92 protein-coding genes, 5 tRNA genes and 2 pseudogenes are annotated in these 105531 nt (G+C 55.2%); 42 read left to right on the top strand and 57 right to left on the bottom strand.

What is annotated here, in order from left to right:
- Positions 1 to 250 (top strand): annotated as a pseudogene (locus L6966_RS09125) (hypothetical protein); the annotation flags it as partial.
- Positions 251 to 325: 75 nt separating this feature from the next.
- On the opposite strand, the gene L6966_RS09130 reads toward L6966_RS09125, so the two are convergent.
- From L6966_RS09130 to L6966_RS09230, 22 genes are all read right to left on the bottom strand, one after another.
- Entirely contained in the window at positions 326 to 973 is a 648-nt protein-coding gene (locus tag L6966_RS09130; protein ID WP_237233263.1) for a GNAT family N-acetyltransferase, read from the bottom strand.
- A gap of 176 nt (positions 974 to 1149) precedes the next feature.
- The gene (locus L6966_RS09135; RefSeq protein ID WP_237233264.1) at positions 1150 to 3150 is read right to left on the bottom strand and encodes a sucrose-specific PTS transporter subunit IIBC; all 2001 of its coding nucleotides are present in this window, start codon (positions 3148 to 3150) and stop codon (positions 1150 to 1152) included.
- Positions 3151 to 3496: 346 nt separating this feature from the next.
- Positions 3497 to 4048, bottom strand: a complete 552-nt coding sequence (locus tag L6966_RS09140; protein ID WP_237224765.1) for a PTS sugar transporter subunit IIA — start codon at positions 4046 to 4048, stop codon at positions 3497 to 3499.
- A gap of 151 nt (positions 4049 to 4199) precedes the next feature.
- Entirely contained in the window at positions 4200 to 5702 is a 1503-nt protein-coding gene (locus L6966_RS09145) for a glycoside hydrolase family 32 protein (protein WP_237233265.1), read from the bottom strand.
- Positions 5703 to 5845: 143 nt separating this feature from the next.
- Complete coding sequence (locus L6966_RS09150) at positions 5846 to 7351, bottom strand: glycoside hydrolase family 32 protein (protein ID WP_237224763.1); 1506 nt, start codon at positions 7349 to 7351, stop codon at positions 5846 to 5848.
- Between the two features lie 148 nt (positions 7352 to 7499).
- On the bottom strand, positions 7500 to 7628 hold the full coding sequence (locus L6966_RS12110) for a hypothetical protein (protein ID WP_272878615.1): 129 nt from the start codon (positions 7626 to 7628) through the stop codon (positions 7500 to 7502).
- A 2-nt stretch (positions 7629 to 7630) separates the two neighbouring features.
- On the bottom strand, positions 7631 to 7888 hold the full coding sequence (locus L6966_RS09155; RefSeq protein ID WP_237224762.1) for a hypothetical protein: 258 nt from the start codon (positions 7886 to 7888) through the stop codon (positions 7631 to 7633).
- A 179-nt stretch (positions 7889 to 8067) separates the two neighbouring features.
- Positions 8068 to 8448, bottom strand: a complete 381-nt coding sequence (gene rplL / locus L6966_RS09160; RefSeq protein WP_237224761.1) for a 50S ribosomal protein L7/L12 — start codon at positions 8446 to 8448, stop codon at positions 8068 to 8070.
- 119 nt (positions 8449 to 8567) lie between these two features.
- Entirely contained in the window at positions 8568 to 9077 is a 510-nt protein-coding gene (gene rplJ, locus L6966_RS09165; protein ID WP_237185947.1) for a 50S ribosomal protein L10, read from the bottom strand.
- 322 nt (positions 9078 to 9399) lie between these two features.
- On the bottom strand, positions 9400 to 10467 hold the full coding sequence (locus L6966_RS09170; RefSeq protein WP_237233266.1) for an ABC transporter ATP-binding protein: 1068 nt from the start codon (positions 10465 to 10467) through the stop codon (positions 9400 to 9402).
- A gap of 155 nt (positions 10468 to 10622) precedes the next feature.
- Positions 10623 to 11537, bottom strand: coding sequence for a hypothetical protein (locus L6966_RS09175; protein WP_237233267.1), 915 nt, complete (start codon positions 11535 to 11537; stop codon positions 10623 to 10625).
- 252 nt (positions 11538 to 11789) lie between these two features.
- A complete protein-coding gene (locus tag L6966_RS09180; RefSeq protein WP_237233268.1) occupies positions 11790 to 12191 on the bottom strand; it encodes a hypothetical protein in 402 nt (133 codons plus the stop codon).
- A 64-nt stretch (positions 12192 to 12255) separates the two neighbouring features.
- Positions 12256 to 13257 carry a DUF2599 domain-containing protein gene (locus L6966_RS09185; RefSeq protein WP_237187485.1) on the bottom strand — a complete coding sequence of 334 codons (1002 nt, stop codon included), beginning with the start codon at positions 13255 to 13257 and terminating at the stop codon, positions 12256 to 12258.
- 204 nt (positions 13258 to 13461) lie between these two features.
- The gene (rplA, locus tag L6966_RS09190) at positions 13462 to 14154 is read right to left on the bottom strand and encodes a 50S ribosomal protein L1 (protein ID WP_237233269.1); all 693 of its coding nucleotides are present in this window, start codon (positions 14152 to 14154) and stop codon (positions 13462 to 13464) included.
- 139 nt (positions 14155 to 14293) lie between these two features.
- Positions 14294 to 14725 carry a 50S ribosomal protein L11 gene (rplK, locus tag L6966_RS09195; RefSeq protein WP_083090845.1) on the bottom strand — a complete coding sequence of 144 codons (432 nt, stop codon included), beginning with the start codon at positions 14723 to 14725 and terminating at the stop codon, positions 14294 to 14296.
- Between the two features lie 189 nt (positions 14726 to 14914).
- Positions 14915 to 16915 (bottom strand): ABC transporter ATP-binding protein/permease, encoded by a 2001-nt coding sequence (locus L6966_RS09200; protein ID WP_237224759.1) that lies wholly within the window; start codon positions 16913 to 16915, stop codon positions 14915 to 14917.
- Complete coding sequence (locus tag L6966_RS09205; protein ID WP_237224758.1) at positions 16912 to 18048, bottom strand: hypothetical protein; 1137 nt, start codon at positions 18046 to 18048, stop codon at positions 16912 to 16914. The genes L6966_RS09200 and L6966_RS09205 overlap by 4 nt, the downstream gene beginning before the upstream one ends.
- A gap of 6 nt (positions 18049 to 18054) precedes the next feature.
- Positions 18055 to 18912, bottom strand: coding sequence for a hypothetical protein (locus L6966_RS09210; protein ID WP_237224757.1), 858 nt, complete (start codon positions 18910 to 18912; stop codon positions 18055 to 18057).
- A gap of 159 nt (positions 18913 to 19071) precedes the next feature.
- Positions 19072 to 19398, bottom strand: coding sequence for a peptidase inhibitor family I36 protein (locus tag L6966_RS09215; RefSeq protein WP_272878616.1), 327 nt, complete (start codon positions 19396 to 19398; stop codon positions 19072 to 19074).
- Positions 19399 to 19624: 226 nt separating this feature from the next.
- Complete coding sequence (nusG, locus tag L6966_RS09220) at positions 19625 to 20371, bottom strand: transcription termination/antitermination protein NusG (protein ID WP_237224756.1); 747 nt, start codon at positions 20369 to 20371, stop codon at positions 19625 to 19627.
- A gap of 105 nt (positions 20372 to 20476) precedes the next feature.
- Positions 20477 to 20740 carry a preprotein translocase subunit SecE gene (gene secE, locus L6966_RS09225; protein WP_237224755.1) on the bottom strand — a complete coding sequence of 88 codons (264 nt, stop codon included), beginning with the start codon at positions 20738 to 20740 and terminating at the stop codon, positions 20477 to 20479.
- 74 nt (positions 20741 to 20814) lie between these two features.
- Positions 20815 to 20887, bottom strand: a tRNA-Trp gene (locus tag L6966_RS09230).
- 254 nt (positions 20888 to 21141) lie between these two features.
- Between L6966_RS09230 and L6966_RS09235 the strand changes: the two genes are divergently transcribed.
- From L6966_RS09235 to L6966_RS09255, 5 genes are all read left to right on the top strand, one after another.
- The gene (locus L6966_RS09235; protein ID WP_237224754.1) at positions 21142 to 22398 is read left to right on the top strand and encodes a pyridoxal phosphate-dependent aminotransferase; all 1257 of its coding nucleotides are present in this window, start codon (positions 21142 to 21144) and stop codon (positions 22396 to 22398) included.
- Positions 22399 to 22840: 442 nt separating this feature from the next.
- Positions 22841 to 23872: a 6-phosphofructokinase gene (locus L6966_RS09240; protein WP_083090837.1), complete on the top strand. Its 1032-nt coding sequence runs from the start codon at positions 22841 to 22843 to the stop codon at positions 23870 to 23872.
- Between the two features lie 1378 nt (positions 23873 to 25250).
- On the top strand, positions 25251 to 27614 hold the full coding sequence (locus tag L6966_RS09245; protein ID WP_237224753.1) for a glycoside hydrolase domain-containing protein: 2364 nt from the start codon (positions 25251 to 25253) through the stop codon (positions 27612 to 27614).
- Positions 27615 to 27915: 301 nt separating this feature from the next.
- Complete coding sequence (locus tag L6966_RS09250) at positions 27916 to 28491, top strand: hypothetical protein (RefSeq protein ID WP_237224752.1); 576 nt, start codon at positions 27916 to 27918, stop codon at positions 28489 to 28491.
- Between the two features lie 252 nt (positions 28492 to 28743).
- Positions 28744 to 29112, top strand: a complete 369-nt coding sequence (locus tag L6966_RS09255; RefSeq protein ID WP_237224751.1) for a hypothetical protein — start codon at positions 28744 to 28746, stop codon at positions 29110 to 29112.
- 9 nt (positions 29113 to 29121) lie between these two features.
- On the opposite strand, the gene ygfZ is transcribed toward L6966_RS09255, so the two are convergent.
- The 3 genes from ygfZ to L6966_RS09270 form a co-directional block, all read right to left on the bottom strand.
- On the bottom strand, positions 29122 to 30267 hold the full coding sequence (ygfZ, locus tag L6966_RS09260; protein WP_237224750.1) for a CAF17-like 4Fe-4S cluster assembly/insertion protein YgfZ: 1146 nt from the start codon (positions 30265 to 30267) through the stop codon (positions 29122 to 29124).
- Entirely contained in the window at positions 30267 to 30932 is a 666-nt protein-coding gene (locus L6966_RS09265; RefSeq protein ID WP_237224749.1) for a heme-binding beta-barrel domain-containing protein, read from the bottom strand. The genes ygfZ and L6966_RS09265 overlap by 1 nt, the downstream gene beginning before the upstream one ends.
- Before the next feature lie 238 nt (positions 30933 to 31170).
- The gene (locus tag L6966_RS09270) at positions 31171 to 31923 is read right to left on the bottom strand and encodes a hypothetical protein (RefSeq protein ID WP_237224748.1); all 753 of its coding nucleotides are present in this window, start codon (positions 31921 to 31923) and stop codon (positions 31171 to 31173) included.
- A 130-nt stretch (positions 31924 to 32053) separates the two neighbouring features.
- Between L6966_RS09270 and L6966_RS09275 the strand changes: the two genes are divergently transcribed.
- The 11 genes from L6966_RS09275 to L6966_RS09325 all read left to right on the top strand — a co-directional run bounded on the left by L6966_RS09275 (position 32054) and on the right by L6966_RS09325 (position 47323).
- Complete coding sequence (locus L6966_RS09275; protein WP_237224747.1) at positions 32054 to 32740, top strand: winged helix-turn-helix transcriptional regulator; 687 nt, start codon at positions 32054 to 32056, stop codon at positions 32738 to 32740.
- 12 nt (positions 32741 to 32752) lie between these two features.
- Positions 32753 to 33766 (top strand): mycothiol synthase, encoded by a 1014-nt coding sequence (gene mshD / locus L6966_RS09280; protein ID WP_237233270.1) that lies wholly within the window; start codon positions 32753 to 32755, stop codon positions 33764 to 33766.
- Positions 33767 to 33868: 102 nt separating this feature from the next.
- The gene (locus tag L6966_RS09285; protein WP_237224745.1) at positions 33869 to 36100 is read left to right on the top strand and encodes an RNA degradosome polyphosphate kinase; all 2232 of its coding nucleotides are present in this window, start codon (positions 33869 to 33871) and stop codon (positions 36098 to 36100) included.
- A gap of 118 nt (positions 36101 to 36218) precedes the next feature.
- On the top strand, positions 36219 to 37220 hold the full coding sequence (locus L6966_RS09290; protein WP_237233271.1) for an NUDIX hydrolase: 1002 nt from the start codon (positions 36219 to 36221) through the stop codon (positions 37218 to 37220).
- Positions 37221 to 37649: 429 nt separating this feature from the next.
- Positions 37650 to 40040, top strand: coding sequence for a hypothetical protein (locus tag L6966_RS09295; RefSeq protein WP_237233272.1), 2391 nt, complete (start codon positions 37650 to 37652; stop codon positions 40038 to 40040).
- A 10-nt stretch (positions 40041 to 40050) separates the two neighbouring features.
- Complete coding sequence (locus tag L6966_RS09300; protein WP_237224742.1) at positions 40051 to 42522, top strand: aminotransferase class III-fold pyridoxal phosphate-dependent enzyme; 2472 nt, start codon at positions 40051 to 40053, stop codon at positions 42520 to 42522.
- A gap of 38 nt (positions 42523 to 42560) precedes the next feature.
- A complete protein-coding gene (locus tag L6966_RS09305; RefSeq protein WP_083090828.1) occupies positions 42561 to 42815 on the top strand; it encodes an acyl carrier protein in 255 nt (84 codons plus the stop codon).
- On the top strand, positions 42815 to 44038 hold the full coding sequence (locus L6966_RS09310; RefSeq protein WP_083090827.1) for a beta-ketoacyl-[acyl-carrier-protein] synthase family protein: 1224 nt from the start codon (positions 42815 to 42817) through the stop codon (positions 44036 to 44038). Before L6966_RS09305 ends, L6966_RS09310 begins: the two co-directional genes overlap by 1 nt.
- 47 nt (positions 44039 to 44085) lie before the next feature.
- Complete coding sequence (locus tag L6966_RS09315; protein ID WP_083090826.1) at positions 44086 to 44925, top strand: SDR family NAD(P)-dependent oxidoreductase; 840 nt, start codon at positions 44086 to 44088, stop codon at positions 44923 to 44925.
- Between the two features lie 45 nt (positions 44926 to 44970).
- Positions 44971 to 46554 (top strand): GMC oxidoreductase, encoded by a 1584-nt coding sequence (locus L6966_RS09320; protein ID WP_083090825.1) that lies wholly within the window; start codon positions 44971 to 44973, stop codon positions 46552 to 46554.
- Between the two features lie 73 nt (positions 46555 to 46627).
- On the top strand, positions 46628 to 47323 hold the full coding sequence (locus tag L6966_RS09325) for a 4'-phosphopantetheinyl transferase family protein (protein WP_237224740.1): 696 nt from the start codon (positions 46628 to 46630) through the stop codon (positions 47321 to 47323).
- Positions 47324 to 47383: 60 nt separating this feature from the next.
- Here the strand turns inward: L6966_RS09325 and L6966_RS09330 are convergent, their stop codons facing one another.
- Positions 47384 to 48235, bottom strand: a complete 852-nt coding sequence (locus L6966_RS09330; protein ID WP_083090823.1) for a ScbR family autoregulator-binding transcription factor — start codon at positions 48233 to 48235, stop codon at positions 47384 to 47386.
- Here L6966_RS09330 and L6966_RS09335 point away from each other — a divergent pair.
- Genes L6966_RS09335 through L6966_RS09350 form a run of 4 tightly spaced genes read left to right on the top strand, consistent with a single transcriptional unit; the run spans position 48234 to position 51273 of the window.
- Positions 48234 to 49052 carry a thymidylate synthase gene (locus tag L6966_RS09335; protein ID WP_237224739.1) on the top strand — a complete coding sequence of 273 codons (819 nt, stop codon included), beginning with the start codon at positions 48234 to 48236 and terminating at the stop codon, positions 49050 to 49052. The genes L6966_RS09330 and L6966_RS09335 overlap by 2 nt on opposite strands.
- 20 nt (positions 49053 to 49072) lie before the next feature.
- The gene (locus L6966_RS09340; RefSeq protein ID WP_237224769.1) at positions 49073 to 49702 is read left to right on the top strand and encodes a dihydrofolate reductase; all 630 of its coding nucleotides are present in this window, start codon (positions 49073 to 49075) and stop codon (positions 49700 to 49702) included.
- Positions 49699 to 50838 (top strand): aspartate-semialdehyde dehydrogenase, encoded by a 1140-nt coding sequence (gene asd, locus L6966_RS09345; protein ID WP_237224738.1) that lies wholly within the window; start codon positions 49699 to 49701, stop codon positions 50836 to 50838. The genes L6966_RS09340 and asd overlap by 4 nt, the downstream gene beginning before the upstream one ends.
- A 9-nt stretch (positions 50839 to 50847) precedes the next feature.
- Positions 50848 to 51273 carry a GntR family transcriptional regulator gene (locus tag L6966_RS09350; protein WP_237224737.1) on the top strand — a complete coding sequence of 142 codons (426 nt, stop codon included), beginning with the start codon at positions 50848 to 50850 and terminating at the stop codon, positions 51271 to 51273.
- A gap of 20 nt (positions 51274 to 51293) precedes the next feature.
- On the opposite strand, the gene L6966_RS09355 is transcribed toward L6966_RS09350, so the two are convergent.
- The 11 genes from L6966_RS09355 to L6966_RS09405 all read right to left on the bottom strand — a co-directional run bounded on the left by L6966_RS09355 (position 51294) and on the right by L6966_RS09405 (position 61034).
- On the bottom strand, positions 51294 to 51692 hold the full coding sequence (locus L6966_RS09355) for a PGPGW domain-containing protein (RefSeq protein ID WP_237224736.1): 399 nt from the start codon (positions 51690 to 51692) through the stop codon (positions 51294 to 51296).
- Positions 51693 to 51704: 12 nt separating this feature from the next.
- A complete protein-coding gene (locus tag L6966_RS09360) occupies positions 51705 to 52796 on the bottom strand; it encodes a UDP-N-acetylmuramate dehydrogenase (RefSeq protein WP_083090819.1) in 1092 nt (363 codons plus the stop codon).
- An 86-nt stretch (positions 52797 to 52882) separates the two neighbouring features.
- Positions 52883 to 54112, bottom strand: coding sequence for an MFS transporter (locus tag L6966_RS09365; RefSeq protein WP_083090818.1), 1230 nt, complete (start codon positions 54110 to 54112; stop codon positions 52883 to 52885).
- A gap of 123 nt (positions 54113 to 54235) precedes the next feature.
- Positions 54236 to 54700 (bottom strand): MaoC family dehydratase, encoded by a 465-nt coding sequence (locus L6966_RS09370; RefSeq protein ID WP_083090817.1) that lies wholly within the window; start codon positions 54698 to 54700, stop codon positions 54236 to 54238.
- Positions 54697 to 55146, bottom strand: a complete 450-nt coding sequence (locus L6966_RS09375; protein WP_083090816.1) for a MaoC family dehydratase N-terminal domain-containing protein — start codon at positions 55144 to 55146, stop codon at positions 54697 to 54699. Before L6966_RS09375 ends, L6966_RS09370 begins: the two co-directional genes overlap by 4 nt.
- Positions 55147 to 55252: 106 nt before the next feature.
- Positions 55253 to 56551 (bottom strand): Nramp family divalent metal transporter, encoded by a 1299-nt coding sequence (locus tag L6966_RS09380; protein ID WP_237224735.1) that lies wholly within the window; start codon positions 56549 to 56551, stop codon positions 55253 to 55255.
- 325 nt (positions 56552 to 56876) lie between these two features.
- A tRNA-Thr gene (locus L6966_RS09385) sits at positions 56877 to 56948 on the bottom strand.
- 1 nt (position 56949) lies between these two features.
- Positions 56950 to 57023 (bottom strand) — tRNA-Met (locus L6966_RS09390).
- A 27-nt stretch (positions 57024 to 57050) separates the two neighbouring features.
- Positions 57051 to 57122: transfer RNA gene (locus tag L6966_RS09395), tRNA-Thr, on the bottom strand.
- An 80-nt stretch (positions 57123 to 57202) separates the two neighbouring features.
- A complete protein-coding gene (locus tag L6966_RS09400) occupies positions 57203 to 59068 on the bottom strand; it encodes a DEAD/DEAH box helicase (protein WP_237224734.1) in 1866 nt (621 codons plus the stop codon).
- 358 nt (positions 59069 to 59426) lie between these two features.
- Positions 59427 to 61034 carry a DUF2079 domain-containing protein gene (locus L6966_RS09405; protein WP_237224733.1) on the bottom strand — a complete coding sequence of 536 codons (1608 nt, stop codon included), beginning with the start codon at positions 61032 to 61034 and terminating at the stop codon, positions 59427 to 59429.
- Between the two features lie 108 nt (positions 61035 to 61142).
- Between L6966_RS09405 and L6966_RS09410 the strand changes: the two genes are divergently transcribed.
- Positions 61143 to 61628, top strand: coding sequence for a hypothetical protein (locus tag L6966_RS09410; RefSeq protein WP_237224732.1), 486 nt, complete (start codon positions 61143 to 61145; stop codon positions 61626 to 61628).
- A gap of 13 nt (positions 61629 to 61641) precedes the next feature.
- Positions 61642 to 62154, top strand: a complete 513-nt coding sequence (locus L6966_RS09415; RefSeq protein WP_237224731.1) for a DNA glycosylase family protein — start codon at positions 61642 to 61644, stop codon at positions 62152 to 62154.
- A gap of 57 nt (positions 62155 to 62211) precedes the next feature.
- On the opposite strand, the gene trxA is transcribed toward L6966_RS09415, so the two are convergent.
- The 3 genes from trxA to L6966_RS09430 all read right to left on the bottom strand — a co-directional run bounded on the left by trxA (position 62212) and on the right by L6966_RS09430 (position 63319).
- Positions 62212 to 62592, bottom strand: a complete 381-nt coding sequence (gene trxA / locus L6966_RS09420; RefSeq protein WP_083090861.1) for a thioredoxin — start codon at positions 62590 to 62592, stop codon at positions 62212 to 62214.
- 118 nt (positions 62593 to 62710) lie between these two features.
- Positions 62711 to 62792: transfer RNA gene (locus tag L6966_RS09425), tRNA-Tyr, on the bottom strand.
- Between the two features lie 119 nt (positions 62793 to 62911).
- Positions 62912 to 63319, bottom strand: a complete 408-nt coding sequence (locus tag L6966_RS09430) for a hypothetical protein (protein ID WP_083090811.1) — start codon at positions 63317 to 63319, stop codon at positions 62912 to 62914.
- Positions 63320 to 63517: 198 nt separating this feature from the next.
- Between L6966_RS09430 and L6966_RS09435 the strand changes: the two genes are divergently transcribed.
- Positions 63518 to 64009, top strand: a complete 492-nt coding sequence (locus L6966_RS09435) for a YajQ family cyclic di-GMP-binding protein (RefSeq protein WP_237224730.1) — start codon at positions 63518 to 63520, stop codon at positions 64007 to 64009.
- 125 nt (positions 64010 to 64134) lie between these two features.
- Here the strand turns inward: L6966_RS09435 and htpX are convergent, their stop codons facing one another.
- Together htpX and L6966_RS09445 are read right to left on the bottom strand one after the other, a co-directional pair.
- Positions 64135 to 65028 carry a zinc metalloprotease HtpX gene (gene htpX / locus L6966_RS09440; protein ID WP_083090809.1) on the bottom strand — a complete coding sequence of 298 codons (894 nt, stop codon included), beginning with the start codon at positions 65026 to 65028 and terminating at the stop codon, positions 64135 to 64137.
- Between the two features lie 134 nt (positions 65029 to 65162).
- Positions 65163 to 67142 carry an RNA polymerase sigma factor gene (locus tag L6966_RS09445; protein WP_237224729.1) on the bottom strand — a complete coding sequence of 660 codons (1980 nt, stop codon included), beginning with the start codon at positions 67140 to 67142 and terminating at the stop codon, positions 65163 to 65165.
- A gap of 930 nt (positions 67143 to 68072) precedes the next feature.
- Between L6966_RS09445 and L6966_RS09450 the strand changes: the two genes are divergently transcribed.
- Together L6966_RS09450 and L6966_RS09455 are read left to right on the top strand one after the other, a co-directional pair.
- On the top strand, positions 68073 to 68615 hold the full coding sequence (locus L6966_RS09450; RefSeq protein WP_083090805.1) for a Fur family transcriptional regulator: 543 nt from the start codon (positions 68073 to 68075) through the stop codon (positions 68613 to 68615).
- Between the two features lie 86 nt (positions 68616 to 68701).
- Positions 68702 to 70204, top strand: coding sequence for a catalase (locus L6966_RS09455; protein WP_083090804.1), 1503 nt, complete (start codon positions 68702 to 68704; stop codon positions 70202 to 70204).
- Positions 70205 to 70417: 213 nt separating this feature from the next.
- Here L6966_RS09455 and L6966_RS09460 read toward each other — a convergent pair whose 3' ends face one another.
- Entirely contained in the window at positions 70418 to 72856 is a 2439-nt protein-coding gene (locus L6966_RS09460; protein WP_083090803.1) for an MMPL family transporter, read from the bottom strand.
- Positions 72857 to 72884: 28 nt separating this feature from the next.
- The gene (locus L6966_RS09465; RefSeq protein WP_083090802.1) at positions 72885 to 74189 is read right to left on the bottom strand and encodes an SseB family protein; all 1305 of its coding nucleotides are present in this window, start codon (positions 74187 to 74189) and stop codon (positions 72885 to 72887) included.
- Between the two features lie 381 nt (positions 74190 to 74570).
- On the opposite strand from L6966_RS09465, the gene L6966_RS09470 reads away from it, so the two are divergent.
- Positions 74571 to 75920 (top strand): DUF6882 domain-containing protein, encoded by a 1350-nt coding sequence (locus tag L6966_RS09470; protein ID WP_237224728.1) that lies wholly within the window; start codon positions 74571 to 74573, stop codon positions 75918 to 75920.
- 158 nt (positions 75921 to 76078) lie between these two features.
- Complete coding sequence (rarD, locus tag L6966_RS09475; protein WP_083090800.1) at positions 76079 to 77005, top strand: EamA family transporter RarD; 927 nt, start codon at positions 76079 to 76081, stop codon at positions 77003 to 77005.
- A gap of 56 nt (positions 77006 to 77061) precedes the next feature.
- Here rarD and L6966_RS09480 read toward each other — a convergent pair whose 3' ends face one another.
- The 3 genes from L6966_RS09480 to L6966_RS09490 form a co-directional block, all read right to left on the bottom strand.
- Positions 77062 to 77838 carry an amino acid ABC transporter ATP-binding protein gene (locus tag L6966_RS09480; protein ID WP_083090799.1) on the bottom strand — a complete coding sequence of 259 codons (777 nt, stop codon included), beginning with the start codon at positions 77836 to 77838 and terminating at the stop codon, positions 77062 to 77064.
- Positions 77839 to 77868: 30 nt separating this feature from the next.
- Entirely contained in the window at positions 77869 to 78663 is a 795-nt protein-coding gene (locus L6966_RS09485) for an amino acid ABC transporter permease (RefSeq protein WP_083090798.1), read from the bottom strand.
- Positions 78664 to 78808: 145 nt separating this feature from the next.
- Positions 78809 to 79582: an ABC transporter substrate-binding protein gene (locus L6966_RS09490; RefSeq protein ID WP_083090797.1), complete on the bottom strand. Its 774-nt coding sequence runs from the start codon at positions 79580 to 79582 to the stop codon at positions 78809 to 78811.
- Positions 79583 to 79698: 116 nt separating this feature from the next.
- On the opposite strand from L6966_RS09490, the gene L6966_RS09495 reads away from it, so the two are divergent.
- From L6966_RS09495 to L6966_RS09510, 4 genes are all read left to right on the top strand, one after another.
- Positions 79699 to 80433, top strand: coding sequence for a demethylmenaquinone methyltransferase (locus L6966_RS09495; RefSeq protein ID WP_143539040.1), 735 nt, complete (start codon positions 79699 to 79701; stop codon positions 80431 to 80433).
- Positions 80434 to 80549: 116 nt separating this feature from the next.
- On the top strand, positions 80550 to 81572 hold the full coding sequence (locus L6966_RS09500) for a polyprenyl synthetase family protein (RefSeq protein WP_083090860.1): 1023 nt from the start codon (positions 80550 to 80552) through the stop codon (positions 81570 to 81572).
- Between the two features lie 174 nt (positions 81573 to 81746).
- Positions 81747 to 83351: a sodium-dependent transporter gene (locus tag L6966_RS09505; RefSeq protein ID WP_237224727.1), complete on the top strand. Its 1605-nt coding sequence runs from the start codon at positions 81747 to 81749 to the stop codon at positions 83349 to 83351.
- A 1-nt stretch (position 83352) separates the two neighbouring features.
- Positions 83353 to 83517 carry a methionine/alanine import family NSS transporter small subunit gene (locus L6966_RS09510; protein ID WP_083090794.1) on the top strand — a complete coding sequence of 55 codons (165 nt, stop codon included), beginning with the start codon at positions 83353 to 83355 and terminating at the stop codon, positions 83515 to 83517.
- A 76-nt stretch (positions 83518 to 83593) separates the two neighbouring features.
- Here L6966_RS09510 and menD read toward each other — a convergent pair whose 3' ends face one another.
- Together menD and L6966_RS09520 are read right to left on the bottom strand one after the other, a co-directional pair.
- A complete protein-coding gene (menD, locus tag L6966_RS09515; protein ID WP_237224726.1) occupies positions 83594 to 85267 on the bottom strand; it encodes a 2-succinyl-5-enolpyruvyl-6-hydroxy-3-cyclohexene-1-carboxylic-acid synthase in 1674 nt (557 codons plus the stop codon).
- Positions 85268 to 85276: 9 nt separating this feature from the next.
- Complete coding sequence (locus L6966_RS09520) at positions 85277 to 86302, bottom strand: o-succinylbenzoate synthase (RefSeq protein ID WP_237224725.1); 1026 nt, start codon at positions 86300 to 86302, stop codon at positions 85277 to 85279.
- Between the two features lie 245 nt (positions 86303 to 86547).
- Here L6966_RS09520 and L6966_RS09525 point away from each other — a divergent pair, with 245 nt between their 5' ends.
- Positions 86548 to 88257, top strand: a complete 1710-nt coding sequence (locus L6966_RS09525; protein ID WP_237233273.1) for a phosphatase PAP2 family protein — start codon at positions 86548 to 86550, stop codon at positions 88255 to 88257.
- A gap of 134 nt (positions 88258 to 88391) precedes the next feature.
- Here L6966_RS09525 and L6966_RS09530 read toward each other — a convergent pair whose 3' ends face one another.
- A complete protein-coding gene (locus tag L6966_RS09530) occupies positions 88392 to 89306 on the bottom strand; it encodes an MBL fold metallo-hydrolase (protein ID WP_083090792.1) in 915 nt (304 codons plus the stop codon).
- A 221-nt stretch (positions 89307 to 89527) separates the two neighbouring features.
- Here L6966_RS09530 and gluQRS point away from each other — a divergent pair, with 221 nt between their 5' ends.
- From gluQRS to L6966_RS09555, 5 genes are all read left to right on the top strand, one after another.
- Entirely contained in the window at positions 89528 to 90502 is a 975-nt protein-coding gene (gluQRS, locus tag L6966_RS09535) for a tRNA glutamyl-Q(34) synthetase GluQRS (RefSeq protein WP_237224722.1), read from the top strand.
- 29 nt (positions 90503 to 90531) lie between these two features.
- Positions 90532 to 91461, top strand: coding sequence for an EamA family transporter (locus L6966_RS09540; protein WP_237224721.1), 930 nt, complete (start codon positions 90532 to 90534; stop codon positions 91459 to 91461).
- Positions 91462 to 91686: 225 nt separating this feature from the next.
- Positions 91687 to 93183, top strand: a complete 1497-nt coding sequence (gene putP, locus L6966_RS09545) for a sodium/proline symporter PutP (protein ID WP_237224720.1) — start codon at positions 91687 to 91689, stop codon at positions 93181 to 93183.
- Positions 93184 to 93308: 125 nt separating this feature from the next.
- Positions 93309 to 94262, top strand: a complete 954-nt coding sequence (locus L6966_RS09550) for a 1,4-dihydroxy-2-naphthoyl-CoA synthase (RefSeq protein WP_237224719.1) — start codon at positions 93309 to 93311, stop codon at positions 94260 to 94262.
- A 434-nt stretch (positions 94263 to 94696) separates the two neighbouring features.
- Positions 94697 to 95686 (top strand): Fic family protein, encoded by a 990-nt coding sequence (locus L6966_RS09555; protein WP_272878613.1) that lies wholly within the window; start codon positions 94697 to 94699, stop codon positions 95684 to 95686.
- Positions 95687 to 96111: 425 nt separating this feature from the next.
- Here the strand turns inward: L6966_RS09555 and L6966_RS09560 are convergent, their stop codons facing one another.
- The 4 genes and pseudogenes from L6966_RS09560 to L6966_RS09570 form a co-directional block, all read right to left on the bottom strand.
- Positions 96112 to 98622, bottom strand: coding sequence for a DEAD/DEAH box helicase family protein (locus tag L6966_RS09560; RefSeq protein WP_237224718.1), 2511 nt, complete (start codon positions 98620 to 98622; stop codon positions 96112 to 96114).
- A 3-nt stretch (positions 98623 to 98625) separates the two neighbouring features.
- On the bottom strand, positions 98626 to 99813 hold the full coding sequence (locus tag L6966_RS09565; protein WP_336603623.1) for a type IIL restriction-modification enzyme MmeI: 1188 nt from the start codon (positions 99811 to 99813) through the stop codon (positions 98626 to 98628).
- A gap of 59 nt (positions 99814 to 99872) precedes the next feature.
- Positions 99873 to 100124, bottom strand: a pseudogene (locus L6966_RS12135) (DNA methyltransferase); the annotation flags it as partial.
- Complete coding sequence (locus L6966_RS09570) at positions 100105 to 101517, bottom strand: type IIL restriction-modification enzyme MmeI (RefSeq protein WP_237224716.1); 1413 nt, start codon at positions 101515 to 101517, stop codon at positions 100105 to 100107. The gene L6966_RS09570 and the pseudogene L6966_RS12135, both read right to left, overlap by 20 nt.
- A 219-nt stretch (positions 101518 to 101736) precedes the next feature.
- Here L6966_RS09570 and L6966_RS09575 point away from each other — a divergent pair, with 219 nt between their 5' ends.
- On the top strand, positions 101737 to 101991 hold the full coding sequence (locus L6966_RS09575) for a type II toxin-antitoxin system Phd/YefM family antitoxin (protein ID WP_083090784.1): 255 nt from the start codon (positions 101737 to 101739) through the stop codon (positions 101989 to 101991).
- Between the two features lie 8 nt (positions 101992 to 101999).
- Complete coding sequence (locus L6966_RS09580; protein WP_185174195.1) at positions 102000 to 102257, top strand: Txe/YoeB family addiction module toxin; 258 nt, start codon at positions 102000 to 102002, stop codon at positions 102255 to 102257.
- 74 nt (positions 102258 to 102331) lie between these two features.
- Here L6966_RS09580 and L6966_RS09585 read toward each other — a convergent pair whose 3' ends face one another.
- Together L6966_RS09585 and L6966_RS09590 are read right to left on the bottom strand one after the other, a co-directional pair.
- Complete coding sequence (locus L6966_RS09585) at positions 102332 to 102559, bottom strand: hypothetical protein (RefSeq protein WP_237224715.1); 228 nt, start codon at positions 102557 to 102559, stop codon at positions 102332 to 102334.
- A gap of 3 nt (positions 102560 to 102562) precedes the next feature.
- Positions 102563 to 102739, bottom strand: coding sequence for a hypothetical protein (locus L6966_RS09590; RefSeq protein WP_237224714.1), 177 nt, complete (start codon positions 102737 to 102739; stop codon positions 102563 to 102565).
- A gap of 107 nt (positions 102740 to 102846) precedes the next feature.
- Between L6966_RS09590 and L6966_RS09595 the strand changes: the two genes are divergently transcribed.
- A complete protein-coding gene (locus L6966_RS09595; RefSeq protein WP_237224713.1) occupies positions 102847 to 104130 on the top strand; it encodes an AMP-binding protein in 1284 nt (427 codons plus the stop codon).
- Between the two features lie 87 nt (positions 104131 to 104217).
- On the top strand, positions 104218 to 105135 hold the full coding sequence (locus L6966_RS09600; protein WP_237224712.1) for a 1,4-dihydroxy-2-naphthoate polyprenyltransferase: 918 nt from the start codon (positions 104218 to 104220) through the stop codon (positions 105133 to 105135).
- Positions 105136 to 105224: 89 nt separating this feature from the next.
- On the opposite strand, the gene L6966_RS09605 is transcribed toward L6966_RS09600, so the two are convergent.
- Positions 105225 to 105491 carry a DUF4229 domain-containing protein gene (locus tag L6966_RS09605; protein WP_083090779.1) on the bottom strand — a complete coding sequence of 89 codons (267 nt, stop codon included), beginning with the start codon at positions 105489 to 105491 and terminating at the stop codon, positions 105225 to 105227.
- Positions 105492 to 105531 lie beyond the last annotated feature (40 nt).

Genomic DNA, 105531 nt, shown 5'->3' on the forward strand with positions numbered 1-105531 from the left:
CACCCCCACCTCCCACCAATACACCACCACCGGCAACTACCACTACACCCTCACCACCCACTACCGCGGAGAATACTCCATCAACGGAGGCCCCTGGCGCGTCATCGACGGAACCGTCAGCCGCACCAGCGACCCCCAACTCATCCGCGTCTGGCGCACCGAAGTCAGACTGGTCGATGGCACCTGCGCCCAAGAACCCACCGCCTGGGGCTGCCCCGACTCCACCGCCACACCCACACCCACCTGGTAAAAACCACAACACCCGGGGGGTCTAGCGGAGCCCCGGCAGAGCCCGTCAGCCCAGAGGTTCCAACGCCAGAGCCCCCTATGGCTTGTGGCGGTTGCGCAATGATGCCTGGCTCACCGGTGCCGGGTATAACATGCCCAAAGCGGGTTTCCCACTCCTAAATCTGGAGAGCTCCACGAAGCCGTGCCTAGCATAGAGCGCCGCTGAACGGTGGGTAGAGGCCTCCAGGTAGGCAGGAGTCTCCCCCAGGCGCTCACAGCGGAAGTCTAATAGGCGCGCTCCCACCCCTCTACCCCGAGAGTTCTCGCTCACTCCGATGACATAGAGGTACCAGTGCTCGAATCGGGGGCGGGAGGCCAGCAGGCGTAGCTCAGTAAAGACAGCACGGGGCAGGGCGGCCCCCAGAGTGCGGTAATAGGAAGGTAGCTTCTTGAGGTCAGCCAGCAGTCTCCCCTTCTGTGCTTCGGGTGAGAGCCACAGGGCGGCGCCCAGTATTGTGCCGTCACTAGTAGCTGCAACGTCGATAGTGCCCTGAGGGGCGTAGAGAGTGCGTAGCTGGAACTCAAAGAGACCACGCACGGTCTCTGTGCGCCCGCTTCCGCCCACAGCCATGCTCATGACTGGGTCGCGCTCGAATGCCTTAGTCAGAGTATCAATTACGCCTGAGTAGTCACCCTCGGTTGCTTCACGCACGATAAAGTCATCGGCTACGGTTTGCTCGGGCATGCGGGGCCTCTCCTTTGGAGTGCTGTATTGGTCCAAGCTTACCTGGTGCAAAAAACCCGCCCCGTGCCGTCCTAGTGAACTGCTCCCCGTGGGTTGGCTGAGTCTTTGAGAGCCAACATATAGGGGGCAGTCCTTTGTTGAGGACGGCGCGGGGCGGGTTGGGGCGTTAGCGCAGCTTAGACGGTTGCCGTCTTGGCCGTGACGGAGACCAGCTGGTCGCTGCCTGCTGCCACAGTGCTACCGGTTGCAACAGCCAGAGCTGCCGCCTCTACGGTCTTCTTGGCATTGGTGATGACCAGCGGGGTGGTCAGCGGGTAGCCAGCGGCCTTGATAGCAGCCATGTCGAACTCGACGAGCACATCGCCGCGCTTAACCTCGGCACCCTTTTCGACCTTGGGGGTAAAGTGCTTGCCGTCCAGCTCAACCGTATCGAAACCAATGTGCATGAGTACTTCTACCCCCTTGTCGGTGCGCATGCCGATGGCGTGGCCGGTGGGGAAGGCTACGGTGATTTTACCGTCGGCGGGGGCATAGAGCTTGCCTTCGGTAGGTTCTACGGCGGCCCCAGGGCCGAGTGCGCCGGAGGCGAAGGTGGGGTCTGAGACTGCGGCTAGCTCAAGGGCGGTTCCGTTCAGGTGGGCGGCAAGCTCGTAGCCTTCGGTTCCAGCCGCGGCCGGTGCGGATGCCGCTGCGCCACCGGGAGCAGCAGAGGATGCGGGGGTAGCGGTCTTATCGGCAATTGCTTCAACTTCTTCTTCAGCGACCTGGCCAGCGAAGACCTTCTTACCGTAGAGGAAGGAGGCGGCGGTGGAAAGGATTGCTGAGGTGAGAGCAGCGATGATGAACCCGGTCCAGCCCATGCCCAGCTGGTTGTCGATTGAGGGAATACCCAGGAAGCCTGCTGCGCCCAGACCCGACGCCTTGACACCGAAAAGAGCGATCATGGCTGATGCGATAGCCGAGGCACCCATTGCGATGTAGAAGGGCCAGCGCAGGCGCAGGTTAACACCGAAAATGGCAGGCTCAGTAATGCCGAGGAAGGCTGAGGGAGCGGTTGCGCCCGCCAGACCCTTCATCTTCTTATCCTTGGTGGTCAGGTAGACGCCAAGGGCGGCACCACCCTGGGCGATGTTCGCCATCGATGCGGTAGCGAAGATGAAGGAGCCACCGGCTGCGATGAGCTGAAGTTCGATAGGCGGGAAGGACTGGTGTAGACCGGTAATAACGATTGGCGAGTAGACCAGGCCGAAGAGGAAACCACCCACAGGGCCGGCAGTGTCGTACACCCAGTTGATACCTTCACCGAGCAGGGTACCCAGCTTGAACATGGGCGGGCCAACCAGCATGAAGGTGGCAAAGCCGGTGATCAAGAGGGTAAGGGTGGGGGTGAACATGAAGTCGATGACACCCTTGAGAATCTTGTGGAAGAACTTCTCAATGTTGGCCAGGATGAAGGAGACCAGGATGACGGGAAGGACGGTACCCTGGTAGCCAGCCTGCTGCACCTGGATGCCGAAGACGTCCCAGTAGGTCATGGTGCCGTCTTCGAGGGCGGCCGCTACGTTGTAGCCGTTGACCAGTGAGGGGAAAACCATGGCAGCGCCCATGGTCATACCCAGGTAGGGGTTACCGCCGAAGACCTTGGTGGCGGTAAAGCCTACAAGGACGGGCAGGAAGGCGAAGGCCGCTGCTGAGAGTAGATTAACGATGCCCGCGAACCCCTCCCAGGCAGGGTAAAGCTCAATCAGGGACTTATCGGGGTCGAAAATGCCGGTTGCTGTGAATACGTTGTTAAGCGCCATGAGCAAACCGGAGCCAACCAGCACAGGAATAATCGGCAGGAATATCTCTGATACAACCTTGATAAAGCGGGTAAAGAGGTTGCCTTGATCCGCTGCTACGTTCTTGAGCTCATCTTTGGAGACCTGCTTCATGCCGGAGGCGGCCATGTGCTTGTAGACCTCGTCAACGTCACCGGGGCCCACAATAATCTGGAACTGGCCAGAGTTGTTGAACGTACCTTTCAGATCCTCGTCGTCGTCGAGGGCGGTCTGGTTGATGAGGTTCATGTCTTTGAGCACCAGTCGCAGGCGGGTGGCGCAGTGTGCGCCTGCCGCGATGTTGTCCACGCCGCCTACTGCGGTGAGAACTCGCTCAGCCACGGATTTGTGATCCATGTCTTCTCCTTGTGTGTAGGCCAGGTGCTCCCCTTGCGAGGGCTCACAATCGTGGTTCGGCTCCCGGCGCGAGTGTGAATGCTGTTCCGAAAAACAAACATGCCAATCGTTTGACATACTAGCACTAAAACCGCCCTTGCAATACTGTTTCTCACAAGTCTGGAAAACTTGCCACAACCCCACATTTACAGGGCTATAAGCCACATCAAGCCCACCTGAAACCACGCAAACAAGGCACAAAACCACACAACTATACGGGTGCCCCACCGGGGTACTGCAAACCATCACAATAGACAGGTGCCCACCCCGTCCGGGGTGGGCACCTGTCACGTGAAGCGTCTACGCCTTATCCCTTACGCACAGCAGTGATAAAGTCACCGCCTGCAGATACCTCGGCTCCCACATGAGCAACCTGTACATCAGCCACAGAGCTCTTAGCGTTGGTAACAACCAGCGGAGTAGTAACGGGGTAACCAGCCGCCTTGACCTCTTCAAGATCAAACTCAACCAGTACCTGCCCACGGGTCACCTGATCCCCCTTATTGACCTTAGGTGAGAAGAACTTGCCGTCAAGCTCAACGGTATCGAAGCCTACGTGAATCAAAATTTCAAGGCCGTCGCTAGTGCGAATACCGAAAGCGTGACCGGTTGGGAAAGCTACGGTAATCTCCCCGTCTGCGGGGGCCACGACGACGCCAGCACCCGGCTCGATTGCCGCCCCAGGGCCAAGAGCTCCAGAAGCGAACATCTGATCGCTCACGCCATCCAGAGCCACCACCGTGCCGTCCATATGTGCGGTCAGCGCTGAGCTACCTGCTGCAGCTGGGGACGCCTGTGGTGTGCCCGGTGCCGCCTGCTCATCGCTGCCACCGAAAAGTTTCTTAAAGAATCCTGCCATGTTGTATCGCCTCACTGTGCTTGAGTAGTGATATGCCGCTCATCCCGCGGCGTTCAACCCAGCCTACCACCGGGCGGCCCTGTGATGCAGGTTGCAGGTGCCTAGATGAGGTGCCGGGTCACGGCAAAAATTTCGCCACTCTACCGGGCGGTCATGCAGCTTCTTCAGATAGGCGCGCTAACCGCAGAGCAACTTCAGCACCCTCGGGGGCAAGGATGCGCACCGTTCTAGCCTTAGATCCGTTGAGGAAGGTTCGGGAAGAGAAGACCTCTGCACCGCCGTCCACAAAGAACTCGGTACCAGCGCCATCGATAAACAGCTCAAAACTGTGCTCACTGGCGGGGCTCAAAGCCCGGGTACGCACGTCCCCTCCTATGTGATAGCGGGTGCCAGAGCGATCCAGACCGGCGGAGTCTTTACTCAGGGTGAGGGTTACAGCTGCACCCAGCTCGTCCTCAATCACCAGGTGCACGGGGCCGGCCGTCACATCTGCGGCGCCCGCAACACGGAAGACGCGGGCACCGCTGAGCTCGGTAATCACGCCATCCGCATCTACGGGAGAGGCCTGCCGCAAGGGGAGTACCTCGTCTAACTGGGCCACAGGATTCTGGTGAACCTTGCCATTGCGCACAGCCAGGGCTCGGGGGTAGGTCATCTGATGAACCCAGTGATTGGCCCAGCTTGGCAGGTCGTCCTCGTCCGCGTTACCAAACCAGCCAAGCATGATATGTTCGCCCGCCTCGGTGAGCCTGTTAGCGAAGACCTGAGGGGCATAAAACTCGGTGCCAGCATCAAGCTCGGTGAAGGGGGTCATCACGCTCAGGTGCAGGCCATCCAAGGTGCCCACCACGTAACCGGTCTGGAAGATGTTGTTGTATTTCTCCCCCTCAGGCTCCATCCCCTGGGGGCTGAAGATAAGCACAGCAACCTCCTGCCCGGTGACCTCGTCGGTCTGGAAAATCAGGTTGGGGCACTCATACATGTAGCCCAGGTCGATCAAGGCCGGGTCGCTGAAGGTCATCTCACCCGCAAAACTCCAGGTGCGGCGGTCGGCGGAAGTATAGACCACCACTGCCCCAGTCAGATTCTCGCGTTGGGCACCGATGACGGCCCACCACTGACCGTCGCGCTCAAAGACGTGGGGGTCGCGGTAGTGGGCGGTGTAGCCCTCAGCCGGTCCGGTAATCAGCGGGTTATCGGGGTGACGGCGGAAGGAATCTCCGTTGTTGGCGGAGGTAAAGAGCGCTTGATAGGGGGTGCGGTTGCCTTCGCCGTCCTTGACGTTGCCGGTGTAGAAAAATTCTAGGTCACCGTTCGGGGCAACGATACCGGAACCCGAGTAGCAACCGTTTTTGTCGTACCATTTGATAGGTGCGATGGCAGTTTTCTGATCGACCCAGTGCGTCAGGTCAGTGCTGGTCACGTGGCGCCAAAAGACCGCACGGATAGGATGTACCGGTGAGTACTGGTAGAAGGCGTGATAGATGCCGTCCTTGTACACCAGACCGTTTGGATCATTGAGACGGCCGACCCTGGGTGCCAGGTGGAGCGCGGGATAGTCTGGGTCGTGGGCAACGCTGTGAGAGTATTCGTCCACCTTGCGCTGTGCCTCGCGGAGCAGCTCTTCAGCATTGAACTGTGACGTGTAGTCCATGAAAGTAAGTTTCCCCTGCGCCACCGGCGTGGCAAAGTGATGGTTTGAGTCTGTACGCCCAGTCTAGTGCGTCAAACGTTTAGCACACTCCTCTTTGGCCAGCAGAAAACCAAAGAGGTGCCAAGCTCACATGCCTCATCACCCTAAGCTACTCCTAACACCGAGACCCACAGGTTGGTGACCTGACGAGCCGCCGACGCACCATCCGCACCGGTAATCGACACGGCACGCTCCCCCTCCCGCATAAAGACACGCCCGCTCATGGTCACCTTACCCCCGTCAATAAAAATCTCCAGAGACGAGGCGTCAAAGAGCAGGTCAAAACTCCGCTCGGTAGCGGTTTCGGCGAACGTGTGGGTGCGCACGGGGCCCCATATGGTGTATAACGAACCGCTGCGATCAAGCACAGCCTGCTCGGCGCCCAGAGTGAAAGTAACCGCCTGCCCTGCCGCGTCCTGCCAGCTGACGGTGACGGGGCCGCGCGAAACGTCCACGGTGCCAGCCAGACGGTAGACCCGCTGATTGGTCAGGGGCTCAAGGACTCCCCCTTCACCCAGCTCTGCCTCGGCGAGAGGAAGCGCCTCGTTCAATCCCTCAGCGGGAGTCTGCACGAGTAGACCCCGGTTGAGAGTCAGCCAACGCGGCAGATTAAACATGTGCAGCCAGTGGTGATCCCAGGTGGGCATGTCATCCTGGTCTGAGATGCCGAACCAGGCGGTAATCAGAGCGCGGTACCCGTCTGCAGTGCCGTGGAAGACCTGCGGTGCATAAAACTCGAAGCCAGCGTCAAACTCTGTAAAGGGGGTCTCAACCTCAAAGCGTGTGCCCTTCAAGTGCCCCACTACATAGCCGGACTGGTACTTATTGTTGTACTTCTCCCCCACCGGGGCCATGCCCTGAGGGCAGAAGATAAGCACATCCTTAATCTGGCCCGTGGCCCGGTCCTGCAAACTAAAAACCTGGGGGCACTCGAGCATATAGCCGTAGGTGGCAATCGCCGGGTCAGAGAACTCAACCTCGCCCTCATAGTTCCAGGCGCGGCGGTCGCTTGAAGAGTAGAGCACAATCGCCCCGGTCAGATTTTCTCGCTGGGTGCCAATCAGGGCATAGTATTTGCCGTCGCGTTTGTACACCGAAGGGTCACGAAAATGCGGGGTGAAGCCCTCGGGGGTACCCGAAATCAGAGGGTTGCTCTCATAGCGCTCGTAGGTGACAAAGTCACGGGTAGTCACCAGATTCTGGTAGGTTTCACGGCTACCGTCCGGGTTCTTGACGTTACCGGAGTAGAAGAGCTCAACGGTGCCGTCTTCAGCCTCGTAAGCTGACCCTGAATAGGCTCCGTTACGGTCGTACCAGTGGGTGGGAGCGATAGCATTGGGGCCGTCCTCCCAGCGCACCAGGTCTGTGCTTGAAGCGTGGCGCCAGAAGATGTCCCGTGCAGGGTGCGTGGGGGCGTACTGGTAGAAGGCATGGTAAACCCCGTCCTTAAAAATCAGCCCGTTGGGGTCATTGAGGCGGCCCACCGGCGGAGCCAGGTGGAGCACCGGGTAGTTGGGGTCAGTCTTGGAGACCGGAGTGAATGTTTCTTCAGCTTCCTGGGCAGCTTTGAGCACAATATCCGCGTCAGGACGCATCTGAGGCTGGGGCACGCTGAGCTCCTTAGGTAGGCGCGAGGGCGGTTCTAGTAATCGTTTGTCACACCCAGCTTACCCCGGGGTATCTCCGCTTGAGAGACAATAACCAGCACCGAGCAGAGCGGCAAATATGCCAGTTTGTAATAAGGGCTAGCCCACGTGCCTACCTGTAGAGGTCCACGACCGCGCTAACTGCCAGGTGGTCAGAATCGCCCGTCTGCTGGTAGGTCACACCTTCGCCGCTAGCAGGCGGCCCCTGCATCACCATGACGTGGTCAATGGGCGGCTTCATTCCTAGCACTCCACCTGCCGGCCAGGTGCCCGCAATCTGGTGAGTGGCCCTGGCAGCGTCCGCCCCCAGCTGTGAGCGGGCCCCGCATAGCTGGCTAGGCTGCCGTGCAGCAGGGTGGGGAAGGCGACGGCCTGGGCAATGATGAGTCGGGTGGTCAGCCAGGCTGTGGCCTGGTGGCCCGGCCACAAGAGGATAGCTAGCCAGGTCAGAGCACCTGCCAGCAGCAGACACCAGAGTGTACGCGTCAGAGTCTTACCCATGGCCCCAGCCTAACTATAACCAGCAGGCAGGGGAAAAGATGAGCCACGGCGTCCGTCCTTTGTCGCCCCGGCAAGGCTGGCCGCTGCCTTAGGTGCAAGGCGGTCTTTGTTAAAAGCCGCAGGGGCGGCACCCGTAACGGGTGCCGCCCCTGCGCCAAAGATAAGAAAAGTAAGAAACTTTACTTGAGGGTGACGGTTGCGCCAGCGCCTTCGAGAGCTTCCTTAGCCTTCTCTGCGTCTTCCTTAGAAACACCTTCGAGAACGGGCTTGGGGGCACCGTCAACGAGGTCCTTAGCTTCCTTCAGACCCAGTGAGGTGAGGGCGCGAACTTCCTTAATAACGCCGATCTTCTTGTCGCCAGCAGCTTCGAGGATAACGTCGAATTCGCTCTGCTCTTCAGCAGCACCAGCGGCCTCGCCGCCAGCAGCACCAGCAACAGCAACAGGAGCAGCTGCGGTGACGTCGAATTCTTCTTCAAATGCCTTAACGAATTCGGAAACCTCAACGAGTGACAGTTCCTTGAATGCTTCAATGAGTTCTTCGATTGAAAGCTTAGCCATGAGATTGGCTCCTTCTTTGATTCAGTTGCAAGCCTCAGTATTTCAGCCTGCGAGCTTGAAAATTGTGGGGTGGCCCGGGCAAGTGGGCCGAAGTCTGTGCGGTGGGCAGTTCGAGGCGATTACTCGGCCTCGGGTGCTGCGCCTTCCTGCTCTTCGAGCTTGATACGCAGAGCGTCAACGGTGCGAGCAACCTTTGCGATTGCGCCCTTTGCGCCACCTGCGACCTTTGCAAGAAGTACCTCGCGTGATTCGAGGCTTGCAAACTTGTTAATGCCAGCTTCGTCGAGAGCTTCGCCCTCGAAGTAACCGCTCTTAACGATCAGCTGGGGGTTAGCCTTGGCAAAGTCACGCAGACCCTTCGCAGCATCAATGAAGTCGCCCTTGATGAATGCGATTGCGCTGGGGCCGTGGAGCTGACCATCGAATGCGTCGATGCCAACTTCCTTAGCCGCGATAGCGGTCAGAGTGTTCTTTACCACGGCGTACTCGGTCTCAGCACCCAGTGCACGACGAAGTTCCTTCATCTGTGCAACGGTGAGACCACGGTACTCGGTGAGAATTACGCCGTTTGAGGATTCAAGGAGTTCCTTGATCTCAGAGACGGCAGCAATCTTATCCTGTGTTGCCATGGTGTTCCTTCCAGTTCTTATCCCGCCAGGCCAACAAAAAATGCCCCGACGCGCAGGCATCGAGGCATAATACAAGCCCAGCTAAAACTGGTTTGTATTCTGTTATCGGCACCTACGCAGGTGGGCTGGTTAGCCCTTATCGTACCTGTAAAAGGCACAGACCGGCGGTCTTTGGTTACTTCATCTAACCACGGTTAGCGGGGCCCTGGCAAGTTAAAACCGGGTTTAAGGGTGCTTAATCACTTAAACCGCCGCTTCTATCCACCTTTGTACCGCATACAGACCAGATGAGGCAGGTTTTTTGGTCAGCACGTGGTACAAACTAGCTCTGCCCTGAGAAACAGTGCAGAGCACCTTGTCGGAGTTTCAGGTAGAGCCCCTGTTCTGCGTCTACCGGGGTTTCTGGCAGCACAGCCGTGAGCGGGCTACCGGCGGGAATGGTCACGGCACCGTCTGGGTGCGGAAGCTCTACCGCCCGAGTGGTTTCAAGGCTAAAACGGCTCCCTGCCGTATGGGCGAGCACGCCCAGCACCCGCACCGGTAGGGCCCCCGGGCTACCGGCGTCCGCCCTCTCAAAGCCGTGGACAGAGATACCGGCCGCTACAGACTGCCCCGCAACCTCCACACGCAGCTCGTTGTAGAGCGGGTGCAGCAGGCGGGCAACCTGCGCGGACGCCGGGGCGGCCAGCATCTGCCCCGGGGCGGCAACCTGGGCCAGGCGTCCGCCCTCTAGTACCGCAAGCTGCTGGCCCATGGCCAGGGCTTCGTCGGGGGTGTGGGTGACGTAGATACCCGTAAACCCCAGCTGGCGGTGCAGGGTCAGCAGGTCGGCGCGGATAGCTTCACTCAGGTGCTCATCGACGCTAGAGAGCGGCTCGTCGAAGAGAACCAGGGTGGGTTTACGCACCAGGGCCCGGGCGATACCGGCCCGCTGGGCCTGGCCACCCGATAGTTGCGCCGGCCTCTTACGCAGGTGCTCCCCCAGACCCAGGGTATCGACGAGGGAAAGGTAGTGGTCGCGGTCCAGCTGCTCCTGGGCGCGCAGGCGCTGGGCGAAGAGGATGTTCTCTTCCAGGCTCAGGTGGGGGTAGAGCACGGGCTTTTGAAAAACGAACCCCACCGGCACGGCCCCTGCCTGCCGGGTCTTGGCCTTGCCCTTGATGCGGGTGCCTCCCCCAACACCTACCGGCCGGTGGCCGAACAGCACGCGACCGGCGTCCGCCTGTTCCAGCCCGGCAATAATGCGCAGCAGGGTGGATTTGCCCGACCCCGACTCCCCCACCAGGGAAAGTAGGCTGCCACCGGGCACGGTCAGGTCAATGCCGTCAAGCACGGCGGACGCACCAAACCGCTTGGTCAGGCCGGTGATGGTAAGGTCGGGGCTGGTCATGACCTCTATTATGCCCGACGGTTGCACGGTACGCCCTGACCGCAGCCTTCCCACCACAGTGCAACCCTGATTCGACCGATCGTGCGCCTTATCGCTGAGCGTGCACCTATCTGCGGCACGCTCAGCGATAAGGCGCACGCTCGTTAGGGAAGCAGTTAGCCTCGTGCCTGCTCAATGCGGTCATCGGGGTAGATAATCTCACCCTGCTCTACCAAATCTCGAATTGAACCGGGCAGGTTCTCGCCGCTGAAACCGGGAAGTAGCCCGGCATCAGCTTCTCTGCCCCACACCGTGGGAGTCAGATTGCGACCCCATTTGAGCACATCAGCCCCCGCACCTTTGACCTTCGCGGTATAGCCGATACTAGGGGCAAGCTCCCCCGGGTGGGCTGGCCTGTCGCTTACTGTATCGGGGTGGACGACCTGTACTAGACGGTTAAGGAGTGGCAGGGGCTCCTCGTCATCAGTGTGCTGTGCGAGCTGCTCTGTGTACCAGGTGCAATCTTCGCTGTGCTCTACTGCGAACCAGTGGGGCAGGTGGCGCTCGAAGTTATGTTCGTTGATGGTCAGCTCGTCGCTCAGAAGCTGCGGGAGGTCCCAGGTGATAACCTGCCCTTCTTCGATGGTCTCAGGCGCTTTGGCCGGGGCCTGAGCCAGGTACTCGATCAGGGTTTTCACGTGGGGGTGTAGCCAGTGGCCGGGGTCTTGTTCGTCCCAGCGGATTTCTCCGGTGCGGGTCAGTAGCCCCTGTGAGATAAGCTTTCCAGCGCGGTCTTCGAAACGGGAGTAGGCTTCAAACTGATACATCGGCTCCCCGTCCCCGCGTTCTTCTGCAGGCCCCAGGGCGGAGATATTAATGCGCATTTCGCTCTCAAGGGGTCCACCAGCATAGTTATAGATGGTGTAGTCGGTGGGAAAGTCCCCCTCGTACAGGGTTTCTAGGCGGTAGAGAAAGACGGTTTGACTCACCGGTTCTTGCAGGGCAAGCAGGCCGGGGTAGAGCGACTTTTCATCGCGATAGGCGGGCAGGTCGGACGGACGCGGGTAGGGGTAGTAGGCGACACGGTACACGGGGCGGGGCCTCCAATCATCTTTGATAGGGGTGTGTTCTTGAACACAAGAATAGCTGGCTGTGCCTGCGAAAGCTAGACCCGGGCATCCGCTCACCCCGCCCTTGCCTCGCCTCCCCGCCACAACAAAAAGCAGGCTCCCCGCAACACATACGGGGAGCCTGCCTAACCGTTAAGGTCTAAGAAACTTAGGCTACGGTGGTGGGACCTATCAGGGAGGAGTGCTCTACACGCTAAATCAGGCGTTCAATGCTTATAGAGGATATCCAGCTTTGCCAGCCGCTATCGAAACCACAAATTTTCCTGCACCGTTGGGAGTTTCCCAGGTTCCATCTGTTACATAAATATCTAGAACATCCTCACCCTTATCGCACCTATAGGGAATTTCTACCCTATAGATATTTGAATCATAGTTTACATGAATATGATCTTTTTTATTTTTTAGCAGTCGACACCCCTGTGGGATACCTACAGAATTTCTCAAATCTTCAATAGACTCAGCAGATTCACCTAAGTTTGCATAAGAATCATAATAGGCAGTTGCACCGTCATAGTCCTCTCTATCTAAGTTATAAGCAAAAGCATAAGCCACTTCTTCTGGCTCAGCCTCGAAGGGTGAAACGCTAATCTTTGAATAAAGAGATATTTGGATCATGCCATATATGATAAATATGAGACCACCTAGGCAGAAAGTCACAAGAAGAATCGCATTATTTTTCTTATGAATAGCGACTGCCCCCCGGATTGCACTGATCAACAGGGTTGAGCTGTTGCCACCAAGGCTTATAGGGCAACCAGGATTCCATATTATAATCTTCTCTCTCGAAAAGGTTACCAGCGACATGGCAGAGATACTGTTCTCGGATAGTTGGTGTTATCCGCCCCCGTGCGGTCTTCGAGACAAGTTCATCAACATGTGCCTTATGTGTCGCGACTCCACTAAAAGCCCTGCCCCAACTAGTAGCTACAACATTTACCTTGTAGCCTTCACGATGGTTAGTTACCCAGACGCGGCTAATCAAATCCCGTCCTAGCCAAGGGTCAGCTGTCACAGGATACGCTACGCTCTCCTGCCCCCGATGCTCTACAACCTGAACCAAAGTAGATCCCCGAATCTCATACCGGGTAGGTATATCCACTCCGTTAGCGTCTTTAGCCCAAGGAGCAGCAACACCAGCAAAAAAGTTCCCCTCAGAATCTTCTACAAGAACAAGACCGCCCTCAAGAATCTCCATGCTGGCGCCTTCCGGCAAGTCAAGATTATAAACGTATTCCTCAGGGGCAGAGGAATCAGCAATCGTAGTTACCATCTGCACAGAGCCATCTTCGTGAGGCAGGACAGATGTAGAAGAAGCATTACCATGATCAAAGCTAACCTCCCCAAACTCACCAGGTTCAGCCACAGCCTCTTCTATACTTGCAGGAATCGAAATAGCAAGATTCTCTTCGCTCTCAGAAACTAATACAACTGGATAATCAGCCTCTTTAGGAATTTCAACCGAACTTTCTTCACCAGCTACTACAAATGCAGACGAAGTCTCTTCAAGCTCATCAATTGTAAATGCCTGTTCTGCAAGCACATCTAGCCTATATTCCACAGAGCTCTCTTGGCTCGTCGGAATTGAATTCTGAGCTAAAGCAGGTGCAAGACCTACTCCACCAATCAACACAGCGCCAACCGCATAGATACTAAAAGCAGAACGGGGGGGTAAAAGGGACATCTTTATCTCTTTTCTCTAAGGTACCAGACTCCTTGATGGGGCTGGTTGATAAGTAGCCTACAGCCGGGGTGCAGGAAAAACCAGAGTTATTCTGTCACTAGACCAAAGAGAGTACTTAAGTACTTTTCTTTAATCTGAAAAAGCAGGCCCCCCGCGCATAGGTGCGGGGAGCCTGCCTTGTTTAACCGTTAGGGTCTAAGAAACTTAGGCTACGGTTGAGGGGTCAACGGGAACGCCAGGACCGAAGGTGGTGGCGATGGTTGCCTTTGAGATGTAGCGGCCCTTAGCTGATGAGGGCTTGAGGCGGTTAACCTCTTCGAGAGCTGCTTCGAAGTTCTCGGTCAGCTGCTCAGCGGTGAAGGAAGCCTTACCGATGATGAAGTGCAGGTTTGAGTTGCGGTCAACGCGGAAGTCAATCTTACCGCCCTTGATGTCTGCAACTGCCTTAGCAACGTCCATGGTGACGGTGCCGGTCTTGGGGTTGGGCATGAGGTTACGGGGACCCAGAACCTTACCCAGACGGCCAACCTTGCCCATCATGTCAGGGGTTGCAACTGCTGCGTCGAAGTCGGTCCAGCCGCCAGCGATCTTTGCGATCAGGTCGTCTGAGCCAACGAAGTCAGCGCCAGCAGCCTCTGCTGCCTCTGCCTTATCGCCTGCTGCGATAACGACCACACGGGCGGTCTTACCGGTGCCGTTGGGCAGGTTGACGGTACCGCGTACCATCTGGTCTGCCTTGCGAGGGTCAACGCCGAGTCGCAGTGCGACCTCAACGGTTGAGTTGGGCTTGTCTGCCGCGATGTCCTTTGCTACTGCAATAGCCTCGGCGGGTGCGTAGAGCTTACCCTCTTCGATTTTGGCTACAGCTGCCTGGTACGCCTTGCTGCGCTTTGCCATCTGCTTTTCTCCTTTGCAGGTGTGGTCTCGGTGAGCCGCGCTCGGCTCTGCCACATGTCTCCCGGGCGGGAGACTCTAACAATTGTCTTTGGGTGAGGTGCGAACCTCGGTTCCCCTGTGTTTCAGGGGTGGAAGGGTTTTAGCCTTCGACGGTGATGCCCATGGAGCGGGCGGTGCCGACGATGATCTTCGCTGCGGCGTCAATGTCGTTAGCGTTGAGGTCTTCCATCTTGGTCTGGGCGATTTCCTTGACCTGATCCATGGTCAGTGAGCCCACCTTCTGGGTGTGGGGTACACCAGAGCCCTTGGCTACGCCGGCTGCCTTCTTGATGAGCTGGGCTGCCGGAGGGGTCTTGGTGATGAAGGTGAAGGAACGGTCCTCGTAGACGGTGATTTCTACGGGGATGATGTTGCCGCGCTGGGCTTCGGTGGCTGCATTGTAAGCCTTGCAGAATTCCATGATGTTGACGCCGTGCGCACCGAGTGCGGGGCCAACGGGAGGCGCAGGGTTAGCGGCACCTGCCTGGATCTGCAGCTTGATGAGGCCTGCGACCTTCTTCTTGGGAGCCATTTGTATTTGGTCCTTTTCTTAGCTGGTGGACCGGCACACAGGAGTATGCACCGGGCGGTGGTGCGGCCATGGCGGCGGCTGCACCGCGTGTGGACGCACCGGCGTGGGTGCGCACATACAGTTCTCTATCCTAGTACGGTCTAGACTTTTAAGCTATTGCGAGCGGGACGCCGGGGCGTGGGTGCTTGCTCACAGGCGGGCAAGGGATTCAATGGGGTCAATCTGGGAGGCTTTTCGCGCCGGGTAAATTCCGGCCAACGTGCCTAGTACCAGGCCCACCCCTGCACCCATACCTATCACCGCAGGGCTGATAATAGGAGTCCATGAATTATAGAGACTAATAAGGGCAATAGCGTTGATAGAGACGATGAGCCCGGCAAAAGAACCTAACAGGCTGGTGATAATGGTTTCGACCGCCAGCTGCAGGGTGATACCCGCTGGCTTTGTGCCAATGGCCAGTCGTAGACCTATTTCTTGACGGCGTTCCATAACCCCCACCAGAAAAGTATTCATGGTGCCTACCGCACCGATAACCAGGGTAATCAATGACATGGCAATCAGCAGGGCTTTTTGCTGTTCATTCACTGCCTTTTTCAGGGTTTCAGGGGCAGGGGGAACACTGGCACTATAGGCAGCGGGATTATTCGGTGACACTGCATAGGGGGCTTCTTGGCCTACCTGTTGGGCAGCTCCCGGTTGAACCCTCAGAACAATATCAAATGACGTGCTCTCAGGGTAGGTAGTTGTGCCTAATGGAAGGTAAACAGCGCCATAGTAGGACCCAGAAGCACTGTTCTCGGTGACTACTCCAATGACCGTGACCGGGGTGCCCTCCAGGTAGATGACGAGGCCCTCTTGCCAGTTCACACCAAGTTTTTTGAGTAGGCTCTGACCTACCACGGCCACAGTCTCGCCGCGTTCATTGTGCCCACTATCAAAGAGACGGCCTTGAACCAGGTTTTGTTCCTGCACCGCAAACACAGTTTCTTGAGCTGCAATAACCGGAGCCGATACGCTAATTTCACTGTAAAGGCTGGACTGAGTCTCCATTACATCGTTGATGACACGGTAAGCCGCTTGTCCGGTCACTCCATTCAAGCCGGTTAATTTCTGGTAGCTGGGGCTATCTACCAGGATTTGGGCTTGCTGAGCAGACAGGGGCTCCTGCCCGCTGTAGTGCAGAGTTACTTTTTTAGCCTGGTATATATCGAAAGCATCTGAAACCTGCCCGGCAATAGTGTTGGAAAGTCCCACAGTCAGGGTGAGCGCCGCAACGCCTAATGCTACTCCCAGCATAGTAAAGAAATTACGGCGCAGGCGGGCAAAAGTTGACTGCCAGGCTTCGATAAGGGCGGGCTTGACCCAAGGAAAACGAGGCAGGCTTTCTATCGTAGTCTCTCGAAGGATCTCGGTTTCTTGCTGAGCTTCCATGGCGGGGGCAGGCAGCACACTCGTAGTGTTTTGTTGAGGAATCTGTTTTTGCCCCTCGTGGGTGTGACTCGCTGGCTGGCCCACCTCAAGAATCATGCCATCTTCTATATAGAAACTTCGGTCGCAGCGGGCGGCGATGGCAGGATCGTGGGTAACGACCAGAGTGGTCTGTTTTTCTCCAGTTACTTCCCGTAAAAGATCCATGACCTCATGGGAGCGTTTCTGGTCCAGAGCACCTGTAGGTTCATCGCACAGAAGTACTGTTGGGCGAGTGACTACCGCACGTGCAATAGCTACTCGTTGTTTCTCACCGCCAGAGAGAGTTTCTATAGGGGCAGTTGCCCGGTGCGATAGTCCTAACCTATCGATAACTTCTTGGGCTTGGCGGCGACGTTCATCTCTAGGAATCCCCTGGTAGAGCAGGGGCAGTTCCACATTTTCTAAGACATTTTTATGAGCAATCAGGTGAAAGGACTGGAACACGAACCCCACTTGAGAGAGCCGGATATCTGCTAGGTGCTTAGCTTCAATCTCAGAGATATCGGTTCCGCCCAGGGTATAGCTACCAGAGCTCGCCTGTGCGAGGAGTCCCAGGATATTAAGCAAGGTGCTTTTACCTGAGCCTGAGGTCCCCAGCAAGGCCACGACTTCCCCCTCCTGAATGGTCAGGTTTATCCCGTGCAAGATTTCTAGGGGGTTGTCGTCGGAGCCAAATTGCTGGCGAATCTCACGAGTTTCGATGAGGGGACGAGCGCTCATGGCGTACCGGTAGAGATAAGGACCTGGCTACCTTCGACCAGACCAGTGTTAGAATCTGCCTCAATCATGCTGAAACCTTTGGCGCTGAAGGTTACCCGGACTGTAATATCTCGGGTTTCGTCACCTTCTTGGAGCTTAACGGTGCTACCTTGCTCTGTAGTGTAGATGGCGCTGGAGGGAATAACCAGCCCGGGTTGAGGAGATGAGCTAAGAATTAGCTCCGCATTGAAGCGACTCAGTCCATCTAAATCACTCTCGGGTACCTGAACTGCAACATACGTGGTATCAGTGTCTGTTCCTGCTTGTGAATTTGGTGCCACTACCTGAGTCTCCGAACCTGAGTTGGAGTTTTCTGTACTTACTTTTTCGTTCCTGACTTCTACAGGGTAGGTCACAGTCTCACCAGTATTGAGTCGCAACCTTTGGCCGGTCGCTACTTCTGTACTGAGACTCCCTCCGGTTTGGTTGCAAGCTAGTTCTTTCTGCCCAGAGCTAAGCAGGGCCAGAGGCTCAGACTCAACGGCACCGGTTGAACGGGGTGTGGAGATAACGGTTGCGTAGTCGTTGAGCACAATAAAGGAACTGGCGGGAATGGCTTCCTCGGTGTTCAATGGCTTGTAGCCAAAGTGAGTGTAGAGCACCCCAAGAGCCCGATATGTCTCTTCTGTGACAGTATTAATATCAGAACCAACGCGCGGGAGCTGGTATCCCATAGACACCAAAGAATCATTGAGTAGCTTTGCGTCGGGCCCCTGTGCGCCAAGTGTCATGTCACGGTAGAGGGAAAACCCACCCAAAAGTGTAAAGACTGGGATGCCATTAACCTCAGCAACCAGATTCCCATTGCCCAGCTCTTCGCCCTGGACAATATCTACACTGGTGAACTGAGAGCCGGGGTCTGCCTGGGTGACGGTGAGCTCTCGCTGGTCGGTGTAGTCAACCGAGCAGACCAGAGGCAAAGTGTTCTCCAGGAACCGGTTTTCTACGCTAGCAGTGATGCGACTAGCTTCTGGAGCTTGCGCTTCGGCGGCCTTCTGCTCGCTGGTTTTGAAGGAGGAAGCAATGTAGACGGTCACACCAGTAACAACCATACAAAGCAAAGTCAGCAAGACCCAGATTTTCTTGTTTATCATATCTTATTATTTTCCCAGGATTTCGGGAGCGTTTTTCTCGGCAGTCTGTTTAGCCTGGGTTAGCTGGTCGATAATGCCTTCATTATCGGTTAGGAAGGTGGTCAGGTAGGCGTTGAGAATTTCTGTGGTGACTTCTTCGTAGTTTACTTCCTGCCGACATTGGGCATCGTACATAGCTAGTTGGTGTGAATCCATGCTGGTGTCTACCGAGGCCAGGTCCGGGGTTTGTATTTCGATTCCATAGTGGTCTTTCATGCAGGCCGACCAGCGCTGATTTAGTTCCTCCTGTTTGGAATCCATCTGAGCCGCTCCTATATAGGGTAGGGGAAGATTTTGAATACCGCTTTCAAAAAGCACCCCAGCTTCTGCGCTACCAAAGACAGCCTTGTAGGACTGGGCTAGGCAACCGTCGGCGGCAATTGCCCCGGGAATGCCTTCTACTACCACACTGCCGTTTTCTGGGTTCCCCCTGTAAGCTTCCAATGCTGTATCGTCAACAAGAGGAGCTTGCACTTCTGTGTTAGGTTCTTGCGATAGGTAGCCATATTGTTGGGCATCTTCGATACTGAGAGCTTTGGGCGAGAACTGGGAGCGAATATCAAAGGGTTGGTTGAGCTGCCCGGGCTGCCAGGTAAGGCCCTGATCGCTGAGGCATTGGCTTATGGCTGCCTCCTTGGCCTGTTGGGCAGCAGGGCTCATGCTAAAGAGAGTATTGATTTTTTCGATAGCCTGGTTATCGACCTGACTAGCAGCTTTAATCTCTGTTTCAGCTACATCGACCGACTCATTTTCAATAGCAGAACAGCCTACTAAGCCAATAGAAGCTACCGCTATAAAAGATAAAGTCTGAAATTTCGCCATCATTCCACATCGCCCTTGATTCTGAAAGTTTTATTATTTATATCTGCCTGGCGCCCTTCACCATATATATCAGGGAAAGACACCAGGCTGGTTATGTTGATTCATACGGTGTGAGCTTGGCCCGCTGTATGCCTAGTACGCACTCTGTATATAGAACAAGTTTTAAACCTGCTTTACAAAATCCGCTTTATCACCGAAGTTAGCGTTGGTATGCAGGTTATTTTCGTACCAGCCAGCTGGCAGAACCTGACCTATGAATTGCTTACCGTTCCGCCATTCTCCAATACCCATTGAAACCCAACGGTTGGCGTTAACCCATGAAGAGGCCTTATCGTGCAGTTGACCGTTGAGATCGGTGTAGGCCGCAAAGCCACTAATATCTTGGCGGGATCCACCAAAGCCGATATTGGCGTGCACACAGACCGTAGAGGTCGGACAGTGAAAAACAGCGGCCTGGCTAGCCGGAGCAGTTGCGGTAAGAAGCCCCAGACTAAAGCCCGCTACTGCAACAAGCCCCCCAGGTGGTTTTACGTGAAGACATTAGCCTTCATCCTTTCTCTCAATTCATAGTAGACATCGTCGCCTAATAAGATTAGGTATCTTTGCTTAACAAGATTTAGAGTGGCACAAAACACTTTTTGATGTCAATACCCCTAACCAAAAAATCGCCCCCTACCAAAAGGCAGGAGGCGATTCCCTTATAGACCCCAGAGGGCTACATCTTGGTGACCTGAGAGAAATTCAAGGTCACGGGAGTCTCGCGCTCAAAGACGGAAATCAGCACAACCATAGACGAGGCAGCGGCGTTAATCTCTGAGATGGTAGCCGGCATGCCTTCAAAGGGGCCGTCTTTAACGGTAACAGCTTCACCAATCTCAAAACCGGTCTCCACCTGAGGTTCAGCCTTGGGTGCGGCACCCGCCTCAGCCTGCTCAGCTTCGAAGACCGGGGCCAACATGGCAACAATCTCATCAAGGCGTAGCGGAACCGGGTTGTAGGCGTCCTGCCCAACAAAGCCCGTCACACCGGGGGTATGGCGCACAACGCCCCAGGTCTCATCGGTCAGGTTCATACGTACCAGGGCGTAACCGGGAACACGCACACGGCGAACCAGCTTCTTGGCGGTGTTCTTAACCTCCATGACCTCTTCCATGGGCACCTGAACCTCGAAGATATCCTCTTCAGCGTTCATAGTTTGCGCACGGGATTCAAGGTTGGCTTTCACCTTGTTCTCGTAACCAGCGTAGGTGTGAATGACGAACCACTCCCCCTCCTGGCGGCGGAGCTTAGCCTTGAACTCATCTAGCGGGTCAGTGACAGGTTCACCAGCTTCTTCAGCGGCTTCTACCTCTTCAACAACCTCGGCCGCTGCAACCTCTACAGCCTCGTGGGCGTCTTCGGTTACCTGCTCTGCAGGTTCTACAACCTCGTCGGCCTGCTGGGGCACTTCCTGCTCGGACACGCTTTGCCTGCTTTCGTCACTGGGTTCTCTACGGCGCTTGCTGCGCCCTTGGGTTCACATAAGATTCTAACGGGTTTGGCCGCCGGGCGACCTAGTCTATTGCAGCTAGTTCATACCGTTGCCAAAAATCCAGAAGGCTCCCTGGCCAAAAACATAATCAAGGCCTGAGATAAGAAGCAACATGAAGGCAACAAAGAAGAGCACAATAATCACGTACTGCACCAGCTCTTTACCGGTGGGAGTGGTAACTTTTTTGAGTTCTGCGATGACTTCACGTAGGAACCGGAAAATACGACCGAAGAAGCCTGGCTTCTTCTCTGTATCTGTTTTGGCAGAACCGGCGGTCCTAGTGGCGATTGATTTAGCCATGGGAGGCCCGCCCCTTTCTAGACTCATCATGAACGCGCTCGTTCACTTTGACAAAACACCTGTGAGGCTTGAAGCAGGGCGGACAGGACTCGAACCTGCAACCTGCGGTTTTGGAGACCGCTGCTCTACCAATTGAGCCACCGCCCTTTGAAGGGAGTTCCCTTCAAGATACAGCCGCTACACCTCGTGGGCACAGGCCTGTAGTCATTCAATTGCGAACAACGCTATCCACTGTAAAGCATATTTAAGGCTTTGGCAATTTGCAGGGTAGAACACACCTTCTCACACCCACTCTACCGCCTATACTTGAAAATAAGGGCGCACCGGGCCTGGGCGTCCACGCCGCAAACTATCACCCACAGCCCCTGCCGTAGATGCAGGGCGGAAGCGAGAACCTCCCCATGACTGCCCGCATATCACGCCGTATTGGCGCTATCGCCCCCTCTGCCACCCTCGTTGTTGACGCTAAAGCCAAGGCTCTCAAGGCGCAAGGACGCCCGGTCATCGGCTTCGGCGCAGGCGAGCCAGACTTCCCTACCCCCGGCTACATTGTGGACGCTGCCCGTGAAGCCCTCAACGATCCGGCCAACTTCCGCTATACCCAGGCTGCAGGCCTGCCCGCTCTCAAGCAGGCCATCGCCGAAAAGACCAAGCGTGATTCGGGCGTTGAGGTTGACCCGGCCCAGGTGATTGTGACCAACGGCGGCAAGCAGGCCGTCTACCAGGCCTTTGCCACCGTCATTGACGAGAGCGATGACGTCCTGTTACCCGCCCCCTACTGGACCACCTACCCCGAGGCCATCCGTCTAGCGGGCGGCAACCCTATTGAAGTCTTCGCAGGAGCCGACAAGGAATACAAGGTCACCCCCGGCATGCTGGAGGAGGCCTATACTCCCGCCACCAAGGCCCTGATTTTTGTATCTCCCTCTAACCCCACCGGCGCGGTCTACACCCCCGAAGAAACCAAGGCCATTGGTGAGTGGGCTCTGGAGAAGGGCATCATCGTGCTCACCGACGAAATCTACGAGCACCTGACCTATGACGGCGTGCCCTTCACCTCCATCGTTAAGGCCGTCCCTGCCCTGGCTGAGAACACCGTTATTCTCAACGGCGTGGCCAAGACCTACGCCATGACCGGCTGGCGCGTGGGCTGGATGATTGCTCCGGCTGATATCACCAAGGCAGCAACTAACCTACAGTCCCATATGACCTCCAACGTCAATAACATCGCGCAGACGGCAGCTCTAGCTGCTGTTTCTGGTTCACTCGATGCCGTCAACGAGATGCACGCGGCTTTTGATCGCCGCCGCAAGACCATAGTGGAAGGCCTGAACGCCATTGAGGGCGTCCACTGCCCCACCCCCAAGGGCGCCTTCTACGCCTACGCCGACGTCACCGGCCTGCTGGGCAAGACCATTGCGGGTAAGACCCCGCAGACCTCCGCTGAGCTTGCCGAAATCATTCTGGAAGAAGCCGAAGTAGCGGTTGTTCCAGGTGAGGCTTTTGGCCCCTCCGGTTACCTGCGCCTCTCCTACGCCCTGGGCGATAAGGACCTGGCTGAGGGTCTGGCCCGTATGCAGAAACTGCTGGCCACGCAGAGTAGTTTGCCCGACGCCGGCACATCCCAGCGATACGCAGGACGCCCCTTTGCCGACTAGCCTTCTTGCTGGTTCGCTGGCGCTCACAAGCAATTCATGCCAGCCCCAGCCAGTCGGCTTCAGGGGCATCCTGCGCACCCCATGGAGGCACCAAGTAAGCGCGGCATATGAACTGCAAGCAAGCTGGCTCGGCGGCTGGCGTGAATCGCATCTGAGCGAAGCGAAGCTGCGAGAGGGTCGCTTGCGAAGGTTCATATGCCGCGCTATCCGTACTACCCGGAGCGCCAGAACCAAGTACCTCTCCCGCCCCTAAAGTCGTGTTTGACTCTTACTCAGCGACCCAAAACATACAGCGCAACCTACCCCACAGCTACCCAACACAACCCCTCTTGACTACAATAGAAACCAACAAAGACCCACATGTTGGGCTGCTGGCTAGAGCAGGAACCTACCCGGGTCGTCACACCCATTCCTTACCAGGAATAACACGAGGAGTTTCTCCATGAAAATCGGTCTGCTCACCTCCGGCGGCGACTGTCCCGGCCTGAACGCCGTTATCCGCGGTGCCGTACTCAACGGCGTCAAGACCTACGGCGATGAATTCGTTGGCTTCCGTGACGGCTGGCGCGGTGTGGTCGAAGGCGACTATATGGATCTACCCCGCACTAAGGTTCGCGGCCTCGCCCGAACCGGCGGCACCATTCTGGGCACTTCACGCACCAACCCCTTTGACGGCCCCAAGGGCGGTGCTGAAAATATCGAAATCATGATGGAGCGCAACGGCATTGATGCCATCGTCGCTATCGGCGGTGAAGGCACCTTAGCTGGCGCCAAGCGGCTGGCCGATGCGGGTCTGCCCGTAGTTGGCGTCCCTAAGACCATCGATAACGACCTGCAGGCAACCGACTACACTTTCGGCTTCGATACTGCGGTCTCCATCGCGACTGACGCCCTGGATCGTCTGCGTACCACCGGTGAGTCCCACCACCGCGCCATGGTCGCCGAGGTGATGGGCCGCCATGTAGGCTGGATTGCCCTGCATTCGGGTATGTCAGGTGGCGCTCACGCCATTCTGATTCCCGAGGTTAAGGTCTCTATGGAAGAGGTCGCAGGCTGGATTAAGGAAGTCCACGACCGCGGCCGTTCACCTTTGATTGTGGTTGCTGAAGGCTTCATTCCCGAGGGCTTCGACGACGTGCTCGCCGGTAATGGCCAGGAGAAGGACGGCCGCCCCCGCCTGGGCGGTATCGGTAACTGGGTTGCGCAGGAGCTTGAGCGCATCACCGGCATCGAGACCCGTAATACCATTCTGGGTCACATTCAGCGCGGTGGTGCCCCCACCGGCTTTGACCGTGTGCTCTCCACCCGCCTGGGCATTCAGGTTGTCGACATGATTCATGACAAGGAGTGGGGCAAGATGGTTGCCATGCAGGGTACCGAAATCAAGCGTGTTGACTTTGCTGAGGCCCTCAACGGCCTCAAGACCGTTCCCCTGCACCGCTACGAAGAGGCCAAGGTCCTCTTCGGCCGCTAAACAACAAAGCTTAAGCATCAGAAGCCGCCTGCTCTTACCGAGGTACGAGGTAGGCGGCTTTCTACAAATGCCCGGTGCTCAGATGAAGCTTATTCAAAAAACCATCATGATGGCGCCTCAAGACTCAAGCTCGTCACTGGCCCTCTCGCCTGATTCGCTTCGATCATAAGGTGATTCACGCCAACCCCACGTCAACGGCAGCGCTATGAGTCTGAAGCTCCAGAGTAATTTTGAATAAGCCTCATTGTATGATTTCTCTTCTACACAGGACTCCTTGACTCCTTGACTCCTTGACTCCTGGCGGGATTGAGTCACCTTTCAATCCCCTAAGCGACCTCATAAGTAATTAATATCTCAAAAAATCATTGACACCGTGAGGAGAATAATGGAGTATTGAGGCATGATTATGAACAAATTATACAGGGGGAGCCTCATACTAGCTCTCGTAACAGCCCTTATCTCACCAGCTCAGAGCCATGCAACTGTAACTGCACCCGTAGACTCAACGCAACCTACGCAGCAAAGTATAGCTGTTGATATTCCTGCAATACTGAGTGGCAACTCATATCTCGCCACCCCCCAAGAACTACGGGATTTAGGTTTCGACGAACAAACCATTCAGGCTCAACAATCAGCTATCGGGTCAATACCCACACCAGCAAAGATTAAAAACCTGCAAACACTTTCAAGCCAGCAAAAAATCACTCAGGACATCAGGACTCGCTCAGATGAAGTTCCTTACAATCAGCTAAACCGTTACAACACCGTAGCGAGTTCGCTTCGTAGCACATACCAGGTCAGGACAGACCGAGGTGCCCTACTTCAGTACGCTAACAAGGGGGTCTTCGATGTAAACATCAGCGGGGTTATGTCTCTGTCACCAGGGCGAAGCAAAGCTCGGTCTCTTTACCGCCCGCCCATGACCCCACTCCCTTCTGCACTATCGTGGACTGTCTGGAGAGAAAATACTAACCAAGAATTTTATTTCGCACCAACAGTCTCCAATTACGGACACAACGTTTATCCGACTGTTGTCAAAATAGAGCGGTATGCATTAGGGTAAGCAAGCACATAAGCAATAAGTTGCTTAGCTTCTTCATTAAACATCCCATTTACCAGGTTTATTCATAAGCGGCACCGCAGTCTTACGCTCATTGCGGCTCTCTCACCTGATTCACTTCATCCACTATAGCGATTCATGCCAGCATCCAAACCAGTAGTTTTGCTGTAAATCCACTTCATCGCCCTTATGAATAAGCTTATAAATTTTAATCGTTATTAATCTAAATTACCAAAAAGTTTTAATCAGCGGAAGCCTAACTATCTTAAATAAATTATTTTCAATCAAAGTTTAACTATTCAGATATTAGGATAACATATGTCAGATCCGAAAGTTTTAGAAGCACAAAAATGGGCTAATAGTACTTATTCACATGTATCTCACTATAAAAATTGTCCCGAAAATGGGAAAACTGGTTGGGCTACGATGCATTCACTACTATATGGTTTGCAACATGAGCTAGGAATTCAGACTCTAGCTGCCGCATTTGGACCTTCGACAAAATCAAGGTTGAAAAACCTTGGGCTAATTGGTGTTGGATGGAATAAAAATAAAAATATTATTAGAATAATCCAGCATTCACTCTTTTGCAAAGGCTACTGGGGAGGTGACACTAAAGCTGGAATATTTGATTCCATAACTGCAGCTTCCATTATGAAAATGCAACACAATATGGGGCTTGAAAAATCTGGTCAAGTTTCTGCTGAGCTATTTAGATGTTTGCTTAATATGGATGCTTATACACTCATGCCAGGTGGAAAATCAAAAATACGCGATATCCAAAGATGGCTAAATAGTAGGTATAACCTTAAAGAAAATTTCACTATTGGACCGGCTGATGGAATATATTCAAGAGACGTCCAAAAATCTCTTATGTTAGCGCTTCAATATGAACTTTCGGTACCATCGCCTACAGGAGCATTTGGACCTGGAACACAATCTGCTTTAAAGAAAACAATGCTTAGAGAAGGATCAGAGGGAATTTTGGTCCAGCTATTTTCTGCTGCTTGTGTTTTCAATGAGCCTGTACCATCAGATATATCTGTAGCTGCTGGAAGTTCTGATCAAGTTTATTCTTCATTTAAATCCAAATGGGATTCAAATTTAACTATTTTTGTCAAAAATTTTCAAAAGTTTTCACAACTACCTGAAACTGGACATTCAGATTACCAGACATGGGCACAGCTTCTAGTCTCAATGGGGGATGCGAATCGTAAAGTAGAAGGATGCGACACCCGATTTGAAATTACAGATGCGAAAGCTGAGTACTTAAAACAATCTGGCTATAAAGTAATAGGTCGTTACTTATACAATCCTCCAGCCCTTGAAGGATATATTGATCTAAATAAAAATATTAAACCAGGTGAATTAGATAGAATATTTAAATATGGCATGAGCGTAATGCCAATTTTTCAGGACAATGGGAGACGCTTAGAAGATTTTACTTACGAAAAAGGGTACCAGCATGGCTTAAAAGCACACTCACTCGCTGAGGGATTTGGGTTTAACTGGGGGACTACAATCTATTTTGCAGTTGATTACGATGCAACTCAGGAAGACATTAGTCGTAATATAATTCCATATTTCCGGGGGGTTGTATCTGCACTTACAGAGAAAGGTAACAAATATTATCATGGTGTCTATGGGTCAAGAAATGTATGTATTAATGTAACTCAGTTTACTTATGCAAGATATTCATACGTTTCTGGAATGTCCTGGGGATTTTCGGGAAATCTCGGCTTTCCACTACCTCAAAATTGGTCTATGAACCAAATCTTAGAAACATCAAATATCCCATCCAAGGATGGAAATTTCGATTTAGATAATGTAGATTGGCGTAGGATAGGGGGAGACCCTGGACAATCAACAATTAATGCTCCCAAGGTTCTAGCTTCTGATTTTGTTAAAAGTATCAATGAATTATATCAACTTGCAAGCAAGTTTTCAAATAATGATACTAGTTACTCAAATTCACTTGTTTGCCAATACTATAGGAAAGACAATTACAATGATTTGCAGTGGCAAGCCATACTTGGTGAGAGCAATAAATCGTTTATAGATTTCGCTGATTTCAAGGGCATCAGTATTGTAGAGAATGTAATTGACCCTGTAACTGGATATCCAATAGATACTCAGCATCTCATAGCTTCTATTCAGGGCCATCTGAATTTTACTGTACCCGACCAAAGAAAATTGATAAAAGTAAATGCAGGTGATCTACTCGGATGGGGCGGAGATTTATTAACATTTTATAAAGAATGGCGTAGAAATATTGATAGTTATCCCTCAGGGTATAAATTTTGTATCGACAATTTAGGAACCCCCGGCTATAACTCTAGTTTTGGGTTTTCTGATTTGTTATGTGACGCGGATGCCTTGTATATTGCAACCCAAATAAATCAAAATAAACTTCCAATAAATACTGTAATCAAAGACGTCTACAGTAATAATAATCGCAAAAATCGTTTTATAGATTTCTGGAATACGCGCTTTATCAACGCAGAAAATGCAAAAAATATTGTTTCTGACATGCTAATTTCACATTACGACCCTGTTATCGTTTTCGCAAGAACCTCCTTCGCTTACGGAGTAATATTACCGGAATTGTTAGAAAAGGACGTGCTAGATGATTTCGTGCAAGGGTTTGTAGATGCATTATTAATAAGATGTGGTATTGTGTAATGAATAAGTGGAAGGTATTAGTTTTTGGTTTTATCTGCATATTAACAATAATAACAGCGATTCTTTTCATATCTGGGGCAAGATTTAGTTATATTTTTGACATTAACTACTCCTGCAAAACAGCAGGCTTTGACGATCTTCATACACCTCAGCCAAATACGCTATACCCTGTTCAAATTATTTGCAACCCAGGAGAAGTAAATATTTTTCCTCTTTGGATTAATTTACTTTTACCCCTATCATTTATACCATCCATACTCTTATTTATTTCTATATTAAAGAATTCCAAAGGTGATTAATTATGATAGTAGACAGACGTACTTTTTTAACAATTCCTCCGATTTCGATTTTTTTAAACCTAGGATTCGATAGTTCATTCGCCTTAGACAAAGATATAATTACTTCAGATAATGGGTGGCCGTTACTTACTGCTGCTAAGGAGTTACAAGTTGAGGGCTGCGGTGCGCACGTGACTTTAGCTGAGGGTATGCCTTCCAATATTCTTAGCTATGTCCTAAGAAAATGGAACTACGAGGTGGAGCCCTTAGAACACGGGGAAATTATATCATTTTCTTCATACGATGGTGATTTAAATAGCTACAACAATAATTATCTTTCAGGAACTGCTATTTACATTCAAAAAGATAAATTCCCTCCTGGGAGTCTAGATTCATTATATCCTAATCAAATTTCTGCAATTCGCAACATAATTTCTAAATTGGGAGATTCAGTTATTTGGGGTGGTGATTTTTTAGTCCCAGAACCTGGATATTTTCAAATTAAAGGTGGTCCTGACAGCCTTATTGTTGAAAAGGCATCCATTGATACGTCTAAACTACTTTTAACCGATAAAAATTATAATTTTGACTTAAATTAAATAGATAGTCAGCAATTCTACATTCTTAACCGTTATGTTAAAATGCGTGAATATCTATAAAGAAATCTCGTAAATCTCCTTGCGTGAAGATGTACCCAGAAATATTCATCAATTAAATTCATTGTGATCAGATTCCATACATCTTAATAAATAAATCCTAATTCGCCTCGGATTTCATCTTTATATGTTTAGCCTACCCCGAAGGATAGATCTATGAAAAAATTTTATCTTCCTCTATGCACACTTATTCTTATGTCGACCGTTTCAGCATGCTCTTCTCAAACCAGTGCCGCGCCGCCCGCTGAGGCCCCAGCTACCAGCGTCATGGAGTCCCTGCCCAGCATCGACCCCTATGAGCCAGTAGCTGACGAGGCCCAGGCCTTAGCCCAACTCACCGAACAAGAAATCGCCACCTACCACGACATTCTCTGTTCAGGCAGTTCTTTTGCAGAACTAGAAGATATTGCCACCGTCGACAGCATGACCCAGGAAGAAAAAATCCAAACTGTGCGCTCCATCAATGATGCCCCAGCTATCGTGCGCCAAATCAGCGATAACAACAAGAATCTCACCGGTAGCGAAGGCAACCTGCAAAAGCCCCGGCCAACCGTATGTAGCTAGAACCCAGTTCTAGCCCCGTAAGAAGTCTCCCATGTTTCGCCGCCCGGCCACCTGGCCGGCGTCCGGAGCAACAATCACGGTCTGGGCGGCGGCGTACTGGCTGGTTGCGGGGTTGCCGTCGGCGTCCGTATCTCCCCCGTCGACCACGCGCAGGGTGGCGGCCGGGTCAACCGAGCGCTTGAGCACGGCCAGAGCGATAGGCCCGGCCTCGTGGTGCAGGGCCGCCGAGGTCACGGTTCCTACTTTCTTCTCACCGTTCATCACGGCAGAACCGGCAGCGGGCAGGGTGTGCTCGGAGCCGTCCAAATCGAGGAAGGTCAGGCGGCGGGGCGGGTGGCCCAGGTTGTGCACGCGGGCCACGGTCTCCTGGCCCTTGTAGCAGCCCTTCTCCAGGTGCACAGCGGTGCGCAGCAGATCAAGCTCGTGGGGAATGGTTTTCTCATCAGAATCTATACCCACACGCGGGCGCCAGGCCTCAATGCGCAGGGCCTCAGCGGCCCAAGCCCCGGCCAGCTTAGCCCCCTCTACCGCATCGAGCAGGCGGTGGGCAGGAACAATGGTCAGGTAGCGGCGATAGGCAGAGCCCGGGTGTTCGTTTTCCCCAGCGGACGCGTAGGTGTAGCCGCCAGGGGCAATACCGGCCCCCCAGGGGTCGGCCCAGACGGTACCTCCTGCTAGCACGGCGTCCGCCCCCTCAATCTGGCGCGGGTCCAGGGTGGAGCCCAGCACCGCGTGGGTTTCGGTGCGGTCGGTGATGTCAACCCGCAGCATGAACTTCATGCGGTTCAGATAGTCGGTCAGGGGCGCAGCCTGGTCTCGTTCGGTCATCAGCCAGACCGCGCCGTCCTTCTCCACAGCGAAGGCAGCGAACTCGATACGGCCCTGCGGGGTCAGCAGCAGAAGCTCGGTGGAGTCGCCCTCCCCCATATCGGTAAGAACCTGGCTTGAGAGGGTGGTCAGCCAGCTCAGGCGGTCTTCGCCCGCAACCGTCACCACACCCAGGTTGGAGTGGTCCACTAAGGTGAGCTGGGCACGGCGAGCCAGGGCTCGTTGCTCGGCCATTGGGTCGCCGTAGTGGGCGGCAACCCCGGCATCCGCACCGGACGCCTCAAAAGCACCGGGGCGAGATAACAGGGGGCTTCGGTAGCCTGTCATTACTCGTCACCTACAAGGTTTTCGCCGCCGAACATGGTGGTACCCAAATCGTCCCCAGTCATAGACGAGGTCTTGCGGAGCTCCGCTGAGGCGTGTTTTTCAAGCTTGCGGGTTTCGGGGTTAGCGGTCTCCCAGTCCCACATGAGATTGCCGTTGACCAGGCCCCAAAGACGCACAGAACCTGCGTATTCCTTGGTGATGTCATCCTGTAGCATGTTGCCGGTCTGCATGCGCACCACCGGGCCCTTGACCATACCCACGTAGTTCTCCGTCAGACCGCCGGGGTGGGCAATGGTAGCTAGCAGGCTGAAGCCACCGTCCTCATTGCGCAAAGACTCAACCGACTCAGCGTCCTTGTGCACGGGCACTACGTCAGCAGGCACAAGGCCCGGGCCCACGTCGCCATCGACCTGGGGGCGGTCAATCTGCCAGAAGCCGGTCTCAACGGTCAGGGGGCGAAGCTTCTGGCCCTGGTCATCAAGCAGAAAGCTCTCGGCGCGGTACTCGATAAAGGGCAGGCCGTCCTGCGAGAAGGAAATAACCTGCCCAAAAGGTGTCTGCTCCGCGCCTTTATACCAGAGGGAGCCGGTGCCCTCCCAGGTGCCTAGTAGCCAGGAGAAGGGCACGAGTTCGGGGGTCAGGTTGGTGGGGATTTCTATAGCCATGTACCCCAGTTTAGTGCCCTGGTCAACCGGCTGCAGGGGCTTAGCGGTGAGCGTACCTGCACACGAATCGGCCCCCGCTCACCAACGAGCGGGGGCCGCAAGGTTAGAGGCTTCGGGGGCTACTTCTGGCCGCGAAAGAGGCCGGTGAGCACAAACCCAATGCAGGTAAAAATTGCCAGACCTGCCAGACCGAGCAGGACGAGGAAGAAAATTTCTAGTGCAAGAATACTCATGTGGCCTAGCCTATCACGCGAGTGAGGAAAATCGCACACACGTAAGCGATGACGCCAATAAAAGCTACGGGTGTTACGCCAAGGGTGACGGCCCCCCGGCGGGGGCCCTCTTTAGGGCCTGCAGAAATAACACGGATACCGATAAGCCCCAGGAGCAGCCCCACGCCCAAACCAATCAAGACCACGGGCGCTGCGGTATCAACGTCCTGAGCCAGGATAGCGAGCCCAACCCAGCCTGCAACGGAGACCGAGGCCAGTACACCTGAAACGCAGCTAATTACCGATTCCAGGCGCCCTACCGCACCCTCACCGCGGGTCAGTTCAGCGATGAAGCTAGCTACCACGCCAACAGCCGCTATAGCCGGTAGAAAAGCCAGTGGTGAGTCACCGGGGTTAGCCCAGGAATAGAGCAGCGAGGCCAGGCCTGCAAGGAGCACGATAACTGAGTGGGTGGTGATGCGGGTACGCCCCCGGAGCTCAGCGATGCCGGTTGCTGCGGGCCAGCCGCCCGCGATGAGCAGGACGGCCCCAAGCCCGGCAAGCGCGGCCAAAGCGGGTGAGAGCGCGGCAGCGGCAACAAGGACGATCAGGGCAGTGATCCCTGAGACAGCGACCAGGGCATAGCGGGAGCGACGGGTGGTGCCAATCCGCCCAAGGGGGCCTTCGTAGACAGTTTTTTGGCGGGCTCGGTGCAGGCGATTGAGCTCGGGGACGAACGTGCGAATCGCCTTGGTGTTGTGTTGATCTTTGATACTCAAGAGCGGGGGTGTCTTCTCAGTGTGTGGTGGGTTTCTCTATATCTTCCCGTATTACGAGCCTGTTTATCAACGTCTGTGCGCTTACGTTTTATACTGGTCAGGAGTTGATGTGTTCAAGGAGTGTTCGAGCGTGCTACATATTGTCGTGTTGAGTGATTCTTCGGCAGACGGCTCTGATGTGGCGCAGTCTCTGGGTTTGTTGGCGCATCAGGTATCGGTGTTGCCTTTGGGTTCTACTGTTGCGATGGTGCAGGGCGCTGGGCCTGACGTGGTGATGGTGGACGCTCGTGAACAGTTGGTTGCGGCGCGCAACTGTGCGCAACTGTTGAAGGGCTCTGGCTTTTCGTCTCCCCTGCTGATGGTGTTGACAGAGGGCGGTATGGCCGCTGTGGCACCGCACTGGATGGTGGACGATATTGTGCTGGAGGCTGTGGGGCCAGCTGAGTTGGAAGCGCGGCTACGTTTGTTGGCATCCCAGTCTCTTGAGGAGGCTGAACCTGAGCAGACAGTGATTCGGGTGGGTGGCATCACTGTGGATGAAGCCTCGTATTCGGCTCGTTTGCAGGGTTCACCGCTCAACCTGACCTACAAGGAGTTTGAGCTGTTGAAGTTTTTGGTGCAGCACCCGGGGCGGGTGTTCACGCGTGCTCAGCTCCTGTCTGAGGTGTGGGGCTATGACTATTACGGTGGTACACGCACGGTTGATGTGCATATTCGCCGTTTGCGCTCCAAGCTGGGCCCCGACCATGAGCAGCTCATTACGACGGTACGCAACGTCGGTTATAGCTTTAATTCTCAGCGATCTGATACGCGGTAAGAAGAGGAAGGTGTGAGCCCTGTGCAGACTTTTGTGGTGAGTGAGCCCGCTTTTTCAGCTCAGGTGCTTCGGCAGTTTGAGGCACTAGCTGTTACGGTGCAACGCGCTGACGGTGTGGCAGCTTTCTCGGAGCAGGCCCACGTTGAGGTGGGTAAGGCCGCTACGGGGCAGGACGTCGGGGCCCGACTTTTTGAGGTAACCGCAGGTGGTGCAACGGTGGGCTTTGCTGCGCTCATCCGCGAGGGAGCCACCTGGGTGTTAGAGGCAGCCATAGATCCCGGTGCGCGGGGGCAGGGAGCGGGGCGTGTGCTAGTTGAGTCTGCGGCGGCGCATGTGCCCGCTGACTCTTTGCGCGCCTGGGTTCACGGTGGCTCCGATGCGCAGGCCCCTCATACCCTGGCTGCTCAGGCGCTGGCTAAGCACCTGGGGTGGGAGCCCGTGCGCGAACTCTACAAGCTGGGCCTGCCCCTGACCGGTCAGGGGCGCCCGAGCGTCCTTGCTCAAGCTACACAGCACCCGCTCCCTGCCGGTCTGAGTCTCACTACCTTTACCGAGGCCGACGGCCCGGCCTGGGTAGCCGTCAACGCCGCCGCCTTTGCCCACCACCCCGAGCAGGGTAGGCTCACTGAAAACGATTTAGCGGCCCGAGTGCGCACCGACTGGTTCCGCGCGGAGGGCTTCTTGCTGGCTAAGGACGCCACAGGGCAGGTGGCTGGGTTCCACTGGACCAAAATTCCCACTGACCAGGGAGAAACAGTGCCCGGGGCCAGCCCCGAGGGGGAGGTCTACGCCGTGGGTATCGCCCCCACCTGGCAGGGGCAGGGCCTGGGCCGGTCTCTGACTCTGGCGGGTATGGCCTACCTTGCGCAGGCTCGCGACGGGCAAGACCGCCCGCTCGAACGCATCGTGCTCTACGTCGATGCAGAGAACACCGCAGCCTTTTCACTCTATAGGTCCCTGGGGTTCACCCCCGTCACTGTCGATAGGCAATACACCCCTTCAAATCTCAGCTCCGCGCATGCTTGACGTTCGCTGAGCTGGGTGAGGCTCCCACTGGCCCAACCTGCGCCAGCAGGCCCGCAGACAAGAAGATATAGACAGAACCACACCAGAAGAAAGGTACCCCGCATGGCACATACCCCACCCGAACAGGCTCATACCCACCCCCACATCGGTGGTGACATCAACAAGATTGAACGCGCAGAAACCCGCGTAGACCGCATCGATGTGGGCGAAAAAATCAAGCAACCCAACCTGGCCGGTGACTTCGGCACCGACCGCTTTCTAGACCGCGAAATCAGCTGGCTCGACTTCAACACCCGCGTGCTCGAACTGGCAGAAGACCCCAACCTCTACCTGCTAGAGCGCCTGAACTTCCTCTCCATCGTCACCAGTAACCTCGACGAATTCTTCATGGTGCGCGTAGCCGGGCTCAAGCGCCGCATCGCCACCGGCATTGCGGTACCCTCAGCCGCCGGGCTCTCGCCCGAAGAGCAGATGGAAGAAATTGCGGTAGCCGCTCACGCCCTACAGGAGCGCCAGGCCCGAGTCTTCCACGACCAGGTCTACCCAGAGCTTGAAGAAGCCAATATCCGCATTGTAGGCTGGGGCGACCTGACCGACGAAGAGAAGGGCAGGCTCTCCCGTTTCTTCCGCACCGAGCTCTTCCCCGTCCTCACCCCCCTAGCCGTTGACCCAGCACACCCCTTCCCCTATATCTCTGGCCTGTCGCTGAACCTGGCCGTGATCGTCCGCAACCCCCAGACCGGCAAGGAACTCTTTGCCCGTCTCAAGGTCCCCGAAACCATTGAGCGCATGGTAGCCGTAGGCGGAGTCCGGTCGGTTAAATCCTCCTCGGGGGAGGTCCGCTTCATCCCCCTTGAGGTCATCATCGCCGAGCACCTCGATGTGCTCTTCCCGGGCATGGAGGTCATTGAGCATCACGCCTTCCGCGTCACCCGTAACGAAGACCTTGAGGTCGAAGAGGACGACGCCGAGAACCTGCTCAAGGCCCTTGAAAAAGAATTGCTACGCCGCCGCTTCGGCCCCCCTGTTCGCTTGGAGGTTGAAGACAGCATCAACCCCAACATCCTCGATTTGCTGGTCTCAGAGCTCCGCATTGACGAGCACGAAATCTACAAGCTACCCGCGCCGCTCGATTTGCGAGGCCTCTCAGACATCGCTAAGACCAACCGTCCGGCCCTGCACTACCCCAAGCACATCGCGCATACCTCCCGCTGGCTCAACGCGAACGAGACCTCTAAGGCAGCCGACGTATTCACCGCCACCCGCGACCACGACGTCCTCCTGCACCACCCCTACGACTCCTTTGCCACCAGCGTTCAGGCCTTCTTAGAGCAGGCAGCCGCCGACCCCGCCGTCCTTGCTATCAAACAGACTCTCTACCGCACCTCGGGTGACTCCCCCATCGTGGACGCCCTGATTGAGGCCGCTGAGGCCGGTAAGCAGGTACTGGCCCTTGTTGAAATCAAGGCCCGCTTTGACGAGCAGGCTAACATTGAGTGGGCGCGCAAGCTTGAGCGCGCTGGCGTGCACGTGGTCTACGGCATTGTAGGCCTCAAAACCCACTGCAAGCTTTCGCTCGTGGTTCGCAAAGAGGGCGAGAGCTTACGCCGCTACTGCCATATCGGCACGGGTAACTATCACCCCTCCACCGCTCGCTTCTACGAAGATCTGGGGCTGATTACCTGCGACCCGCAGATTGGTGAGGACGTCTCCCGTCTTTTCAACCAGCTCTCCGGCTACGCCCCCAAAACCACCTACAAGCAGCTGCTGGTCGCCCCCCGCTCTCTACGCTCGGGCCTGATTGACAACATCAATAAGGAAATCGAGCACAAGAAAGCCGGCCACGATGCCAAGATTCAGATTAAGTGCAACTCCATGGTCGATGAGGCCATCATCGACTCGCTCTACCGTGCCTCGCAGGCCGGTGTTGAGGTCAACGTTGTAGTGCGCGGTATCTGCGCTCTGCGCCCCGGCGTTCCCGGGCTCTCCGATAACATCAAGGTACGTTCTGTTCTGGGTCGGTTCCTTGAGCACTCCCGCATCTTCACCTTCGAAAATGCGGGCAGCCCCAAGGTCTATATCGGCTCGGCTGACATGATGCACCGCAACCTTGACCGCCGAGTCGAAGCTCTCGTCCATGTTAAAGCGGACGCCCACATTGCCTATCTGCTCGACATGTTCGATAACTACCTCTCCGAGAAGACCAGCAACTGGCACCTGAGCGCAGATGGCTCCTGGGAGCGCCACCACTTGTCAGCGGACGGGAAGCCCCTGCGCGATGTGCAGGCCTACTACCTGGCTAGCAGGTCTCAAAAGCGCAATAAGCGCTCCTAAAGCACCCAACGGCGTCCGTATGTGTTCCACGGTCGCAACCCTTCGGTTATAGAATGTCCTTGGGTTAATATTTGGTTAACTCAAGGACATCCCGATGCCCACCCCACGGAGCTTCCACATGCCGCACACAGAGACTTTCTACGCTGCCCATACCCACGATGGAGCCCTTTCTCTGGCCCGAGGCCACCATAACCGGGCGGAGGTGAATGCAGCCGGTGCCATTATTTGGCGCAGGCACCACGATCAGGTGCAGGTGCTCATCATCCACCGGCCCCGCTACGATGATTGGTCCTGGCCTAAAGGTAAACAGGATTCGGGTGAGACTCTCCCCGAGACGGCCGTGCGCGAGATTCGAGAAGAGGTTGGGCTGACTGTTATTCTCGGTGCCCCGCTGGCGGTCACTGCCTATGAGGTCAAGGGAAAAACCAAGGAGGTCTACTATTGGGCGGCGGAGGCCCCTGTAGGCCAGAAGGCCGCGGCAGATGAGGGAGAGGTTGATAAGCTCCGCTGGGTCAGCCCTAAGCAGGCCCGCGCCATGTTGACTAATTCGACTGACAAGGAGCCGCTTGATGCCCTCCTGCGTCTAGAGAAAGAGCAGAATCTCAGGACCCGCCCGGTGATTGTGGTGCGCCATGCCAAGGCTAAGCCGCGCGCTAGCTGGGCTGGCGCTGAAGGGGAGCGCTCCCTGGCTGCTACGGGAAAGCGTCAGGCGCTGGCTGTAGGGCGTCTGCTTGAGGCCTGGGCTCCCGAACGTATTATTTCTTCTCCGTGGGTGCGCTGTATGCAGACTGTTTACCCCTATTCCAAGGCCTTTGGGATTTCTATTAAAGAGAAGCGGGCGCTGACTGAAGCCCACCATGCCCGCTCCCCCAAGCAGACCCGCAAGGTTGTGGAATCTCTGTTTGAGAAGCGGGATAAGTCTGTGGTGCTGTGCACCCACCGGCCTGTCTTACCTACAGTGCTTGAGGTCTTTGGCGGGCAGCTGGGTAAGCGGCTACGCCCCCATCTACCCACCAGTGACCCCTACCTTAAGCCCGGTGAGATGTGGGTGCTTCAGGTCTCGGTTGCCCACCCCAAGACCGTGATCTCTCTGGAACAAATCAAGCCTTTTGACGATTAGATTGGCTAGAGCGAGGCTTCGGGGTTGCTTCTATAGTTTTCCTCAGGACACGAACGGTGGAATTTATTCCATGAGGCTTATTCGTAGGGTCTTTCTCGAGCCCCGGGCTCACACTTGATGGAGCCTAAGGTGCCGCTACCCTTATGAATAAGCCTCCATATTTTCCACTCGCGCTCCACTAAGCGGTTTAAGCCGGTTCTGAGCCAGCAACTCGACCGTAAACCTATCTGCTTTTTCTAGTCTTTTTAAGTTAAGTTTCAACTTTCATTGACAGCGAAGAGCAAATCAGAGAGACTTTAAATAGTTGGTCAACCAACCAACTTTAGTGCAGACTAATCGCAGACAGGCTTTGTAGCTATTGACTCTCAACAACATGCCAACCGGTGGCAGAGCAAGCCAACCCGTAGCTTTCGAAGGGGCTGGGCCAGAATGATAATCGTAGCAATCGTCTCAGACAACCAAAGATTCACTGAGCTTATAACAACATCATTTCAGCAGCTCTCAGACTGCCTTGGCCAAAAAAATCACGATACAAATAACACCCAAACAACACTATCTGTTGAAAAAATTGTTATCTCCAGAGCGTCTAGATTTATCAACCAAGTGATGCAGGGGCGACCAATAAAGATAAAAGTAGTTTCCGTAGCTTCCCTAAATGCGTTGCAAGAGAGGTTTGAGGCCTTTAATGACTCAGATCAAGTTATTCTCACCATCATTCATGAGTCAGCAATAAAGCAAAAAACAAATCTTGCAATCGACAGCCATCTTAACGAGCTCCACGAGTTTCGCGCCACAGCATCAGAATCAATCACATTCGGAACAAACACAGGTTCGGTTCGTCTTTATTACTCTGACACCAACGAGGGATTTCTGCCGTATACACTTCGTGAATATGATTGTTTCCAAATTCCAGATAACCCTTCAGTTCTCAGCGCGCAAGTAATCGCCGCATTTACAGAACAGTTTCAGTTCCAATCAAATAATAACTCACAAACTAGGGCGCGACCCGGTACCGCGCTAGCAACCTACCTGGAGACGGTTATGGATTGTGTGGCACCGAACGGTTGGGATTTTAGATACTACACAGGTTCGGTAGTCTCTTCATTAATTAACGTATTAGAAGAAACCGTTGAGCAGCGCGGCCAATATGCTTACCGGGGACCAAATGAACATAGCCTAGCTGCAGGCGCTTTAGCCCGATGGCTATTGAACGGTACTCCATCAATCATTATCGTTACCAGCGCTATGCTTGATGAGTTTCGGGGCACGCTATCTAATCTAAAGGAATCAGGTTTTAAAGGAATAATCGTGTGCGCAGAAGGACGTGATTCAGCCTGGTTTGAGTTCCAATCGACAATTAATGCTGACGAAGACATAAGAGATGTACTACGGGCCCGCCATCTACCATTTCTATATTTTCAGGACCCATGCGAAATCCCCAATAAACTTCCCGAAATTATCGCTCACCTCCACACACAAGGCGGTCCTTATGTTTTACTTGCTACACAAGAGGTACTAGAGGCAAGTGAACCAATAATAAAAACTCCTTCAAAAAAGCAGAATTTCTCCATATCACACGATGACACATTACCTGATTGGGGAAAACTCATACAAATTGCCAGAATATTTAATAGTGAAAATCAGGATATTATAATTCAAGCTGGGCCACTCAATGAAAAAGAACGGACATTGCTTTATGAGCTAGCTGAATTATCAGGAGCTGCATTATCAGATTCTTTGATACACCCAGGGAGCGTTTCAGAATATTCCAACGGTAAACGAATTCCAAACTATATTGGAACCCTCGGTCTTTATGGCTTCAATACTGCCATCCACCGATTTACGCACTCAAACGGGAAACCTCGGTCTAAAAAAGAACTCACCTACATCTTCCTCAATAGTAGAATCGCCGAAATCGATACGCCATTCTCAGAAGGAGTCCTTCGCAGGCGTCTTGGCATTATTCAAGTTACCAATAATTCTTCACACATTTCTCCAAGCGCAGATATTTCCCTCACATCAACCGTTCAAATATTTATTGAAAGTCTCCTACCCCTAATAAACGTTGATTCTCAGATTAAAAAACAGAGAATTGCTCACATAGATTTATGCAGTTCGCCAACAACAGCCATTGGAGACATTCTTCCCTCATCCCCAATGACGGCGAACTACTTCTTCTCTCATTTGAAAAAGACAATTTCCACTCTAATTGAGCAGGAAGGATACACATATATAGGTGTATATGATGTAGGTAGATGTGGAATCTCAGCGATTCGTAATATCCCGAGAACTGGCCGGGGGTTTTCCGGATGGTTCGGTAGAGCAATTATGGGTGACGCGTACCAATCTATTCCTGCAATCGCGCTTTCTGATGAAAATAATATAATCGGTTTTATCGGAGATGGAGCAGCAGCTATTGGCCCTGATATAGTTCCTTCGATATCTGAACACATGGATCGACGGAACAGTCGTTTTGTATCAAACACCACAGTATTTATCTTTGAGAACGGTGGGCATTCGATTATCAACAGTTACCAAGAAGGAAGAGTCGGTACTTATGGTGGACGCCAAATGAGATTATTTAATTTAAAACAAATGCCAGGCATCACACAAATAGGTAATCTTACAGTCCGCAGAAGTTATTTGACTGAGTACGACGAAACCCTTATAAGGAATGCCCTGCTAGAGTCAGATACATTTGACATAATTCACGTACGTTTAGCACACACACAAACGGAGGAGATGGCATTAGTCTTATCGACGAAACAAGTTGGCAAGGTGAAGAGCTATCTCACATTGGTGTATCAATGGCACGGATGAGGAGAAAATTATGAAAATTGGATTTTTAGCACACCCAACAACAATTAGCGAAAAAAATCATGTCCGAGCAATCGATTTATTAAACAAACTGATTGAAGAAGGGGAGTCTGGATATAGCAGGAGCACATGGTCTGCACAACATCAAGTACCTTTCGCCGAAACTGCAACGATTCGTTCTGCGAGAGGTTCAGAATGTTCTGCCGTTATTCATCACTTCCCTCTTACAGCTGAGGAGATGATGCTGGATGTAACTGCGGCCCAGAAATCTATTGTAAAAGCAGTCAACAATTTAGCTAATGAAGGTGTAGATTTAGTAGGTTTGGGAGGAACAACTTCGATAGTTGGTGGACGCGGGACTCAGACTGCTCGTGACTCACTAGTTCCTGTGACAAGTGGAAACTCACTAACGGCATATGCTGCATACGAAGCACTTGTCTATGTAAATAAGTTACTTAAAAATGTTCCCTCGAGCACTAGGATTGCCGTTATCGGATATCCTGGTTCAATTGCCCTTGCAATAACTCGCCTACTTCTTGAGGACGGTTATTCAATCGATTTAGTGCACAGCGGTCGCACAGCTCCCAGCACACTAAAAAAACATTTACAAGAACACAGCGGGATAGTATCATATTTTGACTCTATAGAAAAAGTCTACTCACGCAATAAGATTTTCGTATCAGCCACATCTGTCGGTGGAGTCATTGACGAGAATCTTCTTTTACCAGGCTCTATTGTAGTTGATGTTGCATTACCACGGGATGTTTTACGTGCAGCTCCACGAAGAAATGATATTCTCACAATTGATGGTGGATTTGTGAATGCAAACTCTGAAGTAATGATAGGCGCTTCATTCTCTGGAGTTACGGTCAACCGTCATATCAATGCTTGCCTCGCTGAGACCATCATTCTTGGACTAGAGGGGCGTGACGAAACTTTTTCTATAGGTCGCAATCTGCCCATCGATAAAGTACGTGAAATTGGAAAAATTGCAGAAACACATGGTTTTACGATATTGCCTCTGGCTAGCTGGGAAGAAGTAATCATTGACTCAGACATTCAGAAGCTTGAACCATACCATCGCTCAACAAAAAGCCAGAATTCGAGGTTAGGTGTCAAAGAAGAAACTTTAAACAATTATCACAAGTACTGTGACCCTTTAACAACCAATCATAAAAGATTCAATTTTATCGATACGGTTGCAGACAATTCCAACGGCGCTAAAATATATGAAGATAAAACACCTTATCTTGACTTAGATGCGGCTCAAGGAGCTGTTACTCTAGGTCACAACCGACCCGAGCTCATTCAGACACTTCAAACGTTTATAGAAGGCGACAAAGCTTCCTCAACCCATCATGCAACTTTACCTTATGAGACATCTGTGCTATGCCGTACAATCAGTGATACTCTGGTTGGATCTGAATACAAGATTTCAATAACAACTTCTGCAGCTGAGGCACTTCAAAACGCTATAAATATTGCAACGGTTGCAACAAGGGGTAAGTCGATACTGCAGGTTCAAAGTCCAGTTCTTCGAAAACTATCGCCATCAGTGTCCTTGAATAATCTGGCTACTCTTGACATAGTTCCACCAGATTTACAGGCAATAACTGATGCAGTGACCTCCGATATTGGTAGCCTCATTATTGAACCTTTCGTAGATTCCTCAACGGAGGAAAGCTTTCAAGAGAGTGTTAAGTTCTTTACTCAAATTCGTGATTTCTGTCGCCAAATGAATTTGCTCCTAATTGTAGATGAATCGAAAACTGCATTTCGGACACAAAGTACTCTAGCAGCAAACACGTTAGAGCTGGAGCCAGACATAATATGCCTTGGCGAGTCTTTGTCTGGAGGGATGTTACCTGTTGGTGCTAGTTGTATCCGAGAAACTCTCTGGCACCAAGCATCGGATATCCTCCCTGGTATCACAACACCGAACGCGCAACTAGCTGGATATAACCTTGGTTCCGCAGTTTCACTTCAAGCTCTTGAATTATACCGACAACCTGATTTCCTGTCACAGTCAGCGCTCACAGCGGAAATTTTTCATGCAGGTATTATTGACTTACTCAAAGATTTTACCTTTCTCTCCAAATCCTATGGTTCCGGACTGTACTGGCAGCTCCAGTTCTCAAATCCGCTGACAGGTGCTATTGAAGCAGCTTTAACCGATATAACGGCTCGCTCTCCCGGAGCACTTCGCCGATTACTTCAGGAAATTCCAGTACAGACTGGGCAGATGATTCTCACTTGCTCAGCGGAAATCGAAAAAACTCTTGAACAAATACAATTTAATCGAATAGTAACTAAACTCAATCAAGACCACCAAATACTTATTGACGTGAGTCGAGAGTCTGATAAAACAATTATAGTTACTCCTCCATTAACAATAACAGAGGAGGAAGCACAATACACAATTGATGCTCTTCGCGAAGTTCTTGCAGATATGTCAACAGTTCTTCACCTTCCCCACACACATTAGTTTATACCAACTTTATCAATTACAGATTAGGAACACAAATGGATAACAATTTAACCTCTTTTCAACTTCTACAATCACTACTGATTGAGCGCATGTCTATTGATTCCGATGAAATTATTCCGAAGGCAAGTCTCCGTGATGATTTAGGTATGGATTCTTTAGACGCCCTAGAACTGGTTGCTGGTCTCGATGAGGATCTCGGGATTAAATTGTCTGAAGAACACCTCGCAAATTTATATACTGTACAAGATGTCGTACACTACATTGATCGAGCTCGTGCAGGTGATATTTGATGCAAAAAAGGGTAGTTGTCACTGGATTAGCACCTGTGACTCCAATTGGTATAGGAAAAGATGAATTTGAAGAGGGCTGGGTAACAAATCGCAAAGGAATAACTCGTGTAAAAGGATTCGACACTAGTACATATCCAACAAAAATTGCAGGTGAAATAAATATTGATTTTTCACGCTGGCTCTCAAATCGTGAAATAAAGAAAATGGATCGGTTTACTACACTTTCCGTTATCGCAGCAGATCTTGCAATTTATGATGCTAAGCTAGACACTGAAAAAATTGGTGACCGAGTTGGAACCTTTATAGGAACTGCATGCGGTGGCGCAGATAGCTGGCTAGATGGTGGACGTGCCATATCTCAAGGCCGAAGGGTCGGCCCACGTATTGTTCCAAACGGAATGGCTAATAGCGCAGCATCTCATGTGAGTATTCGACACAATCTCTGCGGACCTAGCATGGCCCCTGTAAGCGCTTGTTCGTCAGGTCTCGACTCTATCATCAGCGCCGCCCAATCAATTTCACTAGGAGAGATTGATATAGCTATAGCTGGTGGAGCTGATGCACCGGTTTCTCCCATCCCTTTCGGTGGCTTCTGCGTAATGGGTGCAATGTCACGAAGTAATGAAACACCTGCATCAGCTAGTCGACCATTTAGCAATAATCGCGATGGTTTTGTCATTGCTGAAGGTGCAGCATTGCTTGTCCTCGAAGAGTATAATCACGCAAAGGCAAGAAATGTCCCAATATATGCAGAGCTAAAGGGTTTTGGTCGCAGCTCAGATGCATTCCATATCACTCAACCAAGCACTGAAGGTATTGGTGCACAACGCGCCATGCATGCCGCCCTTAATTCAGCAGGAATTGAGCCGTCGAAGATTGATTATATTGCAGCGCATGGAACAGCAACCCAACTTAATGATATTTCCGAGACTTTAGCAATTAAAAATGTTTTCTACAAGCATGCTTATAGCCTCAAGGTATCATCTCTAAAAGGAAATCTTGGACATTCGCTCGGAGCAGCAGGCCCAACTGCAGCTATCTCAGCAATTCAAGGAATTTGTTCAGGAAAAGTTCCAGGAACTGCAAATTTAAATTATCCTGACCCGAAATTAGATCTTAATTTCTTACCCAACGAACCCCAGCAAATAGATCCAGAGTACGTAATGGTAAACAGTAATGCTTTTGGAGGGGAAAATATCTCAGTTATTTTTTCAAAAATCTAATTATTGCATAAAATGAACTGTATTTTACAGATAAAAGGAGACAGAAAATGGTCAACGATAAAAAAACTATTGTTATCACTGGTGCCAGCGACGGAATTGGGGCTGAAGCAGCTGAGCAGTTAAAGAGAGATGACGTGCGCCTTGTTCTTATAGGACGTTCTCCATCAAAGATGGAATCTGTAGCTGAATCAGTTGGAACGCCCAACTATCATATTGCCGACTTTTCCGTTCTTGACGATGTAAGACGTCTTGCAGATGAACTACTAACAAACTATGATTGTATTGATGTTCTATCCAATAATGCAGGAGGTCTCTTCAGTGGGCCAATAAAAACAGTGGATGGGTTTGAAAAAACCTTCCAAGTTAATCATCTAGCACCATTTCTATTAACCCATCTGCTTTTCGATCGTCTTATGACCAGTCAAGCACTTATCGTAAATACAGCGAGTATTGGTGCTAGACTCTTCTCAAAACTTGATCTCAATGACATCAATACTTTCAATAACTTCACACCTAATCGGGCCTACGGAAACGGCAAATTAGCAAATATCCTATTCACTAGAGGGCTAGAAAAAAGATTTTCTAATCAGGGGATTTCGTCAATTGCGTTTCACCCTGGAAACGTTGCTACAAGTTTTGCATCCGATACAACTAGCTATTTTAAGTGGGTCTATCACACCGCACTTAAAAATTTTTTAATAACACCTCAGCAAGGAGGTCAGAACTTAAAACGCTTTCTTGACCCACACAATCGTAATCAATGGATTTCTGGAACATATTATAACGAAAAAGGAAAGCCATCACGGACACATCGGCTTGCTTACGACGATTCGATTGTTGAGGCTCACTGGCGTAAGAGTTGTGAACTTCTTGATATTTCTTGGTAATTTACTAAAATCTATCTCAATTTATAAACTAAGGATTAAAATATAATGCACACATCACGACGTAATCTGTTTAAAGGATCTCTCATCGCCGCAGGAGCTGGTCTTGCCAGCTGTATAACTGCGCGTTCAACCGCTGCAGACGTCGCATCTCTTCCAAAGCAATCCTATACAAATATTGTTGTTGGATCAGGTTACGGTGCTGCAGTAGCTGCATATCGTCTCACCAAGAAAGGACACCGTGTTCTGCTCCTTGAGATGGGACAGCGATGGAATCAACCCAGCAGTGATGGAAAAATATTCCCAAGTATGCTTACCCCTGATGAACGCTCTGTGTGGCTTGGTCATTCCACTTCTCAACCGGTCAAGACAATCGAAGGTATTTCTTTGGATCAGTCAGTTCCTTACGGGGCTGGTATACTTGATTTTAAATCTCTTGGTCAAATGTCTGTTTATCGGGGTATTGGTTATGGTGGCGGCTCATTGGTCAACGGTGGAATCTCCCCTCGGCCATCAAGAAATGTGCTCTCAAATGTGCTTCCACAAATAGCTGACAACAACTTTTTTCGATATTATCTACCACTTGCTGAACGCCGTCTTAATCTAAATAGCATTAATCCAAATTTTTTTGAGGAAACTGAGTGGTACCAGTTTTCACGTACAGCTCGAGATTCAGCAAAACGCGCTGGGTACGATATAGCAAATATGCCAAATTTTTATGATTTTAGTTATATGGAACGAGAAGCGGCTGGTACTGTTCCTAAATCAGCACTTGCAAATGAATTGATTTATGGCAACAATTATGGACGCAAATCTCTAACACATACTTACCTGTCCCGGGCAGAACAGACTGGGCTGCTCACAGTACAGACGCTAACTGAAGTTATATCAATCAATGCACTTGCTACGGGAGGGTTTGAGCTTTTCTGCATCGAACGGAACAAGTCAGGAATGACTATAGGCAATATGACGTTCCGTGCTAAAAAAATTTTTCTTGGGGCTGGATCGGTCGGAACAACTGAAATTCTACTTCGTTCCCAAGAAAATGGCGGATTAACACGTTTATCTCCTGAGGTTGGTAAGGGATGGGGAACAAACGGAAACATCACTTTTGGCCGCACTAACCCAAACAATCTGCCTACAGGTTCTAACCAGTCAACGATAGCCGTTACCGGTATAGACTGTCGTTTATCCTTGGGTACATATAATGAAGTGGCTCCGCTACCGCTAGGGTTCGAAAATTACATTTCTTACTATCTGAGTATCGCTGAGACCTCTGAAAGGTGTGAAATCAAGCTTGTGGATGGACAACCTCAAGTTACATGGAAAGTTTCTCAAGCAGATGAAGCAATTGCGAAAGTCCGTCAAACATTCGACCGCATAAATGACATGGAGGGCACTTCTTATAGAACTGACCTTTTTGGATATGAGGGTAAGATTTTTACTAATGACTGGACATATCACCCTCTTGGAGGTGCCGTATTTGGTAAAGCAACAAACGATAAGGGTGGACTTAAAGGTCATGAAGGGTTAGTTGTAGTTGATGGGGCGCTTTTGCCTGGTTCTATCGGAGTTAACCCACTGCTAACAATTACAGCTCTTGCGGAGAGAATCATGGACAGCAACTTATAAGAATGTTTTCACATATACATGATTATCTTATCGCAATTTTGTGTTGCACACTGAGAAATATTTATAGATAAATATGGAAATACTAAAAGTCGATTCAGCTTTCATTGCACTTGAGCATGAGATTCACTACCCAATTAAAATTCTTTCCGATGCTGAGCAGGAGGTTGCTGAAAAATGGAATACAAAGCGGCGTCTTGAGTTCACGGGTGGTCGAGTATGCGCGAAAACAGCACTTAAATATTTAGGATCAAAGAAATACAGAGATATACTCAGGCTTCCCGATGGAAGCCCCTCCTGGCCAGCAAAAGTGGTAGGAAGTATTGCACATTGTCAAGATTTTTACGCTGCTATTGTCGGATGTAGCGCTAATTTTGCAGCTTTGGGTATAGATGTTGAGCCTAATGAAAGACTACCTATTCATATAATTAATAGGATTGCTTCTAACGATGAACTAAATAGTCTTAAATTGTTACATGAAGAGCAATCGAATTTAGCATGGGATCGGTTGCTCTTCTGCGCAAAAGAAGCAGCTTTTAAAGCTATTTATCAAGGCTATGGACAGTTCTTGACTACAGCTGATATGCAAGTATTGATGAAGTCAAACAGCACAGAATTTATTGTAAGATATAAATATCGTGAACTTACTAAATTAGTTGAGTTATCTAGAGAAGTTAAAGGGTCGTTCAAGCTCTTACACGGAAGGCTTGTTGTGTTTGTCTTAATTTGTGCACCTAGTAGCGTGGAAGCGCCACTTGATGAACTGTGTTAGCTCAACCTTATGTTCGATTTAGCAATATACAAAATTTTCTTTTTAATTTAATAGTCAAAATTATTCAGTGAAGGTTGCATCCACGAATCGATATAGACGTTCAGCGTGGTCTTCTGTTGCCTGCCCGGAAATAATCATTATCCACATGTTTTGAATCATCTGAAGCAAATCCGAACGCTCAGTTGTAGCTTGTGACATTAGGTGGGTTCCACTAAAGAAACCAATGAGTAGTCTCGCGAGGGTTGGAGCAGGAATCGTATTTCTGAAGACCTTTTCTACCTGGGCGCGTTCGATGATAACCTGAGCACTTCTCGCCCAAGCTTCATAGAACTCCTGTGCAGCTTCTTGTAAAGATGCTTCATCTGTGCCCAAACGAAACCCTGCTCGCACAATGGGATCGGTCAAAAGCTGATCAACTACAGCACGTGAAACCCCAATCAACTGTTCAACGGGCCCTTGCTCCGGGTCTACCCTTTGCATAATAGCCTCATAGGATCTGCTGTGCTGCTCGCTTATCACTGCGTGCGCCAGTTGATCCTTGTTCTGAAAGTAGAAGTATATTGAGCCCAGAGAGACTCCCGATTCATCAGAAATATCTTTCAGGCTAGTTGCCGCATATCCCTTTTGATCAAAAACCACACTGGCTCCCACAATGATTGCCTGACGTGTTCTCTGGGAGCGTTGCTGCACGGGAGTTCTGCCATCTGCCTTTTTAGTGCTACCTCTGTTTAAACCGTACGAACTCATCACGGCCTCCCCTCTCCTGGTAGTAAGTAATAAATCTTCACCCGATTGATTGTACGTCGTGCCCTCAGACGCTGCTGCTTCAGCATGAAGTGGCACTGTGCTACGGAATAACCGCATTGGTAAACTGTTACCAACGTTAAGACCGTTCACAGAAAAGAAGAGCATGCCGATTCCTACCCCCTATGAAGACCTCTTGCGTGAGATCATGGCAACCGGTGATGAGAAGTCTGATCGCACAAGCACCGGCACCAAGAGCGTCTTCGGCCGCCAAATGCGCTTCGACCTCTCCGAAAGTTTCCCACTCATCACCACCAAGAAAGTGCACTTCAAGTCGGTGGTCATTGAGCTACTCTGGTTCCTGCGCGGAGAATCTAACGTGCGCTGGTTGCAGGAGCGCGGCGTCACCATCTGGGACGAGTGGGCAGACGAAGACGGCGAACTAGGCCCGGTCTACGGGATGCAGTGGCGCTCCTGGCCCACCAACAAGGGCCAAGCCATCGACCAGATCGCCAAGGTCATCGACTCTTTGAAAAACAACCCAGATTCCCGCCGCCACATTGTCTCAGCCTGGAACCCAGCCGAGGTGGACGACATGGCCCTTCCCCCCTGCCATGCCCTCTTCCAGTTCTACGTCAAGACCCGAGAGAATGGTCAGAAAGAGTTGTCTTGCCAGCTCTACCAGCGCTCTGCCGATATGTTCTTGGGTGTTCCTTTCAACATTGCCTCCTACGCCCTGCTCACCCAGCTCATCGCCGAAGAGGTAGGCATGGTGCCCGGCGAATTCGTCTGGACCGGCGGTGACTGCCACATCTATTCCAACCACTACGAGCAGGTTGAAGAGCAGCTATCCCGGGATCCCTACCCCTACCCACGCCTGCGCATTAAAAACAAGAAGCCCTCAATTTTTGACTACGAGTTCGAGGACTTTGAGCTGGTGGACTACCGCCACCACCCCCTGATTAAAGCACCTATTGCGGTTTAGGTACGGGCACAGCTATGAGCATGAAGGGGAAAGAAAATCCCGGCTTGCAGTATCTGCCTGAACTAGCGGCCATCTGGGCGCAGGCAAGTAACGGGGTGATTGGCCGCGACGGCGATATGCCCTGGTACGCCCCCGAAGATTTAGCCCACTTCAAGGCAGCCACACTGGGAGCCCCGGTCATGATGGGCCGGGTGACCTGGGAGTCCTACCCGCCCCGCTTCCGCCCCCTGCCGGGGCGGCTCAACCTGGTGATTACGCGTTCTGTCTCGCAGGTTGAAGAGAAGGACGGCGCCGTCTGGGTTCCCTCCCTCGACGCAGCTTTGGGAGCGGCGCAGAGTTTAGCTCCGGACGCCCCCACCTACTGGGTCCTTGGCGGCGGCTCTCTCTACACCGAGGCCCTACACCGCACCGACCTGCCCGGAGTAGCGGGTTGGCAGGTAACCCGGGTGGAGCGCACCCTCTTTGAGGCTGAGATTCCCGGTGATACCTACGCCCCTGAACTGGGGGCCGACTGGGCACTAGTTGCTGAGGACGCACCCGTCCGCTCTGAAAAAGGCTATGCGCTGACCGCCACCGGCGAGAAGCTCCCTCTCACCATGCGGTTCCAGACCCTGCGCCGGGAGCCCGTAAAAGCTAGACTGAAACCATGACTTTTACATCTGGTGATTCCGTAGGCTTTGTTGGTTACCGTGGCATGGTCGGCTCCGTGCTCATGAAGCGCATGCTCGAAGAAGGTGACTTCGAGGGTATCAACCCGGTCTTCTTCTCCACCTCCCAGGCCGGTTCAGCAGCCCCCACCTTCGGCGGCGCGTTGGAAGAGTCCACTCTCAAGGACGCCCACGATATCGACGAGCTCGCCAAGCTGCCCGTCATCGTGACCGCCCAGGGTGGCGACTACACCAAGGCAGTACACACCCAGCTGCGTGAGCGCGGCTGGAGCGGTCTCTGGATTGACGCCGCCTCAACCCTGCGCATGAACGATGATGCCGTCATCGTGCTTGACCCCATCAACCGCGACGTCATCGACCGCGGCCTGGAGTCAGGGGTTAAGGACTTCATCGGCGGTAACTGCACCGTCTCCTGCCTGCTCATGGGCCTGGGCGGCCTGTGGAAGCAGGGGCTGGTTGAGTGGGGCACCTCCATGACCTACCAGGCAGCCTCCGGTGGCGGCGCCCGCCACATGCGCGAGGTGCTCAAGCAGTTCGGCGATATCAACGGCTACGTAGCAACCGAGCTGGACGACCCCGCGTCCGCCATCCTTGAAATCGACCGCAAGGTGCTGGAACTCCAGCGCTCCGGCGACCTCGACACCACCCAGTTCGGCGTTCCCCTGGCCGGTTCGCTGATTCCCTGGATTGACTCTGACCTGGGCAACGGCCAGTCCCGCGAAGAGTGGAAGGCCGAGGCTGAGTCCAACAAGATTCTGGGCCTTGAGGGCGATGACCGCGTGGTTCTTGACGGCCTGTGCGTGCGTATCGCAACCATGCGCTCCCATTCCCAGGCTCTGACCTTGAAGCTCAAGGAAGACCTGACCGTTGAGGAAATCGAGAAGATTATCGATGAGGACAACGAGTGGTCAAAGGTTATCCCCAACACCAAGGACGCCACTGTCGAGGGTCTGACTCCCGTTGCGGCGTCCGGCACCCTGGATATCCCTGTGGGCCGTATCCGCAAGCTGAACATGGGCCCCCAGTACATTTCTGCTTTTACGGTGGGTGACCAGTTGCTCTGGGGGGCCGCAGAACCTGTGCGCCGTATGCTGAAGATTGCAACCGGCGCCCTCTAAACTGGTGCTATGACCAAGAATGAAATGCCCCCGCTTCACGGCTCCCACCAGGAGCTGTGCGGGGGCATTCGTGCTTTAAATTTTAGGGTTGATAAGGGGTCGGACGTGCCGCCCTACTCCCAGCTACGCCGCGCTATTATCGCGGCGCGGGCCTCCGGAGTGCTGGCTGCCGGAGATAGGCTACCACCTATGCGGGCGCTGGCGGCTGAGACCGGCCTGGCAGTGAACACGGTGGCTAAGGCCTACAAGGAACTAGAGGCTGCCGGGGCCATTGAGACCCACGGCCGGGCCGGGTCTTTTATTACAGCCCTGGATTCTACAGCGCACAAGGCGCAGACCCTGACCGAGAAATACATTACAGCTATGCGCAAGCTGGGCTTTGAGGACCGGCAAATCTACGAGACCGTGAACCACATGCTGGGGTTGGAGGGTTAGTCTCACAACGGACGCCACGCTCAGCTTCCCCTGTAATGCTCCCCCGTCGGGCAGTAGTGCCTGCGATTCTCGCGCTTAGCCCAGCGAGCTGCCTCCCTACGGCGGTGGGCCCGGCGCCGCTTGGCCTCCAGCTGCCTCCACGCTGCCAGCACCTTGGCCCTGGCCCACACATTCAGCCGGTGCGCCCAGTGGAACTCTGTGCCCCACAAGCTCATTCCCATAAAGATAAAAAGCCAGCCTGGCCCCGGCGTCACCAACATGATTAGACCCGCAACAATGCAGATAAAACCAAGCGTGATAATCACCAGCCGGTGGAGCAGTAACAGGGCAGGGTGGCGCCCCATCAAGGCGCGCAGGCGCTCCATTCGCCGGTGTAACCGCCCACCCTGGCCACCGTTAACTTCGCGTTCGAGACTCATACCCAACCAGCGTTAGAGAGTGAACCCTACAATCACGGGCTCGGGTTCCAGCTCCACACCGAAGGCCTCGCGGACACCGGCGCGTACAGCCCGCGCAATGGCGGCAATATCTTCGGCTCGTGCTTCACCCCGGTTAGTAATAGCCAGGGTGTGTTTGGTAGACAGACCTGCGCGCCCCCCAGCAAGCTCGAGAGCCTTACCACTAAGGCCAAAACCTTTCTCAAAACCAGCGTGCTGAATCAGCCAGGCTGCAGAGAGCTTGACCCTGCCATCAAGGGGCTCCCCGGTAGGAGTGGTGGCCGGGTAGCGGGGGGCATCCGCAGGTAACTGACCCAAGGCGTCCTCGCTCACAATGGGGTTGGTGAAGAAGGAGCCGGTGGAGTAGGTGTCGCGGTCAGTGGCATCCAGCACCATGCCCTTGCCTGAACGCAGGCGCAGCACGGTCTGCCGAACCAGTGCTGAATCTGCTCGCTGACCGGCCTCAACGCCCAGCTGGCGTGCCAGTTCAGCATAGCGAATCGGGGCAGATTGTGAGCCGTGCGGCAGCTGGAAGTCCACGGTCAGCACCACATACCGTGGCGACCCATTGACCGTGGATTGTTTGAGTACCGAATCCCGGTAGGCAAACTTAAGGTCAGCATTTGCAAAGGTCTTATAGCTACCGGTGTGGCGGTCCCAGGTGCGCACCGAGGCAATGGTGTGAGCCACCTCAGAACCATAGGCTCCCACGTTCTGCACGGGGGTAGCGCCCACTGTGCCGGGAATACCAGAGAGGGCCTCTATACCCGAGAGCTCATGCTCCACAGCATAGGCCACGAAATCATCCCAGGTGTGGCCAGCCTGCACGCGTAAGGTGGTTCCACCACAGGTGTAGTCACTGACGGTCTCAATGCCCTGCGAGGCGATATGAACAACCGTTCCGTCAAAACCCTCATCGGCTACCAGCAGGTTGGATCCCCCGCCCACAAGCAGCAGGTTCTCCCCCGCAGCATCGGCAGCGGTTACAGCGTCAATCACCTGCTGCTCGTTCGTTGCCTTCACATAGCGGCGTGCGGGGCCGCCCACGGCGGCGGTGGTTAGTTCACTCAAAAGCATGTCAGTCACGCTGACCATTCTACCGGCTGCACTCAGCACCTGCCTGCCCGCTAGGAGGAGGCAGACTGCGCCCTATCCCTCAGCGCCTATACGAGTCAAAGTTTTTCAGTATGGACGGGCCTGCCCGATGCGGCAACGCCAAGACGGCCGGTCAGAGCCAGCGAAATCACCACAAAGACTAGTACCACCAGCAGGCCGTTTCTGATACCGAAGTGCTCCCCCAGCAAGCCCAGCAGGGGCGGCCCGCCCAGGAAGGCAGCGTAACCAATCGTTGAAACCACAGAGACACGAACGGCAGCCTTGAACCGGTCGTCTGAGGCAGCTGACATGCCGGTGGGGAACCCCAGAGAAGCACCCAGACCCCACACCAGCAGACCCACAAACCCCAGGGGCACGGTGGGGGCAAAGATGAAGAGGGCCAGGCCAACAAGTGCCAGGGTGCAGGTGACTCGGAGCACAGGCACTCGGCCGTAGCGGTTGAGTAGGGCGGTGCCGCCAAAACGTCCGAGCATCATGGCAACCACAAAGGTGAAGTAGCCCAAGGAACCAACCGTATTACTGGTGCCATAGTCGTGGGTCAGGGCGAGCGCCACCCAGTCATTGGCGGAGCCCTCGGCTAGGGCCATGCCGAGCACAAAGATACCGACGAGGATGGTGTGCTTGTCGCGCCAGGCGTCGCGCACCCGGTAGGACCCAACGGCAGCGATGGCCTGTGTGTCGTCCTGCCCGTAGTTTTCGCTGTGACAGAACTTGAGAGACACAAGGACGAGCACGGCGACGGCGAGCGCGAAGTAGACCATGTGCAGCCAGAAGGGTAAGCTCAGGCGGGTATCGAGGGTGCCGATGGCTGCGCCTGCCACGGTACCGATGGAGAAGAAGCCGTGCATGATGGGGGTGACGTAGCGGCCCAGGGCGCGTTCGTTGGCTATGCCCTGCACGTTGGAGGCTACGTTCGAGACAGCTGAGCCGAGCCCCTGCATGATGAGACCCAGCAGGGTGAGCAGGACGCTGGTGAATTGCACTCCGAGGCCGATGAGGATCATGCCGGTGACGGTGGTGGCGTAGGCTGCTGCGATGCAGCGGACGGCGCCGAAGCGGGCCACCAGGGTGCCCGAGAAGCTGACCGCGCAGAAAGAGCCCAGGGTCATACCGAGCAGGAGTAGGCCCATGGGCCCGGAGCTGAGCCCTAGACCGGTAGCCACATCGGGTAGGCGGGTCAGCAGGGCAGAGACAACCAGGCCACTGGCAAAGAAGAGACCCAGCACAGCCCGGTACCAGTTTTTGATGTTTCGGTCGGTGAGCTGTGCGCGGGAGGTCTGGGCCATGGTGTGAGGGTCAATTCTCTAGTGTGTGTCTTACGGTATTTATTTTAGTGGGCAGGCAGGCGGCGGCACCCGTCTGCGGCAGAAACAGACTGGGTGCCGTCGTGTCATCCGCTTACCTAGTGTCTAGGCAAATTGTACGAGTGCCTGAGCCTTCATCAGTACCTTCTGGGGCTTACCCTCGGTGTCTGGGGCGGTGACGGTCAGGTCGATGCGGGCGGTGCGGGCGCTCTCGTCTAGGGAACCCACTTTGCCCGCAACCGAGATGATGCTGCCCCCGGTTGCCGGGGAGGCGGCATCCGGCGCATCAGGCACCGGAACGGGCTTCGAAAAACGAGTCTGGTAGTCCACAATCGCACCGGCGTCGCCCGCCCAGTCGGTCACCAGCTGCACCGCAGCGCCCATGGTGAACATGCCGTGGGCAATCACACCGGGCAGGCCCACGGAGGTAGCAAAGCGCTCGTTCCAGTGAATGGGGTTGAAGTCGCCGGACGCCCCCGCGTAGGCCACCAGGTCAGCACGGGTCACCGGAATCTCAGCGGCACCAATATCGGTACCTTTCTCAAGGGTCTCAAAGTGTACAGCGGTCATGATTCCTCCGCCCGAACCAGCAGGGATGAAATGCAGGTGGTGACCTTCTCGCCGTCTACAGTGGTGATTTCTTCGCGGGTGGTCAGCATGGCACCTGCGCCCATGATGCGTACGCTATCGACGTGAAGCTCGGTCAGAAGCTCGTCCCCGGCAACGATGGGGCGGTGGTGGGTGAAGCGCTGATCGGCGTGCACCACGCGAGAGAAGTCGATACCGGCCTCAGGGTCAGTGATGAGGGCAGCATCTGCCTTTTGGGCCAAAATAATCGCAAAGGTGGGAGGGGCAATCAGGTCGGAGTAGCCAGCGTCCTTGGCCGCCTGTACCTCAAAGTGCAGGGGGCTAGAAGCCTTCACAGCAGCTGCGAACTCGCGAATTTTTTCGCGGCCCACAGCGTAGGGCTCGGTGGCCGGGTACACGCGGCCTACAATATCTTGGTTAATAGCCATGGCACCACTCTACGGGGTTGCAGGCTACTACTGAAATGTTTGAGCTTCTCTCGCTCGTACCTTATCCCGCTCAGCCCCTCCGAGAGGTACCGGAGTGGTCTGATACCTATCCAAGCACCTTGGCCACTGCCTCCCAAGTCTGAATCACGCCCAGGATGCCGAAGAGCACGGCAGTGATGACCAGCAGGACGTTGGTGGTCAGCCCATTACGCCAGTTATCGGGAATTCGGCGGGTGTTAAGTAGCGCCAAAAGGGTGACGGACAGGAAGGGCATGAAGAGGGCACCCAGCACACCGTACAGCAAAATCAAGAAGATGGGGCGGTCCAGTAGAAGCAGGGTCATGGGCGGGAAGGTAATCCACAGCAGATAAAACTTGAAGTACTTGCCGCCGGTGCGGGTATCGGGGTGCCCCGGTTCTCTGCCTCGCATGGTGCCCCAGAAGTCGGCGAACATGAGGGAAACACCAGACCACACCCCGATAACCGATGAGAAGGAGGCAGCCCAGAAACCCACCAAAAAGAGGTTGCCAACCACGGTGCCGTAGCGGTCTTTCAGCACTTCAGCTAGGTCGAGTAGGCCTTTGTCTCCGGCTGAGACAGCCTGGCCAGCTGAGTATAGTACCTCAACGCCCAGAATCAGAGTGGCTGTGACAAAGATACCCGAGAGAATGTAGGCAACAGTGTTATCGAGTTGCATCACGCGCATAAAACGAGGGGAAGACCACCCCTTCTCGCGGAGCCAGTAGCCGTAGGCTGCCAGGGTAATCGTTCCACCTACACCACCGGCCAGAGCCAGCGTATACGACAGGCCGCCAGCAGGAATCAGGGGGACTAGGCCTTTGAGCATCTCCGGGATATTGGGCAGGGTGTATATGGCTAGGCCAACAATGAGCGCGAACATGAGCCCTACCAGCACGGCCGTCAGTTTCTCAACCAGTTCATATTTGCCCAGCCACACGCAGATAAAACCGGCTAGCCCCATGAGCACAGCCCAGATTTTTAGGTCAAAGACGGGGAACAGGGCGGCCAGGGGCATGGCGGAGGCACTCATCGCTGTTGCCCCGTAGACAAAGCCCCAGATAATGATGTACGGGGCGAAGTAGGCTGTGGTCCAGCGCCCGAGGGAACGCCAGCCCTCAAAGATGGAGCGCCCGGTCGCTAGAGTGTAGCGGCCTGCCCCTTCCACCAGAATAATTTTGAGAACCACACCAACTATCACTGCCCACAGCAAAGCGTAGCCGTAGCGGGAGCCAGCAACCAAAGTAGCTACCAGGTCAGCGGCACCGATACCCGTTGCTGCTACGACTAGGCCCGGGCCAATAATCTTATACTTCTTAACCGAGTCAACCGGTTCATGCGGGTTAACCAAGAAGCTGGGATACTTTTCAGAGTCAGGGCGGCTCATGAGGATTTCCTCCGTCAACAACACAATGTAATCTGGATTACATTGTGTCACATCTGGTGTGACGTGCGCGTAAATTCCCCTCCCCCGCTCCTATAATCCGGGTTGCACCTAGCTATTTATGACGGGGTAACCGCGAGCGTGCACCATATCGCTGAGCGTGCGCCCGCCATGTGCACGCTCAGCGATATCACGCACGCTCGCCAGAAGATGGCGCGGGATGGGACACACTTTTCTGCCTACACCCCCCGTTCACTCCTCGTCCTGGTTTATTAGGGTTATAGGCAAACAAAAAACCTGCCAAGCTTGATACTTGACAGGCTATCTGAGCCCCGACCGGGAATCGATCCCGGGACCTCCATCTTACCAAGATGGCGCTCTACCACTGAGCTATCGGGGCGTAGCGGTGGACGGGCTCGATCCGTCGACCTCACGATTATGAGTCGTGCGCTCTAACCAGCTGAGCTACACCGCCATGTATGAACAACAGAGCTCATACCAGAGCCCCGACCGGGAATCGATCCCGGGACCTCCATCTTACCAAGATGGCGCTCTACCACTGAGCTATCGGGGCAACAGATACTACTCTACGATACGCAGAACAATGCGCGCAAATTTAGGACCTGCTTTTTCTGGTGTTCTGAGGCACAGGATTTAGAACTTCTTCCACCCTTTTTTCTTGCCTCCAAAATCCTTCTTACCGAAGCCACGATCGTCACGGTCAAATTTCTTTTTGCCGCCACCCTTGGGCCCCCGGTCCCGTTTGATATTGATGAACTCGCCAGCTACCTGGGTATCACGCAGACGGTCAAAGAAATCGCCGGGCAGCTCGTGCTCAGGCAGGGCCACAATGGTAAAGTGCTGGCGAATATCGATAGAGCCTACCTGCCTACCCTTAATACCTCCCTCGTTGGTGAGTGCACCCACAATAGCCGCAGGTGAGACGTGGGATGAGCGGCCTACGTTGAGCTTGTAGTCGACCATGCCTTCATTATCGTGGCGGCGCCCGCCACGTGGCTTCGCGTCGCGGTCAAACTCGCGGTCGCGGTCACGGGCCTTGCGCTTGGGCTCGGGCATTTCTTCAGCCAGGAAGGGGCGGCCCTGCTGGGCGATGACGGCCAGCGCTGCCGCAATCTCCTCGCCCTCAACATCATGTTCAAGCGAGTATGCGTCGATCAGCTCGCGGAAGAAGCTGAGATCTTCGGTTTCCCTAGTGTCGGTAATCTGTTGGGCAAACTTCTGCTTGCGGGTCGCATTTACATCCTCAACGGTGGGCATATGCATCTGCTGGACCGACTGGCGCGTGGCCTTCTCAATCTGGCGGAGCATGTACTTCTCGCGGGGGGTCATGAACAGAATGGCCTCACCGTCGCGGCCTGCACGACCGGTACGGCCGATGCGGTGCACGTAGGATTCGGTGTCGTGGGGAATATCAAAGTTGACGACCAAGGAGATGCGTTCAACATCCAGGCCGCGGGCGGCAACATCGGTAGCAACCAGAATATCGATGCGGCCATCGCGCAGGGCCTCAACGGTGCGCTCACGCTGGTTCTGGGGAATATCACCGTTAATAGCGGCGGCTTGGTAGCCCCGGGCCTTGAGCTTATCGGCAACTTCCTCGGTTTCCTTCTTGGTGCGGACGAAGGCGATGACGCCGTCATAGTTCTCAACCTCGAGCACGCGGGTCATCGCTTCGAGCTTGTGGGAATGCATAACTTGCATGTACCGCTGGCGAATATTGGCGCTGGTGGTGGTCTTAGACTTGACTCGCACCTCAACGGGGTCGTTCAGGTACTGCTCTGCAATCTTGCGGATGGTCTTGGGCATGGTGGCCGAGAAAAGGGCGACCTGCTTGGTATCGGGGGTGTCAGAGAGAATCTCTTCAACGTCTTCGGCGAAGCCCATGCGTAGCATCTCGTCGGCTTCATCGAGCACCAGATATTGCAGGTTAGAAAGGTCCAGTGACCCCTTCTTAAGATGGTCAATCACGCGACCGGGGGTGCCAACAACAACCTGAGCGCCGCGCTTGAGCCCAGCTAGCTGGGGCCCGTAGGGGGAGCCACCATAGACGGGTAGCACGGTGAAGCCGGGCATGTCGGTGGCGTAGGACGAGAAAGCTTCTGCGACCTGTAGTGCCAGCTCACGGGTGGGAGCCAGCACGAGCACCTGGGTGTCTTTGGAGACACCGTTGACGTCGGCCAGTTCAGCCATGGTCGAGAGCGCAGGTAGCGCAAAAGCGGCTGTCTTACCGGTACCGGTCTGTGCCAGACCGACGACGTCACGGCCATCGAGCAAGAGCGGGATGGTCTGTGCCTGGATGGGTGAGGGCTTCTCGTAGCCTACCTTTTCCAGGGCTGCCAGCACGCGGGCGTCCAGACCTAGGTCTGTAAAGCGTAGCTCGTTGTCTTCGGTGGTTTCCGCAGTTTTTTCTGCGGGGGTTTCTACAAGAGGTTCTTGAAAGATAGCCTCTGTTGTCGTGTCTGCGTTTACAGCAGTATTTTCAGTCAATGTTTTCCTCATCGAGTGGGGTGTCAATATACCTTCGGTTCATGAAGGTGGTGACGGGGTGTCCCCGTGGAATGCTCGCGAGGGGCCTCATGCAAAGAGGTCTTCGGTTCGTGGGCGCTCGGCTATGGGAGGGTGCGCGCTTGGGCGAGCTGATTACACATCAGATTCTCTAGTCTTCGGTTCAACGAGGTGCTTAGCCTGAGTTTACGTTGAACGCGCGTAGCCCTTGCGATGGTCGCCGTAGTGGGCCTGGGCGCTTAAGAGTCTAGTTTCGGGGGCTCCCGATTCTTACCCTGCTCACTCTACCCTACTTGAGGCGACTTAGGGTGCTGAGGTGATGGAGGGTACAGTAGCGCCGCTCAGCGTGAGCTTACTGTTCAAGGCGCACGGCTATATCGATGGAGCCGATGGCGCGATAGTGGGTGTAGGCGGCGGTACCGAATCGGCCTGTGGCATAGTCTACGGCACTGGCAGGTGGATTTCCGCCCCAGGCGGAGCCAGCCTTATCGATGACCACGTAGTCGGGGCCAGGATCCCCGGAGTGCCCAATCCAGTAGACGGTGTGGGCAGGTACCAAATAGGTGAGTATAGAAAGATCGGCGGCCACCGTAGAGCCGTCGGGGATAGCGTCAATCGCCTGTTCTTTCATGCGGTCGGTGGCAGAAAGCTCGGTGGTGGCAAAGGCCGGGTTAGCTAGCTGGGCTAGCGGCTGGTTGGGTAACACCCCTAGGGCAAGGAGCAGGGCCACGGCCGGCACTAAAGTGGTAAACCAGCGGCGGTTCAGCTTTCGAATAGCAGCAACCCTGCGGCCTGTTTTGCCGTACTCACGGGCGTGATGACCGGCGCTCTGCCCATGACGGGCCCGGGCAAGCACGTCAAGCAGGGCAGCAAAAATAATCGGCATAAGAATAAGGTTGTAGTGCCAGGTAGGCTCCCAGTAGCCTTCTTGCGGGGAGAGGAAACGCCACAGGAGCGTGGGCACGGCGACCAGGGCCAGCGGGCTGGCAACCCAGATAAGGACGCCGGTGAGCAGCAAGAGGCCCAGAGTGGCGCTCTTCTGCCAGGGGTAGAAAAGCTGGGCGAGGGCACCCAGTGGGTCACCCAGTGCGGCCCCAACGTCGAGCTTATCTGAGTAGTCGAAGACTCCCCCGGTGTTGAAGAAGGGCAGAATCACGGCAATGGCCAGCAGTGACCAGGCCGCGCCCCAGATAGACAGGAGCGTCGCCTCAGCAACAGCCGGGGTAGATTCCCAGGAGCGCCAGGTAGCGCGCAGGCGGGCAGAGAAGGGGCCGGGGCGGGTGGTTGCAGAAGGAAAGAGCGTATCAGCTCCGGTAGTTAGCCAGCCGCTACGCCAGAGCACTACCAGGCCCAGCGCAAAGACCGTGATGCCTACGTCCTCTTTAACAAACACCAACGGCGCACCCCAGTAAACGGCCCGGCGCAGTAGCGGGGCGGGGGTGGCGCTGACGCGAGTCAGCGTCAGGTACCCTAGGCTCATGACGAGCAGGGGCAGCGCAAATGCCACCTCATGAAATTGCACTGCAACGGCCTGCTGAACCCCAAAGCTCAGGGCATAAGCAGCCCCCATGGCCAAGGCCGCCACCGGCGCCAGTAGACGTTGGGCAAAGCGCACCAGCAGGTAGACAGAGAGTGCTACTAGCCCGTTCTGCACGTAGAGTAGCGTGGCCGGGGAAGGCCAGAGCCAGTAGAAAGGAGTGAGCAGTACTGTGACCGGGTGAAAGTGGTCACCCAGCAGGTTAAACCCCTCACCTTTAATGGGCACGATGGGGGCCTGCCCCTGCGCGTAGGCCTTAGCCAGCTGCCCGAAGATACCCAGGTCCCAGGAGGGCGTCACATAGTGGTGCCATTGCAACCAAGAGAACACAGAATAGAGCGCAAACACAGCTAGGGCAAGGGTAACTGCCTGCGCCCGGGCCCAGCTACGCTGGCTGACGGCGGGCATATCTAGTGTGCTCATGTAGGGTCTCTTCGTTAGCTGGGGTAGAAGATAATTTCTTCCTGTACGAGTATAGACAGTGAAGCTGGCCTGCCGCCGCCCAGGCCCGTGTATGAGACGATAGAGAGCATGTTGCGCGTCTCTCTGACCTTTGAGCCTACCCACCGGGTGCACCTGGACCAGAGCTTCGCGGCGTTGGGACGGGGCACCTATGATCCGCTCTTTCGCTCTGTTCCCACACCCAGCGGTCGTACCTTCTGGGCAACAGCACGCGAGCAGGGGGTCGGCATCGTCGCCCGCTTCGCCAGGGCGCCCGGCCCTGACTTGCGAGCTCCGATTAAGGTCACGCTGTGGGCTGCCCGGCAGCAGCCTGACGCCCCTGCGGGGAGCCCCTCGCCTGCGTCCGCGCTCGAAGCCTTTGCCGCCCGCCTACCCGGCTGGGTCGGTGAGTACGACCACTGGTCACCTTTCACTACCTCAGTCGCCTGGGGGGCAGCTACCAGCGCGTCTACGCCGGGCCCGTGCCGAAGCACCCGGGTTACGGCTACCCTCTATCGGGTTGCTTTCACAGAACCTATTCCTTGCTATCACAGAGCAGAGGGTGACCGGCCTTGAGGCTATGGGAGGGATGCGCTCTCTTCTGCGGCAGTACGGCACGCCTGCTCCTGCCACGGGAGCCCCTGACCAGCCGTCAGGTCTCACCATTTTCCCGCCACCCCGGCTCTTCGCGGAGATTCCAGACTGGGCTTACCACCGGGCAGGCTACGACCGCTCCCGTGCTACAACCATGGTGACCTATGCCCGGCGAGCTGACTCATGTGAACGCTTTGCAGCTGTTCATTCGGTGGGAGAGCTGGCTCTCGCTCTGAATTCGATACCCGGTATAGGCCCGTGGACTATAGCTGAAACTCTCCAACGCTACTGCGGGCACCCTGACGCTATTTCGGTAGGAGATTTTCATTTAGCCCGCCAGGTCACCTATGTTTTCGATGGAACCTCGGGGGACGATGCCCGCATGGTCAAGTTACTTACGCCCTATTCCGGGCACCGGCAGCGGGTTATCGCGCTCATCAAGGCTGCGAGACTGGGCGAACCCCGGCGTGCACCGCGCTACGCCCCACACGATATACGCACTATGTAGAAAGTTGCCCTCCCCAAAATTCTCGGGGAGGGCCGTTTAGAACAGTAAGGTAGGGCGCTAAGCCTGCTCTGTCTGGGCGGTTTCTGCCTCAGCGACCTGCTTGTGGACTTCAGCCATATCAAGATCCTTCACAGCGTCGATAATCTGATCGAACTGCTGTGCGTTGAGCGCGCCGGGCTGAGAGAAAACGAGGACGCCCTCGCGGAAACCCATGATGGTCGGGATTGAGGTGATGCCTGCGGCGGCGGCCAGTTGCTGCTGGTCCTCAGTGTCTACCTTGCCGAAAGTAATGTCGGTGTGCTTCTCTGAAGCTGCTTCAAAGATGGGGCCGAACTGCTTACAGGGGCCGCACCAGTCAGCCCAGAAGTCGAGGAAGAGAATGTCTGAGGATTCGACGTTCTGAGTCAGGTTTTCCTGGGTAATTTCTATGGTTGCCATGGTGAACACGCTACCCCTTGCGAGGGGTGCTTGTCTAAAGACTGTGGCCGGTTTCTCTCATAATGAAGCGAGGTGGTAGCAAAAATCCCGCCTCGTCTGAGGCGGGATTTTATTAGGGTGGCAGATGAGGGATTTGAACCCCCGTAGGCAATGCCAGCTGATTTACAGTCAGCCCCCTTTGGCCGCTCGGGTAATCTGCCGTGTCTGATTCTTTGAAGCGGTCTTATAAGAGAGTGCTTCAAAGTGAACAGTAGAACACTTTACACGAGCGCCCAGGGTCTGCCAAGTTGAAAGCCGGGTTTGTTGCTAAGGCCACGTCTTAGACCGTGACCGTCTGGTTTTTGACGTATATCTGCTCCTGCTCTAAAAGGAGGGAAATTTCAAGATTTTCAAGGTAGGCGTATGCCTGGTCAACGGTACACATGCCGCTACGAATCTCGCGGGCCAGGTTCTCTTTCACGCCGTCGAAACGGGCCTTCACCTCTTCTATGTACAGGGTGGAGCCCAGAGATTCTGCGAAGGTCACATCAAGCTCCTGAGCCGGCTCCCTCACTACGGGGTCTGACTCGAAAGTAAAGTCTTCGCGGGTCAAATCAGCGAGTAGCGCCTCGTACTCTCGTTGCATTATCTGATGTTCTACAGCATCTACCTGTGTCGCTGCCGGAGTGGTTCCTGAGCCGGGCTGTATTCCGGCTGCAGCGTGGGCAGCTGTTTTCTTTTCAGCCATGCCCTCATCCTTTCAAGTCAAAGTGAACTTTAGCTGAGAATGCAGTCACAGTTTTATAACAATAAGAGTTTCACCGCCCCACCCTCACGCCCCTCACTCCTTCTGCAAAACTAAGGTACGGTGGTAGGGAACAGCCCGACGCCGCCCGGTGAAGGCAGACATACTAAACCCAGTTTCTTCAGCAAAGAGGTGTACCCCATGGCAAGCGATTCATCGTTTGATGTTGTTTCAAAGGTAGATAAGCAAGAAGTTTCTAACGCCCTCAACCAGGCTCAGAAAGAAGTAGCCCAACGCTACGACTTCCGGGGTGTAGGGGCCGACATCGACTTCTCAGGTGAGAAAATCCTCATCAAGGCCAACTCAGAAGAGCGTGCCCTAGCTGTGCTTGATGTATTCCAGTCCAAGTTGGTCAAGCGAGGCATCTCACTGAAATCACTAGATTCTGGCACCCCTTACGCTTCTGGCAAAGAGTACCGCATTGAGGCCTCTATCAAGGAGGGCATCGCCCAGGACCAGGCAAAGAAAATCTCAAAATTGATTCGCGAGGAGGGCCCCAAGAGCGTCAAGGCCACTATCCAGGGTGACGAGCTTCGCGTCACCTCCAAGTCCCGCGACGACCTACAGGACGTCATCGCCCTGCTCAAGGGCGCTGACCTTGAGGTTGATTTGCAGTTTGTAAACTACCGCTAGCCCAGCCACCAAACACAGCCGCCCACACAAGGCTACTCGGGCGCCCCTCACCGTGAAAGGGAGGGGCGCCCGAGCGTTAAACTCGTGTAGTTGTACGGTTAACTGGCTGCCGCCGTGATGTTGCGCTAGAGCTGACCGTTCTGTCTTGCCATGTTCTCAAGGCGGGCGATGCGGTCAGCCATGGGTGGATGAGTAGCCATCAGGTTCTTGATAGACCCACCGCCCCTGAAAGGATGAGCAATCATCATGGACGCAACCCCAGCGGTCTGCCGATTTTCAGGGTTCAAGGGGTAGCGGGACACTCCGTTTTCGAGCTTGTGCAAAGCCGAGGCCAGTGCCAGCGGATCACCGGTGAGGGTGGCACCGTCCTCGTCCGCGTCGTATTCTCGGGTTCGGCTGATAGCCATCTGCATAACTCCCGAGGCTAACGGTGCCAGCAAAGCAATGGCAAGCGTAAAGAGTAGGCCACCTCCACGGTTGGCATCGCGGTTACCGCCGAACATGGCACCGAAAGTAGCGAACTGGGCAATGGTGCCAATGACCGATGCGATCGCTGCGGCAATGGATCCCGTTAAAATATCGCGGTTATACACGTGCATCAGCTCGTGCCCAATCACACCGCGCATCTCGCGCTCATCAAGAAGCTGCAAAATTCCCTCAGTGCAGCACACAGCGGCGTTCTGCGGGTTACGCCCAGTGGCGAATGCGTTAGGGGTCATAGTTGGCGCCACATAAAGCTTAGGCATAGGCTGGTTCGCCTTGGCAGAAAGCTCCTCAACAATAGCGTAGAGGCCTGGAATCTGCTCGCGGGTTACCGGGTAAGCATTCATAGATCGAATTGCGAGCTTATCTGAGTTCCAGTAGGTGTAGGCAACCATTCCTACACCCAGTAAACCAAAGAGCAGAATAAAAATTGAACTGCGAGTGAAGTAGGCAAACCCTGCACCAATGAGCAGTAGAAAGCCAACCATCAACCCGAGTAGTAAGGCCGTCTTGAGCCCGTTATTGTGTTGATGCACCGTTACCCTTTCAACGTCTTAGCTGGTGTACCCAGGTTAGCCGCTCACCCTCGGTAAGCGCTATGATTCTGGCGCCGGTTCACTCAGGGCTGGTAAGACTCAGCCCGCCCATCGGCAGGCGGGCTGAGGTGAAGCTAGAGGCAGGTTACCTGCTGAATATCAGGAATCTCAAAAAAGCTCTCTAACACGTACACTGCGTAGGGCGAATCAAGAATCATCTCTGGGATATAGGTACTAAAGGTCGCTGGAGTACCCTGCTCCATATAGGTGATGGTGCACGCCTTGTTTCCCTCTATGGGCTGGCCAACAACGTCCCAGGGCACCGTCTCAAACCAACGGAAGTACTCCTCAGTTCCTACCCAGGCAAGCGGATCAGCAGGCTGAGCAGGATCTGCGGGAATATCTTCCTCCGGGGTGTCGGGGATTATCGGTTCAACCGGAGTCACCGGTTCAACAGGGGTCACGGGGGTGTCTGGTTCGTCCGGTGTGTCGGGGGTTACCGGTTCAACTGGGGTGTCTGGTTCGTCCGGTGTATCGGGGTTGACCGGTTCAACCGGTGTGTCAGGGTTGACCGGCTCGACCGGAGTTACGGGGGTGGCTGGTTGATCGGGGTTAGCCGGTTCCACCGGGGTCACGGGAGTCGTTGGCTGGATGGCCCCGCCCGGATCAACCTCTTCCTCAGATTCCACGGGGTAGGCGGGAGCAGTGGGAAGCTCTGCCTGCTCCTGATCCGGTGCGGGAGATGGAGAAGCAGAATCATACGACGGTGCCAGCCCCCCGTCCGGGAGCTGTAACGTGCCGGCCCCACCGCTCTCATCCAAGGCACCTGGCTCAGGAGCAGCCAGCGCAAAGATACCGGCTACATCACCGGTTCGCCCCTGACGATTCGGCTGAGACTCCGTGGCCTCGGTATCCGTCGGGTTACCGGCACCAGGCCCCGACTTCTGTCTGGCCGGCGCCCCGTCGGAAGCAAAGGCAGATCTCAACGATTCAACCGGCATACCCGAGGCAACACTTTGGGGCTGGTTAACCAGAGCATCTACTACCCCTGTAGCCTGTTCATTGGGCTGTGGCTTAGGCTGTTGCAGCTGTGAGTCAGCGCTTATAATCGGCGAGTCAGAGTACGTATTATTAACCAGCGCCAGGCCACCAGCCACGGCACCGATGGCTGTGATTACAGCAGCCGCACCCACCAAAGCCTGGCCATTGGAGGGCCCGCGCGTTCCGACCAGGCCACCAGAAAAAATGCCACCCCCCTGAGCACCCGCCCCACCAGCGACGCTACCGGCAGTTACCCCGCCAGCCAAGAATGGAAGGAGCACCTTAGCACCGTCGGTTATGACGGGGGTGAGGCCTGCGAGCACGGGGAACACCCACACACGCATTGACTTGTTGATACCGGCCAGGGTCAAGTACTCAGCAGTGCAGTAGGAGCATACAGAAAGATGCGTTCGAAGCGCTTCACTGCGTTTCTTGGTTAGCGAACCACGCACCATCGAACTTAGATATGGAGTGTACTGCGCGCACTCTGTGGTTCTAGGGGCGTTCTGATGGGCCCTCAAAAAACCCTCACGCAGGCTCTCGCGGGCGCGAGTTGCCAGGGCAGAGACCGCATTGGCTGAAAGGTTCATGGTCTGGGCGACCTCGCGCGGCTTCTTGTTCTCAACCTCGGTCATCCACAGAACGGTCTGCCAGCGTTCCGGCAGGGCAGTGAAAGCAGAAATGAGCTCATCGGACTCGTGGAGGTTGAGCACCATTTCGTCGAGCGACCCCATTGATTCGAGGTGTTCTTCTTCACTGGGAATCTCGCGCTGGGCGATGAGGCCATTTTCGGCTGCCAGGTGGGAGATGGTGGTGGTTAGATAACCACCCATAAAGCTACGGGGGCCTTTACCGTTCTTGAGGGCTTGAAGCACACGCACAAAGGCTTCAGAAACGATATCTTCTGAGAGTGTCGCATTTGTGGTGTGTTTGTAGGCCACGGCGCGCGCCATCGATACATAACGTTCATACAGGACGCCGAACGAGTCAAGCTTGCCTTCCCGCACGTCCGACAACAACAATTCGTCGGTCGGGCCACTGGGTGCAGTCTGAGCGGTGTTATGAGGTTGCATGAGAATCCCTGTGTCGAGGCAATCCGCCGCTGGGAATGGGCAGGAGCGTACCTTCTTAGTTTAGCGAGATGGGAGGGGTCAAGCGAATATTTCCTCAGCACCTCCCCATCAGGGCGCAAAAGAACCCCGAAGCTACCGGCTGTAGCCTCGGGGCTCATTCGTGTGTAGGGCGGGCCCATATAAAGCAGCCTGCTCAATTACAGCACTCCGACTCCTTCCTCAGGAGCCAGTGCCGATGAGTGTGGCCGCTCGGTTGTGCCACCACCCACGAACTGCGTTGGCACATTCAGCGTGCCACGCGAGTGGCTGTCTGAAGTTCGATGAAATTATGCGGTATGGGTCTGCGCAGAGCCCGCGAACGGCCCTGCGCCCGGTGATATGAGGGGGTGCAGAGCCGCCTCGTATCCCAGCGACGACTCTGCACCGTCAACACATCACAGTGTCTGGCCCCTGAGCTCCGGGATTTTTCCCCTAGTCCCAGCGTCAGGTGCCGTGGTGCTCACCCAATCCCCACGACTGGTGGGCACCGGTTTCCCTTTGTATCACCCCTGCTTCCCACGGCAGGGGTGGAGTGCGGTGGTTGCGTGCGGGCCATCATGGGCCACACGCTCCTCCATGACAGTTTTGCGCTGTCATAGATAAAGAGTCGGGCGGAGCGGTTTTATGACGCGGAAACAGAAAAATTTTTTGAAAAAATCCATATTTCAGCAGAAAAATCCACTTTGACTAGTATATTTTCTTCAAAAAAAGTTTTGTTCAAAACTATTATATCGAGGGGTACCCCCTGGGGAGAGGGTGTGAGGCCCACCGCTCACCGCAAGGGATCACCCCTCTTTCAATAGCCCCTTTTCCCTTTGCACCAGCTATACCTCACATTTACCTCAGCTTCACCTTATTGTGAAAGATTCAAAATAAGGCTAGTATAGTGACATGATGTCAACAAGGAGCACCCACGGTGGCGAAAGATGCCAGCACATACCTGGCACAGCTTCTACACCGGCTAGTGCCCACACCGAAGCTTGGTCAGCCCAGCTCCGCTCCAAGGGCAGACGCGTCACCAGGCAACGCCTGGCTGTGCTGGCCGCAGTGCACCGCAACCCCCACTCCCCCGCGGACACCATTGTGAATGCCGTCCGCGAAGAGCTACCGGGGATCACGGTCCAGTCGGTCTACGTCGTACTCGCCGATCTCACCGACATCAACATGCTCCGCAAGTTTGAGCCCCCCGGGTCAGCAGGGCTCTTCGAGACCCGCACCGGCGACAACCATCACCATGCCTACTGCATCCGCTGCGGCAAGGTTGAAGATGTGGATTGCGCTATTGGGTCAGCCCCCTGCCTGACACCCAATGATTTTCACGGCATGGCCCTACTCAGTGCCGATGTTCTTTACCGAGGCATCTGCGCCGACTGCCAAACCGCCGATGAACAGAACGTGGCGCTTGCCCAGCAGAAGGCTGCACAGGCTCTCTAACAAGGCAGGCGCCATCCACCATCTGCAAGCCCCGCCAACCCACCCCAAAGCTCGCAGATACCAACCCCGATAGGAAAGTAGAAAAAATGAACAACCCGATTAAGCCCGGTTCATTTACCACCACCGCCCAGGGTGCCCCCGTTGCCTCAGACAACGACTCCCTGACCGTAGGTAATGACGGCCCCATCGTTCTGCACGATGCCTACACCGTTGAGAAGCTTGCTCAGTTCAACCGCGAGCGCGTTCCCGAACGTGTGGTCCACGCTAAGGGCACCGGTGCCTTTGGTGTTTTCGAGACAACCGAGGACGTCTCGCAGTACACCCGCGCGGCCCTTTTCCAGCCCGGCGTCTCTACCGATATGCTAATCCGTTTCTCCACCGTGGCTGGTGAGCAAGGCTCCCCTGATACCTGGCGTGACCCCCGCGGTTTTGCTATCAAGTTCTACACCACCGAAGGTAACTACGACCTGGTCGGCAACAACACCCCCATCTTCTTCATCCGCGACGCCATCAAGTTCCCCGACTTCATTCACTCTCAGAAGCGACTCCCCGGCAACGGCCTGCGCAACAACGACATGCAGTGGGATTTCTGGAGCCTGCGCACCGAATCAGCCCACCAGGTCACCTGGCTGATGGGTGACCGTGGCATTCCCGCCACCCTGCGCCACATGGACGGCTTTGGCTCACACACCTACCAGTGGATTAACGCTGAAGGAGAACGTTTCTGGGTCAAGTACCACTTCAAGACTGACCAGGGTAACGACTTCTTGACCGGGGCAGACGCTGAGCGTATCGCCGGTGAGAACGCTGACTACCACCGTCAGGATCTCTATGAGGCTATTGAGCGCGGCGAATTCCCCTCATGGACTCTCTACGTTCAGGTCATGCCCTATGAGGACGCCAAGACCTACCGCTTCAACCCCTTTGACCTGACCAAGGTTTGGCCCCATGCCGATTACCCCCTGATTAAGGTGGGTAAGATGACCCTAAACAAGAACCCCGAGAACTTCTTTGCTCAGATTGAGCAGGCTGCCTTCTCCCCTTCAGCTTTTGTTCCCGGCATTGCAGCCTCCCCAGATAAGATGCTGCTGGGCCGCATCTTCTCCTACCCCGATGCCCATCGCTACCGTATTGGCACTAACTTTGCTGATTTGCCCGTCAACTACGCAAAGAACGCAGAGGTCAACAGCTACAGCAAGGAAGGCGCTATGCGCTATACCTTCAACAGCCCAGAGACCCCCGTGTACGCCCCCAACAGCTTCGGCGGGCCTCACGCTGACCCCGAACGGGCCGGTGAAGGTTCCTGGGAAGCAGATGGCGCGCTAGTTCGTGCCGCCGCCTCCCTGCACGCTGAGGACGACGACTTCGGTCAGGCCCGCACCCTCTACGCCGAGGTGATGGACGACGCCGCTCAGGCCCGCCTGGTAGAGAACATTGCCGGTCACGTTGGTGCTGTTGTCTCTGACGAGATTCGTGAGCGTGCCTTCAAGTACTGGGATTCAGTGCACGAAGAGCTGGGTGCCCGCGTCCGCGAAGCCTACAAGCAGAACAGTGAGAAGAACAACGAGCCCACTCCTCAGACTACCTAAGTCTTAACTGGTTACCGCTTCCAGCCCCTGCTCTCCCCTGGTGAATGAACTAGCTCCCGGGAGGGTGGGGGCTCTGCTTTACCTGCTGTGAGCCCGGCTTTGAACTGTCAGCTGGCGAGCTGTTACCAGGAAACTCGTAGGTCAGCGAGGAGGGCAGGGCGTCGGCCTGCGACAAGATGACCGGGGCCCGCCTCGGCACCACACAACGATGTGTCAGGGGGATTCTTCGTCGTCCTTCTTCTGCCCGAAGGGCCACCACCAGGCAGCGTCGCCCAATAGATACATGGTGGCAGGGATGAAGGTGGCGCGAATCAGAAAGGCGTCTATCGCCACCCCTAGGGCTAGAGCGAAGCCGATGGGGCGTACAGTTGCGAGATGCGAGAAGATAAAGCCCGCGAATACCGCAATCATGATGAGGCCGCAGGCGGTAACCACGGCACTACCCTGCCTGTAGCCAAGGAGCACGGAGTCCTCGGCGGAATGGCCTGCCCGGTAGGCATCGCGCATACCCGAGACGATAAAGATTTGGTAGTCAACGGAAAGACCTAAGAGGATGCCAATGAGCAAGATGGGCAGGAAGGCCAGAATGGGCCCGGGCTGGGTCACGCCAAAGAGGTCGCCCAGCCAGCCCCACTGGTAGACCGCGACCACAGCTCCAAAAGCTGCCAAGGTTGAGAGCAGAAAGCCGATTGTTGCCATAATCGGCGCAATGAGTGAACGAAAGGCAAGGGCCATCAGCACCAGGCAAAGCAGAATCACTACGGCCAGATAAATCGGGATGGAATCTGAGAGCCGCTCGGAGATCTCACGGTTGGCTACCGCTGCTCCGGCCAGGCCGATGGTGGTAGCCGTGGCTTTTTCGGTGGAGTCCAGTGCGCCCAGCATAGACTGCACGGTATCGAGGGTGCTCTCCGCTGAGGACCCTTCGGTGGGAAAGAACGCGAGCACGGCGGTTGACTTATCTTGGCTGGTGGCAACAATAGCAACCGATTCAATCCTGTTGTTTTTGAGACGGTCTGCTACGTCGAGGCTGACCGCACGCAGGCGGGCCTCATCGTGTGGCACTGACAGGGTGACGCTGGCAATAATGGGGCTGTTGACTCCCTCACCGAATTCCTGGGAGACAGTCTGATAGGCCTGGTAGGCGGTAGAGTCATGTGGCTGGTAGGAGCCATCGGGTAGGCCTAGACGCAGGGAGGTGGTGGGGATAATAGCCAGCACCAGCACAGCAAGGGGCACGAAAGTCATGAGGAAGGGGTGGGCGGCGACGAAGCCACCCCAGCCCCTGTGAATCTCTTCAGTTTCAGCGAGGGCTTCTCGGCGGTTGCGGGGCACCTGGGTTTCGGAGGGGCTGGTTTCTTGCCGGGTAGCGCGTTCTTCGCGTTGGGTTCGGGTCAGGACGCGGGTTCCCAGAAGGTAAAGTACGGCAGGTACCAGAGTAAGCGAGGAGAGCACGACCAGCGCAACAGCAAAGGCGCCCGCCAAGCCCATGATGGCTAGAAAGGGCAGGCCGGTCAGGGTCAGGGCGGAGAGGGCGATAATGTTGATTGCGCCCGCGAAGAATACGGAGCGGCCCGCAGTGGAGTTGGCGGTAGCGAGCGCCTCACGAAGGCCTGCCCCCTGTCTCAGCTCTTCCCGGTAGCGGTGCAGAATGAGCAGGGCGTAGTCTATGCCCACCCCCAGCCCCAGCATCAGGGCAAAGGCGGGGTCCGTGGCGGTCATACCGACCAAGGCTGTGGAGGTGTACAGCAGGCCTACGGCCACACCTGCCCCCGTCAGAGCGAGAATTAGGGGCAGGCCGGCTACCACCACGGCTCCCAGGGTGACCAGTAGCACCAGGAAGGCTACGGCCAACCCGATGACCTCTGAGGCACCGAAAATCTGGCTGACGTCCTGGGCAAGTTCATAGCTGTAGTTAACGGTGATGCCGCTCTGTTTGAGCTGATTAAAGGTGGAGAAGATGCTTTCACGCACCGGGGTCGGCAGGCCGCTAGTGTCTTCGTTAAAGGCGATGCTAACGATAGCAGCCGTACCTGATGAGCTGACCAGACTTGCGTTAGCAGCTGCCTTGTGCTCGCGATCAGCGGCATCTACCATCTCTTGCCTACTGCGCGCGTCGGCCCGGCTCTGCTCCAGCGCTGCCTCTTGGGCGGCAAGTTCTGGTGCTATGGTGGCAATTTGTTCGGAGCTCAGCCCTTCGGGTAGGGCTGCTCGAGCCGCATCTACCTGGGCCTGGCCGCTTTCGATGTTGGCTTTTGCTGTGGCGAGCTGGGCCTTGGCTTGCTCAAGTTGCTCGGTAGCCTGGGCTGTGGCGTCCGCGGCGACAAAAGGATTAATCACGCTAGCTACCTGGGGTACGGCACTCGTTGCGTTCACCGCCTGTTCCACGGCCTGCTTCTGCGCGTCGGTGAACCCACCTTCAGATTCCAGGACCACATACCCGTTAGAGATACCGCTGGTGGGAATCCGAGCGTGCAGGTTCTCGCGGACGGACTCATAGGAGGCTCCGGGCACGGTATAGCTGGCAGTCGCTCCGCGGGCTAGAGTGAGGGCACCCACCCCGGCAAACGCCAGCAGGATCAACCAGAGAATAACGGTCACGCGAGCATAGCGAGCCGCAGTCAGGCCGAGAGCACGCAGGGCACCGGTCATGGGGGAACTCCTGGAGTGAGTCGTGCTGTTACTGTGATTCTATGACTGAAAGCAGCTGGCGTACCTGGTCCATGGGCATAGTGGCGTGGGGGGCCAGAGCGTTGATACGTACAGCGGGGCTCTCACCTGCGGCGAGGAGTTTTAGGACGTCCAGGGCCGGGGCGCTACGCACTTCAAGGGTTGGGTCAAGAGCAGCCACCTCTGCAACAGAGGTGAAGACCAGGGCCAGGTTCTCGCCGCTTTCGTCATCTTTCTTGATCATGACGGGGCGGCCTGCCGTATCACCGGCTCGCACTCCCAGCAGGAGCGTAGAAGCTGGAGCGGTAAGAGCTACCAGTAGATTGTGCATGTTCTCTTCAACCAGGGCACGCTGGGCTGGCATGTTGTGAGGTGAGCCGATGACCCACTGGACCTGGGCCTTCTCAACAAAACATTCGTGCTCACTCCCGGGGTCGAGAACCAGCACATCGATGCTCGAATCGTGGGCCACCTGTAAGAAAACCTTCATAGCGTGTTCAACAACCAGATCAGGGTTACCCCGTGAGAGGACGGTCTGGGAGTAGTTCTCGGCATAGTCAACCGACGAGTAGGCGGTCAGAGCTCGCATACCGTTCTGCAGGCGGAGCACCTGGTAGTTCCGCACGGTCTTTCCCTCGGGCCCCACGGTGCTCTGGCTGATATCCATAATCAGATTACCGCCCTGGGCGGTGCGTACCACGTTGGCCAAGGCCTGCTCGCTGGGCGCAGCGGCAAAGCCGTTGAGAGCCTCGGTTAAGAAACGGTTGACGGAACCTACCGGCAGTCCCTCCCCCACCTGCTGATCAAAACCGGCACCGCGGCGCCCAGCCAGCCGCACCGAAGCCCACTCTGGGATGAACTGCTCATCGCGCGGGAAGGTCTCAAAATGCGTGCGAATATCGCGCGCACTGAGGCGGCCTTCCCCGTTCCAGTCCACCGGTTCATGGGCTCGATCGTAAGAGGCACCGATCTGGTAGGAGGGGGTGGGCCAGCCCGTTGCCGTAATGACTACAGAGGCTGTGAACCAGGTGCCCTCCCCCTCAACAAAGGAGGCGTGTTGCAACTGCTCAATCGCTGCCAAAACGGGACTGTCAGACTTAACCGGGCCAACCGTCCCTACGTAGTCCTGGTCGTCACGTGACTCCGTAATGCGCACAAAAATAGTATCCGATAGGGGTTTAATATCGAGCACCAGCTCATTCCAGCCGGGCTCAACCGATACTGAACCTAGCATCCAGCTACCAATGGTGTTGAGCGCTTCCTGTACCCTAGCTGGGCGTTCAATCTCGGTATAACGGGGCGAAGAATGCGACATACTAATCCTCTAAATACGATGCGAGTAAACCTTAAACCGGGTATGTTAAGCAACCGGTTTAAGGGGTGTAGTTCTCACTATTAAAGCAAGAAAATAAAAGGCGCGGAGCACCGGTAGGCACCGTGTCTACACTGTGATACGCCCCGCACGCGCCTGTCTAGCGCAAAGGGTTAAAACGCGGGATTTTTTTCATGCTTATAGGGGCTTATTCAAAGTCCCTTTGCCAACTAATCCGATTGCGCGTGGGCGAAACCGGGTCTACAGGAAGACCGGACGATAGCTCGGCCCTCTCACCTGACTACTTATAAATAACCCTCAATAAACCTCAAAACAGAGACAAAAAGGTGCGTGAGCGGCACAAGAGTTGCTAGCCTTGAGACTATGACTAAAACACTGCAGGATCTGATCGATGATTCAATTTTCATCTCCACCGAGTACCAGGCTCGCCTTGCCGAAATTTCAGGCGGCGCAGAATGGACGGTGGATTTCTCTGCACCGTCATTCACCCTTCAGTCTGATGCTCCCGTAAGCCTCACTCCCTACCTGCTGGGCACCGAGTCTGAGAACCGCGGTTCTTGGATTTGGTCGTGGCAGGAACTTGGTCATTTCCCCGACCGCGTTGTTTCGGCGGCCATTCAGGCGCGTGAAAGCGGAGCGCAGCATTCTATTTCTGAGCTCACCACCGATGAGCTCCCCCTGGATTCGGGTCTGGCCCGCAAACTGACCCTGGCAGCTAAAACCCTCACCGGCATCTACGCCCACTACCCCGTCACCGCCGGTGCGGGTGTGCGCGCGTGGATTCTGGTTGAGGGCTCTGAGCTTGAGCTGGGAGACCCCACTGTCAACCGTATGGGCCAGGTCATGGCCCAGGCTCTGCAAACCGGCACAGCCGTTAACCATCTGCGTGCCGTTGACTCCTACGCTAAACTACGTGGAGCCCACATTGCCTGGGATACCGAGGCCACTGCTATTATCACTGCCTCGGACGGCGCCCTGCGCCTCTGGTTCGACAACGGCAAGATCTCTGGTATCGAAGCCGCAGAGCCTCAGGCAGGTGCTGATGAGCTGGCCCGCCTTGCTACCTTCGCGCGTGACCAGCGTGAACAGCTGGCATCCGAGCGCGAAGGTATCGAGACTCTGGCTGCTCAGGAGGCTACTGCTCAGACGGTTGCTCGAGAAGAAGCCGCCCGCCGTGCCGCTGAAGAAGCATCACGTGAGCAAGAGGCGAACGCTGAGGCCGCCCGAGTTGCAGAAGCAGATGCTGTAGCCGCAAAGCAGGCCGCCGCTGAGACCCACGAAGCTGACGCTGTCGCTGAACGTGAGAAGGATGCACCTGTTCTAGCTGAGCAGGCATACGAAGAAGAGATTGAGGGTACCGTCACCACCGACCGTGTCTATCCGCATGCCGATCGACCCTTCGACCGCGAACCAGCCGGTGATGCCCGCCCCGGCCGAGTCACCACGAGCGCCATTGCTGACGAGAACATTGTGCGCGAAGACGAACCCGCCGTAGATAGCCCAGCCGCCGGTCAGGGTCGAGAGACTTCAGCCCATCAGCAGGGTGAGGGCACCGCCTACGAGGCACCCGCTGACTACGAGCAGGTTGAGGGGCACGAGCCTCCTTCCACTGACATTCGTGTGGCGGGCCAGGCACCCGACCTTGAGGCTGAGACCAAACCCAAACCCTCAGAGGAAAAGAAGGGCTTCTTTAGCCGCTTCTTTGGCCTGTAAGTCTTACACCGTCTGAGCCTACTGTGGCCACCTGCGTTTGGGCAGGTGGCCACTTTTCTGTGCCTCTCAGCTAGCTAACAGGGGCGGAGAGGTTGAACAGATTCAGGTGTAAGCTGGTAGACACGTGCTCGTTCATAAGAAAGCTGAGGTAAACTCCTGTGCCTGCACCCAGGGTCCTACCCAGGAATGAAACGGCCACAGGTGCCTTTTTCGCGGCAGGCTGCTACACCATCTGGGGGTTCTTTCCGCTCTACTTCATGCTGACCGCGCCCGCAAGCCCGCTGGAGGTAGTAGCTAGCAGAGTAGTCTTTTCGCTCATTTTTTGCCTGTTTCTCATCCCCCTGACGGGGCAAGTCGTGGCGGCCCGGCGGGCGCTATCGTCCGTTCGTACCCTGGGGCTCATGGCCCTAGCTAGCGCGCTTATCTTTGTGAACTGGCTTTTGTTTGTGGTCGCCACAACCACAGGCAATGTTATGGAGTCCTCGCTGGGCTACTATATCAACCCCATTGTGTCTGTTGCCCTTGGGGTGCTCTTTTTAGGTGAGCGGCTACGCCGCTTGCAGTGGATAGGTATTGCGGTGGCGGCGCTGGCGGTGCTGGTCATGGTGGTCTTCTATGGCCAGGTGCCCTGGCTGGGCCTGGGTTTGGCTTTTTCGTTTGGTCTCTACGGTCTGGTGAAAAAACGGGTGGGCGGAATCCCCGCGGTAGTTTCGCTCACCCTTGAAACTCTGGTTCTAACACCGTTTGCCCTGGCGCTACTCGCCTATTATTTCCACCGTGGCCAGCTCACCCTGCTAACTGAAGGGCCGGGCCATTTCACGGTTTTGGCGCTATCTGGCGTGCTAACCGCGATACCCCTCCTGCTTTTTGCCGGAGCCGCGTCTCGCGCCCCGCTCTCTCTCATCGGCATTATTCAGTACATCGGCCCAAGCCTACAATTCGTGGTGGCTCTGTTAGTCGGAGAGCATCTAACGGCGGGCCGCTGGGCCGGTTTCGCGCTCATCTGGGTCGCTGCTCTCTTCTTTATCGTAGATTCCCTGCGACAAAACCATGCCAACAAACGACTTGCTATCGGCCAACGGTAGACGCGCCCCAAGAGCCCGCATGGGGCGCAGGTCCCCTGAATACCGCCGCCAAGGTTCTAGTGGGCTGTGTTCTGTTGAGCGGTCGGGTTAAGCACCCGGGAGAGAAAGAGCTGTGTACGTTCGTGTTGCGGACTGCCAATCACCTGCTGCGCGGGGCCCTCTTCGACCACAACACCGCCGTCCATAAAGACCACGCGGTCGGCCACGTCTCGGGCGAAAGCCATTTCGTGGGTCACTACAAGCATGGTCATACCTTCGGCCGCCAGCTGGCGCATAATCGAGAGTACGTCGCCCACGGTTTCGGGATCCAGGGCACTGGTGGGCTCGTCAAAGAGCATGAGAGCCGGGTTCATGGACAGGGCACGGGCAATAGCAACGCGCTGCTGCTGGCCGCCGGAGAGCTGGTCGGGGTGGCGCTCAGCCTTATCGGCCAGGCCCACTTTTTCGAGGTTGGCTAGGGCGATTTTCTCGGCTTCACTCTTGGAACGTTTGAGCACTTTAACCTGGGCAACAGTGCAGTTATCGAGCACGGTAAGGTGCGGGAAGAGATTGAACTGCTGAAAGACCATACCCACAGTGCGGCGCATGGCGTCAACGTCTACGTCGGGGTCGGTCACGGCGTGGCCCGCAACTTCGATGGTGCCCGAGTTAGGGGTTTCGAGCAGGTTGACGCAGCGCAGCAGGGTGGACTTGCCCGAGCCGGAGGGGCCAATGAGGCAAACGACTTCACCGGGGGCTACCGACATGTCGATGCCCTTGAGCACTTCGACGTCGCCGTAGGACTTATGCAGGTTGGTGATGGTGACGGACGCGGGTGCGGTTTGAAGAGTCATGGCTGGTTCTTCCTGGGGTAGGTGGGTGCTTTACTTGCGGGAGCGGGCCTTGGCGCGCTTTTCGAAGTGGCGGGCGAGGAAGCCCAGCGGGACGGTGATAATCAGGTAGCAGGCGCCTGCCAGGACGAGCGGGGTCAGGCCCGCGCCGGAACCCGAGATGCCTTCACGGCCGAACTTGGTTAGTTCGTACTGGGCTACAGACATACCGAGTAGGTAGACCAGGGAAGAGTCCTTGGTGAGCAGGATAATCTCGTTGGTGAGCGGGGGCAGGACGATGCGGAAGGCCTGAGGGATAATGACGGTGACCATGGCGCGGGTGTGGCTCATACCCAGCGAACGAGCAGCCTCGTACTGGCCCTTGGGCACAGCTTCCAGACCGGCACGCAGCACCTCACCGATGTAGGCGGCCGAAACCATACCCAGGGCCAGCATGACGGTAACGTAATTATTCAGGCGCAGGCCAAAGGCCAGGGGAATGCCGTAGCCAAAGGCGATAAAGACCAGCAGAGCGGGTAGGCCGCGGAAGAGCTCGATGTAGAGTGAGGCTAGCCAGCGGTAGGGGGCCACCGAAGAAATCTTCATCAGCGCGAGAACCACACCTCCGGTAAGACCCAGCGCAAAGCCTAGAGCCGTGTAAATCAGGGTGTTCTTGAGGGCAACCGTGATGATGTTGGGGAACTGCTGGGCGATAATCTCGGGGTTGAAGGCCTTATCGCGCAGGGTTCCCCAGTCAGCGACAAGAATGACGACAAGTGCGACGATTGCCAGCAGGGCGTATTGGGCGTAGCGGGCGTAGGTTTGTTTCTGCCGGGTAGACAGTGCCATGGGTGGTCTTTTCCTTTTGTTTCCCCGGTTGCCCGGGCTCGTATCGGCGTAGAAGAGGGGTATACAGGTGAGGGGTAGGCTACGCCTGCGCTAGCCTACCCCCGTTGGTGAGCTTGGGTTTATGCTACACACCCGTTGTCCGTGGTTACTGGGATACGCCCAGGTACTTTTCGCGCAGGTCTGCCAGGCGGCCGTCCTCTTCCATCTTCTTGAGGGTCTCGTTAGCTGCGTCGAGCAGGGCGGTGTTGTCGGTTGCGACTGCACCAGCAATCTTTTCGCCGCTTTCAATCTGCTGTGCAACCGTGAGGCTACTGTCTGACTTCAGCATTTCGGAGAGCACCGTGATGTTTCCGACGATAGCGTCTACCTGGCCGGTCTGTACTGCCTGGAGGAGCAGGCCGTTGTCTTCGTACTGGACGGTGTTGGCACCGGCCTCCTGAGCGTACTTTTCTCCGCTGGTCGCTTGCTGAACGCCAATTTTGGCGCCGGATAGGTCGGCCTCAGAGCTGATAGATGAATTCTCTGGGACGAGAATGGCAAGATCATCGTCAACGTAAGGCTCGGTAAAGTTCATGACGGTCTTGCGCTCGTCAGTGACGGTAATACCGGAAAGCGCGATGTCGCACTGCTTGGAGGAAAGGGCCACACCCGACTGGATACCCTCGAAGCTGGTGGTGAACATAGTGGCTTCAACTCCGAGGTCTGAAGCGATGGCCGAGGCGATGTCTGCATCCAGCCCTACAATCTCACCGTTTTCTTCGTATTCAAAAGGAGCGTAGGGCGGGTTGGTGCACACGGTGAGCTTTCCTTCTGCAACCAGGGCGATACCGGATTCAGTGGTGGCACCGGTGTCTGAGGAACTACAGGCGCTGAGCATCAGTGCTACTGCGGTAAGAGCGAGGGGGGCGGCCTTCTTCATGTGTTTACCTCTATCGAGTGTGGTGGGCTGTGAATGCTTTGAGCTTTATTCTGCCCCTACCTGTGTATCAATGCAAACATATGCATGAATATTCACCTGCGTCATATGGAACCAACATGAGCTTTGGCGCTAAACATGACAAAATAGGCAGGGTGAACCGAGCAGACCTTTCAAAGAAGACCACCGATATCTCCTCCATGTTTGATCAGGTAGCAGAACGCTACGATCTGATGAACGGCATCATGTCGCTGGGCCAGCACATCTACTGGCGCAAGCAGACCGTAGCCGCCGTCGACGCCCGCCCGGGGCAGAAGGTGCTAGACGTTGCTGCTGGCACAGGCACCTCATCTGAACCCTTTGCCGATGCTGGCGTGAAGGTCATTGCCGCTGATCTCTCTGAAGGGATGCTCGCTGTAGGCCGCAGGCGCCGCCCCGACATCGAGTTTGTGCAGGCCGACGTCACCGCCCTCCCCTTTGCTGACAACGAGTTTGACGCTGTCACCATGAGCTACGGTCTGCGCAATGTTGCCGACTACCCCCAGGCCCTGCGTGAACTCTACCGGGTTACTAAGCCGGGCGGGCGCATCGTCATCAACGAATTCTCCACCCCCTCCCTTGCCCCTTTCCGCACCATCTACCGTAACTACATCATGAGGCTGATACCGCCGGTCGCGCGAGCGCTCTCATCCAACCCCGAAAGCTACGAATACCTGGCCGAGTCAATCCTGGCCTGGCCCAACCAGGACGAGCTGGCGCGGCATTTCACTGAGGCAGGCTGGTCTGGGGTCCAGTACCGCAACCTGACCGGCGGCATAGTGGCCCTGCACCGCGCATATAAGCTGGCCGACTAACCAGGTAGACTAGTGTCAGCCCGTTGTGGCATACCAGAACACAACATACAATCCCAAGAAATGTGAAAGACATCGTGACTGAATCCTCCAGCTCATCCGTGAGCGCCGCAGCGCTCATGCCCGATGCTGACTTCAACCTACCCAGGGGCTTTGAACTCATTGCTCAAAACCCTGAGCTTGGCCCCAAGATTCTTGAGGCCCTGTCTGAGATTGAACAGCGCCTGGATCGTTCGGTTGCCCAGACCAATCACCTGGCCGATGTGGCCTCACGCCATTTGCTGTCTGCTGGCGGTAAGCGTGTACGCCCCCTGCTCACTCTGCTGGCAGCTGAGGTGGGAGGCGGCATTAACGACCGCGTCATTGACGCGGCCGTGGCGGTAGAGCTCACCCACCTGGCGACCCTCTACCACGACGATGTTATGGACGACGCCCCCAAACGACGTGGGGTTGATACCGCCCAGAACATTTGGGGTAACTCGGTTGCCATTTTGACCGGGGATCTGATTTTCTCGCGGGCCTCCCTGATTGTTTCTGAGCTCGGCGGCCGTGCTCTAGCTGTTCAGGCTCAAACCTTTGAACGGCTGGTGCTGGGCCAGCTTTTTGAGACCACCGGCCCTGAAAAAAATGAAGATCTGCTGAGCCACTACATCAAGGTGATTGAGGGCAAAACCGGTTCGCTCATCGCTGCAGCCGGGTCCTACGGGACCATCCTCTCTGAGGCACCCGAGGCCACCGTGCAGATGCTAGCCCGCTACGGCGAACTCGTCGGCGTGGCCTTCCAGCTGGCAGACGACGTCATTGATGTAACCAGTTCGTCAAGGACCTCTGGTAAGACTCCGGGCACCGACCTGCGCGAGGGAGTCCCTACTCTCCCCACTATTCTGCTTGACCGGGCCGCCGCAGCCGGTGACCTTGAGGCCCAGCATATACAGCAGCTGATTCGTGGGGATCTAACCAGCGACGAAGCTCTCCTTGAGGCAGTTGAGGCGCTCTCTACGCACCCTGTGACAGAGGAGGCCTGGGCCATGGCCTACCAGTGGGCTGATGACGCCATCGCCGCCATCGAGCCGCTCCCCGACTCGATTATTAAAGAAGCCTTGAAATCTTTCGCCCATGCCGTGGTTCGCCGCGACTCATAAAGACTCAGTCACAGGGCTTACAGGCAGGCCCCGTCATATATCCCGGAAGGTTACCGACCGGGATATTTTCTCACCGGTTAGTCACCACTATTTGAGAATTATTTATTACTTGCTAGTCTAAACCCACATACTACAAAAGTTTTCATCCGTCACATTTTTGCGAGGTACACTCACATGAGTACACACACCACCTCAGCGCCGAAGAAACGAGAGGGCTTCTCAAGCCGCAGAGTCTTCATCTTTGCAGCCATCGGCTCAGCCGTAGGCCTCGGTAATATCTGGCGCTTCCCCTACGTTGCCTACGATAACGGCGGCGGGGCCTTCATGATTCCCTACCTGGTCGCCCTGCTCACCGCAGGCCTGCCCTTTCTCTTCTTTGACTACGTCATTGGCCACCGTGCCCGTGCTTCTTCGCCGCTGGCCTTTCGCCGTCTGAACCGTAAAACCGAGTTCATCGGCTGGTGGCACATGGGCATCAACGTCATTATCGCCATCTATTACGCCGCGATTCTGGCCTGGGCGGTGCGCTATTTCTTCTTCTCCTTTAGCCACGCCTGGGGCAACGATCCGCAGACCTTCCTCTTCTCCGACGTCCTGCAGGTTGCTGACCCGGTAGGTTTGACCTTCGACTTCGTACCTGGCGTGCTCTGGCCCATCATTCTGATTTGGGGTCTGCTAGCTGTCATCATGTCGCTGGGCGTGCAGAAAGGCGTTGGCCTAGCTAACCTCTTCTTCATCCCCGTTCTGGTGCTCATGTTCGTAGGCATGGTGGCCTACTCCTTGACCCTGGACGGCGCCATGATGGGCCTTGACGCCCTCTTCACCCCCAACTGGTCAGCTCTCACCGAGCCCACTGTTTGGGTTGCCGCCTACGGCCAGATTTTCTTCTCGCTCTCCATCGGCTTCGGCATCATGATTACCTACGCCTCCTACCTGAAAAACAAAACCAACCTGACCGGCTCCGGTGCAGTAGTTGGCTTCGCCAACTCTTCCTTCGAGCTACTGGCCGGTATCGGTGTGTTCGCTGCGTTGGGTTTCATGGCAACCGCCGCTGGCACCCAGGTCTCTGAGGTCGCTACCTCAGGTATTGGTCTGGCCTTCATCGCCTTCCCCACCATTATTTCTCAGGCCCCCGGTGGCACCCTCATCGGTGTACTCTTCTTCGGTTCCCTGCTCTTTGCGGGCTTTACCTCCATGATTTCTATCGTTGAGGTTATCGTGGCCGGTATTGAAGACAAGTTTAACCTGGGCCGCGTGCGCTCCACCCTGCTCGTGATTATTCCGATTGCGATTATTTCTACCGTGCTCATGGCGACCACCTCTGGCCTCTACGTGCTCGATATTCTCGATAACTTTGTCAACCAGTTCGGTATTCTGGCCGCTGGCCTAGTCTCCATCTTCGTGGTGGCCTACCTGCTACGTGCCCTGCCGGTCTTCCGCGACCACCTCAATGAGCGTTCCTCATGGAAGATGGGCCCCATCTGGATGATTCTGCTGGCCGGTATAACCCCTCTGATCCTGGGCTACTCCCTTATCAATACCTTTATCACCCTTATCAACGAACCCTATGAGGGCTACCCCGACCAGCTGCTCAACGTTTTTGGCTGGGGCATGGTTGTGGCCCTGCTGGTCGTCGCCGTTATCGTCTCTATGCTGCCCTGGTCTAAGACCTCTCGTGCGGCACTGACTCCCCCTGCTCCCCCAGTTTCTGGCGGTCAGGTACAGCACGGTCATGTGGACACCGCAGTAGCCAACGCCCCTGAAAAGGAAGGTGCATAAGATGAGCTCCGTAGCGATTGTGATGCTAATAGTTTCCATCACCCTAATTTGGGGCGGTTTAGGGGTTGCTCTGGTCCACCTCTCCCGCCACCCCGATGATTCAAGTGGAGAGGCAGAGACTTCTACCCCTGCCCCGTGGGCAGCTGACGCAGCTCAGAACTCCTAGCTATATATGCACACAGGCCGGGCCCCTACACCTCAGGTGTAGGGGCCCGGCCTATACACTTTGAGGCCTGTGCCTTCTAGGGGGTAACCACACGTACGGTTATGCCGTTGTCTCCCCAGGCCTGAGCCAGCGCCTCGAGGTCAACAGTGTGGGGGGTGGTGAAGAAACGGGTTACGGCGGCCCCGAACTGTTCGGTACCTGCCAGATGTCCGTGCTCTAGGGTGGAGAAGATGCCGCCGCCGCGGTCGTCGTAGACCAGCACCTCAAGGTTGGGTTTACGTTCGGTTGGGCCGATGTTGAGGGAGCCGCTATCGTGCAAGAAGGTGAGATCTCCCAACAGCACGCGGACGCGGCAACTCAACCCCAGCGAGATGCCGGCTGCTGTGGCCAGGGTGCCGTCAATTCCGGCTAGACCTCGGTTGGCAAAAATCAGCGGCGACGCGGGGGCCGCCGAGATGATGAGGTCTAGGTCGCGAATCAGGTTGGAGGAGCCGACCACCAGCACACTATCGTCGGCCAGGCTCTGCTCCCAGGCGTCAAGGGCAAGCGAGAGCCCTGCGGTGCGGTCGTCCGCCCCGCTCAGCCCCGCTGGTCTGTTCCCCTGCCGGTAGTCGTCAACCGCCGCGTGGAGTTGCTCAGCGGCTTGTTTTGCCTGTTCAATCCAACTGCTCAGCCAGCCGTCCGCGCCGATACCGGCAAAGTCAGCGAGCTCCGCTAAGAGCGAGACGGGCTGTAGCCCCGAACGCCCCGGCTCGTGCCAGGGGGCAGGAGCGGGCTCGTAGAGGGCACCTTCAACCTCGGTACGGGCGAGCAGATTGGTGACAGGGCGGGAGAGGGTGGGGTGCCCAAAAACCACGACCCGTTCAATCTGATTCCCCAGCTCCCCCTGGAGAACCTGCCGGTAGGCCTCAATAGCGGCGGCAGAAAAACGCGCATTGGAGGAAGGCTCGGCCAGCAGAGGCAGGCCCAGTTTTTGGGCAAAACCAGCAGCGATGGGCCCTGCCCCGTCACCGGCAACTACGACGGTGCGCCGGGGCTGAGCCGGTAGGTTCTGTGAACGGAGCCAGGCAGGTGCCGCCGGGTCAGCAGGGGCCAGCGAAGCGGGCCTGGCCGGGGGCTGGTCAGCCAGAGATTGCGCCCAGCGAGCTAGAAGGGCGCTGTCAGCCTCACCCGGAGTCAAGGGGGTATCGAAGGCCAGGTTGATATGCACTGGCCCTACGGGTTCGGTGGCAGGCGCATTCCAGTTTTGGGGCGAGCGGCCCGTCACAGCTGCCAGAGCAAGGTTGAGATACCCGGTTTGGGGATCGGCTGGGTCAGCACTGTAGTTCTCCAGAGAGACGGATACCCTGGTGTGAGCGGGTGCCAGGCCAGCCTGGCGGGTGGTCTGATTAGCTCCGGTGCCCCGGAGACGCTCGGGCCGATCGGCTGAGATGAGGATAAGGGGAACACCCGAGTGAGAGGCCTCCATGAGGGCAGGGACGCACTGCCCCACGGCAGTTCCACTGGTGGTCACGATACCGACGGGAGCAGCTGTTGCCTTGGCTAGCCCCAGGGCAGTAAAGGCAGCGGTACGCTCATCGATACGCACGTGCGCTTCAAGAACCCCCAATTCGCTCAGGGCAGCAATCGCGTAGGCTAGCGGTGCCGAACGCGAACCCGGCGATACCACCACATGACGCATGCCGGCGCGCACCAGGGTATCGAGGAGGGAAATCGCACTGATGAAGGAAGCTGAGGGAGTTGGAGTCACCCCTCCAGTTTACTCGCCGCTCAGGTGGCGGTAGCAGTCAGTGATACGCCGGTGCCACCAGGCGGTGCGGTCAGGCGAAGCATGCAGGTCACCCAGCAGTGCGGGGTCGGGTTCGACGTCCCGCACCGGTAGCACCCCGTTGTGGGCCACGAGAGGACGGGCGGCGACGTCCTGCCCCATCAGCGATACCGTGCCTAAGCCGCACCCGTAGGGCAGCTCGGGCAGGGCTGCTGCCAGGGCCGCTCCGGTGCGGATGCCGACGGAGCTTTCGAGGGCTGACGACACCACAGCAGGTAACCCCGCCTGCTCAATGATAGTCAGCGCCCGGCGGACGCCGCCCAAGGGTGCCGCCTTGATAATCAGTACATCGGCGGCTGCAGCACGGGCCACGCGCAAGGGGTCATCACTCTTGCGTACGGCCTCATCGGCGGCGATGAGCAGAGGCTCCCCGGCATCGCGCAGGCGCTCCCGTACACGAGCTAGCGACTCAATGCCCGGGGTGGGTTGTTCAGCGTAGATGAGGTCGTAGGCTGCCAGCTGGGTCAGCGCGGTAACAGCCTGATCCTCGCTCCAGCCGCAGTTGGCGTCGACCTTGAGACGGGCCCGGGGTAGCAGTTCGCGCACCGCCGCCACACGTGCTAGGTCAGCGGCCAACGACTCGTCAAAAGGTAGACCCGCTGCCGCTACCTTGATTTTCACCTCATGAATTTGCCCCCTGTATCCGGCGAGGACGCCCTCCACCGCCTGCGCAGACACGGCAGGTACTGTAGCGTTGAGAGGAATTTCGGTGCGGAGCGGCTTAGGGTAGGGCAGCCAGGCAGCTTCGAGGGCGCAGGCCAGCCAGGCGGCGGACTCAGGTACTTCATACTCTATAAACGGCGCAAATTCCCCCCAGCCGGCAGGCCCCTGAATCAGGGCAGTCTCACGCACCGTGACCCCGCGAAAGGGAACTCGCATGGGGAGGGCAACTACCCGAGTGGCCGCTAGAATCTCATGCAGTGGGGGTAGAGGCAGGGCTGTACTGAGGGTCGTCATATCACCAATCTACCCTCTGCCTCTCACGGGGGCCGGTCAGGGCGGCGAGGTGGGAGCGCCCCACCCTCAAAACCTTAGGTTTTCTCCCAGGAAAGTCACATCTGAGTTTGCAACAATAAAAAAGTCGTTTGGCCAGGGTGCCCCTACCCACCCGGAGGTGGCCTTGCACTCTAGCTTGCCAGGCTCCCCTGAAGGGCCTGCGAGTTCAGCGCCTACACCTGGCAGAAAGGTCTTGGAGAAGCACTGTGAGTTTTGAGAAGCGCGCTCCCCGCGCGGCATCTGGCACAGCGGATGATGCTACGGAGATTATTCCGGCCCAAAGTTACGCCCGCTACACCCAGCAGGCAGATTCGGACGCCGATGCCACCACGGTTCTACCCGCCCGGCAAGAGGCAGAACCGGCAGATGCGCCTGACACAGTGGGCTCAGAGGGCACTCCGAGCGACTTGAACGCCACCGTCATACTCCCGACCAGCTCACTCCATGCTCCCACCCTGGCTATGGGAGACAGCCGCCCCGGGGGCTCTCCTGCCGCCGACGCTGACACCGACAGGACTGTGCCTATGCCGCAAACTCAGGAGCGGGGGCGGCACCGGTCAGTTGCGGGTGATGATGCCACGGTGCCTTTCACCCGCCCGGCAGATGCTGGCGCGCACTCTGAACCAGGCTCCGACTCGCCCTCTGCTCAGCAGACCCTAGCCACACTCAAATCTAAGGTTAGTGCCGGTACTGCCACAAGCCTGGCCACCGCCAAGAGCAGCTGGGCCACCGCAAGGGCCAAGGCCCGCGAAACCGCCGACCGCGTTAAAAAGGAGCGCGCCGCCCGCGCAGCCGAAAAAGCAAACCACGCCCCGGCCCAGCAGTTACCCCCCAGTGGCTACCCGACCGGTGCCGCATACGGCCAGCACCCCTCGCCTTACGGCCGGATGCCTGCGGGAGGAGTGGGGGTCAACCCGGGTGCTCAAGCGCCCTCCCCCTACGGCCAGATGCCTGCACCGGGCCCGTATCAGCCCTCAGGGCCTACGGCCCATTCGGGTGAACATTCACCCTCCGGGCGGTTGCATATGCTGACCCCCTCACATATTCGGCAGACTCGCCCCTCACTCTGGACCCTGATTCAGCACTTTTTCGCTGCTGGCACGCTCTTCTGCCTGCTGGTCATCTCGCTTGTCTTCTTCATCATGACGCCCACCGGGCAGCAACTCGACGAGGTTTCCTTTCAGGAGTTCGCCTACCAGTTCATGACCTACACCGAACAGACCTCAGGTCTGCTCAATCTCATTCCCGCCGCAGCGGGTATTACCGCCGCCGTGGGCCTGCTCTTTGTTTTGCTGTGGAAGCACCGCTTTGTGCCCGCGCTGGTGGGCTTGGGCATGGCCCTGGGCGCTAACCTGACCACTCAGTTACTCAAGAACTACCTGATTATCAAACCCAACCTGGGAATTCAGGAGGCGCTGGGCAACTCCGCCCCGTCAGGGCACACCACCTTCGCTGCCGCCTCTGGCCTGGCTCTCTTTCTGGCCTCGCCTAAGCGTTTCCGCCCCACGGTGGCCCTGATAAGCACGGTCTTCACGATTGCTGCAGGCTACTCAACCGTGATTAACGGCTGGCACCGGCCAGCCGATGTGGTCTCCGCTATTCTGGTGACCGGCCTGTGGGGAGTACTGGGATTGGTGATTCTCCGTTTTATGAGATCCGAGGAGCTCGACATGAGCGACACCCAACGCTCCGGCCTGATTTTGGTGCCCTTACTTTCAATCTCAGGGTTTTTTGTCGGTTTTTGCGCCCTCGCCCTCTACTGGGTGACAAATACTAACCCGATTCCGGGCTCCGCCTTTATGGCAGCTATCTGCCTCATCGCTGCTGTGGCTGCCCTGACCACCAGCATCCAGGTGGCGCTCCTTCGCCCACAGAACAAGCAGCGTAGCGCCTACAGGCGAGTCTGGGCCTACTGAGATTCGCAGCGCAGTAGCGTCACAGGCAAACAACCGGGCGTATCTACCAGCAAGCACCACAGCGGCACCTGTCGACGCGCCTTATATAAGGCTTCGATAAACTGACCGGTTCGATGAGAGAGGCTCGCGCTTACCTAACCCTGGCCGAGTGTAATAGGCCCGGTGAGACCCGAAGCCGCATCGCCCTCAAACGTAGCGGCAGACAGGCCCGCGCCCTCTGCCTCTCGGGCTTCCAGCTTGAGAATACGGTCAAGCAGGATGCGGGTGGAGCCACCCGAGTAGGGTAGCTGGAACATCGAAGCGGTGGTGGGGCCCTTGACCTTCGTGAGGGCCGACTCGGATATCTTCTGAATCGCGTCTTCCATGGTGTCTGCCATACGCTCAATAAATGAGGACTCCACGGGGGTTCCGTGACCCGGAACGAAAATGCGGTAGCGGTCAAGGCTGGCCAGGGTACGCAGAGTGTTAACCCACTGGCTGGGGTAGGAGTCATCAAAAGCAGGATCTGACCCCTGCTCGACCAGGTCACCGGTGAAAAGTACGTCGTCCACGCCGACCAGCACGTCGCCGTCCGTGTGTGCCAGGCCAAGGTACATCAGGGTCACGGCCCGGTCGCCCAGCTCAACACGGGTGAAAGCGGGGCGGGTCCCGTCGCCGGGTAGAAAACGGGTGGGCACCACAAGATCGGTGTTGGGGCCCTGGTGGTGAGCCATCTCGGGTTCAAGAACCTCAACATAGAGACGCTGACGGTCACCGTAGTTTTCGATGGCGCGGGCTGTACGCGGATGTGCCCAGATATCGGTTACTCCGTCAGCGGCGAATACCGCGTTACCCATGAAGCGGTCAAAGTGTGCGTGGGTATTTACAGCGACCAAGGGCAGGTCGGTGACCCGGCGGACCGCTCTCAGAATCTCGGCGCCCTGGCGGGGCCCCGCACCGGTATCGACCACCATCGCTTTATCTGCACCAACGATGAGGCCCGAGTTGAGCCGGTAGTTATCGGTTGAGATTTGATAAATACCGTCGGCAATTTCCATAGTTCTAGCCATACTCTCTAAGGTACTTGAATTATGGTCCGCTCACCCAGTTTACAAGCGATAGGCATGTTATTTCTTGCCACACCACGGTTTTTGACACCATGACTACTAGCCAGCGCAACCTAGCGTCATGTCTAAGCGGGGAGAACCACCCCCAGCCCGCTCAAAGACCGCTGGCAGCGCTTCACTACGGCAGAGCACTGTCTAGGGTGGGTTCCGACTAGACTGGTGGGGTGACTACCTTCCCTCGTTCTACCGCTGTGACTCCCTGCGGTCGTTATGCTCCCTCCCCCTCGGGTGATTTACATCTGGGCAACCTGCGCACGGCCCTGCTCGCCTGGTTGATGGCTAGGCACGCTGGCGGGCGTTTTGTTCTACGGGTTGAGGATCTTGACCGCGTCAAGCGAGGTGCCGCTGAGCGGCAGCTGACCGACCTGGCAGCCCTGGGTATCGACTGGGACGGCGAGGTCCTCTACCAGTCCACGCGGTTAACGGCTTACCAGGACGCGGTATCGCAGCTGACCCAGGCCGGGCTGGTCTACGAGTGCTTCTGCACCCGTCGTGAAATCCAGGAGGCTTCAAGTGCCCCGCACGGAGCGCCGGGTGCCTACCCCGGCACCTGCCGTAACTTAACGGAGGCAGAACGGGCCGAACGCAGACGGGTGCGGCCGGCGTCCTTAAGGCTTAAGGCTCAGGTGGATTCGTGGAGCGTCACCGACCGTTTTGCTGGCACCTACACCGATGCTGTAGATGACCTTGTGCTTGTGCGCGGCGATGGAGTCTATGCCTATAACCTCACCTGTGTAGTTGATGACGATTTTCAGGGGGTTACTGAGGTCGTTCGCGGTGATGACCTGTTACCCAGCGCTCCGCGTCAGGCCTATCTGGCACACCTGCTGGGCCTTGCCGTACCTGTCTACGCCCACGTGCCGCTGGCTCTTGGGGCCGGAGGCAAGCGGCTAGCCAAACGCGACGGTGCCGTAACCTACTCCGAGCTGACTGCCGCCGGGGTGAGCACCGGGCAACTGATGCGCATGATCGCGGCTTCCATTCCACTACCACCACTGACGGGGGCTTTTGCGGGTGACTCTGGGCCCCACCTACCCGAGACAGCTACTGAGATGCTGGCTGTCTTTGCCCCAGAACGTATCGGGCGAGCTCCCTGGATCGTGCTTGACCCGCTCATGGAAAGCACCTGCTGCCTCTAACTCTCCCCCCGGAATTCGAAAGGAGCGCCGTGAAGCTGACCGACCGCGTCCCCGCACAGCACCGGGGCACCGCCGCTCTGCTGCTGATTCTGACCGGGTCACTGGGCATCCAGATTTCAGCGGCGATTGTATCCGTGCTCTTTGCCAGTGTGGGACCCACCCAGGTGGCAGCCCTGCGAGCGCTCATTGCGGCGGTGGTGCTGTGGGCAATCGTGCGCCCTAATCCGTTGGCTCTACGCCACAACGACCTTCCTCAGGTTCTGGTCTACGGGTTGGTACTGACCTTGATGAGCATCTGTTTTTACAATGCGGTAGACCATATTCCGCTCGGTGTAGCGGTGACCTTTGAGTACCTGGGTGCCTTCAGTATGGCCCTGTTTGGGGTGCGCCGTCTGCGTGACGGGCTCATGGCCTTCCTTGCTCTGGCTGGCGTGGTGATGGTCGCAGGCCCTACCCTGGCAGCGGACGCCAACCCCATCGGCTTCGTCTGGGCCTTGGGCTCGGCGGCCTCTATGGCTGGCTATACGCTCTACTCTGCCCGCATGGGCTCGAGCTCAGCGGCCACCGGTGGGCTGCGGGGAACCACACTTTCGCTGGCCTTTTCTGCCCTGATTCAACTACCGCTCTCGGTGCCAACCATGGCAGGGTTAGATGCGGACGCCTGGCTCAAGCTGGCGCTCTCAGCGGTCGTGGGTGTAGCGCTGGCCTACTCTGCTGACAATATAGCCGGTCAGCTGACCAGCGCTGCGGTTATCGGTGTGCTCTTCTCCATTGACCCGGTCATTGGCGCGCTGGTGGGTACAGTCATGCTGGGTGAGGTTCTCTCAGCGTGGTCCTACCTGGGCATTGTGCTCATCGCAGCCTCGGGGGCCTACATTGTGTGGCGCACCAACCGCTCAGCGATTGCGGTGAGCCTCCATACTGCCGCTCTGCCTGCGATTAAACCGCCCCAATCTTAAGCTGAACTGATGGGTATCTGACGGAGATTCTAACCTCTGCCGACAATCCAAAAGGTGTCAAACTCACCCTCAGAGTGTAAGCTAACGCACAGAATAAAACGTGTGAGACCGGTGTGCTGTCACGTATTCTAAACAGATAATTCGGCAAAACAGCCCCACCATGTGCGGCGTTACCGCCAGTCAGCACCCCGGGCACACACGTCCTTGCACAACCAAGAGGAACACATGAGCGATACCACCTTTCAACTGATAGCCCTAGCTATCTACTTCGCCGCCATGGTTGCCATCGGCTTCTGGGCCCAAACAAAAAATAACGACCTTGACGACTACGTACTCGGCGGGCGTTCCCTCTCCCCCACGGCCGCAGCGCTCTCAGCTGGCGCCTCAGATATGTCTGGCTGGCTCCTCATGGGCTTGCCTGGCGCACTCTACATCACCGGCCTGACCGAAGCTTGGATTGCCATTGGCCTGACTGTCGGTGCCTGGCTCAACTGGAGGTTCGTGGCACCTCGTCTACGTTCCTACACCGAGGTCTCTCGTAACTCGGTCACCGTCCCTTCCTTCTTCTCCAACCGTCTGCGCGACGATAAGGGAATTATCCGCATCTTCGCGGCCCTCGTCATCCTGATTTTCTTTACTTTCTACGTCTCCTCGGGCATGGTCGCTGGCGGCGTCTTCTTCCAGTCCTCCTTCGGCAGCAACTACCATACCGGTATGATTCTGGTCGCTGGCGTCACCGTGCTCTACACCCTCTTTGGTGGCTTTTTGGGCGCGACCTACACCGACGTCGTCCAGGGCCTGCTCATGCTTACAGCTCTCATTGTGCTACCCATTATGGCGCTCACCTACGTAGGCGGCTTCTCAGGCCTTGAGACCACCATTGAATCCGTCAACCCCACCGCCCTTTCGCTCTTTGCCGGAACTACATCCTTGGGCATTCTCTCCTCAGCGGCCTGGGGCCTGGGTTACTTTGGCCAGCCCCATATCATTGTGCGTTTTATGGGTCTACGCTCAGCGCAGGATGCCACTGCTGGCCGCCGTATCGGTATCACCTGGATGGCCGCGACCATGGTCGGTGCCATGAGCGCGGGCCTCATCGGTATCGCCTACTTTGCGCGCAACCCCGAAGCGACCTTAACAGACACCACTAACGCCGAATCCGTCTTTCTGGATATGTCGCAGATTCTGCTCCACCCCCTACTGGCCGGTTTTGTGCTGGCAGCCGTGCTGGCGGCCATTATGTCAACCCTGTCTTCGCAGCTGGTTGTTTGTTCTTCTGCCCTGGCCGAAGATCTCTACAAGCTCACTAGCGGCAAGGAACTATCAGCCACCAAGGGGCTATGGTTGGGCCGGGCTGGCGTGCTTCTTGTCTCGCTGATTGCAGGTTTTCTGGCCTGGAACCCCGACTCGTCGGTGCTCTCGCTCGTGTCGTTTGCCTGGGCTGGTTTCGGCGCTGCCTTCGGCCCCGTCGTGCTTCTCTCACTCTACTGGCGTAAGCTCACTACCCTCGGTGCCGTCGTCGGTATGGTTGCCGGTACTATCACCGTCTTTGTATGGGGATACAATGAGGTTCTTTCGGGCTACATGTATGAAATTGTGCCCGGTTTCTTGGTCAATCTGCTCTTGACCTTCCTGATTTCTATCGCCACCTACAAGAGTGACTCTGTTGCTGCCCGCGAAATCAACGAAGAGTTTGACCGCGCGGTAGAGCTCTCGCGCTAGGGCCTTCCCCCGGCTTGCTTGTGAGGACGCCGCTTGCCCCACTTTTCTGCCTACGGGTAGGTGAGTGAGCGGCGGCGTTCTTGTTTCAACGGGGTTTAAACGGGAGGCTCGGTAGACTGGTGGCTATGACTAACGAACTTCCTCCTCAGGTTTCTGATATCTTTGACCCGACCGCCTGGCGTCTGGTTGAGGGCTTTGAAGACCTGACCGACATCACTTACCACCGCCAGGTTGAGCGCAATGCGGCCGGTGAGTTTCTGCGCGACCTACCGACCGTCCGTATCGCCTTTGACCGGCCCGAGGTGCGTAACGCCTTCCGCCCGCACACCGTTGATGAGCTCTACCGGGTGCTAGATCACGCCCGCATGACCTCCAATGTGGGTACCGTGTTGCTGACCGGCAACGGCCCCTCTGCCAAGGACGGCGGCTGGGCCTTCTGCTCCGGCGGCGACCAGCGTATTCGTGGCCGCGACGGCTACCGCTACGCCGAGGGTGAGACTCGTGACTCCATTGACCCGGCCCGCGCAGGCCGCTTACATATTCTGGAGGTGCAGCGTCTGATCCGCACCATGCCCAAGGTGGTTATTGCCCTGGTTTCGGGCTGGGCAGCCGGTGGTGGCCACTCCCTGCACGTGGTGGCCGACCTGACCATCGCCTCTGAGGAGTACGGCAAGTTTAAGCAGACTGATGCGACCGTGGGGTCTTTTGACGCCGGCTATGGCTCTGCCCTGCTGGCCCGCCAGGTGGGCCAGAAGTTCGCCCGCGAGATTTTCTTTCTGGCCAAGGAGTACGACGCTCAGCGCATGTACGAGATGGGTGCGGTCAATGACGTGGTGCCCCACGCTGAGCTGGAGGCTAAGGGCCTGGAGTACGCAGCCCATATTGCCCGCCAATCCCCGCAGGCTATTCGCATGCTCAAGTTCGCTTTCAACCTGCCGGACGACGGCATGGTCGGCCAGCAGGTCTTTGCCGGCGAGGCCACCCGCATGGCCTACATGACCGATGAGGCCGTTGAGGGCCGCGACGCCTTCCTTGAGAAGCGCGACCCCAACTGGGAGAACTACCCCTACTACTTCTAAAACACCTGGTTAAACTTCGCACCGTCTACCGCTCAAGCTCAGACAGTTTCTCGCTACGCTCGAAAAACTCGCAGTCGCGGTAGACGGTGCTTTGCTTTGTGCTGTTGCATGTAAGTGTTAGGACGGCGGCATCCTGGCTGGTGTTCTTATTGAGACAATTTCGGCGGATTTTCTCAATAAGGCGCTTATTGAGAAAATTCGGGTATATTTGCTCAATAAGCATCCCAAAGTAAGGCTGGCTTCTCATGAGTTCATCTTGGCCAAAGCTCACCTATGCAGAGCATCAGTGGAATCATCGTGATCCGTTGGCTTCTCGCCGGTCACAACTAAGAAACCGCGGTGGCTTCAGGGCAGCTGTTGTTCCGTTTATCGCCGAGCGACAGGTTTCTGTTTCACCTGAGATTTCAGCTCTTGTTGCTGAAGCGACAGCCCGAATGACTCGTTTTGACCAGGAGTTTTCACAGCTCTCCCATTTTCCTTTTGCGGCAGTTCTGCTTCGTGGTGAGTCAGCGACCAGCTCTCAGATCGAGAATCTTACGGTTAATGCGCGCAAGCTATCGCTGGCTTCATTGGGTGCTGAAGTGGGCGGCAACGCCGAGTTAGTTGCTCGCAATGTAACGGCCATGAAAGCCGCTATTGATTTAGCAGAACATCTTGATAGTGCCGCAATCTTGACGATGCATCGAGAACTAACGCAGGGTGTTCAGGCTGATGCGGGAACCTTTCGGCGGGAATGGGTGTGGATTGGTGGCCGGTCGCCAGTCACCGCTGATTATGTTGGGCCTACCTGGGAGCAGGTTCCGGCGCTCATTGATGACCTGGTGGCTTTTGCAGCCAGGCAGGATCTTGACCCAACTTTGCAGGCGGCTATCGCTCATGCCCAGTTTGAGACGATTCACCCCTTTACTGATGGTAATGGAAGAACGGGTAGGGCTTTGGTCTCATCGATTTTGCGAGCGCGTGGTGTGACCCGCAGTGTTACGGTGCCCATTTCAAGCGGTCTGTTACACGATATTGGTGATTATGTTGAGGCTCTGACGGCCTACCGTGAGGGTGATGTGGTCCCGATACTTGAGTGCTTTGTGAGGTCGGTGGATGCGGCGCTTGAGAATGCGCGCTTACTGGCCGCTGACTTGGAGGGTGTTGAGGCGGAGATTTTGGCGTCTCGTTCTCGTGCTACTGAGCCTGTGAGGTTGCTGGCGCGGTTTGTGTGTGCGGAGCCTGCTTTTACGGCAAGCATGTTGGAACAGCATGCTGGGGTTTCGAAGGCTACAGCTTATCGTCTGGTGGATGCGCTGGTTGAAACCAAGATTTTGCGGGTTGAAAAGAAGGTGCGCGGGCAGAAGGTGTGGACGTGTCCCGGCGTCCTAGCTGCCCTCGACGCGTTTGCGAAGAGGGCAGGACGGCGGGAGTTTAGGGGTTAAGACGCCTTCCTACAGAGAGGCTTATTCATAAGGGTCTTGCATGCTCACGCTTGCTGCGCCCCTCTCGCCGGGTTCGCTTCGCCCACAAGGCGATTCACACCAGCCACCGAGCCAGCAGCTTCGCTGTGAGCCTGCTTCGCCAACCCCTCATGAATAAACCTCTATCTATATTTTGGGCACCAACACCATTTACCTAAGAAGGGTGGAAGACTTTAGAAATTCATATTCACCATGATCCTCCTACTTAAAGAATCATTTGGCATAGACAATAAATATTTTCCACCTATCCTCGTAAATTACTGATCATACCTCTAAAGAATGCGAAACAATTCAAGGGATAAATATTTTAAATGCGCAAAAATTGCACAACTATAGATATTTATTAATACTAATATCACCAGAATAAGTATATAAATTTTTTTGTTTTATTCTGGAAGGAATGATTTCGTCCAGTTTTGAACAAACGATCTCGAATTCAGCTGATGCCTCTGAAGGGATTGGCGAATAAATTGCACGTTCTCAAAATTTCTTTCACTACAGACTTCCAGAATATATGATTTAAATTGAGCCCTAAACCTTTCTAATTGAGCAAAATCTAACACACGGGAGTTTTCTGGAGGAGTTGAATCTTTCATATAATTTCGACTAGGAAAAATAATTACTGGTATTATCACCCCTGAAGTAAGACACATTTTTTCTTTAAACCAATCTACAGATTGTGAAAGCTGCCCAAAATAACCACGGCTTACAGCAGAACTTGTAGACTCACTCTTGCATTCTATAATCATAAACTGATTATCGCCCAATCCCCACAGATTATCAGGCCCAAGGCCTGAAAACTGGTCTGGACGAGTAGAACGAAACCCTAATGCTTTTCCCACTATCTCCAGCGCTGATTCAAAGTCTTGGTGAGTTCCCGCTTCAGAAGAAGGGGTTAAATGCTGCATCAGAACACTGACCCAAGTTGAGATTGATTCCTCCTTTCGCACTAAATTTTTTATATACTCTTGGGCCTCATATGCTTGTTCGTTCTTTTTTTCTCTTTCAAATTGAAAATCATTAAATTCTGGTTTAATAAGACTAGGGTTTAGCTTCCTCGCAGTTTTTTGAAGCTGATGAGCCCTTGTAGGCTCTACTAGGTCAATATAAACTGCTGCTTTCTGATAGAGTACTCCTTTTTCGCCCTCACCCATACTATTATTTTCATTAACAAATTTTAATAAAATTTCTCCAGCCTGACGATAATCACCGATTATCGCCTGTTGAAATGCGTTTCGCTCAGCAACGGCCAAGTCCAAGCACTCTGCATTTGTTGTATACTCAATTCCTTCGAGATTAGATTTACTACTTTTTACCCATTCTGGATCACGAGATAAGAAAGCAGAAACGACTTGGTTATAATAATCAAGGTTTCTATCCATCTTTTCGGAATAATCGAAAAAATCAATTGAAAATATATACTGCTTTTTAGTTCCAGGAGAAAACCTATCAAAATTTCTTGGATTATGTAAGTAAGATGTAAGATTAGGATCTAACAGCATCACTACACAATAGTCATCTGAATGCCGAACCCCTCGCCCCATCCCCTGCTCAATTCTCTGGATATTATTGATAATTGTCCTATCCGAACCTCTCAGAATCGTTGATTCATACAAAGAGTGGCCAGAGTAATCCTTGGGAAGACCATCCAAAATCAATACTCGACATGCATCATCAGGCAAATCCACACCATCATATCTAGCAATTAGGACTACAAGCCCTACACGCCTTTCAGATTTAAGCCTTTCCACCACATCTAAAATTGAATTTTTATCATGGATTTCATCTGTAAATTCTTTCCAAGCCTCTGCTTGATGCCTAGAGGGAACAATGACAACCACGTTCATGTTTTCTCCCCATTTTTTCACCTGTTCCATAACATCTTTTTTGGCGATACCGCTCCCTTCTTCGATAGGCGAAAAGATTATTCTGTCTCCAATGTCTCCTGCAGTTCCAGGAACAATTGGATTCAGAACACATTCTTTATTTACACCTAAAGGGATTAAAGAAGAATCATTTGCCAAAGTTGCTGTCATATAAATTCTTCTCTTAGCTTCAACAAAAGAAGGCAAAGCAGCAATATTAGGAAATGGAAGCTTTATATCAATTGTTTTCTCAGTAAAAATTACACTTGCAAACTTAGCATAATCACTAATTAAAGCCCATTTGAATTTATATTCATCGGTATTAGCTGTCTCCCTAATAATATTTAAAGCTTCAGAATATTTAGCTCTCCATTCCCAGTATTCAACCGGAATAACAACAGATACGTCAGTAGAATCCTCCAAATCTTTGTATCCATTTGCAGATTGACGACTTAGAGACTCAGAGAATAATTTAAGTAATTTAACATATGATTCATGATCCTTATCAATACGAAAAGTATATTGATCTTCAATCATAGGTATACACGCATGCGCATCATCAATTATCAGATAATCAATATTAACAGAAAGACTATTGTCGCCATTTTTTCCAAATACAGATTTAGCATTAAATAACTTCTGAATTGTTGTTATTAGGATTTCTCTACCAGATTGAAATTCCCGAGACCTAGGATCATCTGTTACCTTGATACCAATTGATCGAGCAGCTTCAATAGCTTGTTCTTGAAGCTGTTTGTTAGGAACAAAGAATGCGGCAGACCCCTTTTGTTCTCTTTGTAGAGAAAGAAGAATTACCAGACCAACTATAGTTTTTCCACTGCCTGTATTCATTTTTATTACTAGATCTTCTTCTTCTCGCCGTTCATGCCATGCTTTCCACACTTCGGTTTGCGAGTCTCTCGGGTAAGAGTACCCGTCTGGCTTTTCGGTAAGAGATTTGGTGTAAATCTCTCTAGGAAGAATTGACAAATTATCCGATTGCTTTCTTTCCAAATTAGAAAAAATGCCCATTTTCTAGCTCCTATACTGTCTCTCTATACGACAAAACAAAATTCCAAGGCGCTGATTCTCCGATGTGCAGAGCTTCGGCGCACCAAACGCCTTATCTACCAGACGGTCCAACTTCTTATGGGTATCCAGCAGCCCCTTATCCATCGCCAACGGATTGTACATATCCGCCAACGACCTCGTACCACCCGCACGCTCAGCAATAGCATCACGCGCAGCCAGCACACCCCTACCCGCCTCAATAATCTGCTGGCGCAACTTAGGCTCCACAGCAGGCAAGGGAAAATTATTCCAAACAATTGTATTTGAAAAACTTAGGTCGCTCTTCAGGCGCCCACCAACAGCTTTCTGCCAGGTAATAAACATAGAAGAACTTATAACAGCGAACAGAAAACCATCTGGGTCAATAGCTGTGTATACTTTATCCCCAGAAATTACATCGGATTTTAGATGAGCTACTGTATAGTATTTTCGAGCGCTAGAGACAACACGTGGAATTCCAATATAGTTATTTTCCGGTTGCCGAATTTCGCCGAATAAGTGAGGGGATTGCGCTAGTTCCTTCGTGGCTTGCTTTGAACTTTTAAGCCGCATAGTGCGAACAGCTTCAAGACGCTCTCTCAGCACCTGACTACGATTAAGGTCGCTTGGGTCTAACTCAACAAGCCACAAACACCATCTGTCTAGCCCGCGCACAAGTTCTCTGCCCATGCGGAAAGGCCTAAGATACTTAGCAGCAATAGAATCGGCTACGACTTTATGGAAATCTTCAATTTCGACAATAAGGTTTCCGCCATCTGTAGGCTGACTCCCGCGGAGAACAGGTGGGAGTTCAGGGCTCAGAGGCTTCGTCCTCTTAGTAACTAGCACGTTCGGGGCATCCAACAGATAGGCATTGACACAGGTCTTCACCTTGAGTTCCTGAGTATCCTTGGTGTTCCAGTCATAGTCAAAAAGTCGCTGGCGAGTGCTCTCGTCTCTGGTATAGCCCGTAATTACACAGTGCACAGTGGCCTTACCTGGTGCTTCGGAGTTCCATGGAAAGGTGCGGTAGGCAAACTTGATACGCCAGCCGCTTCGAAAGAGCGGGCCAAAAAGCGCAGGCACGGCCTGCCCCTGAGAAATAGAATTGGTTGAAACGAAGGCAAATTCCCCGTCTCTCTCTCTCTCTCTCTCTCTCTCTCGAAGGATGATGGCACATCAGCGCCCGTAAAGAAATCTGAGGACTTCTTGAACCAAGCCGTCACAAAATCCAGGTAACCATCGTAGTCTTTACCCCAGACCCGCTTCATCGCCTCGGTCTGATCCTTAGTCTTGGTCCACTGACCAATAAATGGCGGGTTCCCAAAAATAAAGGTCTTACCCCGAGTCTCTGGAACCTCTGCCCGCCAGTCTAGGGCGAGCGCGTCCGCATGAACAATCTGAGCGGTAGTAGCAATTGGGAGACGGACCGGAGCATCACCGACCTTCGAAGCCAAGTATTGGTCAGCCTGGAACTCTGTCAAAAAACATAGCTACCTCAGCAATGCGCGAGGGCCACCAATTAATCTCAAACCCATGGAACTGTTCAATCGATAAGCGTGTACCCAAAGTACCTAGCAGCTGGGTCTCCCCACCCTCACGGCGGTTCATCTCAGCTAAAACGTCAGTCTCAATCTCACGCAGTTTGGCATAAGCAACCTGCAAGAAATTTCCAGAGCCACACGCCGGATCAACAAAACGCATCTCAGTCAAAGAATCCAAGAAACGAGCAAAAGATGCCCTGCTAGTCGACTTCGAAGCAATCAAACGATCAGCTTCAGCTCTCAGTTCATCCAGGAAGAGAGGGCCGATAGTCTTCAGAATATCTACCTCAGCAGTGTAATGTTCACCAGCGGCACGACGGGCCTCCCGTGACTTCACCAGCTGGAACATAGACCCAAAGATTGCTGTTGAAATACGAGTCCATCGAAAACGACAAGCATCAAGCAAGGCAGCCCGCATTTCAGCATTGAAATACTCCACAGGGGTACGCTCAGCGAAGAGCCCACCATTTACATAAGGGAACCGCTGCACCAGATCAGGAACATTCTTCTGCACCCGTGCCCGTTGTTGCTCAGGCGTACTCAGGTAATCAAATAGACCTGCAATCTGCACCCCCAAATCAGAACCATCCGGCTGTGTCCGTTCTTCAATAAAGCGGTAGAAAAGGTCATTCTCCCAAAGACCTGCATCATCACCGAACAGTAAGAACAAAACACGTGTTAGAAAAATCGATGCCCGTTCTACAGCTGGGTCTTCCTGGCTAGCGCTCTCGGGGGCATCCTCCCCCACCGGGGCGTCCGCGTCTTCACCGACCAAAGACTGGTACAGACGCGCCATAATCTTAGAAGCCTGAATCGTAGCTTCTTCCTCTTCGCGCTTATCGATAGCTTCCTGGCCAGCGATAAATTTCAGCTGATCTACGAACTCTGGTAGCTCATCCAGAGTAAAAGACCAGGTCTCATTCGTCTTAGAATTGGTGAGCACAAAGCTCTTGAAATTGCAGGAAATCACATACTGCGGCCACTCATGGTCAGAAATTGACCCACCACTCAGATAATCATCAGCTTGAAGCGCAGCAGCCTCCAAGGGCTTATTAACCGATTTCTGCTCCACTAAGAACATGCCCGGCCAGAAAACATCAATCCAGCCACGGTTCTGAGTTGATGCACGCTTAGCCTCGCGCTCAAACAAAAGGGTACGCTCATCAGATATACCAAAGCACTTGAGCAAACCAATCCAAAACTGCTGGGTGTACTGCTTCTCAGTTGCACCGCCACCAGATTCTTCAACTTCCCTTAGCTTCTCCAACCAGACACGAGAGAATTTGCTCAGCTCATTCTGAGTGAAGTTACGGTCGAAAAGAGTAGCGATCATAGTTGCATCCTCTAGGGTAGTGTGCCTTCTAGGGCATATTCAGGCAACAGTTACCTCCATCATAATTAATGCCCAGATAGTTCAAAAAAATTTAGGCCCAGATAATTTTATTTTTACATCTGTCAGGTAGAGGTTTTTGGGGGGCGCAACTATAAATAGCATGTAGCATCTTGCACTCACATCCTGATATGAGTACAGTTTTCTGTACAGGAGGTTTTGATGAAAACTATGACCTACACAGAATCGCGCGCCAACTACGCCCAGGTACTCGATATCGCAGTAGAAGACCTTGAAGAAGTCGTCATCACCAGGGCAGGGCGCGAACCTGCCGTCATTCTTTCACTTGCCGAATACGAATCGCTCAAAGAAACCGCTCACCTCTTACGTTCGCCTGCCAATGCTCGTCGGCTGCTAGATTCAATTGATGAACTTGAAGCAGGCGGAGGATCCAGCCAGGCACTTCTCGAAGACTAGGCAGCGGCGTGGAACTTATCTGGAGCAGTCAGGCCTGGGAAGATTACCTATGGTGGCAGAGGCAAGATCGCAAGGTTCTCAAAAGAATCAATACCCTACTCAAAGATATCCAACGCAACGGTAACGAAGGTATTGGCAAGCCTGAGGCCCTGCGCAACAACCTCTCCGGCTACTGGTCACGCAGAATTACTGAAGAACACCGACTGGTTTACAAAATCGTGGGCAACTCTGTGCGTATTGCTGCGGTAAGGTACCACTACGAGTAGGACGCCCCGCCCACCTTCTTCGCGGAAGGCGGGGCGGGGCGTCCTCCTGTTTGGCCTGGGGCTAGTGTCGTAAGCTAAGCCTCAGAGTCTGCCATACGGCGGGCAGCCCTGCGCTTGTCGATGGCGCGTTCTTCGAACTCCAGCTCGATAATGCGCAGCTTATTCTTACGGTGCCAGGTCAGTAGCACCTTGATGAGAAAGACCAGGAAAACCAGCATCAACGTCAGATAGACCAGGCCAATCACAGAAATAATAGCCTCACCGGCAGTAGGAACCAGCGGATTAGTAGCAAGTACAGTCACGGCCTAGGCCCCCTTATCCGGCTGGCCAGCAGCCTTCTCGCCCAGCCCCAGGCGCTTACGAATCACCCGAATCTCGGTCTTATTTTTCTTGTGGAAGCCCAGCAGCACTATGAAAAAGAGCACCAGCAGAGCAAGATACAGCAAGAGAAGGGCGATCTCAGCACCGGTTACCTCAAGCATGGGAAGGCTCCTATCTCGACCTTGAGAATAAAGAACGTATTAGCCACAAGATTACCAAGTAGGCATACTAACCGGCAAGAATAAGCAGGCGTAGACTACAAAGAGCCATGATATTTGATTCCCTTACCCCGCTCCCCAGCCCGGTTGTACACGAGTTCGGGGCCGCCGTCCGCGTCGGGGCAGACCAACCCGCCCGCCCTGCTACGCAGGAGCTTAATGAGGCCCTGCGTACTTTTAGCGCCCGCTTCACCGAGCTAGATCAGGGGCAGGACGCCCCTGCCCTGGTTGTCACCACCAGCGGCTCCACCGGCACCCCCAAACAGACGGTACTTCCGGCCTCTGCCCTGGCAGCCTCGGCCCGCGGCACCGAAGCCGCCACCGAAACCAGCGCAGCCCAGTGGCTCCTGGCCCTGCCCTTACAGTACGTTGCCGGGGCGCAGGTGGTAGCCCGGTCTGCGCTGGCGGGCACCACACCCGTTATCACCACTTCAGTCAGCGAAGGCACCCGCTTCACAGCCCAGGACTTCGTCAGCTCCACCGAAAGACTCTCAGCCCGGCATCGGCTGGTTTCCCTGGTTCCCACCCAGCTGCACCGCCTGCTGGAAACCCCCGAGAGCACACTCCGCACCGAAACCTTTGAGGCACTTTGCTCTTTCTCCGCGATTCTTCTGGGCGGGGCCCCGGCCAGCGCCGACCTCATCAGCACCGCCCGCTCCCTTTCCCTCCCGGTGGTACGCACCTACGGCTCGGCTGAAACCGCAGGCGGCTGCGTCTATGAGGGCAAGCCGCTGCCGGGCGTCCGCGTGCAGATAGAGCCCGAAGCTACCGACCCACAAGCTCCCGGGCGCATCTGGCTGGGCGGGCCCACCATCGCCAGCGGCTACGCCAAGGACCCGCAGCGCACCGCCGCCCACTTCTTTGCAGACAGGGAAGGAATCCGCTGGTACCGCACCGACGACCTGGGCACCTTTGGCTCGTGCACCTCTGACCTGGGCTCCGGAACCCTCACCGTGGCGGGGCGAGCCGACGATGTGCTGATTTCCGGCGGCATCAAAACCAGCGCGGCGGCAGTAGCCACCGCCCTTGAAAGCCACCCCGCGGTACGCGAAGCCCTGGTTGCCGGGGTTCCAGATGCCCGCTGGGGCACCGCCATCACCGCAGCTATCACCCCGGTGGCCGGCAACAAGGTGCAGCCCGGCGAGCTTGAGGACGCCCTCCCCCGGCTGGTTGCAGAAAAGCTGGGGGGAGCGTCCGCGCCTAAACTCATTGAAGTGCTACCGGAGTTCCCAACCCTGCCCACGGGTAAGCCCGACCGGCAGGCGGTGCAGGCTCTCTTGGCAGCGGCGTGGCAGGCCCAGCAGGGTAGCCGGAGTACATCACGCGGCAGCTAGCGGGCACCCACCGCTAAAAAGTGAGAGAATGGTGTGTATTTGTGGCACGCTAAGACCCATCAGCACAGGTTAACAAGGAGCGAAACAGTGGCAACGGTTGCACAGTGGATTGAGGGGGCACGCCTGCGCACGCTCCCCCTGGCGGCAGCTCCTATCATTGCTGGTTCTGCAGCTGCCTACGAGGTGCACAAGTTCGAGCCCGTGCGTGCCCTGCTAGCCTTTCTGGTGGCCTTCTTCTTACAGGTGGGCGTGAACTACGCTAACGACTACTCCGACGGCATTAAGGGCACGGACGAGGTGCGCGTAGGCCCCCTACGCCTGGTCGGCTCGGGCGTAGCCACACCCACACAGGTAAAGCTGGCAGCCTTCGTCTGCTTCGGGTTAGCAGGCCTGAGCGGCCTGGGGCTCATTCTGCTCTCACAACAGTGGTGGTTCCTGGCTATTGGTGCCTCGGCGGTTCTGGCAGCCTGGGGTTACACCGGCGGTAAACACCCCTACGGCTACATGGGCTTAGGCGATGTCTTCGTCTTTATCTACTTCGGCCTGGTTGCTACCCTGGGAACCATGTTCACGCAGAGCGCCCAGCTGACCCTCACCGCCTGGGTCTTCGCCATCACTCTGGGGCTCTTCTCTTGTGCCCTGCTCATGGCGAATAATGTGCGCGATATTCCCACCGATATTGAGGCCGGTAAGAAGACCCTGGCAGTTCGTCTGGGCGATAGGGCCTCCCGCATCACCTACGCAGTTGAAATGGGGCTGGGGCTGGGGCTGACCGTGCTTCTCGTTCCGCACAACCCCTGGTTTGTACTGGCCTTTGTGCTCATTGGCCCGGTCGTTCACTCCGCCCTGGTGGTACTGGGCGGTTCGGCCGGCCCGCGCCTCATCCCGGTGCTCAAACAGGCCGGTCTCATTGCACTGGCCTACTCGGTACTGGTTGCACTAGCTATCGTTCTTCAGCCTCTGGCTATCTTTGCTGATCGCACCTCAGTGTTCACCGGCTACTAATTCTTATTCGCAAGATTCCGCAGTCTCACGCTCGCTACCAACCTCTACACATCAGGACGCCACCGGGCGTCCTGCGACTTTAAGCGGGGTTAGAGAGCACGGTTCTGCTCGTCAAGAGCGTCTTCAACGGCCTCATCTTCAGCGGCGGCCCGGGGCTTGTTCTTACGGCGAATGATGCGGTTAAAGTCGGCCGCTGCGGCGTCGTGCAGGCGCGGAAAGGCCAGGTAGCAGACAGCAAAACCGATGATAGCGCCGAAAATAATCGCCAGAATAAAGCCAACCCCAACATAGTAGGAGGCAAAAAAGGCGGCGGCTGAGAAGAGCAGTCGGAGCAGGGAATACTTGAGAAAATTCACCCCCTCATTCTACCAACCTGCCGGGCCTACGGGGCGGGGC

It is taken from the genome of Rothia nasisuis (genome assembly GCF_928381405.1).
In the GTDB taxonomy this organism is placed as follows: Bacteria; Actinomycetota; Actinomycetes; order Actinomycetales; family Micrococcaceae; genus Rothia; species Rothia nasisuis.

Excerpts from the sequence above, each read along its gene's own strand:
- ygfZ (WP_237224750.1), bottom strand. The coding sequence starts at position 30,267 with ATGACAGGCTACCGAAGCCCCCTGTTATCTCGCCCCGGTGCTTTTGAG.
- L6966_RS09510 (WP_083090794.1), top strand. The coding sequence starts at position 83,353 with ATGAGCTCCGTAGCGATTGTGATGCTAATAGTTTCCATCACCCTAATT.
- L6966_RS09250 (WP_237224752.1), top strand. The coding sequence starts at position 27,916 with ATGATAGTAGACAGACGTACTTTTTTAACAATTCCTCCGATTTCGATT.
- L6966_RS09405 (WP_237224733.1), bottom strand. The coding sequence starts at position 61,034 with ATGAGCACACTAGATATGCCCGCCGTCAGCCAGCGTAGCTGGGCCCGG.
- L6966_RS09295 (WP_237233272.1), top strand. The coding sequence starts at position 37,650 with ATGATAATCGTAGCAATCGTCTCAGACAACCAAAGATTCACTGAGCTT.
- L6966_RS12110 (WP_272878615.1), bottom strand. The coding sequence starts at position 7,628 with ATGAAGCCGCCCATTGACCACGTCATGGTGATGCAGGGGCCGCCTGCT.
- L6966_RS09590 (WP_237224714.1), bottom strand. The coding sequence starts at position 102,739 with ATGCTTGAGGTAACCGGTGCTGAGATCGCCCTTCTCTTGCTGTATCTT.
- L6966_RS09130 (WP_237233263.1), bottom strand. The coding sequence starts at position 973 with ATGCCCGAGCAAACCGTAGCCGATGACTTTATCGTGCGTGAAGCAACC.
- L6966_RS09290 (WP_237233271.1), top strand. The coding sequence starts at position 36,219 with ATGCCGCACACAGAGACTTTCTACGCTGCCCATACCCACGATGGAGCC.
- putP (WP_237224720.1), top strand. The coding sequence starts at position 91,687 with ATGAGCGATACCACCTTTCAACTGATAGCCCTAGCTATCTACTTCGCC.
- L6966_RS09335 (WP_237224739.1), top strand. The coding sequence starts at position 48,234 with ATGCCGATTCCTACCCCCTATGAAGACCTCTTGCGTGAGATCATGGCA.
- L6966_RS09500 (WP_083090860.1), top strand. The coding sequence starts at position 80,550 with ATGCCCGATGCTGACTTCAACCTACCCAGGGGCTTTGAACTCATTGCT.
- L6966_RS09300 (WP_237224742.1), top strand. The coding sequence starts at position 40,051 with ATGAAAATTGGATTTTTAGCACACCCAACAACAATTAGCGAAAAAAAT.
- L6966_RS09135 (WP_237233264.1), bottom strand. The coding sequence starts at position 3,150 with ATGGATCACAAATCCGTGGCTGAGCGAGTTCTCACCGCAGTAGGCGGC.
- L6966_RS09285 (WP_237224745.1), top strand. The coding sequence starts at position 33,869 with ATGGCACATACCCCACCCGAACAGGCTCATACCCACCCCCACATCGGT.
- L6966_RS09240 (WP_083090837.1), top strand. The coding sequence starts at position 22,841 with ATGAAAATCGGTCTGCTCACCTCCGGCGGCGACTGTCCCGGCCTGAAC.
- L6966_RS09450 (WP_083090805.1), top strand. The coding sequence starts at position 68,073 with ATGATGTCAACAAGGAGCACCCACGGTGGCGAAAGATGCCAGCACATA.
- secE (WP_237224755.1), bottom strand. The coding sequence starts at position 20,740 with ATGGCTAAATCAATCGCCACTAGGACCGCCGGTTCTGCCAAAACAGAT.
- L6966_RS09455 (WP_083090804.1), top strand. The coding sequence starts at position 68,702 with ATGAACAACCCGATTAAGCCCGGTTCATTTACCACCACCGCCCAGGGT.
- rplK (WP_083090845.1), bottom strand. The coding sequence starts at position 14,725 with ATGGCTCCCAAGAAGAAGGTCGCAGGCCTCATCAAGCTGCAGATCCAG.
- L6966_RS09575 (WP_083090784.1), top strand. The coding sequence starts at position 101,737 with ATGAAAACTATGACCTACACAGAATCGCGCGCCAACTACGCCCAGGTA.
- L6966_RS09375 (WP_083090816.1), bottom strand. The coding sequence starts at position 55,146 with ATGGCTATTAACCAAGATATTGTAGGCCGCGTGTACCCGGCCACCGAG.
- L6966_RS09445 (WP_237224729.1), bottom strand. The coding sequence starts at position 67,142 with ATGCAACCTCATAACACCGCTCAGACTGCACCCAGTGGCCCGACCGAC.
- L6966_RS09350 (WP_237224737.1), top strand. The coding sequence starts at position 50,848 with ATGACCAAGAATGAAATGCCCCCGCTTCACGGCTCCCACCAGGAGCTG.
- L6966_RS09470 (WP_237224728.1), top strand. The coding sequence starts at position 74,571 with ATGACTAAAACACTGCAGGATCTGATCGATGATTCAATTTTCATCTCC.
- L6966_RS09520 (WP_237224725.1), bottom strand. The coding sequence starts at position 86,302 with ATGACGACCCTCAGTACAGCCCTGCCTCTACCCCCACTGCATGAGATT.
- L6966_RS09415 (WP_237224731.1), top strand. The coding sequence starts at position 61,642 with ATGCGCTCTCTTCTGCGGCAGTACGGCACGCCTGCTCCTGCCACGGGA.
- L6966_RS09310 (WP_083090827.1), top strand. The coding sequence starts at position 42,815 with ATGCAAAAAAGGGTAGTTGTCACTGGATTAGCACCTGTGACTCCAATT.
- L6966_RS09200 (WP_237224759.1), bottom strand. The coding sequence starts at position 16,915 with ATGAGCGCTCGTCCCCTCATCGAAACTCGTGAGATTCGCCAGCAATTT.
- L6966_RS09490 (WP_083090797.1), bottom strand. The coding sequence starts at position 79,582 with ATGAAGAAGGCCGCCCCCCTCGCTCTTACCGCAGTAGCACTGATGCTC.
- asd (WP_237224738.1), top strand. The coding sequence starts at position 49,699 with ATGACTTTTACATCTGGTGATTCCGTAGGCTTTGTTGGTTACCGTGGC.
- L6966_RS09210 (WP_237224757.1), bottom strand. The coding sequence starts at position 18,912 with ATGATGGCGAAATTTCAGACTTTATCTTTTATAGCGGTAGCTTCTATT.
- L6966_RS09145 (WP_237233265.1), bottom strand. The coding sequence starts at position 5,702 with ATGGACTACACGTCACAGTTCAATGCTGAAGAGCTGCTCCGCGAGGCA.
- L6966_RS09315 (WP_083090826.1), top strand. The coding sequence starts at position 44,086 with ATGGTCAACGATAAAAAAACTATTGTTATCACTGGTGCCAGCGACGGA.
- L6966_RS09185 (WP_237187485.1), bottom strand. The coding sequence starts at position 13,257 with ATGTCCCTTTTACCCCCCCGTTCTGCTTTTAGTATCTATGCGGTTGGC.
- L6966_RS09255 (WP_237224751.1), top strand. The coding sequence starts at position 28,744 with ATGTCGACCGTTTCAGCATGCTCTTCTCAAACCAGTGCCGCGCCGCCC.
- trxA (WP_083090861.1), bottom strand. The coding sequence starts at position 62,592 with ATGGCAACCATAGAAATTACCCAGGAAAACCTGACTCAGAACGTCGAA.
- L6966_RS09170 (WP_237233266.1), bottom strand. The coding sequence starts at position 10,467 with ATGACCAGCCCCGACCTTACCATCACCGGCCTGACCAAGCGGTTTGGT.
- L6966_RS09435 (WP_237224730.1), top strand. The coding sequence starts at position 63,518 with ATGGCAAGCGATTCATCGTTTGATGTTGTTTCAAAGGTAGATAAGCAA.
- L6966_RS09400 (WP_237224734.1), bottom strand. The coding sequence starts at position 59,068 with ATGAGGAAAACATTGACTGAAAATACTGCTGTAAACGCAGACACGACA.
- L6966_RS09320 (WP_083090825.1), top strand. The coding sequence starts at position 44,971 with ATGCACACATCACGACGTAATCTGTTTAAAGGATCTCTCATCGCCGCA.
- L6966_RS09305 (WP_083090828.1), top strand. The coding sequence starts at position 42,561 with ATGGATAACAATTTAACCTCTTTTCAACTTCTACAATCACTACTGATT.
- L6966_RS09480 (WP_083090799.1), bottom strand. The coding sequence starts at position 77,838 with ATGACTCTTCAAACCGCACCCGCGTCCGTCACCATCACCAACCTGCAT.
- L6966_RS09155 (WP_237224762.1), bottom strand. The coding sequence starts at position 7,888 with ATGGGTAAGACTCTGACGCGTACACTCTGGTGTCTGCTGCTGGCAGGT.
- L6966_RS09505 (WP_237224727.1), top strand. The coding sequence starts at position 81,747 with ATGAGTACACACACCACCTCAGCGCCGAAGAAACGAGAGGGCTTCTCA.
- L6966_RS09430 (WP_083090811.1), bottom strand. The coding sequence starts at position 63,319 with ATGGCTGAAAAGAAAACAGCTGCCCACGCTGCAGCCGGAATACAGCCC.
- L6966_RS09460 (WP_083090803.1), bottom strand. The coding sequence starts at position 72,856 with ATGACCGGTGCCCTGCGTGCTCTCGGCCTGACTGCGGCTCGCTATGCT.
- L6966_RS09140 (WP_237224765.1), bottom strand. The coding sequence starts at position 4,048 with ATGGCAGGATTCTTTAAGAAACTTTTCGGTGGCAGCGATGAGCAGGCG.
- L6966_RS09330 (WP_083090823.1), bottom strand. The coding sequence starts at position 48,235 with ATGCTCTTCTTTTCTGTGAACGGTCTTAACGTTGGTAACAGTTTACCA.
- L6966_RS09410 (WP_237224732.1), top strand. The coding sequence starts at position 61,143 with ATGTTGCGCGTCTCTCTGACCTTTGAGCCTACCCACCGGGTGCACCTG.
- L6966_RS09205 (WP_237224758.1), bottom strand. The coding sequence starts at position 18,048 with ATGATAAACAAGAAAATCTGGGTCTTGCTGACTTTGCTTTGTATGGTT.
- L6966_RS09340 (WP_237224769.1), top strand. The coding sequence starts at position 49,073 with ATGAAGGGGAAAGAAAATCCCGGCTTGCAGTATCTGCCTGAACTAGCG.
- L6966_RS09595 (WP_237224713.1), top strand. The coding sequence starts at position 102,847 with ATGATATTTGATTCCCTTACCCCGCTCCCCAGCCCGGTTGTACACGAG.
- L6966_RS09325 (WP_237224740.1), top strand. The coding sequence starts at position 46,628 with ATGGAAATACTAAAAGTCGATTCAGCTTTCATTGCACTTGAGCATGAG.
- L6966_RS09355 (WP_237224736.1), bottom strand. The coding sequence starts at position 51,692 with ATGAGTCTCGAACGCGAAGTTAACGGTGGCCAGGGTGGGCGGTTACAC.
- L6966_RS09245 (WP_237224753.1), top strand. The coding sequence starts at position 25,251 with ATGTCAGATCCGAAAGTTTTAGAAGCACAAAAATGGGCTAATAGTACT.
- L6966_RS09485 (WP_083090798.1), bottom strand. The coding sequence starts at position 78,663 with ATGGCACTGTCTACCCGGCAGAAACAAACCTACGCCCGCTACGCCCAA.
- L6966_RS09555 (WP_272878613.1), top strand. The coding sequence starts at position 94,697 with ATGACTCGTTTTGACCAGGAGTTTTCACAGCTCTCCCATTTTCCTTTT.
- L6966_RS09180 (WP_237233268.1), bottom strand. The coding sequence starts at position 12,191 with ATGATCCAAATATCTCTTTATTCAAAGATTAGCGTTTCACCCTTCGAG.
- L6966_RS09235 (WP_237224754.1), top strand. The coding sequence starts at position 21,142 with ATGACTGCCCGCATATCACGCCGTATTGGCGCTATCGCCCCCTCTGCC.
- L6966_RS09465 (WP_083090802.1), bottom strand. The coding sequence starts at position 74,189 with ATGTCGCATTCTTCGCCCCGTTATACCGAGATTGAACGCCCAGCTAGG.
- L6966_RS09370 (WP_083090817.1), bottom strand. The coding sequence starts at position 54,700 with ATGACCGCTGTACACTTTGAGACCCTTGAGAAAGGTACCGATATTGGT.
- L6966_RS09550 (WP_237224719.1), top strand. The coding sequence starts at position 93,309 with ATGACTAACGAACTTCCTCCTCAGGTTTCTGATATCTTTGACCCGACC.
- rplA (WP_237233269.1), bottom strand. The coding sequence starts at position 14,154 with ATGGCAAAGCGCAGCAAGGCGTACCAGGCAGCTGTAGCCAAAATCGAA.
- L6966_RS09570 (WP_237224716.1), bottom strand. The coding sequence starts at position 101,517 with ATGATCGCTACTCTTTTCGACCGTAACTTCACTCAGAATGAGCTGAGC.
- L6966_RS09495 (WP_143539040.1), top strand. The coding sequence starts at position 79,699 with ATGAGCTTTGGCGCTAAACATGACAAAATAGGCAGGGTGAACCGAGCA.
- L6966_RS09365 (WP_083090818.1), bottom strand. The coding sequence starts at position 54,112 with ATGGCCCAGACCTCCCGCGCACAGCTCACCGACCGAAACATCAAAAAC.
- L6966_RS09560 (WP_237224718.1), bottom strand. The coding sequence starts at position 98,622 with ATGGGCATTTTTTCTAATTTGGAAAGAAAGCAATCGGATAATTTGTCA.
- L6966_RS09530 (WP_083090792.1), bottom strand. The coding sequence starts at position 89,306 with ATGGCTAGAACTATGGAAATTGCCGACGGTATTTATCAAATCTCAACC.
- rplL (WP_237224761.1), bottom strand. The coding sequence starts at position 8,448 with ATGGCTAAGCTTTCAATCGAAGAACTCATTGAAGCATTCAAGGAACTG.
- L6966_RS09380 (WP_237224735.1), bottom strand. The coding sequence starts at position 56,551 with ATGAGCCGCCCTGACTCTGAAAAGTATCCCAGCTTCTTGGTTAACCCG.
- rplJ (WP_237185947.1), bottom strand. The coding sequence starts at position 9,077 with ATGGCAACACAGGATAAGATTGCTGCCGTCTCTGAGATCAAGGAACTC.
- L6966_RS09265 (WP_237224749.1), bottom strand. The coding sequence starts at position 30,932 with ATGGCTATAGAAATCCCCACCAACCTGACCCCCGAACTCGTGCCCTTC.